101 protein-coding genes and 2 tRNA genes (1 of these 103 running past the window's edge) are annotated in these 115,343 nt (G+C 62.2%); 39 read left to right on the top strand and 64 right to left on the bottom strand.

Annotation, left to right across the window (positions count from 1 at the left end; translation table 11 throughout):
• A protein-coding gene (locus tag B0E50_RS12125; RefSeq protein WP_077441469.1) for an Rne/Rng family ribonuclease crosses the window boundary here: on the top strand, positions 1–1,560 show its 3' portion. 1,485 nt of this gene lie to the left of the window's left edge; only the last 1,560 of its 3,045 coding nucleotides appear in the window; its start codon lies off the left edge, out of view; its stop codon occupies positions 1,558–1,560.
• 554 nt (positions 1,561–2,114) lie between these two features.
• Here B0E50_RS12125 and B0E50_RS12120 read toward each other — a convergent pair.
• On the bottom strand, positions 2,115–3,296 hold the full coding sequence (locus B0E50_RS12120) for an IS1595 family transposase (RefSeq protein WP_077441468.1): 1,182 nt from the start codon (positions 3,294–3,296) through the stop codon (positions 2,115–2,117).
• 898 nt (positions 3,297–4,194) lie between these two features.
• Here B0E50_RS12120 and B0E50_RS12110 point away from each other — a divergent pair.
• Together B0E50_RS12110 and B0E50_RS12105 are read left to right on the top strand one after the other, a co-directional pair.
• The gene (locus tag B0E50_RS12110; RefSeq protein ID WP_139350859.1) at positions 4,195–4,980 is read left to right on the top strand and encodes a hypothetical protein; all 786 of its coding nucleotides are present in this window, start codon (positions 4,195–4,197) and stop codon (positions 4,978–4,980) included.
• Positions 4,981–5,137: 157 nt separating this feature from the next.
• Entirely contained in the window at positions 5,138–6,715 is a 1,578-nt protein-coding gene (locus B0E50_RS12105; protein ID WP_077441466.1) for a hypothetical protein, read from the top strand.
• A 157-nt stretch (positions 6,716–6,872) separates the two neighbouring features.
• On the opposite strand, the gene B0E50_RS12100 is transcribed toward B0E50_RS12105, so the two are convergent.
• Together B0E50_RS12100 and B0E50_RS12095 are read right to left on the bottom strand one after the other, a co-directional pair.
• The gene (locus tag B0E50_RS12100) at positions 6,873–7,424 is read right to left on the bottom strand and encodes an NYN domain-containing protein (RefSeq protein WP_077441465.1); all 552 of its coding nucleotides are present in this window, start codon (positions 7,422–7,424) and stop codon (positions 6,873–6,875) included.
• A gap of 93 nt (positions 7,425–7,517) precedes the next feature.
• Positions 7,518–7,877 (bottom strand): hypothetical protein, encoded by a 360-nt coding sequence (locus B0E50_RS12095; protein ID WP_139350858.1) that lies wholly within the window; start codon positions 7,875–7,877, stop codon positions 7,518–7,520.
• A 136-nt stretch (positions 7,878–8,013) separates the two neighbouring features.
• Here B0E50_RS12095 and B0E50_RS12090 point away from each other — a divergent pair, with 136 nt between their 5' ends.
• Complete coding sequence (locus tag B0E50_RS12090) at positions 8,014–9,063, top strand: P63C domain-containing protein (protein WP_077441463.1); 1,050 nt, start codon at positions 8,014–8,016, stop codon at positions 9,061–9,063.
• Positions 9,064–9,170: 107 nt separating this feature from the next.
• Here the strand turns inward: B0E50_RS12090 and B0E50_RS12085 are convergent, their stop codons facing one another.
• The 10 genes from B0E50_RS12085 to tpiA form a co-directional block, all read right to left on the bottom strand.
• Positions 9,171–10,091 carry a restriction endonuclease gene (locus B0E50_RS12085; RefSeq protein WP_077441462.1) on the bottom strand — a complete coding sequence of 307 codons (921 nt, stop codon included), beginning with the start codon at positions 10,089–10,091 and terminating at the stop codon, positions 9,171–9,173.
• A gap of 8 nt (positions 10,092–10,099) precedes the next feature.
• Complete coding sequence (locus tag B0E50_RS12080) at positions 10,100–11,077, bottom strand: ParB/RepB/Spo0J family partition protein (RefSeq protein ID WP_077441461.1); 978 nt, start codon at positions 11,075–11,077, stop codon at positions 10,100–10,102.
• Complete coding sequence (locus B0E50_RS12075; protein ID WP_168170870.1) at positions 11,058–12,260, bottom strand: DNA adenine methylase; 1,203 nt, start codon at positions 12,258–12,260, stop codon at positions 11,058–11,060. The genes B0E50_RS12080 and B0E50_RS12075 overlap by 20 nt, the downstream gene beginning before the upstream one ends.
• Positions 12,261–12,546: 286 nt before the next feature.
• Positions 12,547–13,200 (bottom strand): response regulator, encoded by a 654-nt coding sequence (locus B0E50_RS12070; protein ID WP_077441974.1) that lies wholly within the window; start codon positions 13,198–13,200, stop codon positions 12,547–12,549.
• An 811-nt stretch (positions 13,201–14,011) separates the two neighbouring features.
• Positions 14,012–15,355: a type II toxin-antitoxin system HipA family toxin gene (locus B0E50_RS12060; protein WP_077441459.1), complete on the bottom strand. Its 1,344-nt coding sequence runs from the start codon at positions 15,353–15,355 to the stop codon at positions 14,012–14,014.
• On the bottom strand, positions 15,352–15,615 hold the full coding sequence (locus B0E50_RS12055) for a helix-turn-helix transcriptional regulator (protein ID WP_077441458.1): 264 nt from the start codon (positions 15,613–15,615) through the stop codon (positions 15,352–15,354). Before B0E50_RS12055 ends, B0E50_RS12060 begins: the two co-directional genes overlap by 4 nt.
• A gap of 281 nt (positions 15,616–15,896) precedes the next feature.
• Positions 15,897–17,051: an Arm DNA-binding domain-containing protein gene (locus tag B0E50_RS12050; RefSeq protein WP_077441457.1), complete on the bottom strand. Its 1,155-nt coding sequence runs from the start codon at positions 17,049–17,051 to the stop codon at positions 15,897–15,899.
• A gap of 185 nt (positions 17,052–17,236) precedes the next feature.
• Positions 17,237–17,321: transfer RNA gene (locus tag B0E50_RS12045), tRNA-Leu, on the bottom strand.
• Positions 17,322–17,333: 12 nt separating this feature from the next.
• Positions 17,334–17,792: a preprotein translocase subunit SecG gene (gene secG / locus B0E50_RS12040; RefSeq protein WP_254427292.1), complete on the bottom strand. Its 459-nt coding sequence runs from the start codon at positions 17,790–17,792 to the stop codon at positions 17,334–17,336.
• A 3-nt stretch (positions 17,793–17,795) separates the two neighbouring features.
• A complete protein-coding gene (gene tpiA, locus B0E50_RS12035; RefSeq protein ID WP_077441455.1) occupies positions 17,796–18,560 on the bottom strand; it encodes a triose-phosphate isomerase in 765 nt (254 codons plus the stop codon).
• Positions 18,561–18,695: 135 nt separating this feature from the next.
• On the opposite strand from tpiA, the gene B0E50_RS12030 reads away from it, so the two are divergent.
• On the top strand, positions 18,696–19,508 hold the full coding sequence (locus tag B0E50_RS12030; RefSeq protein WP_077441972.1) for an SDR family oxidoreductase: 813 nt from the start codon (positions 18,696–18,698) through the stop codon (positions 19,506–19,508).
• Positions 19,509–19,756: 248 nt separating this feature from the next.
• Here B0E50_RS12030 and B0E50_RS12025 read toward each other — a convergent pair whose 3' ends face one another.
• The 4 genes from B0E50_RS12025 to orn form a co-directional block, all read right to left on the bottom strand.
• Positions 19,757–20,689 (bottom strand): 2-oxoglutarate and iron-dependent oxygenase domain-containing protein, encoded by a 933-nt coding sequence (locus B0E50_RS12025; RefSeq protein ID WP_077441454.1) that lies wholly within the window; start codon positions 20,687–20,689, stop codon positions 19,757–19,759.
• 99 nt (positions 20,690–20,788) lie between these two features.
• Positions 20,789–22,141: a phosphoglucosamine mutase gene (gene glmM / locus B0E50_RS12020; RefSeq protein WP_077441453.1), complete on the bottom strand. Its 1,353-nt coding sequence runs from the start codon at positions 22,139–22,141 to the stop codon at positions 20,789–20,791.
• An 88-nt stretch (positions 22,142–22,229) separates the two neighbouring features.
• On the bottom strand, positions 22,230–23,126 hold the full coding sequence (gene folP / locus B0E50_RS12015; RefSeq protein WP_174575048.1) for a dihydropteroate synthase: 897 nt from the start codon (positions 23,124–23,126) through the stop codon (positions 22,230–22,232).
• A gap of 60 nt (positions 23,127–23,186) precedes the next feature.
• Entirely contained in the window at positions 23,187–23,753 is a 567-nt protein-coding gene (gene orn / locus B0E50_RS12010) for an oligoribonuclease (protein WP_077441451.1), read from the bottom strand.
• A 70-nt stretch (positions 23,754–23,823) separates the two neighbouring features.
• Here orn and sbcB point away from each other — a divergent pair, with 70 nt between their 5' ends.
• Both sbcB and B0E50_RS12000 read left to right on the top strand, forming a co-directional pair.
• A complete protein-coding gene (gene sbcB, locus B0E50_RS12005; protein WP_077441450.1) occupies positions 23,824–25,269 on the top strand; it encodes an exodeoxyribonuclease I in 1,446 nt (481 codons plus the stop codon).
• Between the two features lie 27 nt (positions 25,270–25,296).
• On the top strand, positions 25,297–25,983 hold the full coding sequence (locus tag B0E50_RS12000) for a DUF2461 domain-containing protein (RefSeq protein ID WP_077441449.1): 687 nt from the start codon (positions 25,297–25,299) through the stop codon (positions 25,981–25,983).
• On the opposite strand, the gene B0E50_RS11995 is transcribed toward B0E50_RS12000, so the two are convergent.
• Positions 25,980–27,308 (bottom strand): MFS transporter, encoded by a 1,329-nt coding sequence (locus tag B0E50_RS11995; protein WP_077441971.1) that lies wholly within the window; start codon positions 27,306–27,308, stop codon positions 25,980–25,982. The genes B0E50_RS12000 and B0E50_RS11995 overlap by 4 nt on opposite strands.
• A 280-nt stretch (positions 27,309–27,588) precedes the next feature.
• Between B0E50_RS11995 and aqpZ the strand changes: the two genes are divergently transcribed.
• Positions 27,589–28,293, top strand: a complete 705-nt coding sequence (gene aqpZ / locus B0E50_RS11990; protein WP_217343286.1) for an aquaporin Z — start codon at positions 27,589–27,591, stop codon at positions 28,291–28,293.
• A 42-nt stretch (positions 28,294–28,335) separates the two neighbouring features.
• Here the strand turns inward: aqpZ and B0E50_RS11985 are convergent, their stop codons facing one another.
• The 4 genes from B0E50_RS11985 to rnk all read right to left on the bottom strand — a co-directional run bounded on the left by B0E50_RS11985 (position 28,336) and on the right by rnk (position 32,744).
• Positions 28,336–28,734: a VOC family protein gene (locus B0E50_RS11985; protein ID WP_077441448.1), complete on the bottom strand. Its 399-nt coding sequence runs from the start codon at positions 28,732–28,734 to the stop codon at positions 28,336–28,338.
• A gap of 7 nt (positions 28,735–28,741) precedes the next feature.
• Positions 28,742–29,704 carry an EF-P lysine aminoacylase EpmA gene (gene epmA / locus B0E50_RS11980; RefSeq protein ID WP_077441447.1) on the bottom strand — a complete coding sequence of 321 codons (963 nt, stop codon included), beginning with the start codon at positions 29,702–29,704 and terminating at the stop codon, positions 28,742–28,744.
• Positions 29,701–32,094: an NAD-dependent DNA ligase LigA gene (gene ligA, locus B0E50_RS11975; RefSeq protein WP_077441446.1), complete on the bottom strand. Its 2,394-nt coding sequence runs from the start codon at positions 32,092–32,094 to the stop codon at positions 29,701–29,703. The genes epmA and ligA overlap by 4 nt, the downstream gene beginning before the upstream one ends.
• 239 nt (positions 32,095–32,333) lie before the next feature.
• Positions 32,334–32,744: a nucleoside diphosphate kinase regulator gene (gene rnk / locus B0E50_RS11970; RefSeq protein WP_077441445.1), complete on the bottom strand. Its 411-nt coding sequence runs from the start codon at positions 32,742–32,744 to the stop codon at positions 32,334–32,336.
• 235 nt (positions 32,745–32,979) lie between these two features.
• On the opposite strand from rnk, the gene B0E50_RS11965 reads away from it, so the two are divergent.
• From B0E50_RS11965 to B0E50_RS11950, 4 genes are all read left to right on the top strand, one after another.
• Positions 32,980–34,404 (top strand): MFS transporter, encoded by a 1,425-nt coding sequence (locus B0E50_RS11965; protein WP_254427269.1) that lies wholly within the window; start codon positions 32,980–32,982, stop codon positions 34,402–34,404.
• Positions 34,405–34,486: 82 nt separating this feature from the next.
• Positions 34,487–35,689 carry a cation:proton antiporter gene (locus B0E50_RS11960; protein WP_077441443.1) on the top strand — a complete coding sequence of 401 codons (1,203 nt, stop codon included), beginning with the start codon at positions 34,487–34,489 and terminating at the stop codon, positions 35,687–35,689.
• Between the two features lie 147 nt (positions 35,690–35,836).
• Entirely contained in the window at positions 35,837–37,123 is a 1,287-nt protein-coding gene (locus B0E50_RS11955) for a divalent metal cation transporter (RefSeq protein WP_077441442.1), read from the top strand.
• A 100-nt stretch (positions 37,124–37,223) separates the two neighbouring features.
• Positions 37,224–37,601 (top strand): response regulator, encoded by a 378-nt coding sequence (locus B0E50_RS11950; protein WP_256364089.1) that lies wholly within the window; start codon positions 37,224–37,226, stop codon positions 37,599–37,601.
• Positions 37,602–37,687: 86 nt separating this feature from the next.
• Here B0E50_RS11950 and B0E50_RS11945 read toward each other — a convergent pair whose 3' ends face one another.
• The 5 genes from B0E50_RS11945 to B0E50_RS11925 all read right to left on the bottom strand — a co-directional run bounded on the left by B0E50_RS11945 (position 37,688) and on the right by B0E50_RS11925 (position 42,306).
• Entirely contained in the window at positions 37,688–39,445 is a 1,758-nt protein-coding gene (locus tag B0E50_RS11945; protein ID WP_077441440.1) for an aspartyl protease family protein, read from the bottom strand.
• Between the two features lie 320 nt (positions 39,446–39,765).
• Entirely contained in the window at positions 39,766–40,089 is a 324-nt protein-coding gene (locus tag B0E50_RS11940) for a DHCW motif cupin fold protein (RefSeq protein ID WP_254427291.1), read from the bottom strand.
• Between the two features lie 56 nt (positions 40,090–40,145).
• Positions 40,146–40,556, bottom strand: a complete 411-nt coding sequence (locus B0E50_RS11935) for a nuclear transport factor 2 family protein (RefSeq protein WP_077441438.1) — start codon at positions 40,554–40,556, stop codon at positions 40,146–40,148.
• A 112-nt stretch (positions 40,557–40,668) separates the two neighbouring features.
• Positions 40,669–41,442, bottom strand: coding sequence for an alpha/beta hydrolase (locus tag B0E50_RS11930; RefSeq protein WP_254427268.1), 774 nt, complete (start codon positions 41,440–41,442; stop codon positions 40,669–40,671).
• 456 nt (positions 41,443–41,898) lie between these two features.
• Positions 41,899–42,306 (bottom strand): winged helix-turn-helix domain-containing protein, encoded by a 408-nt coding sequence (locus tag B0E50_RS11925; protein WP_217343283.1) that lies wholly within the window; start codon positions 42,304–42,306, stop codon positions 41,899–41,901.
• Between the two features lie 458 nt (positions 42,307–42,764).
• On the opposite strand from B0E50_RS11925, the gene B0E50_RS11920 reads away from it, so the two are divergent.
• Positions 42,765–43,592 (top strand): hypothetical protein, encoded by an 828-nt coding sequence (locus tag B0E50_RS11920; protein ID WP_077441436.1) that lies wholly within the window; start codon positions 42,765–42,767, stop codon positions 43,590–43,592.
• A 444-nt stretch (positions 43,593–44,036) separates the two neighbouring features.
• Positions 44,037–44,816 (top strand): DUF72 domain-containing protein, encoded by a 780-nt coding sequence (locus tag B0E50_RS11915; protein ID WP_077441968.1) that lies wholly within the window; start codon positions 44,037–44,039, stop codon positions 44,814–44,816.
• Between the two features lie 163 nt (positions 44,817–44,979).
• On the opposite strand, the gene B0E50_RS11910 is transcribed toward B0E50_RS11915, so the two are convergent.
• The 3 genes from B0E50_RS11910 to B0E50_RS11900 form a co-directional block, all read right to left on the bottom strand.
• Positions 44,980–45,387, bottom strand: a complete 408-nt coding sequence (locus tag B0E50_RS11910; protein ID WP_077441435.1) for an SRPBCC family protein — start codon at positions 45,385–45,387, stop codon at positions 44,980–44,982.
• Positions 45,388–45,426: 39 nt separating this feature from the next.
• On the bottom strand, positions 45,427–46,470 hold the full coding sequence (locus B0E50_RS11905; RefSeq protein ID WP_077441434.1) for a hypothetical protein: 1,044 nt from the start codon (positions 46,468–46,470) through the stop codon (positions 45,427–45,429).
• A gap of 147 nt (positions 46,471–46,617) precedes the next feature.
• Complete coding sequence (locus B0E50_RS11900) at positions 46,618–47,598, bottom strand: transporter (RefSeq protein ID WP_254427267.1); 981 nt, start codon at positions 47,596–47,598, stop codon at positions 46,618–46,620.
• Between the two features lie 108 nt (positions 47,599–47,706).
• Between B0E50_RS11900 and B0E50_RS11895 the strand changes: the two genes are divergently transcribed.
• Entirely contained in the window at positions 47,707–49,179 is a 1,473-nt protein-coding gene (locus B0E50_RS11895) for a PLP-dependent aminotransferase family protein (protein WP_077441433.1), read from the top strand.
• A gap of 157 nt (positions 49,180–49,336) precedes the next feature.
• On the opposite strand, the gene B0E50_RS11890 is transcribed toward B0E50_RS11895, so the two are convergent.
• Complete coding sequence (locus B0E50_RS11890; RefSeq protein ID WP_077441432.1) at positions 49,337–49,552, bottom strand: hypothetical protein; 216 nt, start codon at positions 49,550–49,552, stop codon at positions 49,337–49,339.
• Positions 49,553–49,806: 254 nt separating this feature from the next.
• On the opposite strand from B0E50_RS11890, the gene B0E50_RS11885 reads away from it, so the two are divergent.
• Positions 49,807–50,085 carry a helix-turn-helix transcriptional regulator gene (locus B0E50_RS11885; protein ID WP_077441431.1) on the top strand — a complete coding sequence of 93 codons (279 nt, stop codon included), beginning with the start codon at positions 49,807–49,809 and terminating at the stop codon, positions 50,083–50,085.
• A gap of 111 nt (positions 50,086–50,196) precedes the next feature.
• On the opposite strand, the gene B0E50_RS11880 is transcribed toward B0E50_RS11885, so the two are convergent.
• The gene (locus tag B0E50_RS11880; RefSeq protein WP_139350857.1) at positions 50,197–50,835 is read right to left on the bottom strand and encodes a hypothetical protein; all 639 of its coding nucleotides are present in this window, start codon (positions 50,833–50,835) and stop codon (positions 50,197–50,199) included.
• A gap of 541 nt (positions 50,836–51,376) precedes the next feature.
• Here B0E50_RS11880 and B0E50_RS11875 point away from each other — a divergent pair.
• Entirely contained in the window at positions 51,377–52,423 is a 1,047-nt protein-coding gene (locus tag B0E50_RS11875; protein WP_139350856.1) for a hypothetical protein, read from the top strand.
• Positions 52,424–52,679: 256 nt separating this feature from the next.
• Here B0E50_RS11875 and B0E50_RS11870 read toward each other — a convergent pair.
• The 5 genes from B0E50_RS11870 to B0E50_RS11850 all read right to left on the bottom strand — a co-directional run bounded on the left by B0E50_RS11870 (position 52,680) and on the right by B0E50_RS11850 (position 56,644).
• Positions 52,680–52,769: transfer RNA gene (locus B0E50_RS11870), tRNA-Ser, on the bottom strand.
• Between the two features lie 47 nt (positions 52,770–52,816).
• Positions 52,817–53,200 (bottom strand): LrgA, encoded by a 384-nt coding sequence (locus tag B0E50_RS11865; RefSeq protein ID WP_077441428.1) that lies wholly within the window; start codon positions 53,198–53,200, stop codon positions 52,817–52,819.
• On the bottom strand, positions 53,197–54,477 hold the full coding sequence (gene serS / locus B0E50_RS11860) for a serine--tRNA ligase (protein WP_077441427.1): 1,281 nt from the start codon (positions 54,475–54,477) through the stop codon (positions 53,197–53,199). The genes B0E50_RS11865 and serS overlap by 4 nt, the downstream gene beginning before the upstream one ends.
• Before the next feature lie 164 nt (positions 54,478–54,641).
• A complete protein-coding gene (locus B0E50_RS11855) occupies positions 54,642–55,220 on the bottom strand; it encodes a hypothetical protein (RefSeq protein ID WP_077441426.1) in 579 nt (192 codons plus the stop codon).
• An 86-nt stretch (positions 55,221–55,306) separates the two neighbouring features.
• Positions 55,307–56,644, bottom strand: a complete 1,338-nt coding sequence (locus B0E50_RS11850; RefSeq protein WP_077441966.1) for a replication-associated recombination protein A — start codon at positions 56,642–56,644, stop codon at positions 55,307–55,309.
• A gap of 325 nt (positions 56,645–56,969) precedes the next feature.
• Here B0E50_RS11850 and B0E50_RS11845 point away from each other — a divergent pair, with 325 nt between their 5' ends.
• The 3 genes from B0E50_RS11845 to B0E50_RS11835 all read left to right on the top strand — a co-directional run bounded on the left by B0E50_RS11845 (position 56,970) and on the right by B0E50_RS11835 (position 63,240).
• Positions 56,970–59,234, top strand: a complete 2,265-nt coding sequence (locus tag B0E50_RS11845) for a TonB-dependent receptor (protein ID WP_077441425.1) — start codon at positions 56,970–56,972, stop codon at positions 59,232–59,234.
• Positions 59,234–59,938 carry a phosphatase PAP2 family protein gene (locus tag B0E50_RS11840; RefSeq protein WP_077441424.1) on the top strand — a complete coding sequence of 235 codons (705 nt, stop codon included), beginning with the start codon at positions 59,234–59,236 and terminating at the stop codon, positions 59,936–59,938. The genes B0E50_RS11845 and B0E50_RS11840 overlap by 1 nt, the downstream gene beginning before the upstream one ends.
• Before the next feature lie 239 nt (positions 59,939–60,177).
• Positions 60,178–63,240 carry a ligand-binding sensor domain-containing diguanylate cyclase gene (locus B0E50_RS11835; RefSeq protein ID WP_077441965.1) on the top strand — a complete coding sequence of 1,021 codons (3,063 nt, stop codon included), beginning with the start codon at positions 60,178–60,180 and terminating at the stop codon, positions 63,238–63,240.
• A gap of 8 nt (positions 63,241–63,248) precedes the next feature.
• On the opposite strand, the gene B0E50_RS11830 is transcribed toward B0E50_RS11835, so the two are convergent.
• The 5 genes from B0E50_RS11830 to ald all read right to left on the bottom strand — a co-directional run bounded on the left by B0E50_RS11830 (position 63,249) and on the right by ald (position 69,741).
• Entirely contained in the window at positions 63,249–63,941 is a 693-nt protein-coding gene (locus tag B0E50_RS11830) for a YoaK family protein (RefSeq protein ID WP_077441423.1), read from the bottom strand.
• A 7-nt stretch (positions 63,942–63,948) separates the two neighbouring features.
• Positions 63,949–64,617, bottom strand: coding sequence for an outer membrane lipoprotein chaperone LolA (lolA, locus tag B0E50_RS11825; protein WP_077441422.1), 669 nt, complete (start codon positions 64,615–64,617; stop codon positions 63,949–63,951).
• Positions 64,618–64,694: 77 nt separating this feature from the next.
• Positions 64,695–66,248, bottom strand: a complete 1,554-nt coding sequence (locus B0E50_RS11820) for a putative 2OG-Fe(II) oxygenase (RefSeq protein ID WP_077441421.1) — start codon at positions 66,246–66,248, stop codon at positions 64,695–64,697.
• A gap of 62 nt (positions 66,249–66,310) precedes the next feature.
• The gene (locus B0E50_RS11815; protein WP_077441420.1) at positions 66,311–68,632 is read right to left on the bottom strand and encodes a DNA translocase FtsK; all 2,322 of its coding nucleotides are present in this window, start codon (positions 68,630–68,632) and stop codon (positions 66,311–66,313) included.
• 44 nt (positions 68,633–68,676) lie between these two features.
• Positions 68,677–69,741, bottom strand: a complete 1,065-nt coding sequence (gene ald / locus B0E50_RS11810) for an alanine dehydrogenase (protein ID WP_077441419.1) — start codon at positions 69,739–69,741, stop codon at positions 68,677–68,679.
• Between the two features lie 217 nt (positions 69,742–69,958).
• Between ald and trxB the strand changes: the two genes are divergently transcribed.
• The 3 genes from trxB to aat all read left to right on the top strand — a co-directional run bounded on the left by trxB (position 69,959) and on the right by aat (position 72,891).
• Positions 69,959–70,924: a thioredoxin-disulfide reductase gene (trxB, locus tag B0E50_RS11805; protein WP_077441418.1), complete on the top strand. Its 966-nt coding sequence runs from the start codon at positions 69,959–69,961 to the stop codon at positions 70,922–70,924.
• 93 nt (positions 70,925–71,017) lie between these two features.
• Positions 71,018–72,157 (top strand): GNAT family N-acetyltransferase, encoded by a 1,140-nt coding sequence (locus tag B0E50_RS11800; protein ID WP_077441964.1) that lies wholly within the window; start codon positions 71,018–71,020, stop codon positions 72,155–72,157.
• A complete protein-coding gene (gene aat, locus B0E50_RS11795) occupies positions 72,154–72,891 on the top strand; it encodes a leucyl/phenylalanyl-tRNA--protein transferase (RefSeq protein ID WP_077441417.1) in 738 nt (245 codons plus the stop codon). Before B0E50_RS11800 ends, aat begins: the two co-directional genes overlap by 4 nt.
• Positions 72,892–72,906: 15 nt before the next feature.
• Here the strand turns inward: aat and B0E50_RS11790 are convergent, their stop codons facing one another.
• The 5 genes from B0E50_RS11790 to B0E50_RS11770 form a co-directional block, all read right to left on the bottom strand.
• Positions 72,907–73,719 carry an HD domain-containing phosphohydrolase gene (locus B0E50_RS11790; RefSeq protein WP_168170867.1) on the bottom strand — a complete coding sequence of 271 codons (813 nt, stop codon included), beginning with the start codon at positions 73,717–73,719 and terminating at the stop codon, positions 72,907–72,909.
• A 208-nt stretch (positions 73,720–73,927) separates the two neighbouring features.
• Positions 73,928–75,244 carry a GNAT family N-acetyltransferase gene (locus tag B0E50_RS11785; RefSeq protein WP_077441416.1) on the bottom strand — a complete coding sequence of 439 codons (1,317 nt, stop codon included), beginning with the start codon at positions 75,242–75,244 and terminating at the stop codon, positions 73,928–73,930.
• Positions 75,241–76,305, bottom strand: coding sequence for a glycosyltransferase (locus tag B0E50_RS11780; RefSeq protein ID WP_168170866.1), 1,065 nt, complete (start codon positions 76,303–76,305; stop codon positions 75,241–75,243). Before B0E50_RS11780 ends, B0E50_RS11785 begins: the two co-directional genes overlap by 4 nt.
• Before the next feature lie 393 nt (positions 76,306–76,698).
• Positions 76,699–77,958: a flavodoxin-dependent (E)-4-hydroxy-3-methylbut-2-enyl-diphosphate synthase gene (gene ispG, locus B0E50_RS11775; protein WP_077441414.1), complete on the bottom strand. Its 1,260-nt coding sequence runs from the start codon at positions 77,956–77,958 to the stop codon at positions 76,699–76,701.
• Positions 77,959–78,035: 77 nt separating this feature from the next.
• Positions 78,036–79,973: an acetyl-CoA hydrolase/transferase C-terminal domain-containing protein gene (locus B0E50_RS11770; RefSeq protein ID WP_254427266.1), complete on the bottom strand. Its 1,938-nt coding sequence runs from the start codon at positions 79,971–79,973 to the stop codon at positions 78,036–78,038.
• A gap of 65 nt (positions 79,974–80,038) precedes the next feature.
• On the opposite strand from B0E50_RS11770, the gene B0E50_RS11765 reads away from it, so the two are divergent.
• On the top strand, positions 80,039–81,496 hold the full coding sequence (locus tag B0E50_RS11765; RefSeq protein WP_168170888.1) for a phospholipase D-like domain-containing protein: 1,458 nt from the start codon (positions 80,039–80,041) through the stop codon (positions 81,494–81,496).
• A 101-nt stretch (positions 81,497–81,597) separates the two neighbouring features.
• Positions 81,598–82,947: an exodeoxyribonuclease VII large subunit gene (gene xseA, locus B0E50_RS11760; protein ID WP_077441411.1), complete on the top strand. Its 1,350-nt coding sequence runs from the start codon at positions 81,598–81,600 to the stop codon at positions 82,945–82,947.
• Between the two features lie 46 nt (positions 82,948–82,993).
• Here the strand turns inward: xseA and B0E50_RS11755 are convergent, their stop codons facing one another.
• Positions 82,994–83,764: a slipin family protein gene (locus B0E50_RS11755; protein ID WP_077441410.1), complete on the bottom strand. Its 771-nt coding sequence runs from the start codon at positions 83,762–83,764 to the stop codon at positions 82,994–82,996.
• A gap of 165 nt (positions 83,765–83,929) precedes the next feature.
• Between B0E50_RS11755 and B0E50_RS11750 the strand changes: the two genes are divergently transcribed.
• Positions 83,930–85,360, top strand: a complete 1,431-nt coding sequence (locus tag B0E50_RS11750) for an aldehyde dehydrogenase family protein (RefSeq protein WP_077441409.1) — start codon at positions 83,930–83,932, stop codon at positions 85,358–85,360.
• A 45-nt stretch (positions 85,361–85,405) separates the two neighbouring features.
• On the opposite strand, the gene B0E50_RS11745 is transcribed toward B0E50_RS11750, so the two are convergent.
• Entirely contained in the window at positions 85,406–86,176 is a 771-nt protein-coding gene (locus B0E50_RS11745; protein ID WP_077441408.1) for a YdcF family protein, read from the bottom strand.
• 145 nt (positions 86,177–86,321) lie between these two features.
• Positions 86,322–87,206 (bottom strand): EamA family transporter, encoded by an 885-nt coding sequence (locus tag B0E50_RS11740; protein WP_077441407.1) that lies wholly within the window; start codon positions 87,204–87,206, stop codon positions 86,322–86,324.
• A 137-nt stretch (positions 87,207–87,343) separates the two neighbouring features.
• Here B0E50_RS11740 and B0E50_RS11735 point away from each other — a divergent pair, with 137 nt between their 5' ends.
• Positions 87,344–88,249, top strand: coding sequence for a DoxX family membrane protein (locus tag B0E50_RS11735; protein WP_139350855.1), 906 nt, complete (start codon positions 87,344–87,346; stop codon positions 88,247–88,249).
• Positions 88,250–88,282: 33 nt separating this feature from the next.
• Here the strand turns inward: B0E50_RS11735 and B0E50_RS11730 are convergent, their stop codons facing one another.
• A complete protein-coding gene (locus B0E50_RS11730; protein WP_077441405.1) occupies positions 88,283–88,756 on the bottom strand; it encodes a DUF1456 family protein in 474 nt (157 codons plus the stop codon).
• A 96-nt stretch (positions 88,757–88,852) separates the two neighbouring features.
• Here B0E50_RS11730 and B0E50_RS11725 point away from each other — a divergent pair, with 96 nt between their 5' ends.
• Positions 88,853–89,449: a YigZ family protein gene (locus tag B0E50_RS11725; RefSeq protein WP_077441404.1), complete on the top strand. Its 597-nt coding sequence runs from the start codon at positions 88,853–88,855 to the stop codon at positions 89,447–89,449.
• Between the two features lie 138 nt (positions 89,450–89,587).
• Positions 89,588–91,360, top strand: coding sequence for an ABC transporter transmembrane domain-containing protein (locus B0E50_RS11720; protein WP_077441403.1), 1,773 nt, complete (start codon positions 89,588–89,590; stop codon positions 91,358–91,360).
• Between the two features lie 29 nt (positions 91,361–91,389).
• Here the strand turns inward: B0E50_RS11720 and B0E50_RS11715 are convergent, their stop codons facing one another.
• Complete coding sequence (locus B0E50_RS11715) at positions 91,390–92,787, bottom strand: serine hydrolase (protein WP_077441402.1); 1,398 nt, start codon at positions 92,785–92,787, stop codon at positions 91,390–91,392.
• 294 nt (positions 92,788–93,081) lie between these two features.
• Between B0E50_RS11715 and B0E50_RS11710 the strand changes: the two genes are divergently transcribed.
• Positions 93,082–93,582 (top strand): PepSY domain-containing protein, encoded by a 501-nt coding sequence (locus B0E50_RS11710; protein ID WP_077441962.1) that lies wholly within the window; start codon positions 93,082–93,084, stop codon positions 93,580–93,582.
• A 143-nt stretch (positions 93,583–93,725) separates the two neighbouring features.
• A complete protein-coding gene (locus B0E50_RS11705; protein WP_254427265.1) occupies positions 93,726–94,811 on the top strand; it encodes an alpha/beta hydrolase in 1,086 nt (361 codons plus the stop codon).
• Positions 94,812–94,834: 23 nt separating this feature from the next.
• Here the strand turns inward: B0E50_RS11705 and B0E50_RS11700 are convergent, their stop codons facing one another.
• Positions 94,835–96,040 (bottom strand): serine hydrolase domain-containing protein, encoded by a 1,206-nt coding sequence (locus tag B0E50_RS11700; protein ID WP_077441400.1) that lies wholly within the window; start codon positions 96,038–96,040, stop codon positions 94,835–94,837.
• 284 nt (positions 96,041–96,324) lie between these two features.
• Complete coding sequence (locus B0E50_RS11695; RefSeq protein ID WP_077441399.1) at positions 96,325–97,131, bottom strand: hypothetical protein; 807 nt, start codon at positions 97,129–97,131, stop codon at positions 96,325–96,327.
• A gap of 758 nt (positions 97,132–97,889) precedes the next feature.
• On the opposite strand from B0E50_RS11695, the gene B0E50_RS11690 reads away from it, so the two are divergent.
• The 6 genes from B0E50_RS11690 to B0E50_RS11665 all read left to right on the top strand — a co-directional run bounded on the left by B0E50_RS11690 (position 97,890) and on the right by B0E50_RS11665 (position 102,666).
• The gene (locus B0E50_RS11690; protein ID WP_139350854.1) at positions 97,890–98,351 is read left to right on the top strand and encodes a YfiR family protein; all 462 of its coding nucleotides are present in this window, start codon (positions 97,890–97,892) and stop codon (positions 98,349–98,351) included.
• Complete coding sequence (locus tag B0E50_RS11685) at positions 98,348–99,631, top strand: diguanylate cyclase (RefSeq protein ID WP_077441397.1); 1,284 nt, start codon at positions 98,348–98,350, stop codon at positions 99,629–99,631. Before B0E50_RS11690 ends, B0E50_RS11685 begins: the two co-directional genes overlap by 4 nt.
• A 29-nt stretch (positions 99,632–99,660) precedes the next feature.
• Positions 99,661–100,158 carry an OmpA family protein gene (locus tag B0E50_RS11680; protein WP_077441396.1) on the top strand — a complete coding sequence of 166 codons (498 nt, stop codon included), beginning with the start codon at positions 99,661–99,663 and terminating at the stop codon, positions 100,156–100,158.
• Between the two features lie 162 nt (positions 100,159–100,320).
• Positions 100,321–101,373 carry an aldehyde reductase gene (locus tag B0E50_RS11675; RefSeq protein WP_077441961.1) on the top strand — a complete coding sequence of 351 codons (1,053 nt, stop codon included), beginning with the start codon at positions 100,321–100,323 and terminating at the stop codon, positions 101,371–101,373.
• A 111-nt stretch (positions 101,374–101,484) separates the two neighbouring features.
• On the top strand, positions 101,485–102,105 hold the full coding sequence (locus tag B0E50_RS11670) for a TetR/AcrR family transcriptional regulator (protein ID WP_077441395.1): 621 nt from the start codon (positions 101,485–101,487) through the stop codon (positions 102,103–102,105).
• Positions 102,106–102,264: 159 nt separating this feature from the next.
• On the top strand, positions 102,265–102,666 hold the full coding sequence (locus B0E50_RS11665; RefSeq protein WP_217343281.1) for a VOC family protein: 402 nt from the start codon (positions 102,265–102,267) through the stop codon (positions 102,664–102,666).
• Between the two features lie 158 nt (positions 102,667–102,824).
• Here the strand turns inward: B0E50_RS11665 and B0E50_RS11660 are convergent, their stop codons facing one another.
• From B0E50_RS11660 to B0E50_RS11630, 8 genes are all read right to left on the bottom strand, one after another.
• A complete protein-coding gene (locus tag B0E50_RS11660; protein WP_077441394.1) occupies positions 102,825–103,826 on the bottom strand; it encodes an NADP-dependent oxidoreductase in 1,002 nt (333 codons plus the stop codon).
• The gene (locus tag B0E50_RS11655; RefSeq protein ID WP_254427264.1) at positions 103,823–104,497 is read right to left on the bottom strand and encodes an oxidoreductase; all 675 of its coding nucleotides are present in this window, start codon (positions 104,495–104,497) and stop codon (positions 103,823–103,825) included. The genes B0E50_RS11660 and B0E50_RS11655 overlap by 4 nt, the downstream gene beginning before the upstream one ends.
• A complete protein-coding gene (locus tag B0E50_RS18420; protein WP_254427263.1) occupies positions 104,494–104,655 on the bottom strand; it encodes an SDR family NAD(P)-dependent oxidoreductase in 162 nt (53 codons plus the stop codon). The genes B0E50_RS11655 and B0E50_RS18420 overlap by 4 nt, the downstream gene beginning before the upstream one ends.
• A gap of 151 nt (positions 104,656–104,806) precedes the next feature.
• A complete protein-coding gene (locus B0E50_RS11650) occupies positions 104,807–105,439 on the bottom strand; it encodes a TetR/AcrR family transcriptional regulator (RefSeq protein WP_254427262.1) in 633 nt (210 codons plus the stop codon).
• Between the two features lie 169 nt (positions 105,440–105,608).
• A complete protein-coding gene (locus tag B0E50_RS11645) occupies positions 105,609–108,722 on the bottom strand; it encodes an efflux RND transporter permease subunit (protein ID WP_077441392.1) in 3,114 nt (1,037 codons plus the stop codon).
• A gap of 10 nt (positions 108,723–108,732) precedes the next feature.
• On the bottom strand, positions 108,733–109,860 hold the full coding sequence (locus B0E50_RS11640; protein ID WP_139350853.1) for an efflux RND transporter periplasmic adaptor subunit: 1,128 nt from the start codon (positions 109,858–109,860) through the stop codon (positions 108,733–108,735).
• A gap of 249 nt (positions 109,861–110,109) precedes the next feature.
• Positions 110,110–110,886, bottom strand: a complete 777-nt coding sequence (locus B0E50_RS11635; protein ID WP_077441391.1) for a class I SAM-dependent methyltransferase — start codon at positions 110,884–110,886, stop codon at positions 110,110–110,112.
• Between the two features lie 47 nt (positions 110,887–110,933).
• Positions 110,934–111,500, bottom strand: coding sequence for a lipocalin-like domain-containing protein (locus tag B0E50_RS11630; protein ID WP_168170864.1), 567 nt, complete (start codon positions 111,498–111,500; stop codon positions 110,934–110,936).
• Between the two features lie 108 nt (positions 111,501–111,608).
• Between B0E50_RS11630 and B0E50_RS11625 the strand changes: the two genes are divergently transcribed.
• Complete coding sequence (locus B0E50_RS11625; protein WP_077441389.1) at positions 111,609–112,463, top strand: LysR substrate-binding domain-containing protein; 855 nt, start codon at positions 111,609–111,611, stop codon at positions 112,461–112,463.
• Between the two features lie 114 nt (positions 112,464–112,577).
• Here the strand turns inward: B0E50_RS11625 and B0E50_RS11620 are convergent, their stop codons facing one another.
• Entirely contained in the window at positions 112,578–113,543 is a 966-nt protein-coding gene (locus B0E50_RS11620) for an alpha/beta hydrolase (protein WP_077441388.1), read from the bottom strand.
• A gap of 234 nt (positions 113,544–113,777) precedes the next feature.
• Between B0E50_RS11620 and bhcC the strand changes: the two genes are divergently transcribed.
• Entirely contained in the window at positions 113,778–114,941 is a 1,164-nt protein-coding gene (gene bhcC, locus B0E50_RS11615) for a 3-hydroxy-D-aspartate aldolase BhcC (protein ID WP_077441958.1), read from the top strand.
• Positions 114,942–115,004: 63 nt separating this feature from the next.
• On the opposite strand, the gene B0E50_RS11610 is transcribed toward bhcC, so the two are convergent.
• Positions 115,005–115,343 (bottom strand): DUF4199 domain-containing protein (locus tag B0E50_RS11610; protein ID WP_139350852.1); only part of this gene is annotated, 339 nt, incomplete at its 5' end.

The raw sequence follows: 115,343 nt of genomic DNA, 5'->3' as shown, positions 1-115,343 counted from the left end.
AAGCCCAGTTACGAGCGATTGACCACGGTGGAAACAGCCGAGTTGCCGAAGATGGGCCAGGCCCTGGGCAGCAGCGAGCAGCCGGCCGTCAGCGGTATCGTGCCATCCAGTCCGGCCCCCCTGCGCGAAGAAATCCCCGCTCCGGCTGCTGCCGCACAGCCGACTGCGCGTCGGCAGCCCGCCACCCAGGCTCCGTCACGTCCAGCCCCTTCCGGCGGCGTCATTTCCCGTCTGCTTGGCTGGTTCCGCAGCACCGAGGCCGTGGCGCCCCCCTCGACCGACAAGCGACCCGCTGGCAATGACAACGCGCGCGATCGCCGCGACGAGCGCACGGGCCGCAACAATGAGCAGAACGCATCGTCGCAACGGCCGCCACGACGCGAACCCTCGGCACAGAGTGCGCCAAAAACCGGTGCCACGCAGCAACCCAGAAACGCACGCCAACGCAATAACGAACAGCCGCAGCGTCAACCGCAGCAACAGGCACAGACTGCCAAGGCCGAACGCCAGCCTCGCCCAGCCGTGAACGGAAACAACCCGGCCCGGCCAGAGCGCAAGCCAAACCCGCAGCAGCCAGTGAAGGCTGAACGCACGCCGCGTCCCGCCACCAGCGAGCGCCCCGTCGCAGCATCGACAAACGAAGCAGCAAAGGAAGCCGAACTGCTGATCGCTCCACTGGCGGACTCGACTGCGCCAGCTCCTGCCGGCAACGACCTCGACACCGATGGCGGTCAGTCGCGTCGCCGCCGTGGCCGCCGTGGCGGCCGTCGACGGAAGCGCCACGACGACGCAGCGCCGAACAGCGCGAATCTGGATGCCGTGCAGGCACTCGACGACGAGGATCGTGACGAGGTTGCCGGCATTCCCGCGGCCAGCAGCAGTGTACAGCCGTCTGCCGTAGTCGCAGGTTCCAGTCCGGAGCACACCGCTGCCACGGCCCAGACGCCAGCGGCCGTTGCACCTGCCGAAGCACACAAACCGGCCACTCCAGCACCAACCGCCGCAGAAAATACGACGCAGGCGGAAAAAGTGGCTGTCGTCAGCCATACCTCGACAGACAGCCAGTCGGAAAAACCGGCCATCGCGCCGGTTGTCACAAGCGTGGCGTCTACCGTGTCGGCTCCAGCAGCATTCAACCTGCCCACCCTGCCACCGATTCCCGAACAGGCAAAACCGGAAGCCGAAGCCGTTCAAACAAGTGACGCTGCCAAGGTTGCGGAACAGACGCCAGCACCAATTCAACAGTCTCTCAGTCGGCCACCGCAGCCAACCACGTCAGCGCCTTCCTCGGTCGGCGATGCCTTGCCTGCAACAGCAGTCATCACGCCGGCAGCCCAGGTGGTTCAGCCGGTGGTTACGGCAACTCCATCCACCTCGGCCAGTCAGCCGGGCAGCACGCCCACATCACCGGTTGTATCCGAGCCTGCCACTGCCATCCCGTTGCCCAAGCAGGGTGACCTGCTGGCTCAGCCCGTCCATCCGATTGCGTCACACGATGAAGTGCTCAAGCCCTCGAATATCGTGACGAGTGAGGAACACGAGGGAGACTCGCACGGCTGAACAGCTGGCGTAGAACTCCAATGACAAAAAAACCGGACTGCGTGTCCGGTTTTTTTTGTCGCTGCAACGGTAAGCGGTAGCTGATGCACAAGACCAGATATCAAGCTGGCCTTATTCTTTCGGCATGCCTGGAACACCTTCCTCACTTAAGTGGTTGATCAATAAGCAGACGCGATTTGCTGGCCAGATACTCCAGAAACAGGATCAGTTGGTCCAGCTGCGTGAACAGATGGCCGTCTGCAAGAAGGAGATTGCTGTGCTACAGGCCAAGCAGCTGCAAATTGAGGCTGTCATGCGGATGCATGAGATCAAGCTCAATGCGCAGGAGCTGCGGCCGATCCGTCCTCATTCCCACCTATCTCTGCTTGGTCATGGCGGGCTTACTCGCCTGATCTATGCGACATTGCGAGGATCTGAAAGCGGTACGGCCACCACGAGGGACTTCGTGGCGGCCGTATTCGATGCATTACCTGTCTGTTTAGACCCGGATGAAATGGAACGGGTGAAAGTGCGTGTCCGAGTGAGGCTCTGCATCATGGCCCAACGCGGAATGCTTACGAGGTCTCCTGACCGGGGGCCTTGCGAGCCGTGCTCCTGGCATCTTGCCACGGGGCGTCCACGGAACCCATGACGATCTCTGGACGCGGCTGCCGCAAGTGACGACGGCGATTCCCGCCGTGATAGCCGCGCCAATAATGAGAGTAGCCAGGGGCCAACAACCATGAGGCGAGTTGTTTGACCTTCTCGCGCTGAGTTCTCCTGCGATGCGTCTCGCGCCAAGCATATTCATGTACATAGAAGGCCATGTACATGGGGCGAAAGCCGTGATGCACGCCGTACTCGCCCCTTCGAACCCGAGAAAAGAAACTCTCTGCGAGGTTTTCGTTGACACCCTCGGGTGTTGAGTACTCCACGCTGTGATTGACAACAAAGTGTTCGAAGCAGCTACCCAGCCCGTTGTAGGCTGGATTTTCGTCGGTGAAGACCCTTGAACCCGGCTCGATGTACTGCTGCGCCAGTGTCATCACATCGCTTGCGTTTTCCGAGCGGCACATGGCGACAACGACGCGTCTGGCTCCTCCCTGCTGAGAGTCGACCTCGACCATCGCGATCGCGACACGCTTGTTCTTTGCGCGCCGTTGATTACCCTTCGATTGAGGGTTGATCGAGCGGATACGGCGCTTGACCTCGGTGGTTCCATGTACTGCAAGGACTGAACCAGAAGTCGCCTTCATGCGCCGATTCGAGCGCCGGAACTTGCCGCACACATGAATGCCGTCTACATGGATAGTGCCCGAAAGCTTCAACTGACCTGGGCTGTCGGCGTTGTCCATGATGGCCTCGCGGATCTTCATGAGGTTTTGCTGGGAGCACTTTTCGACCATGCAGACCGCGTTGGACGTCGCGACCAACGTGCTGCCTTTGGGTGATGCCTCGGCGTGTATGAGGAGACGAATGATCTTCCGGAAGGAGATCTTGTGGCTGTCGAACCGCGTTCCGCTGGTCACACTAAATGTATGACCGCAGCCAACGTGCCGGCACCGCCACTGCCGACGTGAAGCAATGCGATAGTGATGATCCAGAACGCCGCAGCTGGGACAGATTTGCTGATCTGGCGATAGCCACCGAAATTCAGCGAGCATCTGCTCGGCCTCATCCTCGGTGAAATACTGCACTTGACGCGCGAAATCGCGGCGCGCAGCGCCGCGCATAGAATTACAACTCTTCTTAGCCATAGTGGGTTGCCTCTGGGCCACCTGGCTTCGAAGAGGCAAGACCTCTCCTTCCAGCCAGGCAGCTGGTTCAGGTTTCCGGGCAAGGCCTTCCTAACACGCCGCTGGCGTATTGACATTGGATCATGGGAAGGTCACGATGGCGCTGCAGTCCATGAACAGCTGCGCTTTTTCGAAGCCCGTAACCTTGCCAGAGGTGCGGGCTTCGTCGTTTTTGGCCGGGATGGTTTTGTTGCGTTGTTTTGACTCACTGGGTCGTGTAGCACCTCTTCGATGGAACGCTGCGGCATCAGCCGGATACCGCGGGAGCAAATAGATTCAAGGCACTATGGCCTTCGCGTCTGAACTATCAGTTGAGCAGCGACCAGCGCTTAAGATCGTCTCGCGGAACTTAGCGGAACTCGTCTGTAGCCATTGCGCGATTGCTCTTGGTGTCCAAATCCTCTAGGTAGGTGGCGACTGCGCGCGCAGTAGCGAGCCACCCTCGTCTTCCTGGGATCTGGAACATGGGTAGCCCGAGCGCACCACGCAAACGCGCTTTCTGTATCGCCTGGACACTCGGGTACCGCAGCACGCCGGCAAGGTCGGCCAAACTCAATAGTTCGCCATATCGAGCCTTCAGGGCAGATTCCCGCGTTTGGTCCATACCGAAGTGCTGATGAGCTTCGTGCTTCATAGCCTTGATACCGCTCGATTCTGTTCAGTCCTTTGCAGTATCGTTCAGCCTGACGCCTCCGTGGGCTGTCAAGTTCTGGCCGGCATTCGACCTCAAAGTTGACCGATGCAGGAAATCCTTCTTGAGCTGCTTAGCAAACCTTCGGGCAAGCCCTCATCGAGGCAATCGGCCTGGCGGCGACTTCGTGGAGCGGTATGGCTAGACCACGCACACTGGATTAGTGGCGTGGAACTCAAAGCCTTCGCCGAGCGCTTTGTCCATCGCGGCCGAACGGAATCCAATTTGGTGACCAAGTGGAAGGCGGGGAGCACGCTTCCATCACGCTCCTCGGCAGTCATGCTCGAAAAGCATCTGCCCAATACGCTGCATATGTTTGATCTCCCCCTATACGAACTTCTTGGCGATCGGCCGCTGCCTGCGCACCAAGTCGAAGACGTGATCACATCGCTTCGACAGAAGGTCAAAATGGGTTGGGAATGGCGCTTCCCTGGCTCCCCGAACGGCTACTACAACGCTCTTCCAAATGATTCATCGGCGCTTGCTTCGCGCGGCGACCTATGGGGATTTATCGCCATCGTCGCTCTGGTTCGGCAAGCGGAAATCCAGAGCGACGAGCTATCGCATCTGCTGCTCAGCATGGACATGTACCGCGCGCTTCCCGCAGTTCTAAAGCTCTCATGGATCGCACCATCGACCGAGCTCCTACAGAACTGTGTGAACAGCATACGTCGGCGAATGCCAATATCTGCGGTTATGTATGACGTGGACTGGTCAGTGATTGCCCGCCATACAGCAGACCCAGATTACGAGCCGGGCTATGAGCGTCGGATCGATCCCGCCACAGGCAAGACAATCGAGTTCGAAGACCCGATCTTAGAAGCAAGGCTCATGCGAGGATTTCAGGTGCGCGCACAACGACGCTCGAGGGAACGACAAAAAAATCGCGGGCATGTGCGCACTGACGAAGTGCGCGTGCAGGATCACCATGATCGGAGTTCCGGCCGAAAGTGATCACTCCGCTGGTGCTGATCAGTCGTAAAAGGACTCCGCTGAGAGGTGGGTGCCGACCCGAAGCGTATATCTGCATAAGTTCTTAAGCCGCTTCCATAGATCTGAACCTTCCTCGATATCGCGCACATGCCAAAATCCCCAAAACCTAGGGGGCTCCATGGACGAACGCATCACGCGGCTTAAGACATCGAAGGACGCTCGCACGTTTGCGAAAAACGCGCGGGAACGGGGGCATCTGGACTTGGAGACTCAGGCCCTGCAGCGTGCCCGCGAGCTCCAGGCCATCGAGGCCGGCTACACCAGCTCGGCACAGCAGGCCATCGCCGCTGCCCTCTATGCTTATGAAGAACACCAAAGCCGGCTCAAGGGGCGCACCTTCCGCGCCACCCGCACGCGTCAGATGCTAGCCAATCGTGGCGCCTTAGACGCGGCTGAGCGCATGGTGTTGAATCGGCAACCCTCTAAAGGTTACGAAGTACTCGAAGAGGCCGGACTGCAGGAGCTGAGCTTCGAAGCCATCATCGTCCGTTTCCCTGATGAGTTCTCCGAGCGCGCCGTGGAAGCCGCACGTGCGCGACTGGAGGGCAGGCCGCTGCCGTTTCTCGCCGTAGAGGTTGCCTCATCGTCTGATTCATCGACAGATCATGAGGGTATTGATATCTCATCGTCCATCAAGCTGGACGCCGAAGCGCTGGACTTCTTGGAAGGCTTCAAAGACCCCGGCATTTGGCACCGGGCGAGTTGGCTACCGCGCTACCGTAGAACTACTCAGGACATCGCGCAGGCACTCGTCGACGATCAACTGGAAAACCCCTTCGACATACTCTGGAAGCGCGCCCATAACGACATCAGCAATGCAGGGCAAGGCGTGCTTAAGTACGATACCGTAGATGAGATGCGCGATGAATTCGTCCAGGTCATCCGCGACATCTATCAAGATGATAGCCCTGCGAACTTCGAACGCATGGTTGAGCGTTTTGAAGGTTGGAAGGTCGAAGGTCGCATTGGCATGGTGCCACGCCTATTGATCGCACGGGCTTTTGCGGGTGTACATCCGCACCGTTACCACACGACCGTCGATGCGAGCACCCAGAATGAGATGCTGGGTTGGTTCGTCGAACATACTGGCTTTGTCATACCGCGCTCGACCGGTTGGGCGGCGCGTGCGCAGGCGCTGGTGAAGCACCTGGATCGCGCCAACTTGTTTGGCGAGGATTTTCACGCCCGAAACATATTCCCTTGGTTCGTCGTGGACCAACTGCGTGGCCGCAGCATGTCCACCGACATTCCACCCGGGCACGCGCCCCGCCCCGCCTCCGCCTTTGCCGATCTTCCACCGGCCCAGCGATTTATCGAACTCCGACACAACGTCGTGCAGGACGCCTTGTTCGCTCAGCTGAAGGCGGAATTCGGCAAAGACAGGGTATGGACGGAATATCCAACCGGGACTGGCGGCTTTGCCGACGCCCTCGTCCGGCACTCAAATGCATGCTGCCATTTATACGAAATCAAGATCGCCGCCACTGCTACCCAAGTGGTGCGGCAGGCCATGGGGCAGTTGTTGGAGTACAGCTTCCGCGTTGGCGGACTTGAGCCTGTGAAGCTGTTCGCGGTTGGCGAACCCGTCTTGGACGATGTCACCCGACGTTTCCTCGCGCGCTTGCGCGACGACTTCAATCTGGAAATCGACTACTTGCAGATCAAACTGCCGGATGGCCTCGCCTTATCTCCATAGAAGAGTGCACGAAAGTTCGATTCTGGCCGGATCCGGTCCTTCGCTAATGGCAAGCCGCCGGTATTAATCATGAGCAGCACGCTGATCGCGGCCTACCGGAACTGGTGATCAACTTCACCGGAATACGCACTCTCAAACAGCCAGCTGGAGCGTTTGGCTACGCACCCGCTTTTCCGACGTAGCTCAGAAATGGATTAAGGCTTGTGAATTTGCTACAGGCGGCTTTCAGCTCCGGCGCCACGTTGTCCCAAAAAACGACATGTACTATGAAGCCGTTTTCAACCAAATCGTCGACGACGGGGCAAAAGTCCTTATCGCCTGCGACTAATGTAATTTCGTCTGTGCCTTTGTTGATTTTTCCAGTATATGCGTCCTTTGTAATCTGGTGCGCAATAGCAACGTCAACCTTTTTCTCTTTTCCCGCAAAATTTTTCTCGTAGGTCTTTACTTCGAAGCCCTTTCTCCCAACCATCTTCCAGAAAGAATCGCTTGGTGGGGGCGAGCCCCATAACTTGGCGCAGCCGATTTCCGCCTTTTCGCCACAGGCGAATTCATGCAAATGGCCATAGTCAATTTGCCATGTGCGATCAACGACCTTGTTGTTCATGGCGTCGATGTAGGTTTCAGCACCCTGCATCTTCTTAGCGATCGCCGACGCACGGCAGCCTTCGGCGTAGACGTTTGAGTTATCAACGTACGTGAAATTCAATTGAAAAACCTCCCTCTATTGGGTGCATAGCACTGGAGTTAAGTGGCTGCGCCGCCGTCCGCCTTGAGCGAGTAAAAAGAAACTTCCTCTCTCTTACGCCCTCGAAGGCCATGATGGTGTTGCGACACAACCGTCAGCAGACTCGGCATTTCCACCATCGACCACCTCCACCCCACCGCCGGGCAAAGTGCGCACCAACTGCCCCTGTTCGTCTTCGCCCACATAGCCGCCTTCCGCGAACATCTTGGCCACGAACGCCCCGTTCACGTAAGGCTCCAAGAAGTCGCACATACCTGCGCGAGCTTCGCCCTGGTCATCATAATCGTCGGCACGCAGGACGAATTCACCATCAGCTTTGATCACAAATCCCCATCGCCCGTTGGATGCTTGATACAACCTACCGTCATATTCACGCGGCGGGATGAGAGCTTCGTCGGATTCGCTGACGTTCATAACATTCTCCTGCAGGGTCGGCTCATAGTCATTGCGCCGAAAGTTCTCATATTGCAAGCATAAATACATACACATTGCTTGCAAAATTGTTGCTTACGACTTAGAATGCAAGCACAAACTGCGAAAGGTGCTTGCAATGAAAGACGAAAATGATGACCGCAACGAGGTAACAGGCCGCGCCAAAGGCGGTGTGGCAAGATCCGAAAGCCTTTCCCCGACGCGTCGTAGTGATATCGCTCGACAGGCCGCTTTGGCTCGTCATCATCCCGCAGATCCTAAGCCGCCTTTTGATGGGGAGGTTCAGCTTCCCAAAGCGACTCACCAAGGACAAATGGCAATTGGTGAATTGTTGCTCGATTGCTACGTCCTAGAAGATGGGCGCCGAGTATTTCACAAGCGCGGCATGGCGCGAGCGCTGGGGCTGAAATCTGAGGGCGGAAACGCTTTTATGAAAACAATGCAGGGAAAAGGGCTTGGATCCGGCCTGCCTGCGAAACTCCGCGATCAGATTAATAACCCCCTAAATTTCAAGCCTTTAACCGCGGATCTAGCGCACGGCTACGAGGCTGATGTCCTTGCCGACGTGGCCAAAGCAATAGTTGCAGCGGATAGGGATGGCGCTCTAACTAAAGCCCAACACGCCATTGCGGTACGGGCGCAGATGTTACTAAACGCCTTCGCGAAAGTTGGCGTCGTAGCATTGATAGACGAGGCCACTGGCTATCAGCAAATCCGTGACCCCAAGGCGCTGCGACTTTTAGTACAGCAGTACATCGAAGATGAAAAGCGTGAATGGGAAAAGCAATTCCCCGACTCGTACTATGACGAACTCAACCGTATATATGGCAGCAAGAAGTTAACCAAAACGAGTACGGGCGCGGTCATACAAAACAGACCTCAGCACTTCGCCAAATTCACTCGCAGTTATGTCTATCACCCTCTAGAAAACGGTGCCGTTCTCGAAGAACTTGACCGCATCAATCCAAAGATAAATACCAAGGGCACCCGCAGAGCGCGATTCCATCAGCATTTAACGCAGGGATATGGGATTGAAAAACTAAAGCGTCAAGTGCAAGAAGTGCTGACCCTCATCGCGGTATCTGACACCGTTGGACAGTTCAAAAAACTGTTCTCAAAACGCTTTCCGGCAGAAGAAGGAAGTCAAATGGATCTTCTCGACGACTGATGCTTTGCGGCGCTTTTGTGCGCCTTTCGTGCAATCACTGACCTCAATTTTTAGCGCCACGGGGTTAACGCAATTCCATCTAGTGACCTGAACCAGGAAGAGCAGATTTATCGCAACATGGCTCCCCGCACCAAGCTCTCAAGATATTCATGGGGATCATTCGAAGCGACCCACCTCTCGATTTCCTTTGGTCCGATTAGAGCAACGACAATTTGTCCTTGAGCAAGCTTGATCACCTCTAGTTCGGCGTCTTGGGTAAATTTTGACGTCGTGAATAAGAGACCGATTCGCGCAGTGCCCCGTTTAGTTTGTAGTCGTCGAATCAATTGGGAGACCATGGCTTGGCTCGTAGGCTCGACTCTGTTCTTAGCTTCTACCAACAGAAACGGTACGCCTTCCTGAAACCAACACCTATTGTCGACGAACCTCACGACCTGCAGGACCAAGTCGATCTCATCCGTGTCACCCCGATAGTTTCGTTCCACAACTGCTAAGTCGGGCGTTTGGTCAAGAAGAAGGGCGAGAAAAGACTCGAAACGCTTCCCCTTCTCGTGATTGGTTCCGTCGCGCATACGGCCCCAGTTGGCATTAGCAATTGCGCGACGTGCGGCCGGAGTAAGTGCAACACGAGCGGCTGAAATGGCATCCATGTGGTGCTGAGCTACGAAGCCCCTTTCCATGATATGTACGGTGGCATCCGCCTTAGCTAGAACCTCGAGGACTTCGGTGTCGTGTAATGCCGCAGCCGGCAGGACGACGTGGACTGAAATACCGGTGAGTATGCAAGCCGTAATTCGATCAACCACGTAAGAACGGAGCTCTGAAGCAAAGTGCAGATGAGCAATCGCCTTGCCATTGGCACTGACAAGTGCTGGACGCCAGCGTATTCCACCCCTGAGCTCGATTACCTCGCCTTGAAGCCATTCACCATTGGCAATTAGATCCGAGGCTATCTGTTCGATAGCATGCGCTTCATAAACAATCAGGCTTTCGTCGTTGTCGCTTCCGAAATCAGCAGGCTCGCTCATGGGGATGATCAGGCTGCGTCAAGAATCGCTGTCAGACCTCGGACGAAATCTTGGCCTACCTGTTTAATGTAGGCTTTCTCCTCTGAGGTACTCGCTTTCCCAAGCAGTCGATTAAAATTGGCGAGCATCGTTTCCGTCCGGCGGTGAAGCTTGTCGGTTTCAACAGTGATCTGAACGGTGTCTTCGTACGCCTCTTCGATCGTGAATTCGGGATTGGTTACGAGCGATCGCAGAATATTGTCGAGGTTGCTCGTTCCATTGAGGTCAGAAGCTGCATCGGCGGCAGCGAATCCTATGATCGGCCGGACCTTGCGAAGCGAGACGGTATCCGTCCCTGTTACCCCATCGAGTCGCTTGCGAACGAAAGCATTCTGGATTGCTCTCTTTCCGAGCTCATTCGCCAGATCGGGCCGCTCCGTGACCAATGGGCGGATCACATTCTTGTCGAGTTCCCAGAACCAGTTGAGCGGAATTTGACCTTGCGCGATGTACTCCTGCCACTCCGTAGGCAAATCTAAAGCAAATCGTAGCTGCTTTATTCGCTCGATCGACAATCCCGTGAGTTCCCTTAACTCTCGATCCGACGCGTCGCCGCCGGTACCTTTCTTGATTTCGTCAAGTAGTCGGCCGAGAGCTCGAGCTGTGGGAAGATCCCGCCACGGCTCTCGAATTAGATGGATGTTGAACATCTGGACCAGCAGTTCCTGCTCGGTCCGTTCGCCGGTGACTAGAGCTGGAATCTTGTCGAGTCCAAGATCCCTAGCTGATCGGAATCGCCGCTCGCCATCGACGAGAACGTATCGGCCATCTTTAGGAAAAACCACAATCGGAACGAGAACCCCCTCGTGCGAGATCGACTCCATCAACTTGTCGAGTTCCTCTTGGGGGAACACAAGGCGTGGGTTGCCAGGGTTCGGTTCGATTTCATCGATCCGAAGCTCACGCAGTTCACCTGGAGCTCGGGTGTTAGATGGGTTCGCAGACATAAATGTTTTCCGTAGCAAGTTTGGTCTTCTTGCCCTTCGATCCGCCCATAGTCGAATGATCAAACGCGAAACTTTCGTGCTTAACGATCTTCATTCGACCCGCTGCCAATGTCTCAACGCTGGTTCCAGCATCACTCAGCAGACCTGCGGTGGGATAGCTGAGTACGAGCGGAGCACCTAGGGCCGCGACACGCTCGAACATCTGGATAAATGACTCCTCGACTTGAGAAATCAAACAAAATCCCGTGGAAAAACGAGCTTCTGGCGCGACCGAGCGACCCTTCCCAAACACCGTGGGGTAAGAGTATTCGTACAGCGCCTCATAGACGTGGTAGAACCGCGAATATTGGTCCTTGGTGTAAGGCGGGTCGGCATAGATCACCCCGGCTTGAGCCAGTCGCTTGCCTCGCAACAACGTCAGAGCATCCGAAACGAGGACAAGGTTTTCATGGCGCCAAGCGGGCTTCCCAACCTGCTCGATATCGACAAGGCAGAGTTTGAACTCTTCCCAGACCGAGCGGCGCCAGAAGGACTTGATCCTGGACGCGATCGCCAAGGAGTTTGGCTTGAGAAACTGCGCAGTGTGTCCTGGCGAGTTGATCACCTTGGAGCAGGCGGACAGCCAAGCCGCGAGAAGCCAGTCAGAGTACTTCTTGAGGCCTCTCGTGTGTGCAATGGAATAGCGGATCGCATCGATCTCTATTGCTTGGCGTTGGCTGTAGTAACCACCCGCGTAGTACAGACAAGCCATTTGATACCCGCCGGCATCATCTATTTTGCCGCGCGCGATCGCAGCTCGCCGTGCAAAAGACGAATCGTTGGCAGCGTGACGCACCTCACCCATGTGCTGTAGTAAGGCAGCCGAGGTTCCATCGATGACCTTGGCTTCCGTGGCAAGTTCGGCGCGATAGGCTGCAGTCAAGTATCTGGCCTGCGCCCGAAATGCGGGCTTGAGCTTTTCGATCACCTCACTCGGCGCCAAACCGCGCAAAACGCCAGTAAAACGCGCTCTCGCCAATACCGCCGTGAATGCCAGGGCATCATTGGTGATCACGTGCCTGCCATCCGCGTGCTCGGCGGCCACCGAGCCCATCCCACAGAACAAATCGGCCAATGGCCCCTTTCTGGCCGCGGACGCAGCTAGGCGTTTCACATGCTGGGCCAGTTGGCGCTTGGTTCCCATGTATCGGATTGGCACTGGCGTTGTCATGTGCCCTGTCTCAGCGGGGAATAGAGCCATCATGCCCGGCGCGATCTCTCATGGCTAGTCCCCGCGAGAGTGTGGCTAGAGGATCAAGCTTCGGAGCAATGCGAGCCTGACTATTGGCTAGGCAAGTTGGTCGCCGGTTAGCATCAGCGTGTTCAGCGTCGTTGTGCGGAGCGCCTGTCCAAGTTGGTTTGTGCAACAGCTACCGTTTAGCGCGCTGCAAACCCGTCTTTCAGATGATCACTCCCAAGAGTTCCCGGGATCAGTTACCGACTTGATGATTGGGTACATCGATCAGGCCATGCACCGTCATAAGGTGCGCCAGACTGAGTACGTGATCCACATGCAGTTTTTCCATCAAGCGCTGCTTGTAGGTGGATACAGTCTTCGGACTCAGGTTGAGCTGTTCGCCAATGATGGTCAGCGGCTTGCCGCGCACCAGCATCATCGCCACCTCCAGCTCGCGGCTGGACAACACATCGAATGGCGAAGTGCTGCCATCCAGGGTAGCCAGCGCCAACTGCTGCGCAACCGCAGGTGCAAGGTAACGTCGGCCGCCAGCCACCTGCCGCACCGCCGACACCAGCTCCTCCGCACTGCAACCCTTGGTCAGGTAACCAAGCGCGCCGGCATCAAGCAGTCGCTTCGGGAAGCGTGCATCGTCGACCACGGTCACGATCACGATATGGGTAGACATCTTCGAGCGACACACGCGCTCGGTGAGCTCGATACCACTCATTCCGGGCATGTGCACATCGACCAAAGCAATGTCCGGTGACAGCGTACGAATCAACCGGATGCCTTCCTCGGCACTGCTCGCCTCGCCACTGACACAAATGTCCGCCTGCTGCTGCAGGATCATCCGGAAACCTGTACGTACCAACTCGTGATCATCCACCAAGACAACATTGATCACATCACACCCTCCTTGATTGAGCCGCATGAAATCAGTCCGCACCACGGCAAACTGACCGGCACGCAGCAATTCCGCCGTCAGGCGATTTTTCCATCATGGTACTGCGATGCCTGGAGCTTTTCTGTGTCGCGCCGGGCCTTGGCCTAGGCCGCAAGTATGTCTTCGACGCCCGCATAACGGGCCAGCACAATCGCCGAGGTCGGGCCAGGCATTTCCACACTGACCGGTCGGTTCGAGCGTTGATGTTCGTCACGTGCCAGTTCTCTGGCCAGTTTGATGGCAGCCCCTAGCTGCAGATCACCGAAAAGGGCGATATGGGAACGACAGACACTCCAGCCACCGGCAACAGAGGGTTTGAGTGAAATGATTACCAAGTCGTCCACCCCATGCGATGAGGAAATCAACCGTGATACGTCAGGCAAGTGCCCACCGGTATCGTCACCATAGGGTCGCAATGTGCCATGGTGAATACAGTCGATATGTCAGCCGGCGCCTACAAGGCGTGTGCGGGAATCACGGCGCGCCATTCCTATAAGCCACCCTGCGCCGTATTCGTTCGAGTCCCCTCCTGGGCACCGACCATTGGAACCTGCAAGCAGCAAAACCGCTGCTTTATCCAGAAACAAAAAAACCGCCAGTTGGCGGTTTTTTTTGTTTCTTCATGATTCCAGTGAAATTCGCTGAAACCCTTATTGGTGCCAAGGGGGCACCGAATTTCGCATAGGATCGGCATCGCGGAAGCCATTCAAAAAAATATGCCCCCATAAGTGCCCCCAGCTCGAAGCCGTTACGCGCCTCCACCTCAGCGGAATCAACGCTTGCGCCGCGGCGCGAGCAGTTCCGACCGTCCCACGGGCACACGGGAAGGTTCCGCCGGTTCCGGATCCGAGAACCCCGCGGCCTTGATCGCCGCGTCCAGCCCGCGAGACCAGGCATCACGCTTCGGACTGTGCAGTGCGTTCATCCCTTCGTTCCAGGCGTGCACCATCTGCTTGGCGATGCCTCGCCAGTGCGGCTCATTCTTCGCGGCTTCGATGACCTCGCGGCCCACCTCCACCGCCGACTCGCACAGCTGCTCCACCATCTGCGCGTATTCACGCGGCGCGATGCCTAGGCGCGTGTTGAAGAAACGCTCCAGCGACTTGCCCGGCGCCCAAGTCTGACGCCCTTCAATGGACAGGCCCGGCGGGTTGGCGGCATAGCGCGGATAGGCTTGTGTGGTCACCACGTCATAGACCGGCGTATAGGCCACATCGGCCAAGGCGGTGTAGTACAGGGCCACGTTCTTGGCATGGCAGTCCGCATTGCGCACGACATAGTTGACCAGCAGATGCCATCCCAACCGCAGCAGCTGCGCCCGCGCCGTACCCGCGGGCAGATAGGCCCGGGTTGCATTGAGTACTCTTTCCGTCGTAGTGGCGTACTTCTCGTGCGGTGGCAGGCCCAGCAACCCGCACGCATCTTCCAGCCCGTAGAGCGGCAGTCCGTGCGCGTCGACATCGAAACGATCCACGACCAGCACCCGGCCGTCCTGGGACATCTGCGCCTTGACGACCGGCACGACACCCAGGCGCTCCAACACCCGCAGACTGTAGAACTCGTTGAAGCCCAGATACGGGGTGCTGTCGTCCGAGCCCTTGATGATGTGACGGCTGGTCCGCAACGTCCGCTTCCCCAGCGGCATGGCCTCGCCACCGTCCGACTCCGGTGCGATGAACTTGGGCACGGCACCGGAGATGGCTGCCCGCGCATACCGGCGCACGAGCTCGGCAAAGTGCCCGGCCGTGTTGTCCCCCGCCAGCAGTTCCTCGACGTGCAAGGGTTCCAAGTCCGTGCCGGGTGGCACGCCTTCCGGCGTCACCGTCACGCGCCCGATGCCCATGCCACCCACCACGGCCAGCAAGGACAAATCGGTGCCATCAAGCAAGGGACCAAAGGCCTCGCGGATGACCCCGAGCAGGTACCCTTCGGGCAGGTTCTGGCGAAAGAACGGATGCAGGTCGCGCGGCCAGCGCCAGGCCTGTTCGCGCACCGGCATGGTCAGGCTGACGAAATCCGTCGACGCCACACCCGGGTCGTACTGCAAGACGTACTCGTCGCGCTCGCGATAGAGCTGCGCCACCTTGCGCCCCAGCACTTGGACGTCGAGCCTCATGCACCGTCTCCCCGGCGCTGCTCAGCCAGGATGTCTTCGAGCGTTCTGGCATGCCCATGCTTGACCGCCTTCAGGTCGTAGCCGGCCGCGTCCAGCAGCCGCACCAGGGCGGACACACTCATGTCCCCCTTGGCCAGGGTTTCCATGCGCGCCACGGTGGTGCGCGCCACGCCGGCCCGGCTCGCCAGTTCTTCCTGGGAGAGCCCGGCTTCCCGGCGCGCCTGCTTCAGCAATTCAGCCACGTTCGCGAGCATCGTCATTTGTAGCCTCGAGGCATCATGGACGAGAGAACATGGATAAAATGTAGCCTGGGGGACACATAGTGTCAAGCCAGTTTGTAGCCTAGAAGCTACAGAAATCGCGTCAAGCAGCCATTATGTAGCCCATGGGATACAGAATACAGCAATCAGACGGAACCGAAAACCGAGGGAGGAATCAGTTCGATGAAATCCAGTTCATCGAACTCCTGCCCATCGGTGCCCCTGGCATCGGCTCCTCCCGCCCGTACGGCTGAAACCATGGCAGATGCCCGATGTCTCGATCACCACCACAGAGCCGGCTTCTCCGGCTCCGGGGCATCCAAAATGAGATCGGAGACGCGAATCATCGGATCCAGCCAGTCCGCCTTGGTCCTGGCCCAGTCGATCCAGTCCACCAGCTCATCGGTAAGCTCGTCTTCCAATGTCGCCGCGTGTTCGACGGCGTCCACGTAGGCACGAAGGCGCGCTGCCCGCTCCCACTTCGTCGCCTCGGTTTCCAAAGCTTCAAACAGCCCGCGCTCCCGTTTGCGCTGTTCCATGATCCGAGCGTAGTGCTCCTTCGCCAGACGCCGTTGCTCCGCCTCCCTCGCCTGCTTCTCCTCCCGCGCGTGGATTTCCGCGGCAAGAAGAATGAGGCCGGAAACCACCTCAGGGAATCGTCGTTCGAGCGGCGTACGTTCCGTATCGTTCCAGCTCCGGGACGGCCATCGCCCTGCCGTTATGGTGAGGATGCCGGTCGCGAGATAGTCGTGTCTCGGCGTCCCCGGATACTCGCGCCCGGGATAACGAGGCAGCTTCCAATAGCGCTCCTTCGCCTTCGTTTCCTCCGGGGTATCCACATGCTCCTTGCGCCTGACACGCTCAGTGACGCTCAGCTCCACCCGAGTGCCCTCGATGATCAGCACGGTCCACTTCTTCTCCGCGTCCACCTCCACCGTGGATCCGCGCTTGGCGAACTCGAAGATCAACGCATTGAACAAATCGAGCGCACGCTCCAGTGAACCGCGTGTCACCTCGACATGCAGGACTTCGGCCGGTGCGGAGATCAACCCCTTTTCAGACTTGATGTCACCCGTTGCCAGCCGCTTGCAAGCCGCCACCACCAGCGGGTGCCGGTCGGTGGGGCCAACGGAAACCTCAGTCACCTGCCGGATTTCCCGCACGCGACGTTTGGCTTCCTGACGTGCTGAACTGGGATCGACGCCTTGCACTAGCAGCTTGCGAGCTTCCTCACGTCCCTGCCTGGCGCTGGCCAGGGACACCACCGGGTACACGCCCAATGCAAATCGCTTCTCTTTGCCGGTCATCCGATACTTGAGCCGCCAGTATTTCGCACCGGTCGGCATCACTTCCAGGTACATGCCACCCCCGTCCGACAACTTGTATGGCTTGTCGCGCGGGGCAGCCTTGCGAATGGCGGTATCGGTCAGGGCCATGGGGGCATCTCCAAAGTAGAGGTTCAGGCCTTTGGTTCATGTGTCCCCAAATATGCCCCCCAATTTACGTTGGATTCAATCGGACCGCCTCGAATGAAACGGGACGATCGGGCATAAAAAAACCCGCTATATCGCGGGTTTTCCTATGTTCTTTGGACTGTATTGGACGTCCTAGAACAGTGTAATGGTGCCCAAGAGGGGACTCGAACCCCTACGACTTGCGTCGCTACCACCTCAAGGTAGTGCGTCTACCAGTTCCGCCACCTGGGCAGGTGTATTTGCTTAGTGCTTCTTGGCCGGCTCAGTCGCTGCCGGCACCTCGCCCTTGGCTGGGGCGGGGGTTGTTGCAGGTTGTGCAGCTGGTACGGCATTGCCGGTGGCGGCAGGAACAGCCGTTGGCACTTCCGAACCCGCCGGTGCAGCTGGCGCTGCCTGTGTCGTTGCCGGCTTGCTGGTCATCCCTGCCATTACGCCAAGGTCATCGGCCTTGCTGCTGTGCGGCGCACCGTTCACATGCAGGTAGATCCCCATGCCGAGGCTGAGCAGGAAGAACAGCGAAGCCAGCACGCTGGTGGCACGAGTCAGGAACGTGGCCGAGCCACGTGCACCGAATACCGTGGCCGACGCACCGCTGCCGAAACCGGAGCCCGCGTCGGCGCCCGCGCCGTTCTGCAGCAGAATCAGCACGATCATCGCCGCAGCGATCAGGATGTAAAACACGCTGAAAATGACGAACATGATTATTTATTGAGCCTGTAGCGCCTGATGCGCCGCGGCGCAGATTCCAAGGAAGTCGGATGCGACCAGAGAGGCCCCGCCGATCAATCCTCCGTCCACGTCCGCCTGCGCGAACAATTCCGCGGCATTGGCCGCTTTGACGCTACCGCCGTAAAGCAGTCGGGTCAGACGGGAAATTGTAACATCTTCTTTTTCCAGTTGGCTACGAATGAAGGCATGGACCTGCTGCGCCATCTCCGGCGTGGCGGTACGGCCGGTGCCGATGGCCCAGACCGGCTCATAGGCGATCACCGCCGTGTCGAAACCGGCAATGCCATTGAGAGCCAGCACGGCCTGCAGCTGGCGTGCGATGACTGCCTCGGTCTGACCGGCCTCGCGCTGGTCCAGCGTTTCGCCGACGCACAGGATAGGGGTGAGGCCGGCAGCACCGGCCGCAGCGAACTTGCGTGCCACCAGTTCGTCGCTTTCGGCGTGGTACTGACGCCGCTCGGAATGACCGACCAGCACCCATTGCGCCCCGACATCAGCCAGCATCGCCGCGGAAACCTCGCCGGTGTAGGCACCCTGGCCCGCATGTTCGCTGACGTCCTGCGCACCGATGCCCACGGAACCGGCATGTTCAGCAGCAATGGCACCGATATACGGGAACGGCGGAAACACCACCACATCGACACCGGCTGGCTTGCCCCCGGCGATGCCGCCAACCAGTGCCGTAGCCATCGAACGGCTGCCATGCATCTTCCAGTTACCCGCGACGAGTTTCTTGCGCATGCCCTGCTTCCGATGCAAACAATCCGCTAGCTTAGCGAGCGCCTCCGGACTCGGCAACGCGAGCCCCGCTGGCATGCCGCGCGGCGGCCCTGCATGATGGCGCAGGATGCCACCTCGCGAACTGGAACCCGCTCGATGTCGCAAGCTCACCCGTTCACCCTGATCACCGGCGCCTCGGCCGGCATCGGTGCCGCCTTTGCACGTGATCTGGCGGCACGCGGACACGATCTCGTGCTCACCGCACGACGCGTCGAGCGACTCGACGCCATCGCCAACGAAATCCGCCGTCAGCATGGGCGACAGGTGACCGTCATGCCGGCTGATCTGGCCGATCCGGCAGCGCCGCGTGCGCTTTGCGAAGCGCTTGCAAGCCAGGGACTCGCTGTCGACTGGCTGATCAACAATGCCGGTTACGGCGTACCCGGTACCTTCGTGGCGAACGATTGGCCAATCCATGCCGAGTTCCTGCAGGTGCTGCTGACCGCCCCCACCGAACTGGTCTGGCACCTGCTGCCCGGCATGCGCGAGCGCGGCTATGGCCGCATCATCAACGTGGCCTCGCTGGCCGGCCACGTGCCGGGTACCGCCGCACATACGCTGTACGCGGCAAGCAAGGCCTACCTGATCAAGTTTTCGCAATCGCTGGCGCTGGAAAACCAGGCGCAAGGCGTGCATGTTTGTGCGCTGTGTCCGGGCTTCACCCGTTCCGAGTTCCACGACGTCACCGGCACCCGCGCCATGATGAACAAGCTGCCCGACTTCATGTGGCAGCGCGCGGAAGAAGTGGTGCGGCAAGGCATCGACGCCATCGAGCGCGGCGAAGCGGTCCACGTCACGGGTCGCGTCAATCGTGCGATCAAGACGATGTTCAAGCTGATGCCGGATCGCCTGGCCATGAAAATGTCGGCCAGGCAATCCAGGCGATACCGGGCACAGGATCCGGTCTGAACGCAAGTATCCGATCGCAGGCAAGAGCAACCGCTGACATCTCGGTACGGCTGACTCGTTCCACCTCTGCCGACTCTACAGGGCAGCCAGGGGCTGCTTGCAATAGTCCAATAGTCGGGAATCTTCAGGACCGCGCAGGTCGAAGGGATTGGTGCGCCACATGCCAGAGACACTCCTCCATCGAGGTCTCCGATGACCTTGGGCATGCGCCGGCGGTGCGTGATTGCCGCGCCCGCCGGCATCACCCATCAGATCAACTTGATCTCGCGCAACCGCTGCATCAAATACTCATGCGAGTTGATCGACGTGTCGTAGCGACGCGGGTTGTCCGGCGTGATGCAGGAATCAAGCGGATCCAGCACCACGTCGGGATTCGGATGCAGGAAGAACGGCACCGAATAGCGCGGCTTGCGAGCATTCTCGTTCAGCGGATTGACCACCCGGTGCGAGGTAGACGGATACACGTGGTTGCTCAGCCGCTGCAGCATGTCGCCGATGTTCACCACGATCGCATCGCCCTCGGTGGTGATCGGCAGCCATTCGCCGTCGCTCAGCACCTCCAGCCCCTCGGCGCTGGCGCCAACCAGCAAGGTGATGAAGTTGATGTCCTCGTGCGCGCCGGCACGCACGTTGGGAATGTTGTCCTGGGTGATCGGTGGATAGTGGATCGGACGCAGGATCGAATTGCCGACGTCGGTCTTGTCCTCGAAGAAGTTTTCCGGCTGGTCGATATGCAGCGCCAGCGCACGCAATACACGGGTGCCGAGCTGATCCAGCGCCTCGAACAGGCCGTAGCCGTACTGCTTGAAATCCGGCACTTCGACAGGCCAGAGGTTCGGCGGCATTACGTCGGCGAACTTCGAGTCACGAGGGATCTCGCGACCGATGTGCCAGAACTCCTTCAGATCCGCGTACTGGCTGTCCTTGGCGGTTTCCACCTTGAACGGCGTGTAGCCACGCGCACCGCCAGTACCGGCGACGTGATACTTCATCTTCGTTTCGGTCGGCAGCGCGAAGAAGCGCTGGAAGACATCGTAGGACCCGTCGATCAGCTCACGCGGAATGCCGTGACCGCTGATGCAGCAGAAGCCGAATTCACGGTAGGCCGCGCCCAGCTCGGCGACAAAAGCGTCGCGATCGTTGTCGTAACGGCGAATATCGAGGGTAGGAACATTCTTCATGGCTGTAGTCCACTAGGTTGGGCGTGCGGTCGATTCATCCGCCACCGCAGGGGCGGTGCACGTCGGGCCTATCCATGGCGACCCAGTACAACTACAGGTTCACGAGCGTTCGGCTACGGATTTTACAATCCCCGCCAGCTTTTCTGCCAACTGCCGTACTTCCGCAGCATCGGCAGCCTCGATGGTGACTCGCACCAATGGTTCGGTGCCGGAGGCACGCAGTACCACCCGGCCTCGGCCATGCAGGGTCCGCTCAACCTCGGTTAGCGCCTGCTGCACTTCGTCGCTGGCCAGCGCCTCGCGTGCGCCTGCCGCACGCACATTGAGCATCACTTGCGGCAATTTCTTGAGACCCTGACGAGCAGCGGCCAGGTCCTGGCCGGACAGCCCCAACGCCTCCAGCACAGCCAGCGCAGCGACGATGCCGTCGCCGGTGGTGGCACGATCCAGGCACAGGATGTGGCCGGACGTCTCGCCGCCAAGCACGCCGTCGTGGTCCTTCAGTTGCTGCAATACGTAACGGTCACCCACGTTGGCACGGATCAACGGCACATCGAATTCCGCCAGCGCCAGCTGCAGGCCGTAATTGCTCATCAAGGTACCGACGACGGGCCCCTTGAGCAGACCACGTGAGTGCCAGCTACGTGCCAGCACGTAGAGCATGTCGTCACCATCAGCCAGGACGCCATGTCGATCGACCAGCGCCAGCCGATCGCCATCTCCGTCGAACGCCATGCCCAGATCGGCGCCATGTGCCAGCACCGCCTGCTGCAATGCCTGCGGATGGGTGGACCCGACTCCGTGATTGATGTTGAAACCGTCCGGCTTGTCGCCGATAGCGATGACCTCGGCGCCGAGTTCGGCAAATACCTTCGGCGCCACCTGATAGGTGGCGCCATGGGCACAGTCCAGCACCAGCTTCAACCCGCGCAGGCTGAAATCCTCTGCCACGGTTGCCTTGCAGTACTCGGCATAACGCGCCACGGCATCATCAATGCGGGCAGCCTTGCCAAGCCGTTCGGACGGCACCGTGACAAAGTCGGCATCCACTTCCTGCTCGATCGCCAGTTCCACTGCGTCGGACAGCTTCTCGCCATTGGCGGAGAAGAACTTGATGCCGTTGTCGTGATGCGGATTGTGCGAGGCGCTGATGACGATGCCTGCGCTGGCCCGTAGCGAACGGGTCAGGAAGGCGACGGCTGGCGTCGGCATCGGGCCGAGCAGCCTCACATCGGCACCGGCGGCGACCAGGCCCGCTTCGAGTGCCGCTTCGAACATGTAGCCGGAGACGCGGGTGTCCTTGCCGATCAGTACCTTCGGCCTATCCTTGCTGTCACGCGCCAGCACGCTGCCCACGGCGCGGCCCAGACGCAGCATGAAATCCGCACTGATCGGCCATTGCCCGACCATGCCGCGGATACCGTCCGTGCCGAAATACTTGCGCTGATTCATCGTGTGCTGCCTTCGCTGAGGGTTTCCCTGTCCCGGCTGCGAAGCATAATGCTGCATTGCCGTCCCCGGTAAATCGCTCCGCAAGTATTCAGTCGTCGTCCGGCCAGCGCGGTGCAGCGGTTTTTTCATCGCGGCGCGGCACCCTATCGACGGCATGGACAGCGTTCCACACAGCCAGTGCGTCCACCGTGGCCGCCACGTCGTGCACACGCACCATGCGTGCGCCGCGCTGAACGGCAATCAGCGCCGCCGCCGCCGAACCGGCTGCACGCGCGGCCGGTTCGGTGCGGCCGGTCAGTGCACCAATCATCGACTTGCGCGACAGCCCTGCGTACACGCCACTGCCCAGGTTGCTGAATCGCTCCAGCGCAGACAACAACGTCAGATTGTGTTCCAGCGTCTTGCCGAAGCCAAAGCCGACGTCGACCATCACCTTGCGGCGGTCGATTCCGGCCAGCTCACACGCGAACAGCCGGTCGGTCAGGAAGCGGTGTACCTCGCCCACCACGTCGTCGTAATGCGGATCCACCTGCATGCTGCGTGGCTCGCCCTGCATGTGCATCAGGCATACCGGCACGCCCAGTTCGGCGGCGGTGTCCATCGCTCCTTCGCGGCGCAAGGCTTGCACGTCGTTGATCATGCCGGCACCGGCCGCCACCGCGGCCCGCATCACCTCGGGCTTGGAGGTATCGATCGCGATCGGCAGCGTGGTGCGCGCGATCAACTGCTCGATCACCGGCAATACGCGCCGCAGCTCTTCCTCGACCGATACATCGGCCGCGCCCGGACGGGTCGACTCGCCACCGACATCCAGCATGTCGGCGCCCTCTTCCGCCATGCGAAGACCATGCGTCACGGCGGCTTCCACGCTGTCGTGTGCACCACCGTCGGAAAACGAGTCCGGGGTGAGATTGAGGATGCCGACCACCCGCGGGCGATCAAGCCGCAATGGACGCCCGGCACAGTCCAGCACCGGCGCAAACAGATCAATCGACATGTTCAACTCCTCATTGACCCGGCATCACGCAGCGACACCACGGCAGCCTCAGACCTCGGCCGAACCACCCAGTTCGCCCATGTAACCGCGGTAATGACGCAGCTCGGCAATCGAATCGCGGATATCCGACAGGGCCGTGTGCGCCGACTCCTTGCCGAAACTCTTGGCGATGTTCGGCGCCCAGCGCCGGGCCAGTTCCTTGATCGTGGAGACATCCAGGTTGCGGTAGTGGAAGTAGCGCTCCAGCCGCGGCATCTGCCGATGCATGAAGCGCCGGTCCTGACAGATCGAATTGCCGCACATCGGCGACTTGCCTGGCGGCACCCACGCACGCAGAAAATCGACCGTGGCCTGTTCGGCCATCGCGTGATCGGTTTCAGAAATCAGCACCTGTCGCCACAAACCCGACTTGTGGTGCTGGTTGCTGTTCCAGCTGTCCATCGATTCCAGCCTGTCGATCTCGTGGCGGATCGCGAATACCGGACCCTCGGCCAGCACGTTCAGATGCTTGTCGGTGACCACCGTGGCGATCTCAAGGATCGAGTCGTTGTCGGTGTCGAGGCCTGTCATCTCCAGATCGATCCAGATCAGGTTCTCTTCGTTGGCTTGGCTCATGAGCTCTCCTTGTGGACGCGAGTTTATCAGCGTTGCCCCCTGCACTTTTGCGCATGCGATGATTCGACCCATGCAGACCTTCTTCTGGCACGACTACGAGACCTCCGGCGCCGACCCGCGCCGTGACCGGCCGCTGCAGTTCGCCGGCATCCGCACCACGACGGAGCTGGAAATCATCGGCGAGCCGGTGATGTTCTACGGCAAACCGCCGCGCGAGATGCCGCCACATCCCGATGCCTGCATGATCACCGGCATCACTCCGCAGCTGGCCGAGCGCGAAGGCGTCATCGAGGCCGAATTCGCCGCCCGCGTGCACGAACAACTGGCCCAGCCCGGCACCTGCGGCGTCGGTTACAACTCGTTGCGCTTCGACGACGAGTTCACCCGGCAGATGCTGTACCGCAACTTCCATGAGCCCTATGGCCGCGAATGGGAGAACGGCAATTCGCGCTGGGACCTGATCGACCTGGTGCGCATGTGCCAGGCCCTGCGGCCGGAAGGCATCGCCTGGCCGATGCGCGAGGACGGTACACCAAGCTTCAAACTGGAGCAGCTGGCCAGCGCCAACCAGCTCCGGCAGGAACGCGCGCATGACGCCCTGTCCGATGTGTACGCATTGATCGACCTGGCACGGCTGCTGCGGGTGCGCCAGCCGCGGCTGTGGGACTGGTATTACGGCCTGCGCCGCAAGCAGAAGGTATTCGAGCTGCTCGACGTGGTGAACATGACGCCGGTGGTGCATGTATCGTCACGTTATCCAGCCAGCAGGCAGTGCCTGGCGGTGATCGCACCGCTGGCACCCCACCCCAGCCGTGCCGGCGAGGTCATCGTGTACGACCTGGCCATCGACCCGGCTGCATGGCTGGCGCTGGACGAGGACGAGATCGCCGATCGCATCTTCACCGCACGTGCCGATCTGCCCGAAGGCGTCGAACGCATCCCGCTGCGTACGGTGCGTGCGAATCACGCGCCGGCGCTGGCACCGTTGTCGGTACTGCAAGGTGTCGACTTGAGCCGCCTGCAAGTCGATCTGGAACGCTGTGTGGCCCATCGCGACACCCTGCGCGCAGTGGAAGGGCTCGCGGAAAAGCTGCGCCGTGTGTTCCAGCATGCGGCTGAACTACCGCCGCCGGAGGATCCCGAGCTGGCGCTGTACGGCGGCGGCTTCCTGCCGGATGCCGACAAGAAGCTGTTGGCCCAGGTGCGCGCTACCCCGCCAGCGGAACTGGGTCGGCGCGCCTTCCCCTTTCGCGATCCGCGTTACCCGGAATTGCTGTTCCGCTACCGTGCGCGCAATTGGCCGCAGACGCTGGACAGCAACGAGAGTGCGCGTTGGGAAGGTTTTCGCCAGACCCGGCTGAGCCGGCACACGGCGCTGACCGGCCTCACCCTCGATGACTATTTCGCGCGCCTCACTGAATTGCGCAACGACCCGCAGGCACAGGGCAAACTGGCCCTGCTCGATCAGCTGCAGGCCTGGGGCGAACAACTCGCTGCCAGCATCGACACCGTTTGATCCAACCCACCAGACCAGCGACCCGCCATGCCACAAACCTACTTCACTCCCGCGACCTTCCGCTTCCTGCGCGCCCTCGACAAGAACAACAGTCGCGAATGGTTTACCGAACACAAGGACGACTACGAGCGTCACGTGCGTGAACCGTTCCTGCAGTTGATCACCGACCTGCAGGTGCCACTGGCGAAGATCAGTCCGCATTACCGCGCCGACCCGCGCAAGAACGGCGGCTCGCTGTTCCGCATCTATCGCGACACGCGGTTCTCCAACAACAAGCTGCCGTACAAGCCGTGGCAGGGCTCGCGTTTCTTCCATGAGCGTCGGCACGAAATCCCTGCACCGTCGTTCTATGTGCACATCCAGCCGGGCGACTGCTTTGCCGGCGGCGGCATGTGGCATCCGGAACCCGATGCGTTGAAGCACATCCGCGACTTCATCGTCGACAATCCGGCTGCCTGGAAACGTGCCACGCAGGGCAAGCCATTCCGCGAACACCTCACGTTCTGGGGCGAATCGCTGAGTCGGCCGCCGCGTGGCTACGATGCCGCGCACGAACTGATCGAGGATCTGAAACGCAAGGACTTCGCAGTCGGGGAAGGTTTCGACGAGGCGCTTGCCTGCTCCACCGAGTTGCTGCCGTGGCTCGTGACGACATTCAAGCGCGTCGCACCGATGATCGACTACCTGTGTGCAGCCCAGGAACTGGAGTTCTAGTCCACGACATGCGCCGTGTCATGGCCGGCGCGCCGCATCGTCATCGACCAGACTGCCACGGCGCCCCCGACCAGTGCCGTAAACGCCACGTAATGCGCCGGCGCCAGCACGCCAAAGTGCGTCACCAGCAAACCGATCAGTGGCGGCGTGAGTCCGCCGAACAACGCATAGGCCGTGTTGTACGAGAACGACAACCCGGAGAAGCGCACCGCCGGCGGAAACGCCACCACCATCAGCGCCGGTACCACGCCGACCACGCCAACGCTGAAACCGGCCAGTGCGTACAGCGCGATGAAGTGCGCACCGCCAGCTTGCAGGTCGAGATACAACGCATAGCTGCAGACCAGCAGGCCGACCGCCCCGAGCAGCAGCGCACGCGAATAACCGATGCGATCGGCCAGCCAGCCGTAGCACAGGCAGCCCAGCGCCAGCGCGAACGACGCAACGTTGTTGCCAAGGAACGCGCGCGCCGGTTCGATGTGGAACACCGACTGCACCAGCGACGGCGTCATCAGGATCATCACCACGATCGCCGCGGTGAGCATCCAGGTCACCAGCATCGACAGCAACACGCTCGGCAGATGGTGCTCGAACACCTGCCGCAACGGCAACCCGCTGGCCAGTTCCTTGCGTGCGTGCATCGCCTCGAACACCGGTGTCTCGCTGAGCCATTGCCGCAGCCACACCGCGAAGAAGCCGAATACACCGCCAACCAGGAACGGCAAACGCCAGCCCCAGTCGAGCACTTCGGCCGGTGTCATCCGATGGTTGATCGCCGCTGCCACCAGCGAACCGATCAGGATGCCGACGGTAAGTCCCGAGGTAAGACTGGCACAGGCAAAACCGATCCGTTGCACGGGCACGTGCTCGGCCACGAACACCCACGCGCCCGGCACCTCGCCGCCCACCGCGATGCCCTGCACCACCCGCAACAGCAAGAGCAGCAACGGTGCCAGCATGCCGATCTGCGCATACACCGGCAGCAGGCCGATGCCCAGCGTGGGCACCGCCATCAGGAACACGCTGAGCGTGAACATCCGCTTGCGACCCAGCTTGTCGCCGTAATGCGCCATCACGATGCCGCCGAGCGGCCGCGCCAGATAGCCCGAAGCAAAGATGCCATACACCTGCAACTGGCCCAGCCATGCCGGGGTGTCCTTGGGGAAGAACAGATGGCCCAGCGGGATCGCAAAGAACACGAACACCACGAAATCGTAGAACTCCAGTGCGCCGCCCAGGGCGGAAAGGGCCAGCGTGCGCAGATCACGACGGTCGAGCGCACGCGCAGGCGCGTTCGCCAGGGGCAAAATGGCAGCATCGGTCATCAGCGGCTCCATCAGGCGTCGGGGCATGGGTCCGCGCAACATAACGCATCGCCAGCCGACATGGGGGCATCGATACGAGGCTCGTACTGGGCAAAGCCATCGCTTATGCTGCGCCCGTCCGGCAGGGATTCCGGGTGAAGTCGGGATGCGGTAACGCATGTCCAACCGCATGCGCTGCCGCGACCTGTAGCAGTTCCGGGGAAAACGTCTTCGCATGTTGTGACGAGTAGCGCTCGTGGCGTGCACGCGCGCCTGCATTCAACCGACAAGGAGTTTCCTGATGAGCATGAGCAAACGTTTGGCTGCCGAATTCTTCGGCACGTTCTGGCTGGTGATCGGCGGCTGTGGCAGTGCGGTACTGGCGGCAGGCTTTCCCGAACTGGGCATCGGTTTCGCGGGCGTCGCGCTCGCCTTCGGCCTCACCGTGCTGACCATGGTGTACGCGGTAGGGCATATCTCCGGCGGCCATTTCAATCCTGCAGTCACGGTGGGGCTCTGTGCCGGTGGCCGTTTTCCGGCGAAGGACGTGATTCCGTACATCGTGGCGCAGGTGATCGCCGCGATTGCGGCAGCGGCGGTGCTGTATGTGATCGCCAGCGGCAAGACCGGTTTCGACGCCAGCGCCAGCGGCTTCGCCTCGAATGGCTACGGTGCACATTCGCCGGGTGGCTATTCGATGTGCGCGGCATTGGTCTGCGAACTGGTGATGACCGCGTTCTTCCTGATCGTGATTCATGGCGCCACCGACAAGCGTGCGCCTGCCGGCTTCGCTGGTATCGCGATCGGCCTCACCCTGACCCTGATTCACCTGATCAGCATCCCGGTCACCAATACCTCGGTGAACCCGGCACGCTCGACCGGTGTGGCGCTGTTCCAAGGCGGTTGGGCGGTCGAACAGCTGTGGTTCTTCTGGCTGGTACCGCTGATCGGCGGCATCGTCGGTGGTTTGATCTACCGCTTCTTGCTGGAAAGCCGTGACGCCTGATGTCACCCACCCCGCCCGGCAACGGGCGGGGCTCCGGGCCGATCAACCTGCCTCGTAAAGCTCAATCGGCAAACCATCGGGATCGGCGAAAAAGGTGAAGCGTTTGCCGGTAAATTCATCGACCCTTACCGGCTCGCAATTCACTCCGCGCTCGCCCAGCACGCTGACCACCACATCCACATCCAGCACCGAAAAAGCCAGGTGGCGCAGACCCTGCGCCTCCGGTCGTGACGGCCGCGGGGGCGGATCGGGAAAAGAGAACAGCTCCAGCTGCACACCAGGACTGATCAGCAGATCGCATTTCCAGGAATCGCGGGCCTCGCGGTAGACCTCATGCACGATCGGCAATCCCAGCGTCTCGCTATAGAACGCGCGCGAACGCGGATAGTCCGAACAGATCAATGCGACATGGTGGATGGCACCCAGCAGCGGCTTGCTCATGCCCGACTCACGCCTGGTCGAAGGGAAACGTCAGCACGCCGGCGATCGCGTCGGTGCCGGCCAGGCACATCAGCAGGCGTTCCACGCCAAGCGCCACGCCGGCGCAATCGGGCATCGCATCGAGTACGCCGAGCAGACGCTCGTCGATCGGAGTCTCACGCAGGCCACGGCTGCGGCGTACCGCATTGTCGCGCTCGAAACGTGCGCGCTGCTCCGCTGCGTCATTCAATTCGTGGTAGCCGTTGGCCAGTTCGTAGGGTCCCAGATACAGCTCGAAGCGCTCGGCCAGTGGCGGTTCGCCGTGGCGGATCCTGGCCAGTGCGCACTGCGTGGCCGGGTAATCGTGGATCAGCGTGATACGGTCACGCGGGAATGACGGCTGCAGCTTGTGGGTGATCAGCAAGTCGAGCCAGTCATCTCGTCCCAGGCCATCCGGGTTGATGCTGTACTCGTCCAGCGCCGCGCGCAGCTCGTCAATCGGCGCATGCAGCGGGTCGATGCCAAGCTCATCCAGGAACAGTTGCCGGTAACTCTCGATCAGCACTTCGGCGCGCCGCCCGACCATCGCCAGCGCGGCCTCGACCAGCTCGATGGCCTCACCCATCAGGCGGCGGTGATCCCAGCCGACCCGATACCACTCCAGCATGCTGAACTCGGGATTGTGCCGACCACCCGCCTCGCCATTGCGAAACACGCGGCCGAGCTCGTAGCAGTCGCCGACCCCTGCCGCGAGCAGACGCTTCAACGGAAACTCCGGCGACGTGCGCAGCCAGCGTTCGCGTACGCCGGCATCGACATGCCCGCTGAAGTGCGTATGGAAACTCTCGATGTTCGGATCGGTATTGCCGGCCGCGGAGAGGATCGGGGTTTCGACTTCCAGCACATGACGATCGGTGAAGAACGCGCGGATCAACGCATAGAGCCTTGCGCGCAGTTGCAACGAAGCGATCGATGGCGTCTCCCGTCTCATGTCGTGCTCTCGTGCATGGCCAGCAGGGCCAGCAGCTGCGCCTCGTCCCATACCGCCACGCCCAGCTCCTGTGCCTTGTCGAGCTTGGAACCGGCCGCTTCGCCCGCGATCACGAAACTGGTCTTCTTCGAGACCGAGCCGGATACTTTCGCCCCCAGCGCTTCAAGCCGCTGCTTCGCCTCGTCGCGGTTGAGCGTGGGCAGCGTGCCGGTGAGCACGAAAGTCTGCCCCTCGAGTGGAGCCCGCTCCACCGTCACCGTGGCCGGAATGGCCGCAAGCAGGTGCTGGATCGCGGCCTCGCTTTCGCGCAACGCAGCAAGCGCAGCCGGATCGGCCAGGAACCCTTGCAGGCTTGCCGCGGCTGCCTGCGGCAGGCCCGCGGTAATCCAGTGGGCAGTACCGCCACCCAGTAACCGGTCGAGTGTCGGGAAATGCTCGACAAGCAACCGGGTACTCTTCGGACCGAGCTTGCTGATTCGTGCCTGATCCAGCAACACACCCAGATTCAGCCGTTCGCGCAGCTGCGGCGATGGCGCAGCTTCATCGCTGAACACGATGCCGGCGGCGAGCAGCGCATCGACCACCTGCTGGTTGCCCTCCTGTGCGAAGAAACCGGCGATCGAGGATGCCACTTCGTCACCGACGTCCGGCAATACGCGCAGTACCGCTGCCGGCATGCTGCGCACGAATTCCAGCCGGCCCAGCCACAGCGCCAGCGTTTTCGCCGTGCTTTCGCCGATGTGCATGATGCCCAGCCCGAACAGGAAACGCGCCAGCGTCGTGTGTCGGCTGGCATCGATGCCAGCAACCAGGTTCTCGGCCCACTTGGTCGCGACCTTGCCAGCCTTGACGGTTTCCGGCGTGGTGCCATCGCGTTCGTCGATGCGCCGTTTCATGTCGACGAAATCGTCCACACTTAGTCTGTACAGGTCCGCCGGTGTATGCACGATATCGAGTTCCACCAGCGCTTCGGCGAAGCGTTCGCCCAGGCCTTCGATATCCATCGCGCGACGCGACGCGAAATGGATCAGCGCCTCCTTGCGCTGTGCGGCGCAGATCAGTCCGCCGGAACAGCGCCAAGCGGCTGCGCCCTCTTCGCGAATCAGCGCGGAGTTGCACACAGGGCAGTGCGTCGGCATCGTCCACGGCACCGTGCCGGCCGGCCGTTGATCCTCGATCACGCGCACCACTTCCGGAATCACGTCGCCGGCGCGACGCACGATCACCGTGTCACCTACCCGCACGTCCAGCCGCGCAATCTGATCGGCGTTGTGCAGGGTGGCATAGGTCACCGTCACGCCGGCCACCTGCACCGGCTCCATCCGCGCACGCGGCGTGGCGGCACCAGTGCGGCCGATCTGTACTTCGATATCCAGCAGACGCGTGGCCTGTTCCTGCGCCGGAAACTTGTGCGCGATGGCCCAGCGCGGCGCGCGCGAGACGAAGCCCATTTCGCGCTGTCCGGCATAGTCGTCCAGCTTGTAGACCACGCCATCGATGTCGTACGGCAGGCTGTCACGCTTCGCGCCGATGCGCCGGAAATATGCGATCAGCCCATCGAAGCCGCGCGCCGTGTCCACTTCCGGCGATACCGGAAAACCCCACTCGCGTAGTTGCTGCAACGTGGCGGAATGCGTCGATGGCAGCGTGCCATCCTCGACCGCGCCGATCGCGTAGGCGAAGAAACTCAATCGGCGTTTCGCAGTGATCGCCGGATCGAGCTGACGCAGCGAACCCGCCGCACCGTTGCGTGGATTCGCCAGGGGTTTTTCATCGTGCGCACGCGCGTAGGCATTGAACGTCTCGAAATCCCTGCGCAGCATGATCACCTCACCACGCACTTCCAGCACCGCCGGCCAGCCTTCGCCACGCAGCTTCAACGGAATCGCCCGCACCGTGCGCAGGTTCGCCGTGACATCCTCGCCGGTTTCGCCGTCGCCGCGGGTGGCACCCTGCACGAATACACCCTGCTCATAACGCAGGCTGATCGCCAGGCCATCCAGCTTCGGCTCCACCGAAAAAACCGGTTCGCGCCGATCCAGCGTCTGCTCGATGCGCCGCTCGAACTCGACCACTTCGCGGAAGCGTTCGCGCTCCGTCTCACCGTCCTGCTCGAACGCATTGCCCAGCGACAGCATCGGCAACTGATGGCGCACCTCGGCAAAGCCACCATGCGCCCGCGCACCGACCTTGCGCGTCGGTGAATCGTCCGAGGCGAGCGTCGGGTATTCGGCTTCCAGCGCTTCCAGCTCACGCATTCGGCGATCGTAGTCGGCGTCAGTGATCTGCGGCTCGTCGAGCACGTGGTAGCAGTAGTTGGCCTGCTCGATCTGCGCCCGCAGCGCGGCGGCGCGGTCGACGATCTCGACAGGAGCTGGGCGTTCGGTCATGCAGGTCTCCTTGCTACCGCGCAGTTTAGCGACAACCCCGATTTCCAGTCGCCGGAACAAGCAAAATCAAAGATTTCGAGGTCAACCCCTGCAATACCATGTACACAGTGTTCAAACGCATCGGAGGACGACATGATCATGCGTACTCCGCAATATCTGGCTGCTGTCCTCGCCGCCGGCACTGTCCTGGCTGGCTTCATGCATCACCATCAAGTCCTGAGTCCCGGCAATAGCATGGTTCAACGGTGGTAATGTCCCGCCGCTTCCGGCTGATAGCTGATCTCCAGCACGCGCAGGCGCCGCTGACGGCCATCGGGGGTCGGCCAGTCGATCTGCTGATCGCGCGACAACCCGAGCAAGGCGCTGCCTACCGGCGCCAGGATTGATACGGTGCCAGGCGCTCCGGCGGCGGCTGGATAAACCAGGGTCAGGGTGAGTTTCTCGCCATTGCCTTCGTCCTCGAAGCTGACCGTGGAGTTCATCGTCACGATGTCCTTCGGCATCGCAGTGGGCTCGACCACCTCGGCACGATCAAGCTCCGCGCGCAGCGCATCGAAATGCGTGGCCTCGGCAGCTGGCAGGCGCTCCAGCAACGCCTCGATGCGTTCGAGATCGATGCGGGACACGGTGATCGGTGGCTTGGTGCTCATGATGATTCCTCCTGCGCACGGCTCCTGCCGCACAAAAACACGCGCCGAGACGAAACCGCCTCGGCGCGCATGGTCGTTATAGCGCCGTCATGGCCCATTGGGCGTGACGACAGATGAAACAGGACTAACTCTGCAGACGCCACTCACGAAAAGCAAGCTGTCATAACAAGTATCATCTGCGGCAATGTCTCTCCAGACCGCCGCAGATCCCCACGCTGCCGCCTCCGCTGCCTCCTTGCCAGCGACGGTTCCAGCAGCACTGTCCGAGGTTTCCACCCGCGAACGCTTCCGCGGCCTGCTGTGGCTGGTTGCCGCCGCGTTCTTCATGCAATCGCTGGATTCCACCGTGGTCAACACCGCGGTACCGGCAATGGCCGAGGCACTGCACGTCACGCCACTGGGCATGCGCACCGCGCTGACCAGTTACGTGCTGACGCTGGCGATCCTGATTCCCGCAAGTCCGTGGCTGTGCGACCGCTTCGGCACGCGTCGCGTATTCGGTGCCGCGATCATGGTGTTCGGTGCAGGCTCGCTGCTGTGTGGCCTTGCGCAAACCTTGCCGCAACTGGTTGCGGCGCGCGTGCTGCAGGGCGTCGGTGGCGCCTCGCTGATGCCGGTGGGTCGCTACGTACTGGTGCGCAGCATCGCCAAACGCGAGTTCGTCCGCGCGATGAGCACGGTGGCCACCTTCGGACTGCTCGGCTCGGTGCTGGGTCCCCTGCTTGGCGGCGCGCTGGTCGAGTTCACCTCGTGGCGACTGATCTTCCTGATCAATGTACCGGTGGCGATCGCCGGCGTGTGGATGAACCGGCGCGACATGCCCGATTACCGTCTGGAACATGCAAACCGCTTCGACCTGTTCGGCTTCCTGCTGTTTGCCGCGGCCTCGGCATTGCTGCTCACCGCATCGGAACTGGCCGGCAGCAAGCCCGTACCGTGGGAGCACATCGGGCTGTGCAGTGCGATCGCGCTGCTGCTCGGCACAGTGTATGTGTGGCACAGCCGGCGTACGGCGCATCCCGTGGCGGACCTCACCTTGCTGCGTGTACGCAGTGTATGGGTGGCGCTGGCCGGAGGGCTGTTCACGCGTCTCGGCATCTCCGGCATGTTCCTGCTGCTGGTGCTGTTCCTGCAGGTGGGCTGCGGCTGGTCGCCGCTGATGGCCGGCCTGATGATGGTGCCGCAGGCGATGGGTTCAATCGCCGCCAAGTGGGCGGTCAACCGCGCCCTGGTCCACTTCGGCTATCGCCGGCTGCTGCTCGGCAACACACTGATCGTGGCCGTCCTGCTGGCCAGCTTTGCCCTGCTCGGCCCGACCTCACCAGTCTGGGTGATTGCCGCGCTGACCTTCTGCTATGGCAGCTTCACCGGCCTGCAGTACACCACGATGAATACGCTCATCTACAACGACCTGGACATCAAGCACGCCTCGATGGCCTCGTCGATGGCCTCGACCGCGCAGTACCTGGCGATGAGTTTCGGCATTGCGTTGTCCACCCTGCTGATGGAAGGGATGCTGCAGGGTCACGCCCATGAAGACTACGTGGTCGCCTTCCGCTGGACGGTGGTCCTGCTCGGCGTGATCACAGCCGTCGCCAGCCGGGTGTTCGGGCGTTTGCGTCGAGACCGTCCGCTGGCTTCGGTTGCCGCGGCCAAATAAGGCTTTGCTGCACAGCTATCAGTAACATGCCACTGTGGACTGCATGTAGCATGAGTCCTTGCCGACAGCCTGAGTGCGCCGCATGCATCACGCCAGCGACATCCTGTTCACCCTGTTCATCGTGTTCGTCGCCGCACAGATCGGCGGCGAGATCGCGCAACGACTGAAGCTGCCTGGTGTGGTCGGCGAGATCGCCGCCGGTTGCGTGATCGGCCCGTCCTTGCTCGACTGGATCACCCCCGAGCAGACTGCCACCGGGACGCCGCTGGATGTGCTGGCCGAGATCGGCGTGGTACTGCTGCTGTTCTCGGTAGGTCTGGAAACCCGGCTGGAAGACCTGAAAAAAGTCGGCAAAGTAGCGTTCCTGGTCGGCGTGCTCGGTGTGCTGGTGCCGTTCGGCATGGGTAGTGTGTGGGCGCATGGCAGCGGCTTCAGCTGGGACAAGTCGCTGTTCGTGGCAGCAGCCTTCGTGGCCACCTCGGCCGGCATCACCGCACGCGTGCTGCAGGAACTGAATGCACTGCAGCGCACCGAGAGCAAGGTGATCCTCGGCGCCGCGGTGATCGACGACATCCTCGCCATGCTGCTGCTCGGCGTGGTGGTGTCGATGCAGGGTGGTGGTGGCTTCAATCTCTCGCACCTGCTACTGGTGCTGGTCGGCGCGATCGGATTCATCGCCGTGGTCGGCCTGGGCGGTGCGCGGGTGATGCGCTGGAACTCCAGCTGGCTGGAAAAACCGCTGGCGCCACACTCGCCACTGATGATCGTGCTGGCGCTATGCCTAGGGCTGGCTTATCTATCCACCCAGTTCGGGCTGGCCGCGATCATCGGCGCCTTCCTGGCTGGCATGATCGCCTCGGAAACCCGCCAGCAACACACGCTGGAACAGCAGACCATGCCGCTGCTGGCACTGCTCACGCCGTTCTTTTTCGTGATCACCGGCAGCAAGATCGATCTGCACGAACTGGCCAATGCCGACGCCCTGCTGATGCTCGCCGTGGTCACCGTCATCGCCATCATTTCCAAACTCGCCGGTGGTTGGCTCGGCGCGCTGTCGCTGGGCAAACGCAGCGCCACCATCATCGGTTTCGGCATGGTGCCGCGCGGTGAGGTCGGCGTGGTGATCGCCAGCCTGGGCCTCGCTGCCGGCGTATTCAACAACCGCATCTACGCGATCATCGTGGCGATGTCGCTACTCACCGCGATGGTGACGCCGCCGGTGCTGGCGTGGCTGCTGAAACGTAGCGGCAGTGACGAAACCATCGATCGACCACGCGCGACCTGACCGGTTGCACCAGTACGTCCGCGGTTCGCGTGGCACTCCGATATTCACGTCTTCACCGCATCGATGCGCCGATGCTGCAACCTTGGAGAAGTTAATCGTCCCGTGCGCCAACTTCGGCTCGGCACCTTGCGCATAGGGGAAACCGCCATGGTTAGTCGCAGAAACACCGAAGATGGCGGTCTGGAAACACCGCCATGGGCGAACCTGGGTGCAGGCCTGATCACCGGGGCGGCTGACGACGACCCCAGCGGCATCGCCACCTACTCGCAGGTGGGTGCAGCGTTCGGCTATGGCATGTTGTGGTGCATCCTGCTGACCATGCCGCTGATGATCGCGATCCAGGCGATCAGTGCCGGCATCGGGCGGGTCACCGGCCGTGGCCTGATGGAAGGTATCCGCACGCATTACCCCAGGACGCTGGTGTACGGGCTGGTCGCCTCCATCATCGTGGCGAACGTGATCAATCTGGCGGCGGACATCGGCGCCATGGGCGCCGCGCTGAAACTGCTGATCGGTGGGCCGGCGCTGGTCTACGCGGCGGTCTTTGCCTTGCTGTCGCTGGTGCTGCAGATCTTCATCCCGTTCACGCGGTATTCGCCGATCCTCAAGCTGCTCACGCTGAGTCTGTTCGCCTACGTGGCGACCGTGCTGGTGATCCATGTGCCATGGCCGGCAGTACTCAAGAGCATCGTGGTGCCGCCGATCACCTGGAATGCCAAATACGCCGTCGGCCTGGTCGCCCTGCTCGGTACTACCATCAGCCCCTACCTGTTCTGCTGGCAGGCGTCGCAGGAAGTGGAAGAGATCGGTTCGAACAAGCGGCGAAGGTCGCTGCGCAAGGCACCCAGGCAGGCGCCGAGTGCCCTGCGCCGCATCGGCATCGACACCACGATCGGCATGATCTTCTCCAACCTGATCGCCTTCTTCATCATCCTCACCGCTGCTGTGGTGCTGCATGCCCACGGCAAGACCGACATCCAATCCTCGTCCGAGGCCGCCGAAGCGCTGCGGCCGCTGGCCGGCAAGCTGGCCTTTGCCCTCTTCGCCGCCGGCATCATCGGCACCGGCCTGCTGGCCGTGCCGGTACTGGCCGGCGCCACCGCCTATGCCGCATCCGGCGCATTCGGCCAGCGCAGCGGGCTGGAGAACAAGCCGCACGAGGCCAAGTTCTTCTATGGCGTGCTGATCGTTGCCAGCCTCGCCGGCATCGTGCTGAACCTGACCCCGCTCGACCCGATCAAGGCCTTGTACTGGAGCGCGGTGATCAACGGCGTGGCCGCAGTACCGCTGATGATCGTGATGATGCTGATGGGCTCCAGCCGCAAAGTCATGGGCAAGTTCACCATGCCATGGCCGATGAAACTGTTCGGCTGGCTCGCCACCGCGGCGATGGCGGCAGCGGCAGTGGTGATGTTCGTTACCTGGGGGAAATGAGCGGCCGCCCTATCGCCGGCGATGAAGTGAGAGCCCGACTGTCGCTGACTGGGCATATGCTGTGCCATGCTGGGTCGGATGACGACTTAGGGGGTTGGCTGTGGATGCGAATAAAACGGTACTCATCGTCGATGACGATGTGCTGGTGCTGGAATCCATCGACCTGCATCTGTCCGCAGCCGATGGATTTCAGACCATCTGCGCCCAGGGATCAGCCGGCGCCACGAGCCACATGCTGAATGCGCAGGGCATCGATGTCATCGTCGCCGATGTCGTGCTGGCCGGCAGCATGAGCGGCATCGACATCTGCCAGAAGGCCATCGTGCAATATCCCAAAATCGCCGTAGTCGTGATTACCGCCGACCCGGAAGTTCATTGCGCCGAGATTCCCGAGAGGGGCGTCTTTCTGCGCAAACCGTTCGGTGGGGAGCAGCTGCTGGACGCGATCGAGGAAGCCTTGAAGAAGGTAGTGAGGTGATTGCCTATACCAAGTACAGGGACGACGTTTGACCCTGCTGGACTGCTGTTGGCAAATATCTGGCAAGAGCCTCTGAGCCGCGAATGCTATGGCACCGCCGTGGTCAAGCCATACTTGGTGGCATGTGCCTCGATTTCCGGATCAAGTGCTCGCGCAACGACCAGGTCGGCCTTGCCTGCATCCGTCTGACCACTGCGGATTTTGGCCACGCCAAGACCATAGTGTGACCAAGCGTAATGCGGATTTTTCGCAAGCGCCTGATCGTAGGCCTTGATCGATTCGGGATAATGTCCCAACCGCAACTGCACCAGGCCGAGACTGTCGAGATACTCGGACTGTTCGCCATCGCGCTTGATCGCCTTGCGGCAATCCTTCAAGGCATCGTCGAGCATCTGATTGCTCAAGCCACGCGCCCAGCAGCGCTCGTTGAGCTCCAATCCAAGCATCGCGTCGTCGGGATGCAGGCGAATCCAGTCGTCGAGGATGGGCAGTGCCGCAACGGGTTGATCGAGCCGGACAAACAGGTTGGCAATCGTGCTTGCCTGCGTCGATCCGGCAGGCGCCAAGGCGCCTGCCGCCGTCACGTCGGTCGTCGCGCCCGCGCGGTCCTTGTGCGCCAAGCGAAGTTCGGCACGCAGCAGCAACGCGTCGAGATTCTTCGGATCCAGAGCCACCGATTTGTCCAGATCGGCCAGCGCTGCATCGGGTTGTTTGTCTGCCAGGCGAGCCCGCGCACGGGCGGCATAGTAAGCCGTCTTATCGGGCGCCATGCGGATCGCTTCGTCCAGATCGGCCACGGCCGCCTTCAGTTCGCCGCGGGACAGGTGCGCTTCGCCACGCAGGGCGTAATCGGCCGCGGTCTTGGGCGCCTCGTCGTTGCCGTCTGCAGCAGTACCGGCATCCGGTTTGTCGCTGCCGCTCGGCGCCTGGGCCAGGGAAAACACGCGTCCGCCGTTGTAGGTGAAATAGACCTTCTTCTGGCTGTTGGCGATGAACATGTGATGGGCGAGGAGAAAATCCACGCCGAGCAGCATATCGGTTTCGCCGCCACCAATATCTCCGTCGATGACCTGCATCTGGCTGTGCTGGATGGTTTCCGTTCCGACCGAGAACGAATCAATGGATACGGTCCATGACCTGACCGTCCTGGCGCCAATACCGAAGCTGTTGATAGCCCCGGTCTCTGGGACATTCAGGTCGATGCCCACCCGCTCGGCGGCGCGACGGGTGAGCAAGGTGGCCTCCGCGCCCGAATCGAGCACTGCCCGCACCTTCTTGCCATTTATCATCACGTCGAGAAAAGTGCTCCGATCGCTCGCATTCACCGCCGGCACGATATCGGCGACGTTGTAACCGTCCTTGGACCAATACGCCAGCGCCGCCTTGCCACAATGTTCCTCACTGAACAGAGTCAACTTGCCATGGGCCAGATCGATTTCCAGATCGGCCAGATCGAGCAGGTCGGCGCCGAGCAGTCCGTGGCCTGTATCCGTACCACCGACGATGAAGCCGATATGTTTGAGCGTCGCTCCCAGAATGCCGAATTCCTCGACCTGGGCGAACTCGACAGCCGCCGTGCCTCCAATACCGCTGATGCGATAACCAAACGGCGCCGGTCTCAGCTTGAGCCCCAGCGACAATGCGTTGGCACGCGACATGGTGTTGTAGAAGGCCCCGGTATCGATGATGAAGCGCGTGTCGTTCCCGTTGATCTTCACCATGGTCGTGGCCTGGCCGCTGACCATTTCCACCGGCAACGTGCCGTAATCCTTCAACTTGCAGCCCGCAGCCCACGCGTGGCTTGTGAGCAAGGCGCTGATGGCCACGCAGCCCAAACGCAACATCCTTATCATCATCGCCCCCTTGCATGCCAAGGCCGCACAATGCAGGCCCAGTCGTCGAGCGCCGGTTTGTGTGGGCGCTTGAAGCATCATGACGAAAACTCCAAAGCCGCTCAAGGAGTAGCTTGGTAGTAAAGGATGGATAGGCAAAGAATGGCGTCAGGTAAGTGGTTCTGACCCGGACATTCCGCAAGAAGCCGACTTCGCAGCTACCGGCGCGATCACCCGAGTGAAGTCAACGGATTGAGGAATGGTGCCAAGGCACAATCCCTGCGAAATAATCAGGAACTTTCCTCTGACACTTTTCGTCACGGACACGCCTCTCAATCAACAACGAACAGCTTTGCGCCAAGCTCGGTGCACGAGCGGTGGGGTTCGGCGTTATCCGCAACTTGATAGCTCATGCCTGGTCCGAGAACGAATTTTCGACCGTCCTCGAGCTCGGTATGAAGTTCGCCTTGAATGCAAAAAAGGATGTGGCCTTTGATGCACCAATGGTCCGCGACATAGCCCGGCGTGTATTCGATCATGCGCACGCGGATGGCTCCGAAGTCTTGCGTGCGCCAATAGGCCGACCCGCGCTCTCCTTTGTGCTCCGTTCGCTCGATCTTCGACCAGTCGGTGGTACCGAATGGAATGCCTGACATTTTCACCGGTCGCTCCTCTTTAAAGTTGTTCGTGGCCCGTTTTCTGGAGCACCGGGTCAGGCAGCGCGGTAATGCGCGTGCACCTGCACGCCTTTGCCCAAAGCATCGACAACTACCGTGTCCACGACGGCAGCGCCGTTCTCGCGCGAGTAGTAGACGGTATATCCGTTGACGCCTGAGAGAACATCCAGAATCGTGAATCGCACGTTGGCTCCGAACGTTTCAAGCCCCTGGCGGAAATGCTCCCGCAAGGCATGCTTGCCACGGAGCACTCCCGTCGGCTCTCCGTAGCGCGTGACGACACTGGGCGAGAAGAACACCACATCCTCCGCATAGTGGGAGAGGATGCGTTCAAGATCGCGGGTATTCCAGGCTGCAACCCAGTCTTCGGCAATCCGGCGGGCATCGGGAATGCTCAAGATCACGTCGGCCATCATGTACTCCTTCCTGTCGACCAACACTTTCACGAAACCAGCCTGCGCAGTGGATTCGATCTGTCAACCGCCATGGCCGCATGAAGGATATGTCGCTCGTTGCTCGGCCGGCGACGAATCGGCGCACTCCAACCGCGGGCGTGCCCTACACGCCCCAGAGCCTGCGCGCTTCCTCAGCGACAACATCAGGGAACTCTTCCGGGAAGAAAAGTTTTGCCCCGTCGATTCGGCGCACGCCACGGGAATGCGGCAGCGTCTTGTCGAGGTATGCCGCATCGGCCTGCGAAAAAATGGTGTCGCCGGTGCCCCAGATGATGCGGGCAGGCACTTGGCTCTGCCTGAGCAATGGTTCCGTGCCGGCCAGTGGATTCGGTGCGAGGCCGACAGCATAGGCGTTGGTCAATGCCTTGCGTTGCGGCGACTCCACCAGCGGAGTGAGATACATGTCGATGGTTTCATCGGCAAGCCGGTCTGGATAGGTGAATGTCATCCCGCCGAGGCCCTTGTCCGAACGCGCAAGATTCTTGTCGGCTACCCATGGGGCAAGCCATTCGTCAGCAAATCGGCCTTGCTTCGCCAATCCGATGACGGGAATCACGGCTGGCGGCGGGCAGTTGTTCTCCACATCGCAGTTGGTGAGGAGCACGCTGCGCACGCGATCGGGATGCCGCGTAAGGAAGAGCTGCGCGACGGCGCCGCCGCTATCGTTGGCGACGAGGTCCACGTCGCGGATGGCGAGCTGGTCCAACAAGGCCGCAAGCATCTGAACCTGCGTGGCGGGCGTCACGCTCACCCCATCGGCGACCTGGGTGTAACCGAGACCGAGTGAATCGGGTGCGATACAGCGACGATAGGGCGACAGGCGATCGAAAGCACCACGCCACTGGAAGCTGTTGAGCGGAAAGCCGTGCAGAAACAACGCTGCCGGACCGGTCCCGCGATCCGCATAGGCGATGCGGCCGAAACGTGTGCTGATAAACCGCCGCGAAGCATTCCACGCTGCGGCATCCGTGCGCGTGCCGTTCGATCCGGAAGCAAGCATGCGATCGGCGCCGACACGCGATGCGCAGCCGGCAGCCACGCCAGCGGCCAGGGTACCCATGGTAAAACCGAGGAACTGTCTGCGGTGCATCTCGATATCCTTGCGATGTGGTGTTCGATGAACTGCCCGGACCTACCTGAAAGAGGGATGGCAACAGGTGCTTCGTTACTGAATTGACCGAGCATGCTCAGGCTTGTTTCGGCTGCAGCCAAATCCTGCGCCCCAAGGTGGATGAACTTCGCGATCGCGATCTCGTGGACATCGATGCGGCCTTTCAGGCGCGCCGCCAGTACGTCGCCGATCTCGTCGGTGAAAGTGCATGTCGCCCATGCGCTACAGACCTTCCGAAAGCTCATTCCGTACGACGTCGATGATGTCTTCGCAGCGCTTGTAGAACACCCATTGCTTGACCCGCTTGCCGCGTATCAAACCGGCATGGCTGAGGACCTTGAGATGCTGCGTCGCGGTCGCAGCGCTTATGCCCAGCTTGTCGCGAATGAAATCGGCGCATACGCCGTCCTCGACCAGGTCGCCGTCGACCTGCGATGGGAAGTGCGCTACCGGATCTTTCAGGTAGTGCAGGATCAACAGGCGCTTGTCGTTGGCAATGGCCTTGACGGCCTCAAGTTGTCCCACGAGCGATGCCGGCTTTTTCCTTTTCATTTCGTAATTATACGAAATTACAAATTTTGCACAACTTCTTCCCAACGACCGGCCGCGCTGGTCAGCCGGCTTGCTCACGGCTGGGTGCGCGGCGGGCCCTTGAGCAGTTTGCCTGGTCGACGTGAATCCAATGGATGTTCTCCTGGAGCCAAATCGCACCGCGCGCGTCTGCGTGACAATCGGTCAGTCCAACAAAGGGTCATGAGAAGACCCCTCGCGGGCTCGCATCGATTGCGCAGCACAATGACTTCGTCAATCGCATTCAAACTTCGCGCGTCACGGCGCTTCGACACATGCGGGTGCACTTTCGGGTGAACGCAAAATAGATTCGGCGCGCTCACCCCGGAGGAATGACATGCGTATTGATCAAGAAAGCAAGAGTATGGGCAACCAAAAAGGTGGCATTGGGTATGTGCTTCTGTGGCTACTGGGCGTGCCGATCCCCCTTTTGGTCATCATTGCGCTCCTGCGTGGATGTGCTTAGACGTCGGCTGGATACGAAGCGTCCGTATCTTCCACTTTGAAGGAGAAAAACCATGTCCATTCAAGGCCATGTCGTGGCCACTGGCGATGCTGCCGCGATACAACCATTGAGCTTACGCGCCATTTTCGCCGGTTGGCTCATCGCCACCGGAATCGCTGCCCTTCTCTACCTTGGAGGCCTTGCCCTCGGCTTTTCCAGCTTTGACAGCTGGAACGCTGCTAGCAGCGCGAAGGGAATCGGAATCGGCACTGCCATTTGGATGATCATCACGTGGGTTGCATCGCTTTTTCTGGGCGGCATGTTTGCCAGCTGGTTTGATGGCCGTAATGACGACACTTCCGGTGCCGTGTACGGCGTAAGCGTGTGGGGCGTCTCGATGGTCGTTACCAGCATTTGGATTGCATGCGGCTTATCGCATGCGATATCGGGACATGGAATGGTTGCGACGCAACATCCGGGGGCCGCACCGCAGACGCAAGGGCCGGCAATGATGGCTCCGGCTGCAGTCACGGTTCTCGACGCCAACATCGCTCATTTGATCTCACAAGCCGGGGATCATGATCGCGACGCCTCCAGGCCAATCACTGCCGCGCTCATCGCAGATGAAAACGAGACGGCGAGCGCGCTGTTCGCGGCCGACACCGGCGTATCGCAAGCTGATGCCGCTGGTTCACTGGCACGCCTCGCTCCGGAGGTCCAATCCGCACAACGTGAGGCAAAAGCCGCAGCCGACAGGGGGGCGCACTATCTCGCCATGACCCTATGGATCGCGTTTATCAGCGCGTTGCTGGCCTTGCTGGCTTCGGCCATCGGAGGCTGGATGGGTGCCGCACACGTGCACCGTGTCTATCATCTTCGCAACTATCCTGGCCGACTGTAACGCCGGACGAATCCAACGAGGCCTCGTCATTAACCGGTCCATAGCTGTAGAGCATTCCAGGATGCCAGCCGGACAAGGATGTCCCTGGCCAGGGAAGCTTGCCGCAACCGTGTGCAAACTCTCATCGTTCCCGGGTCAGCGGCATCCATGTAGCCATGAAGGGTATGAATACCCACGCCATTGTTTTCTCCCCTACGCTCGGACACGCTTTAGTTTTTCGCCCTTCCATCGCCTGCGACATGGGCTTCCGAAGGGCGAAACGAGACCCAAGTCGACAACCCTCCTCTCGATGGATCGGCTTGGTGTTTTCTCGGCTCCCTCATACGAAAACCCTGAAGCGACCAGCGCGGGGTGCATAACGACCTCGCAGCAGCTCTGGCTCGCAAACCGGAAAGCGGGTTCGCCAAAACCATCGAAATCGATCGACCACCTGGCAGCGGTGATGTGACAACGGCAAAAGGCAGCGCGCGCCCCCTATGCCAGCCGAAGCTGTACGTCGGCTGTGCGGGGTGGGTCATTCCCAAAGTCTTCGCAGGGCAATTTCCGGAGAGCGGCAGCCACCTGCAACGCTATGCCCGGGTGTTCAACGCGGTGGAAATCAACTCATCGTTCTATCGCTCGCATCGGCCCCTCACCTATGCCCGCTGGGCGGCGTCGGTATCGGGCGACTTCCGCTTTGCGGTGAAGATGCCGCGTTCCATCAGCCACCATGCACGGTTGTCCGACTGCATCACGCCGCTGCAGGCCTTCCTGGGCGAGGTTCACCAGCTTGGTTCGAAGCTCGGTTGCCTGCTGCTGCAACTGCCACCCAGTCTCGCCTACACAGCGTCAGTGGCGGTGCCGTTTTTCGGGATGCTGCGTCGCCTGCATCAGGGCCCGGTCGCCTGTGAACCGCGTCATGCCTCGTGGTTTGTACCTGCGGTAGACCGCCAGCTGAAAGACCACGGCATCAGCCGAGTCGCCGCCGATCCCGCATGCCTGCCGAAGGCAGCGGTGCCGGCGGGCGATTCGATCACGCAATACCTCCGCCTGCACGGTTCGCCGCAGATCTACTACGACAGCTATCCCGAAGCGACTCTGCGCCGGATCGCCCTCAAACTGCGCCGACCTGCATCGGACACGACTCAGCGCTGGTGCGTTTTCGACAACACCGCGCTGGGTCATGCCACAGCCAATGCCCTGGACATGCTCGATGACCTGAGGGATGACGAGCCGTCGACCTGACGTTCACTTCCTTCGCCTTCGCACCGCAGGTTGCGCATTGCCGACGACAACGTCGGAGAACACGGTGCCGGAAGGCCTTTCGATTTGGATCCTGCGTGAAGAAGCGGCCGCGTTCGCTGGCCGGACCATGCGCAGCGCCGCCCCGGCACAAACCAAGGCGAAGTCACCTGGCGCCTGCCTCCCGTTCCAGTGTCCGCTTCATGGCCGCAGCGCCCAGATCCATGTTCTGGCCGATGGGTTCGACCAAGGCATCAGGCAGAACGTCGGTGATCCAGACCAGACGTGTGCCGTGCTCGCCATCGGGAAAGACCTGGAAGGACGCGTCGTGATGCACGGCTCGGCCACCGACGGATGCGTAGACGAACCGGCGGGCATCGTGATCGAGCGTGACGATCAGCTCGCGCGCCACCATGCCGTTGGCGAACGTGACGATCCTGGCGTCGCCATCGAGCCTTGCATCCACCAGCACGCCCGGCACGAGGCGTATGTGGGCGGCGCCGACGTCGCTGATGGCCGCCCAGACGTCCGCGGGGTCGGCATCAAGCAGAATTTCCTTGTAGATCGAAGCCATGGCACCTCCTCGTCAAATGGTTGCGTTTGCTCATTGCGATCAGCCACCGAGCGTGTCGGTGGACGTCCAGGTAGGTACCCAGCTCTTGCCTGCGTCCGCGGAAATGGCCCAGTCCTGTTGGCAGGATGTCGCGGTAATGTGCGACCAGACGTTCCGGGTCAACACGGTCTTGCCGTCGATCTCGTCCATGCCGATGAAGCTGCCCACGCCATCTTTGAATTCGCCCACCATCGGCTTTTCCAGCGTGCCGGACTTGCTGTCCGCGAAATAGACGCGCCACTGCTGCGTCTTGCGGTCGTACAGGCGAAGCGCCAGATCCTCGATGTGACCCTTCGGCCCATCGACTTCGAGTTGGCCTACATTGGCCCAGTCGTCCCAGACGCGATACACCTGATGCGTGCCGCTCAAATCGCTCCACGCATTAGGTGAGGACAGCGGATCCAACACGGCCCGTATCCGCGTCGCCCAGTGCCCCAGGTTGAAATCGAAGTCATGTTCCGCTCCCGTGCCCGGCGTGTAGCGTGCAGGGTCATCGGAGCTCTTCTTCAGCCGGGTGAGCTGCGCAACGAAGTGGGTGACCCAGGTCTTGCCGCCATCGGGCGAAGACGCAATCTCGTAATGGTAGGAATCCGGCGTGATGTTCGACCACACGTCGCGCTCGAAAACCCGCTTGCCCGCAGACTCGGTCCAGCCATAAAACACACCGCGTCCATCCTTGAACGAGCCATACGAAGCTTCCTGCATGATGCCATCGCTGCTGCCGGCGAACTGCTCGCTCCATTGCCCGGACTTCGGGTTGTACAGAAACAGCGTCAGGCCCTGGAAGTGACTGCCCGATCCGGAGGCTTCGATCTTTTCCAGATTGGCCCGCCCCTGCCACAAGGGCTGGTCGATCACCGTCCCGCTGAACTTGACCCACTTGTCGACACCCGACGCCGTCACGTCCCGGCTCATGATCTGCGTCGCCCAGGTGCCGAAATGAAAATCGAAGGCATGCTGCTGATCGTCACCCTGGGTGCCCGCGGCCGACGACGACTGCCATCCGGTCGCCAGCAGCACAAGCAGGCCTGCCCGCAAGATCATCTTTGTATGCATCACGATTACCCTCTGGGTTGGAATACGTCACGGAGCAAGGCTCGTTGCCCACGCCGCCACCGAAACACCGACTCGCCGCCTTGCCTGCCCGCCCAAGCCCGAGCGGGCGCGATGTTCTGGCCGGTTTGACGCCCATCAGTGGACATAGTTGATCGCAATGGCCGGCGTCAGCGAACGCGGGGTGTTGTGGCCGCCCGCGATCACGCGCGCGCCCAGCAGCACGCCGAGATTCGGCGTCCAGCTGTATTCGACCGCGGGTGCGTAACCGTAGGCGTCGCTGGCGCCGGTGCGCAGGTTTACCGGCGCAGGCAAGGCATCGAGCGGATCGGTATAGCCGTTCACCCGGCTGGCGCCGTCATGGCTGCGGAACAGATCCAGTGCCAGCACCCAGCGACGAGTGAGGCTGTATTCGAACGAGCTGCCGATGTAGAACGCGTCGCCCGGCCGGGCCGTGCCGCGGAAGCCGGGCGCCGTGCCGTAGACGCTGGCCCCGGTCACCTCGGCATCGCCGGAGAAGGTGCGGGTCAGGTTGAGCCGCATGCGCAGCAGGCGGCCGTTCGGCATCCAGAAATAGCTCTGCGCATTGAGGCCCAGCGCGGTGGCCCAGGCGCCGCCGCCCATGCCGTCGCTGGCGCGCGCCAGTTGGTCGTAGCGACCGGTGGGTACGGTTTCCTGCAATTGCACGGCGAGCGTCGGCAGCCAGCTGCCCTCGTGGAAGTGCGTCAGCCGGTACTGCGCCTGCACGATCTGGTCGCCGGCGCCGATGCCCGAGCTGCTCGGTCCCTGGCTGACCCGGTTGTAGCCGATGATCGGAATCAGGCCCACGGTCAGCCGCTCGGTGAGCCCGTACAGCACGTAGGCGCGCGAGCCGAACGCATCGGCGCCTTTCGAGCTGACGTCGTAGACATAGGGCTCGATCAGCAGGTGTCCGGGCGGCAGCGTCTCGGCGGAATTGGCCAGCATCGGGCCGGTCCACCAGGCGTCGTCCAGCGACTGGCGCGGCGCGGCGGCGTCCTGGGCCGAGGCCGTGCCCATGCCCAGCAGCAGGACCAGCCATGCCGCGAAACGACATGCCGTCCGTTGCGCCTGCCGTGGCTTGCCTGACCGCCATCGCATGACCACCGACACCTCCACCGTTCGCCCGTTGCGAGCAGACTAGGCAGCAAAGTGGCTCGAACGAATAGCCACTTGCTGAGAAAATGAAATGGCCACTTGGAGACCGCCATGAAGCGCCTGCCTACCGGTCTGCTGCCATCGATCGCCCTTGAGGACAGCGGCCCGATCTACCAGCAACTGGCCGACTGGTTTCGCCGCGCCATCGCCGAGGGCCGGCTGCGGCCGGGCCAGCGCGTGCCCTCCACCCGCGCGCTGGCCAGCGAACTGGGCGTGTCGCGCTTGCCGGTGCTGAGCGCCTACGAACTGCTGCATGCCGAGGGTTATCTGGAGAGCTTCAGCGGCGCCGGCACCTGCGTGGCCGCGGCGATTCCGCACGAAGCGCCGCCCGCGCCGACCCGCCGCCTGCCGCGCGCCGTGGCTGCATCCGCGGCGCCGGCGCCGCGCCCGGTCGCTGCGCGCGTGGCAGCCATGGCCTCGCCACCGCAGACCTGGCTGAAAAGCCAGGGCGCGTTTCGCGTGGGCGTGCCCGCGCTTGACTACTTCCCGCACGCCGTGTGGTCGCGCCTGCTGAGCCGGCATGCACGCCATGTCGGCAGCGACGCGCTGATCTACGGCGACACCTCGGGCCATGCACCGCTGCGCGAAGCGATCGTCGAATACCTGGCGACGGTGCGCGCCGTGCATGCCGATACCGATCAGCTCATGATCACCAGCGGCGCGCAGCATGGCTTGCAGATCTGCGCGCACGCCCTGCTCGATCCTGGCGACCACGCCTGGGTGGAAGAACCCGGCTATCCCGGTGTGCACCAGGCGCTGGCGGCGGTCGGCGCCGTCCCCGTGCTGGTGCCGGTGGACGCGGACGGGATGGATGTCGCCACCGGCGTTCGCCGCGCGCCGATGGCGCGGCTGGCCTACGTCACGCCCTCGCACCAGTTTCCGCTGGGCGCCACGATGAGTGCGGCGCGGCGCATCGAGCTGCTGCAGTGGGCCGCACGCGCGGGCAGCTGGATCGTCGAGGACGACTACGACAGCGAATACCGCTACGGCGGCCGACCGATCACCGCGCTGCAAGGCCTGGATACGGACGCGCGGGTGATCTATGTCGGCACCTTCAGCAAGGTACTTTTCCCCGCGCTGCGGCTGGGCTACCTGGTGGTGCCGAAAGACCTGCTGCCGGCCTTCCGCGCCGCCCGCGACGCGCTGGACACCTGCTCGCCGATGCTGCCGCAGCGCGCGCTGCACGACTTCATCCGCGAGGGCCACTTCGCACGACATATCCGCCGCATGCGCATGCTGTACGCAGCGCGACGCGCGGCCCTGCAAACAGCAATCCGCCAGCACCTGCCCGATGCGCTGCACGTGGTGGGCGCCGACGCAGGCATGCAGCTGACCGCCCTGCTGGCGCCGGACGTGGACGACATCGCACTGTCACGGCGGGCGATACAGGCTGGCGTGTCGATACGACCGCTGTCGCCTTGCTATCGCGGCGAAACGCGATGCAGTGGCGTCATTCTGGGGTATGGCAATGTGGATGAGCACGCCATTGACGAGGGTGTGCGGCGGCTTAGGGAGTGCTTGTGAGCCGTCGAATCGGGGCTCGGCTGGCAACGGCTCGGGTGGTTTGTCACCATCGGGCAGAGTGCGCGCGGCCAGGTCGTCGACACCAGCGGCTTCAACGAGCATGGGTTCGCTCTGAGCACGGTCGAAATCTGACCCGACTAGTTTTTCTCGATTTTGTTCAGAGCCTCTGTTCTTGAACCTGATCGAGGACTTCCCGCACGGCGAGGGCCGCGTTGAAGATACCCTCCCCCAGCGACGACACGGTCTGCGGATGCAAGGGCTCGCCACACCCCACCGTGACCATGTCTCCATTGGCAGTGATCGTCCGAAGCAGACCGTCGAGCTGGTCGATCTGGTCGATGGTGACTCCAAAAACTAGGTGCTCGTGCGTCATGGCATCCCTCCTCCGGCGATATCGCGAACACGGCCGTCCGCTCGATAAATTGATCCGTCCACCACAGGGAACGGAGATAACAATCCAAATCCAGTCACCTCAGTCCCTGAGGCTTTCCCACTTGTGCAATGGTCCACATCGGGCCATTCGCCGGTTGATCGTGCCCAAGCGCCCACCTGCGAGCTTGCACGGATTTAGTATAACGTGACTTATAGTCCGTAGATCAATAGTCCACCAAAAGCGATTGTTCACAGGTGGACATCACCCCTTACGTTGGCCCTGCCTTCCGATTGCTGCGCGAGCGTTGCGAGCTCAGCCAAGAAGAACTCGCGTTACGCGCGGGGCTCGACCGCACCTATGTCAGCGGCATCGAACGTGGCCGCCGCAATCCTTCGCTGAAATCCATGCAACGAATCGCTGCGGAGCTCGATGCGGCGCTGGACGAAGTATTCGCACTCGCCCGCGAACTGGCAGAAGGAAACGAGGCCGCATCCAAGCCAAAGCGAGTTCGCCGCAGCAATCGAAGTCTTTAGACGCTGAAATTTCGCGGTAAGGTCTGCACGGCGCACATGGCTTGGAAACAAAGAAGTCAGAGACATTTTTCATAGTCCAAAATGTCTCTGACCCCTTTCCTGCTCCTCACCTTAGTGAAGAGCGGCGTCCAACACATGCTCCTTGAAGAGCCGGTAGACCGGTGTCGGAACAAGTCCGCCCCCGCCATAACCCTGGGTGATGGTGGCCAGTCCCGCAACCAAAGCACTTTGGGCACAATCAGTGTCACTGTGTTTGGTCATGTCACGTTTTTCCAACATTGCCAAGATCTCGTCCACATCACAGACCAGCACCCGTTCAATGACCGCATTCACCCGCATCATTTCCCGCGCAGTGATACGTTCGACGGCATAAGCGCGGAGCGCTTTGGCAACCCAAACGGCTTTCAAGTTGCTGTCCACACGATCAAGCACCGTGATCAAGGCTTCTGCGGCACGCTTCGAATAGGCCGGCTCATTGTCGAGCCGTTGAATGAGAGAAGTGCGCCCCTCCGCTGGCAACGATTTCAAATCAGCCAGAAAGGCGGCCAGCTTCCGCACAAACAAATAATCCCGAATGGTCAGGTAGGACTTGCCAGCAGCCGTCATCCACTTCAACACAGGGATGCCGCTCGCCACATCGGTGATGTTCTCCAACGACATATCACCAGCATCAATTAGCGCATCCGTAAGGTCGGAGCGCTCAATGGTCAGTCGCAAGCTATCCCCCAATCCTTCCTGCTTTTCAGTCATAACCATGCCTAATGTAATGAACAAAACTAAAAAATGGTGTCAGGGACAATTTGAGGAACGTGGTGCTTGTCCGATCTGTCGCACCACGCCGAAACGGCCGGCTTCGGTTTCGACCCATGAGCGGAACCGATCCGTCCGCAGCACCTTTCAGAAATTGTCCCTGACACCTTTTCGTTTTGTTACGTCACAACCAGGCTGAATTGCAACGTCTAGTGGCCACTGTTAAACCTTTTCTATTTCAGTGACTTTTCACCGGTAACGAACACATTTCTTTAGCCCTCCAGACCGGAAAAGGCCAGCAGCACCCAGAGACGGTCGCTGTGCGACCGATGGCCGCCGGGAACAACGTGGACCAGGGTGAAACCTTAGCGCGGGCTGACTGTGAAGCAAACCTAGCCCTTGAAGGCGTATGCCGAGCCGAGGGATACACCATCTGGGCTAAACGCAGAGCATAACTAGGCCGGCTTCAGCATGATGATCAGCTGTAAAGCCATGCTCATGGCATGCTTGACTCGTGGCGCACATTTCAGGGTTCCATTGAATGACTGATCACCCGCTCTCTCCGATGCTGGTCCAGTATCTGGTCGCCCTCTGCTGTCTTAAATGGGATCCGAACGCGGTTGATGTCACCGTGGGCGACATGGTTACCGACATCGCCGCTCAAAAAGCGCGCGACGTGGATGTCACAGTCACAGTCACCGTCACGGAAAACGGCTCGGTTACGCACGCGTTCAAAGCCTACGAGGTCAAACGCGAGAACCAGCCGCTTGATGTGGTGACGGTAGAGCAGCTCTGCTTAAAGCTGCTGGATATGCCCCAAGTGACACACCGAGCCATCGTGTCAGCCTCCGGGTTCACGGATGGGGCCAAATCAAAAGCCGCACGTCACGGCGTTGAACTCTACGTGCTTCAACCTTGGACCCGGCCTCTGAAGGATCAGTTTCCGCTCTTCACCATGGAGGGAACCGTCCAAGAATGCTTCCATGGAAACAAATCGTTGTTGTGCTGGGCAGACGCACAGCTCTCGATCGCTGCGCCAACTGCCACGCAACCATTCCAAGTTCAACCGGAGGATGCGCTCTTTACCGCAAAGGGCAAACCGCATTCCCGCTACAAGAATTTTGAAGATTACAGGCTTGCGATACTTCTCCGATCCACGGGCGTTTTGTTCACCTTGGAACCGGCGCAAACCATTTGGCGAACATTCCCCATCCCCTTCGTCGGTCCCGAGGATCAAATTCCATGCGGTCCTGCTTGGCCACATACGCACACGGTGGACGTGGTAGCAGATGGTGTCTTTGTCGAAACAGGTAGCAGCAAGTGTCGCATCGATACGATCACCATTTCTGGGCATCTTCAGTGGCAACGAGAAAAGAATGCGTTTCACTATTACGTCATCGAACGGGTTCCTGATGGGGAAGTGTTTGCGGGTGCGCTGGTGTCGCCCGACCATCAACCTGGGCATATGACGAGCATGATCTTCTCGCCCAAAACACGAGAAATCCGGATTGAATTTGTTCGCCTTAGCGAGAAGCATCTACGCGCTATCAGAGATTTGAAGCTGCGCACTCAAGATGACCAATCGTGATACGACCTTCCACCCTGGCTTGGCGGTGGCGAGCCGATCAGAATGAAAAATGACCGTCTCAAAGTTCAGCGAATGGCGACGAAAACTCGTCTGCTTATCCAGGAGCTAGGCCTGTTCGTCAGTAGCATGAGATTTTCCGAACCGACGCCGCGCCGACGTCTTTTGTTCCAGACAAATTTGTCGAACCGGTGGGTTCTCATCCCCGTAGTCACCATCAGAAACGCAAAACGCCCCACTCGAGGGCGTTTTGCGTTTCTGGCGGAGAGAGTGGGATTCGAACCCACGGTAGGCTCACACCTACGGCAGTTTTCAAGACTGCTGCCTTAAACCACTCGGCCATCTCTCCAAACTTGTCGCTGATCGGCTTGCGTTGCCAGCGGGCGTCGCAGTTTATCAGGAACCTGTCGGCGGGCTAGCGTTTGCGTCTTTCTTCGACAGCGCCATCAGGCACCCCACCAGGATCGCGATCGGGATCAGTGCGCCGATCAGCGGGAACAGCAGCACCGGTTCGCGGATCACCATCGGCACGATCTGGGTGGCCGTGGCGAAGGCGATGGTCCACAGGCGCCAGCGGCGGCTGTGGCGGCCGAACCAGAAGCTAGCGAGGACCAGCAGCATGGCGATGACCGAGAGGGCGAAGTCGATGGTCGGCAGTTGCCACACGGTGGCGAAGGCCAGTCGGGTGCCGATGAAGGAGATCAGCACCAGCAGCAGGAAGTAGCTGGTGTAGAACTCGACCTTGTCCCACTTCCCGCGGACGGGTGTCGGTGAATTCATGCGATACGGTCCAGCCCAGCCATGTACGGGCGCAGGGCTTCGGGCACGGTGATCGAGCCGTCGGCGTTCTGGTAGTTCTCCATCACCGCGATCAGGGTGCGGCCGATGGCGAGGCCGGAGCCGTTCAAGGTGTGCACGAGTTCGGGCTTGCCGGTGTCGGCGTTGCGCACGCGGGCCTGCAGGCGGCGGGCCTGGAAGTCCTCGCAGTTGGAGCAGCTGGAGATTTCGCGGTAGGTCTGCTGGCTGGGCAGCCACACTTCGAGGTCGTAGGTCTTGGTCGACTGGAAGCCCATGTCGCCGGTGCACAGCAGCAGCTTGCGATACGGCAGGTTGAGTTTCTGCAGCACCTTCTCGGCGTGGCCGACCATTTCCTCGAGTTGCGCGTAGGAGTCGCTGGCGCGGGCGACCTGCACCATCTCGACTTTCTCGAACTGGTGCTGGCGGATCATGCCGCGGGTATCGCGGCCGTAGCTGCCGGCCTCGGCGCGGAAGCACAGCGAGTGCGCGGTGAAGCGCAGCGGCAGTGCGTCGGCGTCCTGGATGGTGTCGCGCACCAGGTTGGTCAGCGAGACTTCGGCGGTGGGAATCAGGTAGCGCTTCGAATCGCCGACCTGGGTGGAGAACAGGTCCTCCTCGAACTTCGGAAGCTGGGTGGTGCCGAGCATGCTGTCGGCGTTGACCAGCACCGGCACATTGCATTCGAGGTAGCCGTGCTCAGCGGTGTGCAGGTCGAGCATGAACTGGCCGATCGCGCGATGCAGGTGCGCGATCTGGCCGCGCAGCACGGTGAAGCGCGCGCCGGAGAGCTTGGCGCCGGCATCGCCGTCGAGCCAGCCGTGACGCTCGCCCAGCACGACGTGGTCCTTCGCCTCGAACTCGAACGTGTTCGGCGTGCCCCAGCGGCTGACTTCGAGGTTGTCGCTCTCGTCCTTGCCGATCGGCACCGACTCGTGCGGGATGTTCGGGATCAGCAGCGCGATGTCGGAAAGCTTCGCCTGCGCCTCGGCCAGTGCCTGCTCGTTGGCCTTGAGCTTGTCGCCGATGCCGGCGACTTCGGCCATCAGCGCGGCGACGTCCTCGCCTTTCGCCTTGGCCTGCCCGATCGCCTTGGAACGCGTGTTGCGCAGGTTCTGCAACTCCTGCGTCTCCATCGCCAGCTGCTTGCGCGTGCTTTCCAGCGCCTCCATCGCAGAGACGTCGAGCGTGAAGCCGCGGGTTTCCTTGAGGCGTGCGGCGGTTTCGGCGAGGCGCGAACGCAGCAGTGCGGGATCCAGCATGATCGGGTCCAGATGAAGGCTTGAACCATGAATTATCGCTGGCCGGTGGCAAACACCGCAATTAGGAGCGCACCCTGTGCGCGAATGGTCTCGCGGGATACAGCAAGAGCCATTCGCGCACAGGGTGCGCTCCTGCACAAAACGGGGACTGTTCGAGGTGCCTGCTAGCTCGCCAGCTTGCGCTCGCCGCGGCCAAGCCACCAGGCCATGGCGGCGCCGGCGATCAGCCAGCCGATGAGTTGCTCGACAAGCGCAGCCAGGGTGAAGTCGAGCGGGAAGCGGTACCAGTTCCAGTACGGCACCATCGTGCTCAGCCAGGCGAATACGGCAGCCGCGGCGGCGATCGCCAGCCGGCGCCGGAAACCCAAGCCAGCCCAACCCATGACGAAGGCAAGTGCCAGCGCGCCCAGCGTATCGGATGCCCACTGGCGCGGAATCTGTTGCTGCATCTGCATCATGTCATCGCCCTGCGGCAGGTAGACCACCCAGGCGTACGGTGCGCGGTCCGCTTTCAGCGAATACGCGCGGACCTTGTAGGGATCGTTCATGTTCTTCGGGTCGAACGACGGCAGCATGTAGACGCCTGCCTGCTCGCCCAGGCCCTCGTGCAAGGTGGCCAGCACGGCATTTTCGTCGGCAGGCTGATGGATGCCCACATTGCCGAGCCCCAGCGCCATGTGCGCCACCACGCCCCACAGAAACATCAGGATGCCGCCGATCAGACCTGCCACGAGTACGCGCATGACTTACCCTCCCCGGTTGATGGCACGAATCTAAGTCGGACGTCGAAAGCCGTGCAAGGGCGCTCGCAGCAGCCGTGCCGGCTGGCCTACTTGCCGCGAGCCTTCTCGCGGGCCGTGCGCAGGGCCAGCAGCTTCTCGCGCAGCTGCAGCTCCAGCCCGCGTTCGACCGGTTCGTAGAACACGCTGCCGACGAGTTCGTCGGGCAGGCATTGCTGGTCGAGCGCGATGCCGCCTTCGGCGGCGTGGTCGTACTGGTAGCCCTTGCCGTAGCCGAGGCCCTTCATCAACTTGGTCGGCGCGTTGCGCAGGTGCATCGGCACCTCCAGCGTGCCGCCCTCGCGGATCGCGGCGCGGGCCTTGTTGTAGGCCGTGTAGGCGGCGTTGCTCTTGGGCGAGATCGCCAGCCAGATCGCCAGCTGGGCCAGGCCAAGCTCGCCTTCGGGACTGCCGAGGCGTTCGTAGGTATCCCATGCGTCCAGCGCCATGCGCCAGGCGCGCGGCTCGGCCAAGCCGACGTCTTCCACCGCCATGCGCGTCATCCGGCGCGCCAGGTACAACGGATCGACGCCGCCATCGAGCATGCGGCACAGCCAGTACACCGCGGCATCGGGATCGGACGAACGCACGGATTTGTGCAGCGCCGAGATCTGGTCGTAGAACTGCTCGCCCTGCTTGTCGAAACGGCGGGTGCGGTCGGCCAATACCTGCGCCAGGGTGACCTCGTCGATCTTCTTGTTTTCGGCGAGCTCGGCGGCGATTTCCAGCAGGGTCAGTGCGCGGCGCACGTCGCCGTCGGCGGCCTGGGCGATCGATTCGAGCGATTCGTCGCTTACCTGCAACTGCAATTCGCCGAGACCGCGTTCGCTGTCGCCCAGTGCACGCTTGAGCGCGGCCACGATGTCGTCGGTGGAGATCGGCTCCAGCACATGCACGCGGCAGCGCGACAGCAGCGCGGAGTTCAGCTCGAACGACGGGTTCTCGGTGGTGGCGCCGATGAAGATGATCACGCCTTTTTCGATATGCGGCAGGAACGCGTCCTGTTGGGTCTTGTTGAAGCGATGCACCTCGTCGACGAACAACACGGTGCGCCGCCCCTGCGCGAAATTCACTTCGGCCTCGGCCAGCGCCTTGCGCACATCCGGCAGGCCGGACAACACGGCGGAGATCGCGCGGAAATCCGCATCGGCATAACGCGCCACCAGCAGCGCCAGCGTGGTCTTGCCGCAACCGGGCGGCCCCCACAGCACCATCGAATGGATCTTGCCGGCCTCCAGCGCGCGGCGCAGCGCCTTGTCGGTGCCGACCAGCCGCTGCTGGCCGACGATCTCGTCGAGGCTGCGCGGACGCATGCGCTCGGCCAGCGGCTTGAGTGCATCGGGCTCGGCGAACAGGCCGGGGGCGCTGGGTGAAACACGGGATGACATGTCCGGATGATAAAACATCCGACCCGCTGCCCGCTGGAACGATCAGCCTGCACGCAGGTCCCAGCATGCGCTGCTTGACCGAGAAGGACGTATCCGAATTGTCTTCGAACCGCATATTCGGCGGCACAAATCAATAATATAAATGGGCCGCAGTAAATATTTTTATTCGAATTGAATTACCAAGCTTAGATTCAGCTTAGCGCATTAACTTTCGATTATGTCGAAAGATTTTCAAATAATATGTTTGTTACCAAATTGTCATGTTGGATAACTAGCTTGGCGCCCCGCACAGCGCCCCTATCCAACAACAACTTTGGGACAACCCATGACGCGGCTGACCTCGACCACCCTGCTCCGCAAACCCGCCCTGCTCGCTTTCTGCATTGCTGCGGCATTATCCACCTCGGCCTTTGCCACCGATTCCACGGTGGCTGGCACCGCGGTCACTTCGAACAATGCCACCTCGAACGATTCGGCCGCGAATAATCCCTCTGCAAACAGCGATGCGGCCACGGGTAACTCAGTACAGAATCCGCAGAACCTCAGCGCTGTCCAGGTCACCGGGAATGCCCTCACGGTAAGCAATATCGCGCCCATGCAGGGCTCGATGGTGGCGATACAGCCGCAGTCGATCATCGGCGAGCTGTATCTGCGCGAAAACATGTCGCCGACCGCCGACTACACCGACGCCATCTCGATCTCGCCCAGCGTATCCACGGTCGCGCCGAACGGCCCCGGCCTGATGGAAGCGGCGAGCGTCACCATGCGCGGCTTCCAGGACGGCCAGTACAACGTCACGTTCGATGGCATCCCCTGGGGCGACTCGAACGACTTCACCCATCACTCGACCTCGTATTACACCAACCAGGATACCGGCAGCATCGTCGTCGATCGCGGTCCCGGCACCGCCAGCACGCTGGGCAATGCCACCTTCGGCGGCACCATTGCGGTGGATTCACGCACGCCTTCCAACACGTTCAGCCTCGAGCCTTCCCTGAGCTTCGGCAGCTGGGATACCCAGGTGCAGGGCCTGCAGTTGAACACCGGCGCGATCGCCCGGACCGGCGGCACCACCGCCTTCATCAACGTGCAGAACTCGACCTCGGATGGTTATCTGACCGACGCCGGACAGCGCCGGCAGAACGTCTTCGCGAAAGTGGTGCAGCCGATCGGCGACAACACCACGCTCACCTTCGTCGGCATGTACAACCAGATCCACCAGTACGTGTCGCTCGGCGAGACGCGTGCGCAGATCGCGCAATATGGCCCGAACTACGGCCTGAGCAGCAACCCGACCCAGCAGAACTATTACGGCTACAACTTCGACCAGATCAGCACCTACATGGGCTATGTCGGGCTGCATTCGGCCTTCGACGGCTGGACCATCGACAACAAGCTGTACACGCTGGCCTACAACCACTTCGGCTACAACGGCGAGGACCCGAACGGCGAAACGCCGAACGGTACGGTCTACGGCCCCGACAACGTGCCCGGCCAGACCATGCGCAACTGGTACCGCTCCTGGGGCGACATCTTCCGCATCAGCAAGGAGCTCGGACCGGGCGAGTTGCGTGCCGGCTTCTGGTACGACGATCAGGACAACCTGCGCTGGCAGAACGAAGTGGATGACACCCTGAATTTCGCGCCGAACGCGATACCTGCATCGGCAGCCGTCGATCGCAACATGACCGACTCGCTGAAGACCTTCCAGCCGTTTGCCGAATACAACTGGAACATCACCGACGCAGTATCGCTGACCGGTGGCGTGAAATACGCCGACTTCCAGCGCGACATCGATGCCATCGTGAACCAGAAAACCGGCAAGCCGTTGAACTACAGCAAGGACTGGAGCAAGCCGCTGCCGTCGCTCGCCCTGCACTGGCAGTTCAGCCCGAACTGGACGGCGTACGCGCAGTGGGCAAAAGGCTTCCTGGCGCCCAACCTCAACACCTTCTACACCACCAATCCGTCGGCCAGCGGCGACCTCAAGCCGGAACAGACGGTCAACCGCCAGATCGGCACGACCTGGAGCGACGACCGCCTGACGCTTTCGGCCGACGTCTACAGCATCGACTTCAACAACCTGATCAACAGCCGCAAGCTCGGTGGGGTCACGTATTTCTACAATGAGGGCGGCGCCACCTATAAAGGCTTCGAGACCGAAGGCACCTATGTCCTCGGCGCAGGCTTCAGCATCTACGCCAATGGCTCGCTCAATCGCGCCAACGACAAGGCGACCGGCGACTGGGTACCCGGCGCACCGCACAAGACTGCCGCGCTGGGCCTGATCTACCACGATGGTCCGTTCCATGCCTCGCTGATCGACAAGTTCGTCGGCCACAGCTATGGCGATACCGGCAACTCCCAGCCGATCGGCGGCTATGCCATCACCAATTTCGCCGCCAGCTACACGTTTGCGCAGGACATGGGTGACCTGAAGGACATCAAGCTCGGCCTGCAGGTGAACAACATCTTCGACAACAAGAGCATCTACGACCTGGCCGGTTACACGGCGCAGGACAACACGCCGCTGTACTACACGATCCCCGAGCGCAACTATTTCGTCACCCTGTCGGCCAAGTTCCAGTGATGCCTCGCGGTTTCCTTTTGCTTGCCGCGCTGCTGCTGCCCGTCGCTCCGGCACTTGCCGGCGACGGCAGCACGACGACGGATAGCGTCGACCTGACCCGGCTGCTGGCGCCGCCGCCGGCAGCCGGGTCGCCGGCCGCGCTTGCCGATCTCCAGGCTGTCCTCGCTGCGCAGGCAGCGCGGACAGCCGCCGGGGACGAGGCCGCCAAGGCCGATTCGGACCGCTCGGTGTTTCGTTTTGCCGATGTGCTCGGCCCCGATCTGACAGCGGCGACGCTGCCGCGCACGGCGGCGTTTTTCAAACGCGTCGAGCAACTCGACAAGGCCAGCGTCAAGCTGGCCAAGTCCGACTGGAAACATCCGCGTCCGAGTGAGGTTTCGGATCAGGTGCATCCGCTGAGCGTGGAAAAGCCCGGCGACTGGAGCTATCCGAGCGGACATGCCACGTTCGGCTACACCACCGCCGTCCTGCTGGCGAACATGCTGCCGGAGAAACGTGCCGCGATCTTCGACCGCGCTGCGCTCTACGCTCATCATCGCGTGGTGATGGGCGTGCACTTCCCGAGCGATGTGGAAGCGGGCCGGATTGCCGGTACCGTCATCGCCGCGCAACTGCTGCAGGATCCTCTCTGGCATGCCGATTTTGTCGCCGCACGGGATGAACTGAGAAAGTCGCTGGCATTGCAGCCGGCCAACGACCGATAAAGTAAGTACGGTCTGACGGGACGCGGCGGCGCTGCCATGCCGATGCGGTTTCGTGGCTGGGTCCAGGCCGGGGTCGTTACTGAACTGCTGGCTAAAAAATAAGCAGCAATACCGGTATCATGTGCCCGATTGCCGGGGGCTGGACGCAGGTGAAGGTGGGGGACGCATATATCGTTTGCATGGGCGACCATGGCGAGAGGATCCGCCAGCGCACGCGTGCGCCGCAGCCGGCAAGCGGCATGAATCACTCGCGCTGCCGTCGCCTTCACCATCGCTGCCTGGGCCTGCTTGCACTCGTTCTGCTGGTGTTCGGCCTGCCGGTATTCGGCGCTGGTATCGCGCATGCGTCGAGCAGTGACCCGTGGGCACCTTTCGACACACCCTGGTTCGACCGGGTGAGCAGCAACGAGGGCGTGCCGCAGTCGATCATCACCTCGCTGGCGCAGGATCAGCGCGGCTTGGTCTGGGTAGGCACCATGGTCGGCCTGGCACGCTATGACGGCTATCGCGCGCAGGTGTTCGACACGCGTGGCAGTGGTGGCCGCCAGGGATTGCCCGACACCTACGTACGCACCCTGTTTGCGCTGCCCGACGGCGGCTTGCTGATCGGCACCAATGCCGGCGGCCTGGTCCGCTTCGATCCCGCGACCAACCATTTTCGAACCTATTCGATCGGCACGAACGGCACCTCGGACCGCAAGATCTACGAGCTCGCCGACGATCATGCCGGCGGCGTCTGGATCGCCACCGATTCGGGGCTGGACCACCTCGATCCGCGCACGGACACGATCACCCGGCTGAAGACCGGCGACGGCACGGCGCCACGCAATTTCAGCGTCTTGCAGGATCGCGGCGGCAACCTGTGGCTGGGCAACAACAACGGGCTGTTCGTCCGTCGCCCGGGTTCGACGACGTTCGTGCGCCCCGATCATCCCGAAGGCACGATCGCCAGCGTACTCGCCAACCAGATCTGGTCCATCCGCGAAGATAGTGCCGGCCGCTTGTGGGTGGGCAGCGGACAGGCCGGCGCCGTCTATCGGGATGCCCATGGCCAATGGCACCCGGTGCCGGGCTTCAGCGGCTACCAGAACGGCAGCCAGCAATCCACGGTGCGCGACTTGCTCGAGGTCGCCGCGAACACGATGTGGATCGCCACCGACGGCAGCGGCATCCTGGCGTATACCGTGGGCGATGCCGGCGTGACCCGGATCGATCACGATGCCGCGGTGGCTTCCTCGTTGCCGGGCGATTCCGTGCGAGGGCTGCTGCAGGACCGCTCGGGCAACATCTGGGCAGCCACCGATCTCGGTCTGGCGCATACCGACCCCAATGCCCGCACAGCCTTCTCGCTGCTGCCTTCGTCGCTGAAACAGAACGCGCTCAGCGACACCAGCGTTCGCGGCATCTATGTCGATACACGCAGCCGCATCTGGCTGGGACTGGGCTCGGGCCGGATCGACATGATCGACCTCGCCGGCGCTCAGATGAAGCATCTGCACCTGGGCGGCGACCAGATCCACCGCGATGTACAGGCCTTCGTCGAGACGTCGGACGGTTCGATCCTGGTCGGCACGCAGGGCCTGGCACGGATCAATCCTGACACGCTCGCGATCCAGCCCTCGATACTGCCGGCCCTGGAAGGCAAGCCGGTGCTGAGCCTGCAACGGGATGGCCCGCGTGTCCTCATCGGCACCTATGACGGCCTGTATCGCTACGACACCCGCACCGGCGGACTCGATCATGTCGAACACGATCCGAAGGATCCGGGCAGCCTCGCCAGCAACACGGTGCGACAGATCGCCCACATCGGTGACAGTTGGTGGTACGGCACCACCAACGGCATCAGCATCGCCAGCAGCACGCTGGCCAATCGCGGCTTCGACACCCTGCGGCACCGGCAAGAGGACCCTGCCAGCCTGCCGCAGAACTACATCAGCTCGACCACGCTGGACCCGCAGGGACGGCTATGGGTCAGCACGTCCGGCGGACTCGGGCTGATCGATCACTATTCAGCCGGGGGCCCGTACCGCTTCCACAGCATAGGCGTCGAGCAAGGTCTGGCAAGCGACAAGGTCAGTGGTGTGCTGGATGACGATCAGGGCAATCTGTGGGTCAGCACATCGAATGGCATATCCAGGATCGATGACGGGACGCATGCCGTGCACAACCTCGGTCCGCGCGACGGGCTGCACATCGCCAGTTACGTCTACGTGGGCGCAGCGCACGCGCCTGGGGGTGAACTGCTGTTTGGCGGCCTCGGCGGCCTCACCGTGATCCGGCCGCACTGGCAACCTCCGGCAACGACCACTGCAGCACTGGCGATTACCGATGCGGTCGCCAACAGCGACGAGATTCCGTTCGGCAAGCTTCCCGTCGACGGCCAGAGCCTCACGCTGGAATCGCACAGTCGCAACCTGCGCGTGGACTTTGCCCTGCTCGACTACCAGGCATCGGTGGAAACCTCCTACAGCTATCGCTGGGAAGGCATCGACGATGGCTGGACCCGGATTCCCAGGGGGAGCGCGCCCAGTGCCGCCTACACCAACCTTCCCCAAGGCAAATACCACCTGCAGCTGCGGGCGGAAACCCATGGCTTGTATCCGCACACGGTCGAGACCCGTATCGGCGTGGTGGTCAAGCCGCGCTGGTACGAGACCCTGCTCAGCCGGTTGCTGGCCGTCCTGTTGCTGGTCGGGCTGGTGGCCCTGCTGGTCCATCTGCGCACGCTCTATCTCAAGCGGCAGGCCGTGCAGTTGCAGCGGCAGATCGACGAGCGCACACGCGACCTGCTGGCGGCCAATCAGCGGCTCGACGAACTCGCCGGCACCGACGGACTGACCGGCGTCTACAACCGCCGCCGCTTCCTCGAGCTGGTCGGCGGCGAGCACGAACTGGCCAGCAACCGCTCCATCTGCATCGCACTGTTCGACCTGGACCACTTCAAGCGGATCAACGACACGCATGGGCATTTGGCCGGCGACGCGGTGATCCGCTGTGCGATCGAGGTGATCCGGCAGCATTGCCGGCAGGCCGATTTCGTCGGCCGCTACGGCGGCGAGGAATTCATCCTGTGTCTCCCCGACACCACCTTGCCGCAGGCACTGGACATCGCCGAGCGCATCCGCGGTGAGCTGGCCACGGCCGTGGTGACCCACGAGGGCCGATCGATCGGGGTGACCGTCAGCATCGGCGTTGCCGCGCTGCGGCCCGGCGAATCCATCGAGCAATGGTTGTCACGCGCCGACAAGGCCCTGTACGAGGCCAAACACGAAGGCCGCAATCGCAGCGTCATGGCAACCTGAGAGTCTGTTCAATTCGCAGCGGCATTCGCCTTGCTGTTGATCATGTACTGGCTGTAGATGCCATAGGCGACGCCGCACAGGCCGGTCAGCGCGGCGGGAATCAGCAGGGTGCGTTCCTGCAGCAGGCGAAACAGCAACGCACCGGCGACGCTGCCGAGCAGAAAGGTGCCGATCACCAGCACGCAGACACGGACACGCAGCGTATCGACCTCCAAGCCGCGCAGGCGCTGGCCGATGTAGATGCCGAGATCGGTGAACATGCCCGAGACGTGGGTGGTGCGGAACACCATGCCGCTGTAGGTACTGACCATGCCGTTCTGCAGACCGGCCCCCATCGAGGCCAGGTACAGACCGATCGCATTGCCGTCATCGAGCAGCGGCACCGCGGCAAACAGCAGCAGCGATTCCAGCACGAGTGCCGCGCCATAACGGCGCCCGAGCTTCAACGCGCTTTGCTGCACGATCAGCCCGCTGAGGATGGCGCCGATCAGAAACGCACCGATCGACAGCGCCCAGTGGATCGCCTCGCCACCGTCGGCCACGCCCAGCGAGACGCCGAGCAGGCTGGTGGAACCGGTGAGGTTGGTGATCGACTGATGGCGAAAACCCATGTAGCCGGCGGCATTGATGATGCCGGCAATGAAGGCGAGCACGCCGCCACCGATCCATGCCCAGCGCGGCAACTGGCGCAGCACGGGCATCGTCGTGTCAGTCTTTCAGCGGCTGGGTGCTGATCACCGGTGCGTCGCCGATCACGTCGGTGCCCTTCGGCGGCACGAAATTGAAGTCGGACGCCGGAATCGGCGCATTGCGCTGCCAGCCGGAGAAACGGATGTCGGTGGTGGAACCGAGCTGGTCGCGGAATACCATGCGCGCCAGGCCGTTCGCGTCGAAGCCGAGGTCGGCATAGTCGAACTGCGGGTCCTTCGCGGTGGAGCTCAGCCGCAGCCAGAGCAGGCCGTCATGCTCGCCCTGCTCGGCGACCTTGAAGTCCTTGTCCATCTGCTTCAGATCGGTCAGCACGGTGAGCGGGCTGTGCGACTCCTCCGTGCTCTGCACGCGCACGGTGACCTGCTCCAGGTCCGGGTCGTACAGCCACACCCGGCTGCCGTCGGCGACGATGGTCTGCTTTTGCGGCTCCAGGGTATCCCAGCGGAACTGCCGCGGTGCCTCCAGTGCCAGCGTGCCGGAACTGGTCTTGCCGACCTTGCCGTTGATGTCGGTCAGCGACTGGGTGAAATGCCCGGTGAGCGAATGCAGGCCGGTGGCGAAGGCATCCAGCCGGGCACGCGCCGGACCGGTGGCTGCCTGTGCAATATCGACCAGGGACAGGGCAAGCAGCGCAGCGGCACAGAGCAAGATACGTGTACGAGTCATGGGATATTCCAGCAAATGGACTGCGAGTTTGAATGCATCTGGCTTAATCGAAGTCGTCTTGACCTTGCAAACGCTCCTCAAGCGGGAACAACGTCGAAGGCAATGGACAGCCGATGCTCACCGGCCTTCCCTTGGAACGGTACGGTGCCATGCCACATCCATGAAGGGAACAGGGTGAGCAGGCCCGGTTCGGGTTTCACATGATGTTCGGCCGAAAATACGGGTTGGATCGGCAAGCTTGGTTCACCGAACTTCAACCAGCCACTGCGGTCGCCATCCGATGCCGATGCAGGCACGACGATGTGGAAAGCTGAGGAAATCCAGCCCTTGCCGTGAAAATGATTGGCGTGGTGCCCCTGTGCTTGCAGCCGTACCGACCAGATGCCGTTGAAACGATAGCGTCCGGTGTGTCGGCGGGAGAAAGCATCAACGCCCGTCGCCATCACCTCCTTCATGTAGCGACGAATCGGGCCATCTGCCGCCATGCGGAACGCCCGAAACGGATGGTCCGAAGCCACAGCATCGGGGCGCAATTGAACCTGCGTTCCACCACGAGCCGACTGTGCCGGTGGATGTGCCCGCAACTGGTTGTGCCGGGCATGCAAACTGATGGAAAGATCATGAAGATAATCATCCAGATTACCCCATCCAGACGGAACATCGATGCGGTATGAACGCACCAGATGCGGATAGTCGCATAGTGTCGTAAAGCGTTTGTCGCCCAATACGCGCCATGCAGCCGCCCGCAATGCCAGGGCGTGTACATCGCAGGCATCGTAGTCAAGCAGACGGGACGCCAGGTCAGCCGCTTCATCGGCGCGCCCGACAGCGAGCAAGGCGACCCCGCGTAGTCCATGAGCGGGCCGATTGCGAGGATTCAACTGCAAGGCGCGCTCGATGAACCACAATGCACGTACTGGTTCAAGGGCAAGCGCGCATTGCGCCGCCAGCATGTGCAATTCGACATGCTGCACATGCGTTTCAAGAGAGGAAGCCAGCTCGGCGCAGGCCCGTTCGGATGCGCCTGCCTCATGCAGCAGGCGCGCCTTGATCATGCGCAACTCGACATTCGCATCGCCGCCACCCGTCGAATTGATCATGGCAACTGCGGCGTCAAGGTCTCCCGTGCGCATCCAGACCAGCTCGGCGAGGCTGCCGTGTGCGGCAGAATGTCTCGGATCAAGGGCCAATACCTGCCGGAACTGCGCTTCGGCTTCCTCGAACTTGTCCTGATCAAACAAGGCGCGTCCAAGCACATAGCGCGTGCCGGGGCGGTCGAACGATTTGGATATGGCGGTGCGCGCTGCCGCTTCTGCTGCTTCGGGTTGACCGTTTTCGCCGTATGCGATGGCAATGCCCAAGTCGATGCTGCCATCGTGAGGAGCAGATGCCATCACTGACCGATACGCGGATATCGCCTGTTCCGGACGCCCCAAAGACATCAACAGTTTTGCTTGCAACCGTTGGGGTTCTGCGGATTTAAAACGTCTATGAGCAGCGAGAAAGGATTCAAGCAGCACCAATCCCGCTGTGACATGACCGGCATTGACCAGACTCAGAACCTTCGCCTGAGTCACCAACCACTCATGACGGGCGGTATCCTGCTCTTTCGATTGACTATCCATAGCCATTGGGTATTTGTGAATGGGGATTGGGGTGGAGCCGACATGCCGTATACGGTGCAAATTCCTCGTCAGTTCCGCGGCGGTGGCGGCGCCAGCACTTCGCGGTTGCCGTTGTGCTGCGGTGCGCTGACTACGCCGTCCTGCTCCATCTGCTCGACCAGCCGGGCGGCGCGGTTGTAGCCGATGCGCAGGTGTCGCTGGACACCGGAGATCGAGGCGCGCCGGGTCTGGGTGACGATCGCCACGGCCTTGTCGTAAAGCTGGGTGTCGGCGTCACCGCCTTCCTCGCCCTCCTGCGGCAGGCCGGCGTCGTTGATGAACTTGCCGTCGCTGGTGGACTGTACTTCTTCCAGCACACCCTCGATGTACTGCGGCGCACCCTGCGATTTCAGCCAGGCAACCACGTGATGCACCTCGTGATCGTCGACGAAGGCGCCGTGTACGCGTTCGGGCGTGGCGGTACCAGGTGGTAGGTAAAGCATGTCGCCGTGACCAAGCAGTGCCTCGGCACCACTCTGATCGAGGATAGTGCGCGAGTCGATCTTGCTGGAGACCTGGAATGCGATGCGGGTCGGGATGTTGGCCTTGATCAGGCCGGTGATCACGTCCACCGACGGACGCTGCGTTGCGAGAACCAAGTGTACGCCGGCGGCACGCGCCTTCTGCGCGAGACGGGCAATCAGCTCCTCGACCTTCTTGCCGACGATCATCATCATGTCGGCGAACTCGTCGATGATGATCACGATGTACGGCAGCGGTTCCAGCGGTTCGGCGGCGAGATTCGGCATGTCGGGGTTCGGCCGGAACAGCGGATCCAGCAGCGGCTGGCCGGCGTTCTCGGCGTCCTTCACCTTCTTGTTGAAGCCGCCGAGGTTGCGCACGCCGACCGCGGCCATCAGCTTGTAGCGGCGCTCCATCTCGGCGACGCACCAGCGCAAGGCGTTGGCCGCCTCCTTCATGTCGGTGACCACCGGCGCCAGCAGGTGCGGGATGCCCTCGTACACCGAGAGCTCCAGCATCTTCGGGTCGATCATGATCATCCGCACGTCTTTCGCGCTGGCCTTGTACAGCAGCGAAAGTACCATCGCGTTGACCGCCACCGATTTGCCGGAGCCCGTCGTGCCGGCGACCAGCAGATGCGGCATCTTGGCCAGGTCGACCACGACGGGTTTCCCGCCGATGTCCTTGCCCAACGCCAGCGCCAGTGGCGACTTCAGCTGGTCGTACTTGTCCGAACGCAGGATCTCGGAGAGATAGACGATCTGCTTCTTGGTATTCGGTATTTCCAGGCCGATCACGTTCTTGCCGGGGATCACGTCGACCACGCGCACGCTGACCACAGACAAGCCGCGCGCGATGTCCTTGTCCAGGCTCGACACCTGCGAACCGCGCACACCGGCCGCCGGCTCCATCTCGAAGCGGGTGATCACCGGGCCCGGATAGGCGCCGACCACCTTGGCGTCGATCTTGAAGTCCTTCAGCTTGAACTCGACCTGGCGCGAGAGCACTTCGAGGGTTTCCTCGGAATAGCCCGGCCCCTGCTCCGGTGCTTCGTCCAGCAGCGACAGCGGCGGCAGCTCACCCGGCGTGGCGGCGCCGACGAACAGCGGAATCTGGGTTTCGAGCTTGGCTCGCTCGCTTTTAGTCACCGGCGCCGGTGGCGCCTCGATACGTACTGGCTCGCGCTTGGCCTGCTTGACGGCATCGGCCTTCTTGACCACCTCGCGTTCCGTACGCGCCTGCCGTGCAGCCAGCGCCTGCGGTGCCTCGCGCAACTTGCCCCTGAGCCAGTCGACCAGTTTCAGTACGCCCTGCCCGGTCCAGTCCGCCACCTTCAGCCACGACAAGCCTGTCGCCAGCGTCACCGCTGCAAGAAACAGCGCCAGCACCAGCAGCGGTGCGCCCTTGTCGAGGGCCTGCGAAAGCGGGCGTCCGACCCACAGGCCGATGATGCCGCCGGCACCCTGCGGGGGTACCAGGTCATCGCCGAATTCGAGATACAGCAGCGCGGGTCCGGTGACAAAGAAAAACACCGAGCCGATCAGCCGCAACGAGGGTTCCCATGCATGCGCGGTCCGCTCGCCATGCTGACGCAACACCTGCACGCCCAGCAGCATGAGCAGCAGCGGGAAGCAGTACGCCACATAGCCGAAGATCCAGCGCAGCAGATCGGCGATATGAGCACCGAAGCTGCCGCCGAAATTCTGCACCAGGTTGATCTGGTTGGCGTTGGTCCAGCTGGGATCGCGCGCGTCGTAGGTGAGCAGGCAGATCAGCAGGTACAGCGCCAGCGGCAGCAGCAGCAGGGCGCCGGCTTCACGCAGCCGGCGCTTCAGCTCCTCGCTGAGGCCTTCCTTCGGTTGTTGCTTGACGTTCGCGCTTCGCGCCACCTTGGAGGGCTTCCCGTTTTTGGACCGGTTCGTTCCGGACAGGATCAGAGCATACCTTGCAATGCCGGATGTACCAGCTTGCCGCCGTCGACATTGATGCCGCCGGCCAGCGGAGCGAACTCGCGCCATTCGTTGCCTGCAGCCAGACGCTGCACATACGGCAGGATCGCAGCGGAGATCGCAACCGACGAAGTCTGTGGCACCGCGCCTGGCATGTTGGTTACGCAGAAGTGCGTCACGCCGTGCACGTCGTAGGTCGGCTCCTTCCAGGTGGTCGGCTTCGAGGTCTCGAAGCAGCCACCCTGGTCGATCGAGATGTCGACCAGTACCGAACCCGGCTCCATCGTCTTGACCATCGCTTCGGTGACCACACGCGGTGCCTTGGCGCTGGGGATCAGCACGGCACCGACCACGATGTCGGCATCGCGCACTTCCTCGGCGACCGAGGATTCATAGGCATACAGCGCAGTGACGTTCGGGCCCATCGCCATCATCTCGGCGAGGCGGTCCTGACGCTTGTCGAACACCACCACATTGGCACCAGCCGCAGCGGCCAGCGCAGCGGCGTTGCCACCGGCGGCGCCGGCGCCCAGCACCACCACCTTGCCACGCGGGGTCGAGGCCATGCCGCCCAGCAGCTTGCCCTTGCCGCCCTGCGGACGATGCAGCAGGGTCGTGCCTATCTGGGTGGCGATGCGGCCGGCAATCACCGACATCGGCAACAGCAGCGGCAACACGCCGTCTTCCTCGACCGACTCGAACGCGATACCGGTCAGGCCGATGTCGAGCAGGCTCTTGGTCAGCGCCGGCTCGGCGGCCAGGTGCAGGTAGCAGAACAGCAGGTGGTGCTTCTTCAGCAGCGCCAGATCACCGGCAACCGGTTCCTTCACCTTGACGATCAGCTCGCCCGCCTCGTACAGCGCCGCAGCATCCGGCACGATCTTGATACCCTGCTTGACGTAGACCTCGTCGGTGAAGCCGCTCTTCAGGCCGGCACCGGCCTGCAGGAACACCTCGTGGCCACGGCGCACCAGGTCGGCGGCGGCGGCGGGAACGAGGGCAACGCGACCTTCAAGGGTCTTGGTTTCGGAGGGGATACCGATACGCATGGGGGCAGTCCTGTGGGTTCTTGGCAGGGGCGACTTTCGTGCACCGAGCATGGTTAATAAAGCATCAAAGGGCTGGAAAGCTTGAATCGGGGTGCTCCCTTCCCCATCCTTGCGGATTCAAAGCCCCGCCTCGTCTCGCGAAACGGCCACATGAAACCGCGGCAGGGGTTGAAGCGAACAACGATCAAAGCCGCCAGCAAACCCAAGGATTATACCCATGAGCGTCACCCCCAAACACTCTCGCCTGCTGATCCTCGGCTCCGGCCCGGCCGGCTACACCGCCGCGGTGTACGCCGCGCGCGCCAACCTGAAGCCGACCATGATCACCGGCCTGCAGCAGGGCGGCCAGCTGATGACCACCACCGACGTGGACAACTGGCCGGGCGACGTCGAGGGGCTGCAGGGACCGGCGTTGATGCAGCGCATGGCCGAACATGCCGAACGCTTCCATACCGAGATGATCTTCGACCACATCCATACGGCGGATCTGAAGCAGCGCCCGTTCCGGCTCAAGGGCGATTCCGGCGAATACACCTGCGATGCGCTGATCATCACCACCGGCGCCACCGCCAAGTACCTCGGCATCGCCAGCGAGGAGAAGTACAAGGGCAAGGGCGTCTCTGCCTGCGCCACCTGCGACGGCTTCTTTTTCCGCGACCAGGACGTGGTGGTGATCGGCGGCGGCAACACCGCGGTCGAGGAAGCGCTGTACCTGGCCAATATCGGCCGCAAGGTCTACCTGGTGCATCGCCGCGACAAGCTGCGCGCCGAGAAGATCATGCAGGACAAACTGTTCGAGAAGGCCGCCGCCGGCAAGATCGAGCTGGTCTGGAACCACAGCATCGACGAGGTGCTCGGCGACGACACCGGCGTCACCGGCGTGCGCGTGAAGGACGTCAACTCCGGCGTCACCCGCGACATCGCCGCGACCGGCTTCTTCGTGGCGATCGGCCACACGCCGAACACCGGCATCTTCGAAAGCCAGCTCGACATGCACGACGGTTACATCAAGATCCACAGCGGCCAGCACGGCATGGCCACGATGACGTCGATCCCGGGCGTGTTCGCCGCCGGCGATGTGGCCGACCATGTGTATCGCCAGGCCGTGACGTCGGCCGGCTTCGGCTGCATGGCTGCACTGGATGCCGAGCGCTGGCTGGATCAGCAGACACCGGCCGGCTGATTGTAGGAGCGCACCCTGTGCGCGATCGCTCTTCGTTACATGACGGAAAGCATCGCGCACAGGGTGCGCTCCTACGCCCAGGGCGCCCCCATCATGCATGACATCCGCTTCCATGCCGCGATCGCCGAACTGCCTGCCGCGGAGTGGGACGCACTGCGCGCCGACCCGAACCCGTTCGTGTCACACGCGTTCCTCGCTGCGCTGGAACAAGGCGGCTGCATTCTTCCCGACTGGGGCTGGCAGGCCCATCACCTGGGCCTGTATGAAGATGGCCGACTGCTCGCTGCCGCGCCGCTCTACCTGAAAGGCAACTCGCACGGCGAATTCGTGTTCGATTTCGGCTGGGCCAGCGCCTGGGAACGCGCCGGCGGCGAGTACTACCCGAAGCTGCTCAACGCCGTGCCCTACTCGCCGGTGCCCGGCCCGCGCCTGCTTGCCGGCAGAGATGCACGGACACCCTTCCTGCAACACACGCTGGTCGAGGCGATGCGCGCTGAAGCCGAGCGGCTGGGACTGTCCTCGGTCCATGCCAACTTCCTGCAGGAAACCGAGCTGACGGCATTCGGCAACGATTGGCTGTGCCGCTCGGACGTGCAGTTCCACTGGCACAACCGCGGCTACCGGCACTTTCCCGACTTCCTTGCCGCGCTCAACCACAAGAAGCGCAAGAACATCCTGCGCGAGCGCAGCCAGGTCGAGGCCAGCGGCGTGGCGATCGAATGGCGCAGTGGCGAGACGCTGAGTCGTGACGAATGGCGCCAGGTGCATGCGCTGTACGAAGCCACGTTCGACATGAAGGGGAACCATGCCGCGCTGACCGCAGCGTTCTTCCAGCGGCTCGGCGAGCTGGGCCCGATCGCGCAGCTGGCATTGGCCCGGCACGGGGAACACATCATCGCGATGGCGCTGTTCGTGCAGAGCGACAGCGCGCTGTATGGCCGCTACTGGGGTGCTTCGATAGACGTGCCGGGACTGCATTTCGAGCTGTGTTATTACCAGGGCATCGAGTACGCCATTGCGCACGGGTTGACCCGCTTCGAGCCCGGTGCACAGGGCGAACACAAGCTGGCGCGCGGCTTTGTGCCGGTACGCACGCATTCGCGGCACTATCTGGTCAACAAGGATTTTCGCGCTGTCGTGGCGATGGCGCTTGCACGCGAAGCACCCGCGGTCGACGCTTATGCCGCCGAGCTGCAGCACCATAACCCGTACGCCAACCGCCCAGAACGATGATCCATCTGCCGTTACTCGATGCCGATGCGCCGGATCGCTTTCCCGATCCGTGCGATGCGTTGACCGAGCCCAACGGATTGCTGGCGTTTGGCGGTGCCCTGTCCGTGGAATGTCTGCTGGCGGCCTACTCGCGCGGCATCTTCCCCTGGTTCGGCGAAGGCGAGCCGATCCTGTGGTGGTCGCCGGATCCGCGTTGTGTGTTTCATACCGATGCGTTGAAGGTCAACCGCAGTCTGCGACGGCAACTTGTCGGCAAGCACTGGCGACTTACCATCGACCACGCCTTCGACCAGGTGATTCGCGCCTGTGCCGCACCACGCACCAGCGAGTCAGGCACGTGGCTGGTGCCAGCGATGATCGACGCCTATGTGCAACTGCACCGGCAGGGACATGCGCACAGCGTCGAAGCATGGGACGGCTCGCGACTGATCGGCGGCATCTATGGCCTCGCGATCGGCCGGTTGTTCTGCGGCGAATCGATGTTCAGTGCCGAAAGCGGTGGCTCGAAGACCGCCCTGGTTGCGCTGGCCCGGCTGCTGCACGAACTGGAATTCCCGTTGATCGATGCCCAGGTGAGCAATCCGCATACGCGATCGCTAGGTGCGATCGAGGTACAGCGCGCGTGGTACCTGCGGGAAGTCGATCGCCTCGTGCGACTACCGGGAGTCGTTGGCAGCTGGGCCGATCTGACCACACAGCTATGGCAGCCGTGTGCGGACCATCGAACCGACTGATCTGCCGCCGCGGGTTCAGCCGCTGGTCGCGTCGCCAAGCCTCGTGATTTCCGCGCGATGCTCAAGAAACAATGCCACCAGGTTCGGATCAAGCTGGCTGCCGGCCGCGTGGCGCAGATAGTCCAGCACCTCGGCCTCCGGCCACGCCGGCTTGTAGACGCGCGCCGTGATCAGCGCATCCCACACATCGACCACGCTGAATATCCGCGCCGCCAGCGGAATCGCCTCGCCGTGCAAACCTTGTGGATAACCGCTGCCGTCCCAGCGCTCGTGATGACTGTATGGAATGTCGGCGGCCCCATGCAGGAAATCCACCCGCTGCAGCAAGTCGTGGCCGATCTGCGGATGCTGGCGCATCAGTGCCATCTCATCCTCATTCAGCCTGCCCGGCTTGACCAGTACCGCGTCCGGCAGCGCCAGTTTGCCGATGTCGTGCAGCAGCGCGCCAAACTCGAGATTGCGCAGTGCATCGCCATGCACACCCGCAAGTCGGGCCAGGCCAGCGGCCATGCGCATCACCCGATCAGAGTGGTCGCCGGTTTCCTTGTGGCGGATGTCCATCGCCGACACCAGCACACGTAGCGACTGCTGATGGCCATCCCGCAAGGTCTGGTTGACGGCTTTCAACCGGCCCAGGTCACGCCCGATCATCCAGTACAGCACGATCCCGGTGAGCAGCACGAACAGGCCACCCTTGATGCTTTGCAGGAAGGTGAGTTCGGCCTGTCCATGCACCATGGCATTCAGTGCGCGATCCGAAAACCAGATCCACAGCACCGAAAGCAGCACATAGAAAAAGGCAATGCGAAATTGGGGACTGATCTTCACGGCAAGGCTCCGGCGAGGGGTCTCGCACGCGGCATTCACGCCACGCTTCGTCGTGGACAGGCGAAAGTGTGAAGCACCGACCACCGATACAGTGTGACAGAAGCCTCAGCCAGCCTGCACCGTGTACTTGCGCGCGACGTAATCGTCGAGGATGCCGACGAATCCGCTGGCGATGTTGTAGCCGCGCAAGATCATCGCCTTCTCGCCGTCAATCAACACCAGCACGACCGGCGCCTCTTGAGCTTGTCCAGCCCTGGCGAACCATCCGGCTCATCTTCCGAAACACTCGTGTCAGCAGCCGCATGACTTGATCGAGCAGCGCACGTGAAGTAAGGCGGCGGCATTGAAGGCAGACGAGGTCACGATGTTCCGTAGTGAGCGACTTCTTGAACTCGCTGTTTCCGCGCAAAAAATCGTAGCGATTCACGCCACGACCAGCCAGCTGCTCCATCAGAAGAAGGTTGGCCAGCGTGCCCGGACTGCGTATGTTGGTTCCCTCAATCGACCCAACACCCAACTGGTATAGATCAAATTTGGCGCACGTCACAAAGCCATACAGCACGACGCAAGCTTTCCCTTGATGAGACAGCCGCGCCAGAATCAGGCGCCCGCCCTTCGTCCACGCCTGCAGCAAGCCTCGATGGAACTGGGTGAACCTTGGGGCGGAAAAGCATCCCGGCTTGCCCTCTGCCGTCCAGCGCGCCTGATGCAACCGGATCAAGTCGTCGAAATACGCTTCACTGTCCGCCTCGGTGGCCAGTTCAAACAGCACCCCGGATTTTTCGGCCTTGCGAATTTCCTGGCGCGCTCGCATGCGCGTCTTGGAAGACAATTGCGTCAGATATCTGTCGAAGCCGCCATCGAGGTTCGCGATAGGGCAACCACCACGCGTGGCAACTCGTGCGCGCCTATGGCGAGGAAAGAATTCCAGCCTGCGCAGCAAGGGCGAACTCTGTGGCAGGTCGAGAAATTCCAGCGTATCCCACTCGATGGCATCAATCGCAAGCCATGTTGCTTCTGCACAAGCCGTGTCTTCCCCCGGCAGATGCAGCAGGTCGAGGTAGTCCGGGCAGATTTCCTCAAATTCTTCTTCACCTGTCGACACGAATCGCAGACAGCGGGCAGCCACCCTGCCCGCGTCGGCGCCAGCGATATAAAGCGGCAGTGCACCGGACAATACGGAGCCACGCCAGAGCGTGATGATGCGCAGGCCACCGGCACCATAGACGGACGCATACACCTGCCACCAGCGCCGCAACCAGACAAAGTCCAACGGTGTCGAAGCCGTGGGACTGGCAGCATAGAGCCGATCCCACTCTTCACGAATAGCATCCCAGGCAGCCACGTCCTGAATGACACGCACGACCAATGGCTCAACCAACGGCGCGTTATCGATGGCGCACTCGCAGTCCAGCGTATCGTGCACTTCGCAAACCGATCGCCGGCAAACGAATGCCGGGTTGCCCTCTACCGTTTGATTTTCCACATCAATGACACCGGACATCCGCTGGTAGCCGCCGGTCATGAGTGAGAGATCCCAGGATGGATTTGCGCTTTTATCATCCGGTATTGCCCCCTGAGCCAGGCGCGAACCTTGTGCGGTAGAAAGCAGGCAAGATAGAACAGCCACGCACGTGGCTGAAAAAATCGGTGCCGCATGCTGAAAATCAGATTCTTTCGCGCATTCGCGTCGTCGTCCATGTCGACCTGCAGCTCGCCGATCCAGAGATAGGCGTCGGCCAACATCACATCGATCATGCTTTGCGGCAAGTTGATTTCTGCACGCGCATTGTCGATAAACGGCTTGACCGTGTTGAGGAAATTGGTCGCCGTGTGGATGTGGTACTCAGCGCGCGTAAGCCGGTCCGGCATGCCCCGCTGATACTGGATTGCCGCCAGGTCGATGAAGCCGACCGGGCCTGCCCGGCAAGTCCTCAGGTGAAAATCGTAATCCTCGCCCGAATAACGCAACGCTTCGTTGAAACCCTTGACCTGATCCAGGCATTCCCGGCGAAGCAGCACGGTCGATGTGTGCACCAGATTGCCCATGATCATCTGGGAAAAGATATAACCCTTATGGAGCTTGGCGCCTTGTACAACCGCCTGCAACGACGGGGCTATCCCTTCAAGCGGGTACGCCTCCGGGAACAAAGTGCCTTCGGGGAAAAACTGGTAGGCGCTGTACATGGTGCGGATATATGCCTTGTCGAATATCCGGCCCGAAGGATCCATGCCCTCCATGTCCGTCCATACCATCACGATCTCGGGAAATGCCTGCATGCACAAAACCTGCAGTTCGATTTTCCACGGCCGCCAAACATCGTCGGAATCCAGCAGTGCAACGAAGGCACCGGTCGCCGCAGCGATTCCCGTATTTCGAGCCTTGGCAACCCCGCCGTTGACTTGGTGGATATATCTGATGCGACTGTCGTTGCGATAGCGAGATTCGATCATCGCCCTCGTGTCGTCCGTGGAGCCATCATCGACAACCAGCACTTCAATCTCGGCGTAAGTCTGTGCCAGCGCGCTATCCAGCGTCCGTGCGAGACAATAGGCCCGATTAAAGGTGGGTACGATAACGCTCACGAGCGGCATAAAGCCTGGCCTTGCAAAGGTTTACCCATACAGACAGGTACGGCGCTCCAAGCCAAGATGATGGCCGAAGCGGCCACCGTAGCCCGGAAAACCAGCACCAGACGCAAACACCCCCAAGCAAGAACAAGGCAGCACGAAATTCATCCAGCCGCACTATTCGTCTTTGCAGCAGGGCGAATTGTCCCCCTCAGCCGATTGCCCCCAACGGTCGGACTCTAGCGCGGTTCAATGCCAGCTTCCAGCAACAGACGACGTAGACCGTTCCGACACTGGCGTGCAACAAGCCGGGCGTACCGCACTTCCTGCCACCGGTCACCCTCGCCGGACTGTCAACCGCGCGGGTCGACGCGTCCGGGTGGAGGGCGCGAAGTGGGATGACGCCGTTCAGTCGGTGCGCGAGGCGTAATGGCTGGCCACGTAGCCATCCAGAATGCCGACAAATTCGCTGGCGATGTTGTCGCCGCGCAAGGTCATCGCCTTCTCGCCATCGATGAAAACCGGCGCTGCTGGCGCCTCGCCGTTGCCGGGCAGCGAGATGCCGATGTTGGCGTGCTTGGATTCGCCCGGTCCGTTGACGATGCAGCCCATCACCGCCAGCGTCAGGTTCTCCACGCCGTCGTACTTGATGCGCCACAGCGGCATCTGTTCGCGCACGTGTTCCTGCACGGTCTTCGCCAGTTCCTGGAAGAACTCGCTGGTGGTGCGCCCGCAACCCGGGCAGGCGGTGACCAGCGGCGTGAACGAGCGCAAGCCCATGGTCTGTAGCAGCTCCTGCGCCACGATCACCTCGCCGGTGCGCGAGGCACCCGGTTCGGGCGTCAACGAGATGCGGATGGTGTCGCCGATGCCTTCCTGCAGAAGCACGGCCAGCGCCGCGCTCGACGCGGTGATGCCCTTGGACCCCATGCCGGCCTCAGTCAGGCCCAGATGCAGCGCGTAGTCGCAGCGTGCGGCGAGGTCGCGATACACCGCGATCAGCTCCTGCACCCCGGACACCTTGCACGACAGGATGATGCGGTCGCGCGCCAGACCGATTTCCTCGGCACGCGCAGCGGAATCCAGCGCCGAGCGGATCAGTGCCTCGCGTGCCACGTGCGAGGCATCCCACGGCTCCGCCCGCTTGTGGTTCTCGTCCATCAGCGTGGTGACCATGCTCTGGTCGAGCGAACCCCAGTTCGCGCCGATGCGCACCGGCTTGTTGTAGCGCAGCGCCATCTCGATGATCGCGCCGAACTGGCTGTCCTTCTTCTTGCCGAAACCGACGTTGCCGGGATTGATGCGGTACTTCGCCAGTGCCTCGGCGCAGGCCGGCTCATGTTCCAGCAGCTGATGCCCGTTGTAGTGGAAGTCGCCGATGATCGGCACGTCCACACCCATCATCGCCAGGCGCTCGGCAATGCGCGGCACCGCTGCAGCAGCAGCCGGCGTGTTCACCGTGATGCGCACCAGTTCGGAACCGGCGCGCGCCAGCTCGGCAATCTGTTTCGCGGTGCTGGCCGGATCCTCGGTGTCGGTGTTGGTCATCGACTGCACCACGATCGGTGCGCCGCCGCCGACCATGACCTTGCCGATCTGCACGGCCACGCTGGGGCGGCGCAGCGCAGGCTCAGCCAGACGCGGGGACGGGGAAGTTTTTTCGTTCATGACAGGCGGGACCGGATCGTACGGCCGCAGCTAAAGGGCGGCGAAGCTGCAAGGATAACCGAACCGATGTGACCGATTCAGCGTCGCAGGGCCGCCTGCAGCAGGCGAAGCTGCAGCCGGTCGGCAAGCGTGCGCGGCGTTGTCAGTCCCATCCGCGCCACTGCTTCGGCCTCCCCTGCAGCCACCGAACCCGGACGACAAACGGCACGCAGCAGGCGAAACCTGCCAAGCCACGTGCTGCTGACGGACTTCAGCCAGTTCAGTGCCGGCAGCAAACGCTGCTCGACTTCGGTGAAATCGCTGCCGAACGGAAAAGTCGGAAACAGGCCTTTCTGCTGCAGCGGCGCCAGCGCTTCATGCAGATGGCGTGGATGATGCCGGCGCCAAGCTTCCGGTATCGCGAAATCGGCCGCCAGCTTGCCGTGTGCCTTCGCCTCGGCGCACAACGCATCGAGAAAACGGGCGTCGCTGATCGACAGCATCGCCTCGACGCACTCGCTGTCGCTCTTGCCGCGCAGGTCGGCGATGCCGTACTCGGTGATGATCAAGTCACGCAGATGGCGCGGAATCGTGGTCTGGCCGTAGTTCCAGCGGATATTGCTCTCGATGCCGCCCCGGCTGCTGCGGGTCGAACGCAGCAACAAGGCCGAGCGGCCATCGGGCAGCTCATGCGCCATCGCCACGAAGTTGTACTGGCCACCGACACCACTGACCACGGCGCCGTCATCCAGCGTGTCGGAAACCGCTGCACCGAGCACGGTCGCCATCATGCAGGTGTTGAAGAAACGCGCACCGCGTCGCTGCAGCATCGCCAATGCCTGATGGTCGCCATACAGCTGGTTGACGTTGGAGACCGGGCACATCGTGATCGCATCCGGATCGGCCGCCTCGGTGGCAGCCAGCCAGCCGTAGAGCTCCTGCGAACCAAGGAAGAACGCGCCACGCAGATAGTGGCCGCCCGGGGTAGCCTGGTTCAGCCGGCCCTCGGCGGAGGCGCGTTCCAGCGCAAGGTTGTCCCAGCTTCGCCGCTTGAGAATGCCGCCACGCTGCAGGTGCATGAAACCATCCATCACCATCTCGCTGGCGCCATAGAGCCCGCCCTGGAATGGCGCCAGGCCACCGATGCGCCCGGCCAGCGCATGGGTGGCTCCACGCGGGTCCAGCGCCACCAATGCACGCCGCCAGTGCACATTGTCCTGGTGGCGCAGCAGCAAGGCCTTGACCAGTGCATCGGACAACGCGCCGATGCCGATCTGCAGGCAGCCGCCGTCCCTGACCAGTGCGCTGGCGTGCATGCCCAACGCATATTCGGCCAGGTCGACCGGCAGCCGCGGCAGCGCGAACAGCCGTGGCGAAGCTTGCGGACGCAGCTCCACGTCGAAGAACGCTTCCGCCACTTCGGCGTCGCCCCCCATATACGGAAGGTCCGGATGCACCACCGCCACGCACAATGGCCGCTGCCGTCCGGCAGCCAGCACCTGCCTGAGGAAATCCAGCGTGAGATCCGGATTGCACGACAAGCTGTAATGCACGCCATCCGGTCCTTCGCGACGGGCCACCAGTTGCACCAGCATGTTGATGTCCTGCACCGCCAGGTCGCGCGCGACGTGGGTGTAGTTCTGGCTGATGTAGCTGCGCTGGGCACTGCCCGAATGCAGCATTGCACCGGACTGCATGTAGAACTCGTGTATCTCGACGTTCGGCGGCAATGCATCGCGTGCCTGATCGAGTGCGTATTGCGGGTCGACCTGGTCGGCCCCGAAATGCCGCTCCAGGAAAGGTCCGAGAAAACGCTTCTCCAGCCCCGGCGCCGGTTGTGGCTGGGTCAGCGACAACGCCGTGTACAGCCGCAACGAACGCGCCGGGTCGGTGCCGGTCAGTCGGTACAACGCATTGAGCAATCCGTGCGGCTTGCCCAGACCCAGTGGCGCAGCGATACGCAGGTCCGGACCCAGCTCGTCGGCGAGGTAGTGCGCACAGGCCTCGGTGTCGCTGTAGCAGTGCTCGATCGGCATGTATGAGATCATGCCAGAAGCCCGCGATGACAGGACGTGGACTGGCCATGGCCTACACTCGGCGCATGCCACTCATGACCGACACGCCCGGCCGCCTGCTGGCGCAGCAGGCGCTCAGCCGAACCGCCGGTGCCCCGCTGCTCGGAGGCAACTCAGCCGAGCTGCTGATCGACGCCGCCGCGCACTACGACGCATGGCTGGCGGCGATTCGTGGCGCGCGACAGCGCGTGCTGCTGGAGAACTACATCATCCGCAACGACGAGGTCGGCCTGGCGTTCCGTGATGCGCTGGTCGAACGGGCGCAGGCCGGCGTCTTCGTCGCGGTGGTGGTCGACTGGGTCGGCTGCCTCGGCCAGTCGCGCAGCGTGTTCTGGGCACCGCTGCGGGCAGCCGGTGGCCACGTGCGCATCTTCAATCCGCCGCAGCTGGGCCAGCCATTCGGCTGGATCAGCCGCGACCACCGCAAGCTGCTGGTGGTCGATGGCACGCTGGGTTTCCTTTCCGGCGTCTGCATCAGCGCGAAATGGCTGGGTGACCCGGCGCGCGGAGTACCGCCGTGGCGCGATACCGGCGTGGCGCTGCGTGGGCCGGTGGTGGCAGAACTGGAAGCCGCGTTCGCGCAAAGCTGGGGCGAGACCGGTACGCCGCTACCGCCATTGGCCTCCGCAACGGCACAGGCCGCAGCAGGGCCGGCCGGCGACGTGTCGCTGCGGTTGATCGCCACCCAGCCAGCCACCGCCGGCATGTACCGGCTCGATCAACTGGTTGCCTCGCTGGCACGCAAGACGCTGTGGCTGACCGATGCCTATTTCGTCGGCCTCGCGCCGTACGTGCAGGCGCTGGTCGCCGCCGCGCGCGACGGCGTCGACGTGCGCCTGCTGGTCCCCGGCAGCAGCGACATTCCGATGGTGGCCGCCATGTCGCGCTCCGGCTACCGGCCATTGCTGAAAGCCGGCATTCGCGTATTCGAGTGGAACGGCTCGATGCTGCATGCCAAGACCGCGGTCGCCGACGGGCAATGGGCACGGGTCGGCTCATCCAATCTCAATATCGCCAGTTGGCTCGGCAATCACGAGCTCGACGTGGCGGTCGAGGATGCCGGTTTTGCCGACAAGCTCGCGGCGCAATACGAACGGGACCTCGGCAACGCCACCGAGATCGTGCTCGCCGCGCCCCGCCGTCGTGGTCGAAGTGAACGGGTACGCAGCAGCCAGGCTCGGCCGCCAAGGGTACGGCGTGGCGGCGGCAGTTCCGGCCGCGCCGCTGCCGGCGCCCTGCGCATCGCCAACAGCGTCGGCGCCGCACTGACCAATCGTCGCGTGCTCGGCAGTACCTCCAGCGGCCCGCTGTTTGTCGGCGCCCTGGCACTGGCCCTGTTGTCCGTCATCACGATCCTGTGGCCGGCATGGATCGGCTGGCCACTCGGCGTACTGGCCGCATGGTTCGCCTTCAACCTGGGCATCCGCAGCTGGCGCGTGCGCAAACGCCGCGGACAGGCGCCGCGCGAAGCAGACGATGACTGAAATGCCCGTGCCCGACGCTTGATGCAATCCCTGCACTTTCTTCCCCAAGCAGATGTTTTCTCACAATTTGATATCACCAGCATGCTAGGCTCGTGCCCCTTATGCACACGCCGTTCGACGACACCACGCCACGCCACGTCCTGACCCCCAGCTCGCTCAACCGGCTGGTGCGCGACCTGCTGGGCGACGTGTTTCCGCTGGTGTGGATCGAGGGTGAACTTTCGAATGTGGCGAAGCCGGCCTCCGGCCATCTGTACTTCACCCTGAAAGACAGCGGCGCCCAGGTGCGTTGCGCGATGTTCAAACCGAAGGCGGCCGCGCTGCGGTTTCGCCCTGTCGATGGCATGCAGGTCATGCTGCGGGCCAAGGTTGGCCTGTACGAGCCGCGGGGTGAATTCCAGCTGGTTGCCGAGAGCATGGAGCCGGCCGGCGAAGGCGCGCTGCAACGCGAGTTCGAGCAGCTCAAGGCACGACTCGACGCCGAGGGCCTGTTCGCGCAGGAACGCAAGCGTCCCCTGCCCCGTTACGCGCGGCGCATCGGCGTGATCACTTCAGCCACCGGTGCGGCGGTGCGCGACGTGTTGAGCGTGCTGGCACGCCGCTGGCCACTGGCCGACGTCGAGGTGCTGCCGGTGCCGGTGCAGGGACGCGAAGCGCCGCCGGCGATCGTTTCCATGCTGCGCAAGGCTTCGGCCAGCAAACGCTACGACGTACTGTTGCTGACCCGCGGCGGCGGCTCGCTGGAAGACCTGTGGGCTTTCAACGACGAGGCGGTGGCAAGGGCGATTCATGCCATTACCGTGCCGGTGGTCTCGGCCATCGGCCACGAGATCGACTTCAGCATCGCCGATTTCGTCGCCGACCTGCGCGCGCCCACACCCTCGGCTGCCGCCGAATTGCTGGTGCCCGATGCAGTGGCAGTCACGCGCCATCTGCAGCAGCTGCAGCAACGCCTGCTCACCTTGCAGCAACGCCAGTTGCAGTCGCACTCGCAACGCGTCGATCACCTGCTGGCGCGCCTGCAGACGCAGCGACCGCAGGCGCGGCTGGCGCGCGACCGTGAGCGGCTGCTGCATCTGCAACACCGCCTGGGTGCCGTGCTGCGCGAACAGAGCCAGCTGCGACAGAGCCGGCTGGAACGGCTGCATGCGCGCCTGCTGGCACAGCATCCTCGCACGCAACTGTCGCTGCTGGCACATCGGCTGGCCGAACAGGATCAGCGCCTGCGCCGCGCGATTACCTACACGCTGGAACGCCGGCAGACCGCACTACGTCATGCCGGCCATGCGCTGCATGCGATCAGCCCGCTGGCCACACTGGAACGCGGCTACGCGATCCTGTTCGACGAGGCAGGCCAGGTCGTGCGCTCTGTCGCCGCGGTCAGCGAGGGCGATAAATTGAGCGCCCGCGTGAGCGATGGCGAACTCAGCCTGCAAGTGCTTGGCAAGTAACCCGGCAATACCTGCCGGTTGTCGCCGGCCACTGACTCACACCCGCTCAATCGTTGCCTCCCGCTGCCTTGTCAGCCAGGCGCACCATCGCGCTGGCCGCGCTGACGAATTCCGACGGCATCATCACGATGGTCATCGTGTTCTGCTCCGCACCGACCTCGGTCAGCATCTGCATGCGGCGCAGCTCCATCGCCATCGGCATATGCGCCATCTTGGCAGCCGCCTCGGTAAGCTTCAGCGCCGCATCGTGCTCGGCTTCGGCCTTGATGATGCGGGCGCGCTTCTCGCGATGCGCCTCGGCTTCCTGCGCCATCGCGCGCTGCATGGACTGCGGAATCTCCACGTCCTTGATCTGCACGCGGTCGACTTCGACGCCCCATGGCTCGGTGACCTTGTCGATGATCTCGCCGAGCATGCTGGAAAGCTTCTCCTGTTCCTTCAGCAACTCGTCCAGCGAATGCTGGCCCATCACGCTGCGCAGGCTGGTCAGCGCGGTCTGGCGCACTGCATCCTCGAAGTTCGCCACCTGCACGATCGCCCGCTCCGGGTTGATCACCTTGTACCACACCACCGCGCGCACCTTCACCGGCACGTTGTCGTTGGTCATGGTTTCCTGCGGCTCGATGTCCTGGGTCATCACGCGCACGTCGACGACCTGCATGCGTTCGATGACGGGAATGATCCAAGTCAGGCCCGGCCCGCGGGTAGCGCTGTAGCGACCCAACCGGAACACCAGACCACGCTGATACTGCTGCAGTACTCGCAGGCCGCTGAGGCCGAGAAAAATCAGTATCACGATGAACGCGAATAAAGGCATGGAAGTCACCTGAAGTGGATCGGGCCGGATCACCAGTGTACGCGGGTGCCTGCGTCACGTTGCATCCCGACTTTCCGCAAAACTCATGGGTGGCCATTTGTCACAAATGCTGAACATGCCGTCCATCTATGCTGTACGGCAACGTGCTCTTTACCGGTCGCCACGATGCTCAAGAAAACCTACCCCTACTACCTCGCCAACCAGCCACAGACGTCCAAAGTCATGCTGGACGTACTGGACAAGTACAGCGGCAAGCTCGCCACACGGGTGGCGCTACCCGACACGAAGACCACCGAAAAGGCGATCGCCGCCGCGGTGAAAGCCGCCGCCCCGATGCGGGACTTCAAGCCGTGGGCACGCCAGGCGGTGCTGCAGCATTGCGCACAACGCTTTGCCGAACGCCGCGACGAACTGGCCGAGGCGCTCTGCATCGAAGCCGGCAAGCCGATCAAGGATGCTGCCGGCGAAGTGACCCGGCTGATCGAAACGTTCCGGATCGCCGCCGAGGAAGCCGTGCGCATCAACGGCGAGACACTGAACCTGGAACTGGCCTCACGCCTGGACGGTTACCACGGCTATACCAGGCGCGTGCCGCTGGGGCCGGTATCGTTCATCACCCCGTTCAACTTCCCGCTGAACCTGGTCGCGCACAAGGTCGCACCCGCGATCGCTGCCGGCTGCCCGTTCGTGCTGAAGCCGTCGGAGAAGACACCGATCGGTGCGCTGATCATCGGCGAGGTGCTGGCCGAGACCGATCTGCCGAAAGGCGCGTTCTCGATCCTCACCCTGGACGGCAAGCATGCCAACCCGCTGGTCGAGGACGAGCGCTTCAGGCTGCTTTCGTTCACCGGCGGCCAGATCGGCTGGGAGCTGAAAGCCCGCGCCGGCCGCAAGAAGGTGGTGCTGGAACTGGGTGGCAACGCCGCCTGCATCGTCGACGCGGACCAGGGTGCGCATCTCGATCGCGTGGTCGAACGGCTGATCTTCGGTGCGTTCTACCAGTCCGGCCAGAGCTGCATCGGCGTGCAGCGCATCTACGCGCATGCCGATGTCTACGATGCACTGAAGAAGAAACTGGTCGCGGCCACGAAGAAACTCAAGGCCGGCGATCCGAGAAAGAAGGACGTGTTTCTCGGCCCGATGATCGACGAGGCCGCCGCCGAACGCCTGCATGGCTGGATCACGGAAGCGAAGCGGGCCGGCGGAAAGGTCCTGTGTGGCGGCAAGCGCCACGGCAACATGCTTGAAGCGACCCTGATGGAAAACGTGCCACACGCTGCCAAGGCCAACCGGATGGAAGCGTTCGGGCCGTTCGCCCTGCTTGCCCCGTTCAAGAAGTTCAGCGAGGCAATCGCACTGGTCAACGATTCCGATTACGGCCTGCAGGCCGGCATTTTCACCGACAGCCTCGACCATGCCATGCGCGCCTGGAACGAACTCGAACAGGGCGGCGTGATCGTCAACGACATTCCCAGCTTCCGCGTGGACAACATGCCTTATGGCGGCGTCAAACTTTCCGGGCTCGGCCGCGAAGGCGTGCGCTACGCGATCGAGGACATGACCGAGATCCGCCTAATGGTGATGCGCGAGCGCTGAGCCGGTATGGCTTGCACTCCAGTCACCGATGCGATGCCGCCATGCTCATCGTACCGCCGGGATGAGTGGTGCAAGCACCGGTGGCGCGTTCCAACCCAGCGCGTTGTACACGTGATACTGGGCAACCCCGAGGTACTCGTGCAGCGCGTCATCGCACAGCGCCAGATTCGACGACTGCGGCCATGCCGTGATCATGGCTGCGATCGTATCACCGTGCGCCGGCACAGGCCTCAGGCCGAAGTGGGTGAAATACAGCATGCTGCGTCGCAGGTGGATGGCAGAGCTCACCAGCACCAGCTTCTGCGGGTCGTAAGCCTGCAGCAATGGGCGGCTGAACTGGGCGTTCTGCCAGGTATTCATGCTGCGCGACTCCAGTTGCAGATCCTGCGCCGACACACCCAATCCGAGCAGCACGGGAGCGTAGACAGCCGCCTCTGCCATGCCGTGATGCTGTGAATCGCCGCCGCTCACCAGCAGCATGCATTGCTGCCCTGATGCCTTGCAGTCGCGATACAGCCTGGCTGCCTGCACGATGCGTCCATAGGCAAACAATGACGGTTCCAGCGTTGCACCTGGCGCGACGCGGGTGGTTCCGGCACCCAGCAGCACGATCGCGTTGCGCGGTGCCCAGCCACCGACTGTGCCCATATACGGAGCCTGCAGGCTGTGCAACAGCCAGCGCGGCAGCGGCCCGCAGCCGACCGCCAGAAACAGCAGCAAGGCCAGCCCTGCCAAACCAGACGCCAACCGGCGCCGACCGGTCCATGCCGCCACCGCGGTCACCAGCAGCAACAGCACAAGCGCGTCTGACGTCATGACAAGGAGATCCGCTTGAAGGAGCCTCCAGCGTAACCCAGCTCATGCCCGTCATTCCTGGGGTGGCGAATTTCGGCAAGCCGCGGCAGGCAGGGTGATCTGGATCGCGGCGGAATGGCGCCCGATCCGCGACGGTGCGCGGCGTTCAATTAGCCAACGGCTCGGTCAACGTGGGCCGTTGCACACTCATGGCTGTGCCGGCCGCCGCAACGATGATCGCCACGATGGCCAGCCACTGCAGCAGGCTGAGCCGTTCGTCCAGCAACGCCACGCCAGCCACCGCCGCGATGGCTGGCTCCAGGCTCAGCAAGGTGCTGAACGTGCGCGCCGGCAGACGGGTCAACACAACCATCTCCAGCGAGTACGGCAACGCCGAACTGAGTACCGCCACGCCCAGCGCGTACGGCAACAGCGTCGGCGACAGCAGTGCGCTGCCGGCATGCGCGACACCGAACGGAATCGCCAGCAATGCACCGATCGAGGTGCCCAGCGTTACCGCGTCCGCACCGTGGGTTGCCCCGGCCTTCTTCCCCAGCACGATATACAGCGCCCAGCCCACACCGGCAGCCAGCGCGTACATCACACCCACCGGATCGAGCGTCTGCACCTGCCGGCGCAGCGGCAGCAGCAGGGCCAGCCCGGCCACCACCAGCGCGATCCAGATGAAGTCGATCAGCCGGCGTGAACCGAACAGCGCCAGTGCCAGCGGCCCGGTGAATTCCAGCGCCACCGCAATGCCCAGCGGGATCGTGCGCAGCGACATGTAGAACACCAGGTTCATCGCTCCCATCGAAAGGCCATAACCCCATAGCGCACGCCAGTCGCGCCCGCTGCCCGATCGACGCCACGGTCGCCGCCACAGCAGCAGGAGCAGCGCGCTCAGTCCCAGCCGATAAGCAGTGGCACCCTGTGCGCCGACCAGCGGGAACAGGTGCTTGGCCAGCGACGCACCACACTGGTACGAGACCATGCTTATCATCAGCATGCCGACCGCGAACGCGACCGGAGCAACGGTGGAACGTGACGACATGGGCGCAGCCGCGGCGAAAGAACAGTCCGCTCATGATGCCTGCAGACATGCGCGAAGCCCACCATGCAGGCTGTCTCGCCTGCCGTCATTGCTGACAGCGTCTGACAGCAATGACGGCACGATTCGCTGGTTGATGCATGGATGCCCAGACGCCATCCCGCGACACTTGCGATCTCGTCCATCGCTCAGCAAGCTCATCGTGTGCGCTCTTCATGCGGATTCAACCGATCGATGCAGCACACGTGTCCACGCGTTCGCCATTGAAGGGGAAAGCCATGACTGCTGGTAAAACGACCATGATCTTCGGATGGCGCGTTTACGGCCTGGGTGTGATGGCGTTGGGCATGCTCTGCCTGGCGTGGGGAACCTTCGACACGGGGCAACCCGTGCCCAGTGACTTTCCCGGGCGCAACGCCCTGGCCCATGCCGTCGCGGCGTTCATGCTCGTCGCAGGCGCGGCCGTCGAGTGGCGTCGAACCGTAGCCTGGGGCGCCGCAGCGCTCACCGCCTACTACACGCTCATCGTCATCGTCCTGATGAATGGTCGCGTGGTGCTTGCCCACTACGCCGAATACGGCACATACGAAGGCATTGCCGAACAGCTCGCAATCGCTGCAGGAGGCCTGATCATCTACGCCGCCAACGCCAGGATCGATGCGACCCTGGCCGCACGCCTCACGCGCCTGGGCCAGCTGGCGTTCGGAATTTGCGCGCTGATATTCGGCGGAGCGCATTTCGTCTACATGAACCTGACCGCCCCGCTGGTTCCCAAATGGCTGCCGCCTTCGCAGGAGTTCTGGGGCTATGCGACCGGGCTGGGGCATATTGCAGCAGGTCTTGCGCTCCTGACGAGCGTACGGGCCCGCCTGGCTGCGATCCTGCTGACCGCCATGTATGCGTCCTTCACTCTGCTGGTGCACGGGCCGATGCTGGTGGCCAATCCCTCAAGCCACTGGATCATGAGCGAGAACGCCCTGAATATTGCCCTGACCGGTGCCGCCTGGGTCGTTGCAGACTCGCTGCGCCCGCGGACGGCGACTTGAATTCGACGTTGGATCCGGCACCGCAAGCCGGCATCAGCCGTTGCCACGCACCCGCATCGTCAGACCCTTCAGGAAATTCCGCAGCAGCTGGTCGCCGCACAACTTGAAATTCTTGTGATCGGCCTGGCGGAAAAGTGCGCTGAGTTCCGGCTTGGAGACCGGGAAACCGGCACTTTCGAGGATCTCGTGCATGTCGACGTCTTTCAGCTCGAACGCCACGCGCAGCTTCTTCAGCACCACGTTGTTGGTGACGCGCTTCTCCACCGGACGTGGCGGCATGCTTTCGTCGCGGCCGCGGCGGTAGAACACCAGGCCGTCGAGAAAGTGCGCCAGCACCTTGTTGCTGCATTCGACGTAACCCGGATCCTCGTCCTTCTTCAGGAACGCCTGCACATCCTCCTTCGCGATCGGGAAGTTCACGTCCGCCAGATGGGTGATCTCCACCACCTTGCCGTCGCTGAGGTCGAGCATGTAGCGGATGGCGCGCAGTACGTCATTGTTGATCATGGCAAGTCCGGCAGGTCCCCTGGAAAGGCGCCATGCTACCGCGTCAGTCAAGCAGGCAACGACAACAAGGCGTTGCGGCATGGGAAACTGAGCAGCATGAGTGAATCGCTGCACACGCTGGCCGGGCCATGCCGGCATCAGGAAGAGATCCGCAAGAGCCGCTTCCTCGCGCTGGCCGCACCGGTCGAATCGAGCGCGCAGGCACTGGCCTTCCTGCGCGAAGTGGGCGACCCCACGGCCACGCACAACTGCTGGGCCTACCGCATCGGCCGAGACTACCGCTTCAACGACGACGGCGAACCCGGCGGCACCGCGGGGCGACCGATCCTGCAGGCGGTCGAAGGCCAAGCGATGGATCGGGTGATGGTGGTGGTGACACGCTGGTACGGCGGGATCAAGCTCGGCGCCGGCGGCCTGGTGCGCGCCTATGGCGGCACCGCGGCGGAATGTCTGCGCCGCGCCGAACGCGTACCGATCGTGGCGATGGCACGACTGGGCCTGCGCTGCGAGTTCGCCGGACTGGCCCTGCTCAAGGCGCGCCTGAAGGATTGGCAGGCCGAGGTGGAAAGCGAAACCTTCGTCGCGGACGGCGTGGAACTTGAACTGCGCCTGCCGGAAAACCGGGTGGCCGAGGCGCAGGCACGCATCGTCGACCTCAGCCGCGGGCGCAGCGAGGCAAGGCGCCTGGATTGACGAACCCGGAGGCTGCCACGTCACATGACGATTCGACGGCATCGCACGGATTGAATCGGCGACCATGTGCCCCACGTTAGATGGCATTGCCTGCGCCTGGTGCGTGGACAGCACCCGCGATCCACCTTGCGAGAACCCATGAGCAACGCCACCAGCAACACCGCCCGCCCTACCCGTCGCATCGGCGCCCTGCGTGGACTGTGGCCGTTCCTGAAACCGCATCGCGCGCTGGCCATCGGCTGGCTGGTCTTCCTGGGCCTGTCGTCGGGCGCCTCGCTGGTGCTGCCGCTGGCATTCCGCCACATCATCGACAAGGGTTTCGGGCATTCAAGCCAGGCGGTGATCAACGAGACCTTCATCGCGTTGTTCGGCGTGGCGCTGGTGCTCGCCGTCGCCACCGCGGCACGCTACTTCTGCATCACCCTGCTCAGCGAACGGGCGCTCGCCTCCCTGCGCAAGACGCTGTACGCGCAGGTGATCCGGCTGGACGTGAGTTTCTTCGAGCGCAGCCGCGTCGGCGAGCTGCTGTCGCGCCTGAGTGCAGACACCGAAGTGGTGCAGGCGCTGATCGGCTCGGGCGTATCGGTGGCGCTGCGCAGTGCAGTGATGCTGATCGGCGCGGCGGTGGCGATGGTGTGGACGGCACCGTCGCTGGCCGGTCTCACTGCCCTGGTGATCCCCGCCGTGATGCTGCCGATCCTGGTGTTCGGCCGGCGGGTGCAGAAGCTCTCGCGCGCCAGCCAGGATCGCCTCGCCGACGCGGCGGCGATCGCCAACGAAACCCTCAACGCTTCCACCGCGGTGAAGGCGTATGCGCGCGAGAACATCGAGAGCGCCCGCTACAGCAACGCGATAATGCGTGCGCTGGCCACCGCGCGGCGACGCATCGGCATGCGCGCGCTGCTGACGATGGCGGTGATCGTGCTGGTGTTCGGCGCGATCACCCTGGTGCTGTGGGCCGGTGCCCGTCATGTGCTGGCCGGTACGCTGGACCCCGGCGTGCTTGGCCAGTTCGTGCTTTATGCGGTGTTCGCGGCCGGCTCGGTTGCCGGCCTGTCCGAAGTGTGGGGCGACGTGCTGCGTGCGGCCGGCGCGATGGAACGCCTGGGCGAACTGCTCGACGAACGTGCCGAGATCGTCGACCCGGCGCAGCCGATGGCGCTGCCGCGGCCGGTCAGTGGCGCGCTGCGCTTCGACGGCGTGAGCTTCCACTATCCCACGCGCCCCGACACCGCCGCGCTGCACGATTTCACGCTCGAGGTGCGCCCCGGTGAAACCGTCGCCCTAGTCGGCCCGTCCGGTGCCGGCAAGAGTACGGTGTTCGCACTGCTGCTGCGCTTCTACGATCCGCAGTCGGGCCGCATCAGCATCGACGGCATCGACCTGCGCGCGGTGAAGCTCGACGACCTGCGCGGCGCGATCGCGCTGGTGCCGCAGGAAACGGTGATCTTCAGCGGCAGCGCCGCCGACAACATCCGCTTCGGCCGCGAAGGCGCCAGCGACGAGGAAGTGCGCGTGGCCGCACGCGCTGCCGAGGCGAACGACTTCATCAGCGCACTCAGCGACGGCTATGAGGCCGAGATGGGCGAACGCGGCGTGCGCCTGTCCGGCGGCCAGCGCCAGCGCATTGCGATCGCCCGCGCGATCCTGCGCGATGCGCCGCTGCTGCTGCTCGACGAAGCCACCTCCGCACTGGATGCGCAATCCGAAGCGGCGATCCAGCAGGCCCTCGAACGCCTCGAAAAAGGCCGTACCACCCTGGTCATCGCCCACCGCCTCGCCACCGTGCAACGCGCCGACCGCATCGTCGTGCTCGACGGTGGTCGCATCGTGGCGCAGGGCACGCACGAAAGCCTGCTGGCCGAAGGTGGCTTGTACGCGGAGCTGGCGCGGCTGCAGTTTGTGGCCTGAACGATCGGCGACACAGCCGCGCGGCATGGCTACGGCTGTACCGCCTGCTGATGCAACGCCGCAATGATTTTCGCAACAACGTCGCCGATGCCGGTGCTGCCATGGACGGTGATGCCGAGGCGCGCGACCACCAGCCGCTCGGACGGCACGATGATGATGTATTGCCCGAATGCGCCACGCGCATAGAACATGTCTTTCGGCAATTGGGGGATGCCCCAGGGAGCATCCCAGACCGGCACGCTGCCTTCGTTCACCAGGTTGGTCCAGAAGCCCGCGCCGTAACCGGTCTTGAGCGTCTGGGAATGGCTGTAGGAGACCCATCCTTCAGGGAGGATGCGCTTTCCGTCGACTACACCGTCATCCAGATAGAGCTGACCGAACCGTGCGAAATCCCGCGCTGATGCATAGACGTGGCTTGAACCGACCGGCGTGCCGGCGAGATCGGTTTCGATGACAGCGTTGCGCATGCCCAGCGGCGCGAACAATGCGTTGCGCACGAAACGCTCGGCGGCTACCGCGTCACCTGCCCCGGCCGCATCCATGGCTATGCGCGAAAGCAACACATAGCCCAGGTTGCTGTACGCCCATGCGGTGCCTGGCGGATGAACCAGCGGTACCGTCGCCGCATAGCCGGCCATGTCGTTCTCCAGGAAAAACATGCGCGACATGGGATTGACCGGATTGTCGGTTTCATCGAAAGGCAGGCCACTCTCCATGCGCAACAACTGATCGATCGTGATCGCATGACGCGGATCATCCGGTGCGCTCCACGCCGCGATCGGTGCTGCCTGATCGATCCGCAATTTGCCTTGACGCACGTTGATGCCGATCAGTGCATTGGTGATCGACTTCGTCAGCGAATGCCCCCAGATCGGCGTCTCCGGCCCGTAACCCGGAGCGTAACGCTCGGCGATAAGCTTGCCGTCGTGCAAAACGACGATGGCCTTGGTCAGTCGGGGTGAGGCCGGGTCAGGCTCCGCAAAGGCAAGATCGAGGGCACGGCGCAAGGCCGGATCGCCGGGTTCCACGACACCCGGCTCGGGGAATGCGCTGGCGATGGGAGCGCCCTTGAAGCCGGCTGCGTCGGGCACGCTGTCGTCGCCATGCACAAGCACGCATCCCAGCCCATCCCTGTATACGGCGCGCGCACCAAAAGCGCCCAGTACCGTGGTACGTACTTCGTGCCTGTCGGGATCGACATGAAAGCGCATGGCCCATCCCACGCTGCGCATGTTGGGCAGTTGTTCTTCCTTGAACATCCGGTCCGGGTCAACGTGCGACACGAATGCTGCCGTGCATAACGAACGGCTGATCGAATTGGTGGCGACATGGAAAAGATCCCTGCCGGACACCACCATGAAAACCGCGAAAACAGCCGACACCGCTGCCAGCGTGCCGATGACGATCTTGATCGTGCGAGAAACCATGCCGACTCCCGTGCGAGTTCGTTGCGCTTAATTTCAGCAGGCGATGCTCACCTTCTCCCTGAAGGGGCCAGCACTGTGGGACACATCTCCGTCCAGCATATCAATGTCGGCATACATGAACCCACCCTTTCCTTCACCTGAAAGTCACGCGTACTTTCACGCCATCGTCCTGAACACGGTGGTCCCATGCTGACTGCGCAAGTCGGCGATGAGTGTCATCCGCAGACCCGTGCATCGGAACGACGCCTGCACAAGCAGGCGACACCGATCCGTTTCAACACTCAAGGAGTCCCCATGATCAAGCGCATGCTTCCCCTGTTGATTGGACTGTCGGTTTGCGGCGCTGCCCTCGCGCAGAACATGCCTGCCACCGCCCGGTCTACCACCAGTACCACGACCACGACGGTGACCATGTTGTGGCCGGCCCAGCCGCCCACCGGCGGGTCGACCGAGGATGCCGTCAAGACATCGATCGCCAACGCCGGCTACAAGGAAGTGAAGGGCCTGAAATTCAAGGACGGTGTATGGCGCAGCGAGGCCCGCGGCGGCAACAAGAAATGGGTCAAGCTTGCGGTTGGGCCGGTCAACGGCAAAGTGTATGCGGCCGATGCACCGTCCAAGCTCAACAAGGACGAGATCAGCGCCAAGCTGGCCACCGCCGGCTACCAGAACATCAAGGATGTGAAGTTCGACGAAGGCTTGTGGGCTGCCGAAGCCAAGACACCGCATGGTGATGATGTCGACCTGCTGGTCGATCCGGACGATGGCAGTGTGGTGGCCAAGTCGCGCGACTGATTTTTGCGTCCTGTCGATCACGGAAGCCCGGCGCGTTGATGCGTCGGGCTTCTTACTTTACTGACAACGGCTCCTTTTGATTGACGGCGTTCCGTATGATGCGAAGGCGGCGGTTTGTCGCCTCATTCATTGGAAGACCGACCGTGTTCAAGTTATCCCGTGTTTGTCTGGCCATGCTGCTGTATGCATTTGCGCAGGCCACGCTCGCCGCGCCGCCTTCCGCCAAGGCAGCGAACGATGCCGGTATCTCACCCGCCTGCGCTTCCGCGAAAGAGGGAAAGCTTGACGAGAAGGGCTTCGTTCAGATCGGTGGCATCGAGCAGTGGATCACGGTCAAGGGCGACAGTTGCGCCAACCCGATCATCCTGTTCATCAGCGGCGGCCCGGGCAATCCGCTCAGTCCCTACTCGGATGCAGTCTATGGCGCCTGGAGCAAGGACTTCACCCTCGTGCAATGGGACCAGCGCGGTGCCGGCATGACCTACGGCCGCAGTCCACCGGCACCCGGCGTGATGCTCACGCTCAAGCAGATGAGCGATGACGGCAACGAGCTAGCAGCCTACCTCACCCACCGCTACGGCAAGAAGAAAGTGATCTTGTGGGGCAGTTCGTGGGGTTCGATCCTCGGCGTGTACATGGCCAAGGCCCATCCCGAACTGTTCTACGCCTACCTCGGCACGTCGCAGGTGGTCAGCTATCGCGAAAACCAGGCAATCAGTTATGCCGGCCTGCTCGCTCTGGCGCATACCACCAACGACAAAACCGCGCTCGCGGTACTGGAAGATGTGGGCACGCCGCCGTGGACCGACCCGCGAAGCTTTGGCAAGGTACGCCGCGTGATGCGCAAGTTCGAGGCCCACCTAACCACACCAGCACCGGCGACATGGTGGAAGCCGGCTGCTGAATATGCGACGCCCAAGGCGCTGGCCGACTACGAGGCTGGGGAGGATTATTCCTTCCTGAGTTTCGTCGGCATGCACGGCGACGGCATGTTCTCGCAGGTCGACCTGCCCAAGCTGGGCACCAACTTCGCGATCCCGATGTTCTTCGTCGAGGGCGCACACGACTTGCTGGCCACGCTCGACGTAGCCCAACGCTACTACGACAGCCTGAAGGCACCGCAGAAGTACATGGTGGTACTCGAACATGCCGGCCACGATCCCAACCAGGATGTCGTGGAGGCCGAATACAAGATGCTCAAGGAGCGCATCCTTCCGTTGACGAAATAGACGTCTGTACGGATGTCGTCTGGTCAGTGTGTCGACTTCTTCGACTCCGCGTCCACCGCACGCTTGACTGCGGCCACGAACTCGCGCCGCGCGGCAACCAGTTCGTCGGAAGTTGCATGCGGCCACGCGCCCACCTGGGCGATCACCAGCTGGCGCGTGGGATCGACGTAGACCATCTGGCCGAAGATGCCGATTGCGGCATAACTGCCGTCGCTCTCGGTCCACCACAGATAGCCGTAGCCGCGATCCGGCTCGTCGACGTTTTCCTGGCGACGCAGCGCCCCCTCAAGCCACGCCTTGGCGACCACCGGCTTGCCGGCGATGCGGCCACCGCCGAGCATGAACTGGCCCAGCCGCGCGTAATCGCCCAGCGTGGCCGACAGCCCGCTGCCGCCGGTGTCGCTGCCATCGCATTCGTCCTTGATCCAGTACGCATCGGCGGCCATGCCGTACGGCTGCCAGATCGTCTGCGAGAGATATGCGGCCAGTGAGCGGTGCGTGGCCCGCTGTACCAGGATGCCGAGCAGGTCGGTTTCCGCGGTGTTGTAGTTCCAGTGCGTGCCGGCCGGCCATTGCCGCGGCTGTTTGCGCAGGAACGTCACGATATGCGCCTGCCTGTCGGCGCAGGCGCCCAGATACATCTGTGCCACGTCCGATTTGGCATCGGCGTAATCCTCGTTCCAGTGCACGCCGGAGGTCATCGTCAGCAGTTGCTGCACGGTGACCTTGTTGTAGGCGCTGTCGCGTAGTTCCGGAATGTACGTGCCCAGCGTGTCGTCCATGCTGTGGATGTCGCCACGCTGCAGTGCAATCCCGAGGAGGGTGGAGGTGACCGACTTGGCCACCGAGAACGACTCCCAGCGCTGCTGGGGCGTGAAACCCAATGCATAGCGCTGCAGGCGGACGCGCCCGTGCTGCAGCACCATCACACCGGCAAGATGGTGTTCGTCCATGTAACTGGCCAACAACCCCGACGTCCCCTGCCCGCCCAGCGCCAGCGGCTTGCCCTGCGGTAGCGCATGCACAGGTGTACCGTGTGCGGCCCGATCACTGGGAAACAGCTCGTACATCCGCCGGAACTGCGCCTCGCGTTGCGCCTGGGGCCAGAACAGTACCGCCTCGCGTTGCCGGCCGATGGATGGTGCAGCCTGTTCGCCGGCGGCCGATGGCGGGGGGAAGACCAGGCCGAATGCAGTCGCAAGCAGGCCGACGCAGATTCTGGAATACATGGCTGATGAGTGCCGGAGCGGTGACGGAACCATCATCTTACCCACCGAACTGAGCCGGGACGCATCGGTTATCGGAAAGCCGCAATTCGTACTCGATCAGGACCTGGTTCGCTGCCTTGCACTCTGACCTGAGTCTCCACGATCAGTACAGGCCATATCGGCCTTACTCCAAGAGCCGGCATGGTCGCGAATGAAATATCCCCTGATACCTTTTCAACGAAAAACCCCGCGCGAGGCGGGGTTTCTCGTTCAATCCGATCCGGCTGTTTATGCAGCCGATGGCATCACGGATCGACGCCGAAGTCGTACAACGAGCCGTGGAGCACACCATACTCACCGGGCTTCAGATCCTTGGTCGGCGTCAGTCGCCACTGGTTGCCATTGTCGATCTGGACCGCGTCATAAGGGATCTGGTTGTCCTTGTCCGGGGCGCCTGCGTTCTTGATGCTGCCGAACCCGCTGTTACCCATCTTCAGCGAACGGTTCTGATCGCCGCTGTTTACATCGAGCGAAGCAATATAGATCGAGCCACGCGGGTTGTTCATCGAGTACACGGTGAACGACGGCCGTCTGTCGTGCGTGCGCACCGTAGCTGCAGTGCCCGGATAGTCCTGAAACTCCAGAACGGTGACGAAGGCATTCCTTGTGCTGATGGTGCCGTTGATGCCGAGCAGGCGCACATTGCCGTCCTTCGTGGCCATCGTGACATCGCCCATTTTCATCGCCGCCATGCCCTCGGCGCCCATCGAACCACTTCTCCCCGGGCCGGCGGCAGAAGCACCGCCACCGCTGGCGCGCTTGAGCATGTCGGAAATCACATCCTGCGGCACCCCAGCGTGCTTCAGGTTCCCGAGGTCATTGATCCCAAGCTTGAAATCGACGGCGGGTGCCTGGTCGATTTTCGACTTGATCACGTCGCTGTCGAAACCCAGCTTGGCCAGCTTGACGACATCCGCATTGGTCATCGGCGCGGCCGAGGCAGCATCCGAGGCCTGTGCAAAAGCATTGGAAACACTGAGCAACGGGAGCGATACGGCGCCCAGCATGACCAGCGATACGGTGACAACGAACCTGATGGAACGAGACTTCATCTGTATATCTCCCTGTTATAGCGGCATAGGTGAATCAACCGCTTTCGATGATGTCCGGAATTATGGCCAACCATGGCGGAGAGCGACCAGATCCCAGAGCCGGCCGATTCACACTTTGCCATCGCAGCCAGCTGCTGATGTCGGTCAGCGACGACCATCAGCACGCGGATCAGCCGGTGAACGTGTGGATCGGCCAGTCCATTACACCATGTCCAGAATCTGGAGGCACTGATTTTGCGGGACGCGCACTGAAGCTGGAGCGCCGCTTTGCACGCAACGCGGGAATGTCAGGCAACGAAAGGCACGCATGCGTGAGAGCCTGTTCAATATCTCCGGGCAGCTGCGCCTCACGCACCGGCTTCCGATCGCTTTTCGCATCGTTCGTACCTGCCCACTCCGGGTTCCTGCCGGTGTCGAACCACCCGGCTGATCATCCCTGGGAATGCTTCGTCATCGTGGATGAAACCCGGGGACCTGGTGACGTGCATCGCGGTCGATCCAAGCTGTCGAACGCTTCGACCCGTCCTCGCGCTCCCGTTCCTGCGACCTGTAAAGCCCGACAAGACCGAATATTTTGCTAAAATGAGGTGTGGATCACACTTTAATGGGCTTTCATGAGGATGCCATCGCACATTGCGACTGCCCGATACTTCGGTAGATGGCATCACTGGGAGGTCAGCCTGCTCGGCATGCTCCTGCTCTGGCTGAGCTGCACTGGCGCTGCATTTGCGCAGGCCGTAGCGACTCCTCCCCCGCTCATGGCCCGTCGAGCCCACGCCGTTACCGAAGTTGTGCTCGGGATCATCAGCTATACGCAATGGCCGATCAGCCTTCAGCAGCTGCAGCTGTGCGTGTTGGCCAAGCCGTTGTATGCCGGTGATCTCTTGAATGGAGCACTGGCGTCCGAGGGATTGAAGATCATCGCGCGACAGATGGATATCGATGATCCCCGCCTCGGCCGCGATTGCAACGTGGTCTATCTCGGTGCAGTCACGGACGCGCAGCGCCTGAAGATATTCGAGCAACTGTCCGGGCACCCCGTGCTCAGCATCAGCGATGCGGATGCTGTCTGCGCGGCGGGTAGCATGTTCTGCCTGTATGTGGAGGATGCGGACACCGTTCGCTTCAAGACCAATCTGGATTCTGTCGCACGCAGCGGCGTGCGGGTGGACCCTCACGTACTCCTGCTGTCCCATCCCGGAACGGGACCAAAGCCATGATGCAGCGACGCGAAACCGGCACAGCGCGACGCAATCTGCGCACCGTCCTGAGACGCACGTATCTGGGCGTGTCGCTGTTCTCGGTGAGCGTTGTCGGCATCTCGCTGACCGTGCTTGCCATGCTGGCGTTGCGCAGCTCAGCCGACTACAGCCTGCACATGATCGCTCGTTCGATGGGCTATACCGTCGAAGCCGCCGTGGTTTTCCACGACCCTGTCGCTGCCTCACAGGCTGTGGCGCGGCAGGCTGGCGACGAACAAAACGAGATCGCCGAAGTTGTCGTCAGCGACAGCCGGGGCGAACCCATGACCGTCTGGCACCGTGACCGGCAGGAAACACCACTGCAATCGCTCGCCGTGCGGAGCACCCGCTGGCTGCTGCCGGCGCCGATCGTCCTGCCGATCATGCACGACCACGTTCGCGTCGGCGAACTGCGCGTGGTCGGCTACGGCGGGCGCCTGAGCGAATTCCTGTTGAACGGGCTGTTCTGGATACTGCTCTGTCTCCTGGTCAGTGCACTTGGTGCCCTCTACCTTTCGCGCAAAATGCTGCGCGAAATCATCCATCCGTTGCGTGGGCTGGCCCAGGTGACGCACGCGATACGCCGGGAACGAGCTTTCGAGCGACGCGTGCCGCACACGCGGATCATCGAACTGAACGAACTGGGCAACGATTTCAACGGGCTGTTGGACGAACTGGAGGCGTGGGAGCGCGGCATGCAACGCGAAAACGCGGAGCTGACCCATCAGGCGACACGCGACGACCTGACCACCTTGCCCAAGCGCACCTTGTTCGACACTTACCTGCGCCAGGTGACCGAAAATGCCGCCCCCAGCGAGCATGTCGCCTTGCTGTTCATCGATCTGGACAGGTTCAAGGTGATCAACGACAGTTTCGGACACGCCGCAGGCGATGCCGCACTGGTCGGCGTGGCATCGCGCATCCGCGCGCAACTGCGCGAAGGCGACATGGCCGCCCGCCTCGGTGGCGACGAATTCGCCGTGCTGCTGGTATCGCTGCGCAGCGTCGACGATGCCGTCGATATAGCCCGGCGCATGCTCGTCGGCATGCAGGCTCCTTTTACGCTGGCCGACGGCCAGCAGATCCCGGTGTCCATAAGCATCGGCATAGCCGTACTGCCCGACCATGCCGACGATGCCGAAACGCTGATGCAGGCCGCCGACGCAGCGATGTACCACGCCAAGCACCAGCTTGGCGGCGATTGGCAGATGGCCCTTGCTGTCCGCACCCCGGCTCTCGACGAGACAACCCACTCTTGAACATTCCGCCATACAAGACAGTGCACCTGATGAAATTATTTCGCGCTTCCATTCTGCTGGCCCTGTTGTACTTCCTGGCAGCTTGCCAGAACGCCCCGACGCGACCACCGGCAAGCGGCCGCTTCACAGCGGCTCAGATTGCCGAGCTGCGACACCAGGGGTTTTACGAAACGCCGGCGGGATGGGAGTTCGACGGGAGCGAAAAGGTACTGTTCGGCATCAATGCGGCCGAACTGAGCCCGGACGGACGGAAAATCATCGAGCGCATCGGTCACGGCTTGCTTGGTGTAGGTATCAAGCATGCGCAGCTCGACGGCTTTACCGACAACACCGGTCAACCCGACTACAACCTCAAGCTTTCACGCCAGCGCGCCCAGGCGGTGGCGGACGGCCTGGTAGCCACCGGCATGCGACTGCAGGACCTGGACATCCAGGGCTTTGGAGAAAACAACCCGGTGACAAGCAACCGCACGTCCGAGGGGCGCGCGCAGAATCGTCGCGTGGCGATCATCATCAGCAGCCCGTGACGGCATGCTGGAATCAGCCATGACTCGTCATCGGCGACCGCCGCCTCTGCAGAATGCCTGCTGGGCCTGGGCTTTTTGAAGATGGATGAAAAGCCAACAGCGAAGGAATACAGGTAATTGAGGTAGCTTAATGGCCTCTCTTCCTTTCGAGCGGGAATGACCATGAGCACCGTTCTGGTAACTGGCGGATCCGGCTTCATCGGCAGCCACGCGATCCTGCAACTGCTAACTGCGGGCCACCAGGTTCGCACCACAGTGCGCAGCTTGAAGCGCGAAGGCGACGTGCGCGCGATGCTGAAGGCAGGTAGCACCGATCCGGGCGACCGCCTGTCATTTGTGGTTGCCGATCTGGAGAGCGACGCCGGCTGGCCGCAAGCCGTCGCCGGCTGCGATTACGTGCTGCACATCGCGTCGCCGTTTCCTGCCACGCTTCCCAAACACGAGGACGAGTTGATCGTGCCGGCGCGCGAAGGCGCGCTGAGGGTCTTGCGTGCCGCACGCGATGCCGGGGTCAAGCGCGTGGTGCTGACTTCCTCGTTCGCTGCGATCGGCTATGGGCAGAAAGCACAGCAGGCACCGTTCAACGAAAGCAACTGGACGGATCCTGCCGGCAACGACGTGCAGCCCTACGCGAAATCGAAAACCCTGGCCGAGCGCGCGGCCTGGGATTTCATCGCCCGCGAAGGTGGCGCCCTCGAACTTTCCGTGGTCAATCCGGTAGGCGTGTTCGGCCCGGTGCTGGGACCGGACTACTCGACCTCGATCCTGCTGGTGCAGCGGCTGATGGACGGCGCCATGCCCGGCTGCCCGCAGCTCAACTTCGGTGCCGTCGACGTGCGCGACGTCGCCGATCTGCACATCCGCGCCATGACCGATCCCGCCGCCAAGGGCGAGCGATTCCTCGCCGTCGCTGGGGATTTCCTCTCGATCCGCGACATCGCCATGATCTTGAAGAACCGCATGGGCGCATCGGCCAAACGGGTACCGACCCGGCAATTGCCAAACTGGCTGGTGCGCCTCGCGGCACTGCGCGACCCGGCGGTCAAACAGATTCTCCCCGAACTCGGCAAGCCGAAGAACGCCACCAGCGAAAAAGCCCAGCGCGTGCTCGGCTGGACACCGCGTTCGAGCGAGGAAGCCATCGTCGCCACCGCCGAAAGCCTGTTGCGGCTCGGGCTCTTGAAGGGAGGTTTGGCTGGTTCGAAGGGCAACTGACGGAGCTGGCAACGGGTATGAACGTATCCGCACTTGACTGCGTGTCGCAGTGGACAACGGAATCTGCCCAGGAGTGAACCCGATGCTGTTTTTCCCTAGAATCCGGCAGGCATGAGCCGCTCACCGTCATCGCTGCGCCCGCGCAAGAAACCCGTGCAACCGCGCGCGGTCGAGACTTACGCATGGATACTGGAGGCGGCGGCACAGATCCTCGAAGCTCAGGGCATCGGCGCCTTCAACACCAACCTTGTCGCCGAACGGGCGGGCGTGAGCATCGGTTCGCTATACCAGTATTTTCCCGGCAAGGATGCGTTGCTGGTCGCGTTGATGCGCCGCGAGAAGGCCCGCTTCGGCGAAGACGCCGCGGCAGCGAGGGACGCGCCCGACGGTCACGCTGCGCTGGCGCACCTGGTCAGCGCAGCCGTCCGTCATCAGTTCGAGCGACCGGAGCTGGCACGACTGATCGATATCGAGGAAGCGCGACCTGAAGTGCAGCAGGAAGTGGAAAGCGCCAGCGACTTCCGCGGACTGCTGCGCGCTGCACTCGACCATGCCGACCTTCCTCCGCAACCGGAACGCGAAATTGCCATCGACGACGTTGCCGCGCTGGTGCGCCTGCTGGTGGATTCCGCCGGCGCGCGCGGCGAATCCGACGCGCAGCGACTGGAACGACGCGTATTGGGCGCGATCCTTGGCTATCTCGGCGCGTTGCCCGGTGCCGACGGGCGTTGAAATGTGAGCAACGGAACAGCGAACTGAAAGGCCGCGGGCCCGAAGGGCTGGCAACGACGCCGGCAAGCGCGAAGCAGCGCATGCGAGTAGGCGGCCACTGGAACGGGAGGGATCATGACGTCTCCCGGATCGCCCGATCCACCTACTCCCGGAGTCCCCATGTCGAACGCGATTTTCCCCATGAAACTCAACCATCTCAGCTTCCCTTCGCACGAGCCGGCGCGCACGGCGGCATTCTTCGAAACCTACCTCGGCTTCACCATCGCGCCAGCCCAGGGACACTGGATACTGAAACGCCCCGGTTTCGACGTGGTCATCGAGGACGTCGAAGCGCAGGCGCCGCATTGGCCGAGTACCTTCCATGTCGGCTTCGAACTGCCGTCACGTGCCGAGGTTGAATCACTCCACGCACGGATGGTGGCGGATGGCGTGCCGATGGAAACGGACGTCATCGACCACGAACGCGGCTCGCGCTTCTTCTGCCACGCGCCCGGCGGAGTGATGTTCGAGCTGAACACCCGCGCCGACGCAGCACCGGAATATCGCGACACGTTCAACTGAGACGTGGCACGCAAGACGCTCTCGTTACTGGCTTCCCGCAGCTCGGCATCAATGCTGTCGATGTACATGACGCCGCCGATCTGCACTTCCAGAAAGCAGCAAAAAAAGGGGCAGGTTCTGAGGTCTCGTACCACCTCGGCCTGACCCTGTTTTGAGGCTCACTTGATCTTGACGACGACCTTGCCCTTCGCGCGGCCTGTTTCGACGTAAGCCAAGGCCTCGTTGGTCGACTCGAATGGAAAGACCCGATCGATCACTGGGCGGATGGCCCCTGCTTCGATCAGTTGGGTGATCTCGCGTAACTGGTATCCGTTGGCCTGCATGAAGAGAAACAAATATTTCAAATCACGACGGCTCGCCTTTTTCCTGACGCCGGAACTCAGCAGGCGGACGATGAGGCGTACAAACCACGGCGCTTTGATTTCCTTTGCGAATGCGGGATCAGGAGGGCCGGAAATCGAGATGAGGGTTCCGCCAGGTTTCAGCACGCGCAAGGATTTCTCAAGCGCTGCCGCATCCTGGCTATGCAGGACCACATCGTGGCTCTGCAGCACTCTCTCGACATCGTCTTTCCTGTAGTCGATGACGAAGTCCGCGCCGAGGCTCTTCACCAGGTCGGTATTCGCGCTGCTCGTGGTGGTGGCTACCGTGGCCCCGAGATACTTGGCCAATTGAATGGCGAAGGTGCCGACGCCACCGGACCCCGCCTGGATGAATATCTTCTGCCCCTTCTTCAGGTGCGCTCGTTCAACCAGAGCCTGCCAGGCCGTCAAGCCGACCAGCGGGATCGATGCCGCTTCTTCCATGGTGAGGTTCCTGGGCTTGGGCGCGACATCGTTTTCATTCACGGCAATGAACTGCGCAAATGTACCGATGCGGTGATCAGGCACTCGCGAATAGACTTCGTCGCCCACTTTGAATTGCCGAACCCGCGGTCCCACTTTAATCACGACGCCGGCCACGTCATGGCCCAGCACAAGCGGCATGCGGTAAGGCAGGATCAGCTTGAACTCGCCGCTTTTGATCTTGGAGTCCAGCAGGTTCAAACCTGCGGCGTGAACCTCGATCAACACATCGTCGTCGCGAAGCTCGGGCTTCGGCATGTCGCCAAGCCGCATCGGATCCTTCTTGCCGTATCGATCAATGATGAAGGCCTTCATGACGTTTTCTCTCTTGCAAATGTATCGAGACGAAGGTCTTTTCTAACCCCCGCATCCAGCACGCAGACAGGTGCAAATCTGCGCAGCCACCGCATGCGGCTCGCCAGCCCCGGGGCATAGCGCAGCTTCGGACGGTCAGCCATGGCCGCCTTCAGCACCATCTCGGCGACGACTTCAGGTCCGTCTGCGCCGACGAGCACTTCTTTCACCCGTTTCTCCACACCCGCGCGAATCTCGCGGTACACGTCGAGGGGAGCGTCGGGTTTCATCAGGTTCGCATCGAACGGTGTATTGATGTACGCAGGCTCGACGACAGAGACGCGGATGCCCAGCGTGCGCAGCTCATGGTCGAGCGCTTCCGAATAGCCCGCGACCGCATGTTTGGTGGCGGAATAGAGCGCCATGTACGGCATCGGCAGGAAACCAAGCACGGAGCCGATGTTGATGATGCGACCGCTACCCTGCTGTCGCATATGCGGGACGACGGCGCGCGTCATCCGGACGATGCCCATGAAGTTGGTATCGAAGATCGCCTGCGCCTGCCCGATCGAGCTTTCTTCCGCACCGGCCGGAGCCACGCCGAAACCGGCGTTGTTCACCAGCAGGTCGATGCGGCCTTCCCGTCGAATCACTTCCCTGACTGCAGCTTCGACCGAATCGTCACAGATCACGTCAGGGACAACATCGCAAAGCGTTGCTGGCTCGCCTGTGCTCCGCGTCTGCTGGTGCCATACACCGTGTAGCCCGCGGTAGTGAGTCGCTCAGCCGTAGCCTTTCCGATGCCTGAGGGCGCTCCCGTGACGAGCGCGACGGATTTTCTGGGTTTCATGGGAATGCCTTTCAGTGAGTGATCGCGGAGTCAGTTGCGGTGATGGCGATACCGATGCTGCTGGATCTGGGCGGCGGTGTCGTTCGTTTTGCGAACTTTATATGATGATCATCATATTCAATTTCAAGTGAAAGCGCCGACACCGACGCGCTCAGGCACTGGCAGGGACGAGGTGTTTCAAGGCTGCCTTCAGCAGCGCATCGGAAAGCTTGGGGTCGTCGACAGCACGTGCCATGACCAAGGCGCCAACCATCGTGGCTGCAGTGACCAACGCGTGCTCATGCGCGCCGGGCTGTCCCCAGTCGGGCGACTGACGGGCCACGACATCGATCATTTCCTTTATGCGGCGCGTGGCGGCTCGCCGCACCTCGGGCGCCTGACGTGGCATCTCCGAACCCAGGGCAGCCACTGGGCAGCCCATTTCCGGGCTTTTGACGTGTTCCTTCGACAAATAAGCGCGCAACAACGACTGTAGCGCTCGCTCCGGCAGCGCGGAAGCGGCTATGCGCGCCGATGTCGCGACTGCCTCCGCGCCGGCACGATCCGCTGCCTCGGCAAGCATCGCCTCGCGCGAAGCGAAGTGAGCATAGAACCCGCCATGCGTCAGGCCGGCCTCCTTCATGAGGTCGGCGACGCTGGTGCCGTCATAACCACTGCGACGAATGGCACGAGCGGCGGCATCGACGATGCGTTCGTGCGTGGCTTCCCTGGATCGGGCGGCAGCTTTTTTCATATGATGCTTATCATATTTTAGTTTTGCGGGAAAAGCAAAACGGCAACCCATGGCCGGGCAACTCTTCGCCTTGACTGTCTCGACACCGCTTCCGATCGGTCCGAGCTTTCGACACGCCGGTTTGGGCAACCGCCAAACTGGCTGGCGCGCCTCGCCGCGCTACGTGACCCGTCAGACGGGATTCGACGTCAGCTTCAGCCCAAAGGCATGGCGCCGTTCCTCATTCCTGATTTTGAACAGCGTGGCCCCGGTAGCCAGTTGTGGCGCCCGCACCGTTGAAGAAACGCGACTGCAGGCGATCGAGCTGCAGGTAGATCACCGGCGTGAGATACAAGGTGAGCAGCTGTGAGACGAGCAATCCTCCGACCACAGCCACGCCAAGCGGACGACGCACCTCCGAGCCGGCACCCACACCCAGGGCGATTGGAAGCGCACCAGCCAGCGCGGCCATGGTAGTCATCATGATCGGCCGGAACCGCACGCCACAGGCCTCGAAAATCGCCGCGGTCGGCGGCATGCCATCATCGCGCTGCCTTGAGAGGGCGAAGTCGATCATCATGATTGCGTTCTTTTTCACGATGCCGATCAACATCACGATGCCGACGAAGCCGAACAGATCCAGCGGGTAATGGCATATCTGCAGGGTGAGCAAAGCCCCGACCGCCGCCGCAGGAAGTCCGGAGAGGATGGTCAGTGGATGGATGAAACTTTCGTACAAGATGCCCAGAACCAGATAGATCGCGAAAACGGCCAGCAACAGCAACATGCCGATCCCTTGCATCGAGGTTTGAAAGGCTTGCGCGGTACCCTGAAGATTGGCGCTGATGCTTGCCGGCATGTTGATTCGTGCCAGCGCGTCGTGAATGCTCGCCAGTGCCTCACCCAGGCTGACGCCGGGCGCGAGCCCGAATGAAACAGTCACCGCAGGCAATTGACCTCGGTGATTCACGGTCATCACCTGCGGCTTGCGCACGAAGCTGGCCACGGTATCCAGCGGGATCAACTTGCCGGTGCTGGAGGTGACGTAGAGCTTCGATAGCACCGTCGGATCGGTTTGCAGGTTGCGCTGGACTTCCATCACCACCCAGTACTGGGTTGCCGTGCCATAGATGGTGGAAAGCTGGTTCTGGCTGAACGATGCGCCCAGCGCCGTTTGCACCTGGGCCATGCTCAGGCCCAGCGGGCCCAGTTTGCTGCGATCCACCTCGACGATAATGGACGGGCTGTTGAGGCTGAGGTCATTGGTCACATCCTGGAAGCCTGGCAGCGCCGCAAAAGCTTGAGTTACCTTGCCGGACCAGTCGTATAGCGCATTCGGATCCACCGACTGCAAGGTGAACTGGTACTGGGCCTTGGAGCGGAGGCCACCGATCTGGATCAGCGGCGGATTCTGCACGTAGGCGCGCATGCCGATCACGTTGGCAAACTTCTTTCGCAGCTCCTGCGCGATCTGGTCTACACGCAAGCTGCGCTGATTCTCGGGTTTCAGTTTAAGCAGCATCTCGCCGTCGTTGATGGTCGATCCTCCTGCTTCGATGGAAGACATCCACGCCTCGATATTGGGATCCTGCGCGACGATCTCCGCCAGCTGTTGCTGCCGCGCCACCATGCCACCGTAGGAAACGTCTTGCGGACCTTCGGTAATGACTTGCAAGCGGCCGCTGTCGCCCGCGGGAATGAAGTCCCTGGGCACGGTGGAAAACAGGAAGGCCGTCGCGAGCAGACTGAGCGCGAACACGCCCAGCACTACCCTTGAATGAGCCATGCACCAGCGCAGGCTGCGCTTATAGCCGCGCTGGGTGGCCTCGAAACCGCGGTTGAAGGCGGCAATCAGCCAACTCTTTCGGTCGTGCCCGGGCCGCTTGACGAAACGGCTGCACAGCATCGGGGTCAGCGTGATCGAGACAAATCCGGAGATAAGAATCGCCACACTGAGAGTCACCACGAATTCGTGGAACAGACGCCCGACGATGCCGCCCATGAAGATCACCGGGATAAACACCGCGATCAGCGACAGCGTCATGGAGAGAATAGTGAAGCCGATTTCGCCTGCGCCCTTGAGCGAGGCCTCGAGGGGATCGAGTCCGGCTTCCACGTGACGCATGATGTTTTCCAGCATCACGATCGCATCATCCACCACGAAGCCAACCGCCAGCGTGAGCGCCAGCAACGACAGGTTGTCCAGACTGTAGTCCAGCAGATACATCGCACCGAATGTGCCCACCACCGAAAGCGGCAGTGCCACTGCCGGAATCAGCGTGGCGGAAAGATTGCCAAGGAACAGATACACCACCAGCACCACCAGCACGCCGGCCGTCAGCAGGGTGAACTGCACGTCCGCGACCGAGGCACGGATCGACTGCGAGCGGTCGTACAGCACGTTGAGCTTCACCGAGGGCGGCAGGCCCGCGATGAAGCCGGGAAGAACCGCCTTGATGCGCTCGATCAGTGCCACCGTGTTTGCACCAGGCTGACGCTGGATCGCCAGCAATACCGAGCGGTCGTGTTTGTACCAGCTGGCGAGCTGGTCGTTCTGCACGCTGTCATAGGCCGACCCGACATCGCCAAGCCGCACGGGCGCACCATTGCGCCATGCCAGAACGATGTCGTTGTAGGGAGCCGCGCGCAGCAGTTGGCCCTGGTTGCGCACCTGGAATTGCTGACTGGGGCCGTACAGCGTGCCGGTCGCCTGATTGACGTTGGCATCTGCGACCGCCTTCTGCACCTGATCGATGCCGATGCCGGCAACCGCCAACCGGTCCGGGTCGATGCTGATTCGCACGGCATATTTGGCCGCGCCATAGGCATACACCTGAGCCACACCGTCGATCGTGGACAGGCGCTGGGCGAGTTGCGTTTCCGCGTACTCGTCCAACTGCGATACCGGCAACGTGGGTGCCGTCATCGCCAGCAGCAGCACCGGTGCGTCTGCCGGGTTGACCTTGCGCAGGATCGGCGGCGTGGGCATGTCAGGGGGCAACTGGCGTTGCGCGGCGGTAATGGCCGATTGCACGTCCTGCGCCGCCGCGTCGATATTGCGGCCCAGCGCAAAACTCAAAACGATGCTGGTCCCACCCGGCGAGCTCGACGAATTCATCGCATCGACGCCGGGGATGGTGGACAGCTGCGCCTCCAGTGGCGCCGCCACCGCCGAGGCCATCACTTCCGGTGAGGCGCCTGGCAGACTGGCGAAGACGCGAATGGTGGGATAGTCGACATTCGGCAGCTCGTTCACCGCCAGCTTCGGATACGCCGAGATACCGAATACCAGCAACGCCAGCATCAACAGCGTCGTCATGACCGGCCGGCGAATGCACAGCGCGGGCAGATTCATCGCTGCGGGCTCATGTGCTGGCAGCCATGCGCACCGCACTGCCGTCACTCAGCAACAGCTGGCCGTCCGTCACCACCCGCTCGCCAGCCTCCAGCCCGTGCTCGATCACGATCCGGCCGGAAGTCGTCGGTCCGATGCCGACGAAACGCTGATGCGCCTTGCCGTCGGCACCAATCACGAATACGAAGTTGCCCTTGTCCGAACTTTGCAGCGCCTGGGCCGGCATGCTCACGACACTCAGCAGATGCACAGTCGGCAGGCTCACCTGCATGAATTGGCCCGGTGTAAGCCTGCCGTCGGTGTTCTCGAAGCGGCCCTTGAGCACGATCGTGCTGGTGTTGACGTCGACCGTGTTGTCGACGAATTCCAGCGTGCCGTGCAACAGCGCGCGGTTATCACCGGGCAGTCTGGCCTGCACGGCCACCGGGCCGCGCGACTGCGCGTCGCGCACGGCGGCCAAACTGGCCTCGGGGATGCTGAAACTGATGCGGATCGGTTCGATCTGGTTGAGCACCACGATGTCGGTGCTGTTGGCCGTCACCTGCGCACCGGGCCAGACGAGAGGCAATCCGGTGACGCCATCGAAGGGGGCGGTGATGCGCGTATAGCCCAGCTGGAGTTGTGCAATCTCCTGCGCGGCCTCGCTGGTCTGCAGGTTGGCGCGTGCCACTTCCACGTTGGTCTGGTACGTGTCGAAACTGGCGCGCGATATGTAGCCCTTGGCCAGCACCTGGCTATAACGCTTCAGGTCAGCCTGCGCCTTGTCCCATTGCGCGCGGGCACTGTCGGCATTGCCACGCGCCTGATCGAGTTGCGCCTTGAACGGCAGCGGATCGAGCTGCGCCAGCAGCCCGCCCTTCTTCACCTTGGTGCCAGGCGCGAAACCCAGCGATTCGAGCTGTCCCGAGCTGCGTGCCTGCATGGTCACGGTCGACCACGCTTCCGTACGGGCCACCACGTTCAGCGACAGGTCGATATCACCGCGCGTCGCCAATGCGCTCGTCACCGGAACAGCAGTCTCTACCGCCGTGTGGCCGGCCTCATCTGGCGCTTGATGTTCACGCGTGAAGTACATCGCTGCGGCGAACACGCCCAGAACCAGGGCAAGGATCCATAGCTTCTTCCACGGCACAATCATGTCGACACTCTTTCGAACTTGTGGATCGCTATCGGGATGAGCGGTCGGCCTGTATCCGGATCAGGCGATGGCCAGGAGTCGCAGATCATCGGCTGCCAGAAATGCCGGAGTGATCGGGATCGCCAGTGCACGACTCGTGCTGACTACCGACGCCGATCAGTCCCCGCCGCTCGGGAAAGATCTTTCCAGCGGCGCATCCGCATGCTCCGAGTCCGTAGGCATGTGCTGCCTTCGAACGACCGATGCGAATCAGCCAGGCTTGCGGAATTTGAGGACAAACTTGTCCGTGCGCCCCTTGATCTCCGGCGCGAAGATGACTTTGTCATGGGCATCCTGCGGATTGCTCAGCAGATCGCTGCGCGCCTCCAGCACAAAGCCAGCCGCCTGTACCTGCGCGATGACCGTGGCGGGATCGATCCGGTGCAGCGTATGGGCGTCCTGTCCGCCCGAACCCGGTTTGGCCGCATGATCCACGACCATGTAAACGCCGCCGGGCTTCAAGGCCTCGAAGGCCGCGGCGTCGAGCTTGGCCGCTTCGTCAGGCCCGCTGATGCCGCTGACGGCGAACACGCTGACCGCTCCGTAGACATCGTGGTAGTTCTGCGACGTCCATACCACGTCGAGCGACGAAGGCGCGCCGAGACGGTCATACGGTTGCACCTCCAGAGTCGTATTGCGATACGCCGCATCGGCAGCTATCGCCTTGATGGGATCCAGTGCCTGGGGTCTGGCTTTCGCGATGCTCTCCGGCACGATGGCGTAGACATGACCTTGCGCCCCGACCACCTTGCTGAAGATGCGCGTGAAATAGCCGCTGCCCGGCATGACATCGGCCACCCTGTCGCCAGGCTTGATGCCGGCAAAGGCAACCAACTCGGCGGGTTTGCGCGTGGCATCGCGCTGCGTATCCGCGGCCGGCCGGGCGCTGTCTGCCACGGCGGTGGACACATAGACTGGAGGCATGGTGCCCGCATGCGCCAGGGCCATCGCGCCGAACAGGACAAAACCGAGCAGGTGTTTTTTCATGATGTCGGGCACTCCGAAAGTTGATGGGTGAGAATTGCCTTGCGGCTTCATGGCAGGCGGCGCCATTCCACTTCGCCGTGAGCGCCCTCAGCCGCGCCGCTGGATGGCTTGGCCACCGTGTATGTCAGCTCGTCATCTTTTAGCGTGTAAGCGGACCCGCCGCTTTTGCCATCCCAGTTGGGAAACGAGGCGTGCTCGATATGTGTATGCAGGGTGGTGTCGTCCGCCCGTATCTGGCCATAGTGCGCATTGCTGTCCAGCGCCGCGGCTCGATACTCCTCGGCCGTGCCCTTGGATTTGTCGTTGGCGGCAAAGCCCGTGCGCGTCGCACGGACCATCTGCATCATGTAGCGCCCATGGGCATCGATAATCCATAGGCCCTCCGGATGCGGGCCATACAGCGCCACGCGATGGCCGTCCGGATAGACGTTGTCGACCCGCACCAGCGTCCAGGCGCCGACCAGCGATGCGGGAACCTCGCTCGAGGTGGCATCCGCCGCCGCGTCGGCACGCCGAACGGCCAGCTCGTATGCCGAGCTGGTCGCCAGTGCACAAGGCGAACCGTGCAACAAGGTCAGTACGCTGAGTAAAAAAACATACGGAAAACGGCCCATGAAAATTGCCCTGCACTCTTGTGATGGGCGCAGCATAGTTCGCTATCATCTATTGATACATCGTATCTTAAGATATTTCAGTCATTGCAAATTGACATGGCTAATTCAATGAAAGCACTCGATCTCGATGCCGTGAAAGCGTTTGTGTTGACCGCCGATCTGCAAAGCTTCACCCGTGCCGCGGAAGCACTGGACAGCACCCAATCAGCGATCAGCCTGAAACTGCGTCGGCTGGAGACCCAACTCGGCCGACGCCTGCTGGAGCGCACGCCACGACAGGTGCGCCTATCCGCCGAGGGCGCCGCTTTTCTCGCTTCGGCACGCGAGCTGATGGGAGCCCATGACCGCGCCGTTGCCTCGTTCAGCATGGAGCAGCGTCGGCTGGTGATCGGCATTAGCCACCAGATCGTCGGCAGTGAGCTGCCTGCCCTGCTGCGCCACATGAACGAACATGATCCGCACTTGCTGATCGAACTGCGTGTGGCCGGCTCGCGCGACGTGGTACAGGCCTATGAGGAAGGCAAACTGGATGCAGCCCTGGTGCTGCAGCCGGTAAGCCGGCAACGAAACGGCGAGAAGTTGTTCAGCGAGAGGTTCGCCTGGATCGCCGCCGCGGACTGGCAGCCGCGCACGGGCCAGCCTCTACCGTTATCCACCCAGGGCGAGACCTGCAGCATACGATCGGACGCCGTACACGCACTCAACCAGGCCGGCATCGCCTGGACCGAAGTATTCGTCGGCAAGGGTGCGGCCGTCGTGGGTGCCGCCGCGGCAGCCGGTATTGCCATCGCCGTCATGGCTCGCCGCAGCGCGCCACCCGGGACCGTCGACATAGGCAAGGCGTTGGCGCTGCCCGTTCTGCCGACCCAGGAAGTCGTGCTGTATTCCGTACTGAACGATGCTCGCTCGCGCAACGCGTTGCGCGCCTTGGGTGCCGCATTCAAGGGGTTCGCCAAAGCCTAGACAATTTTGATCGGGTATCACCACCGTCGAGAGCCCATGGCAGCCATGGGCTCTGAAGAAGAAACCGGCCGGGTGAAGGCAGCGGCCAAGCGGAACCGAGGCAAGCCAGGGCATTCAATTGCCTCCGCCCCTTGGATTCGCAGCGGGAATCATCCCAATCGTACTCATCCATGTCTCGGCCAGGGCTGGCCAGTGCGTGATCGGATTCGACGTTGGTCTCAGCCCGAACGCATGGCCGCCGTGTGCATACAGGTGCATTTCCGTCGGCACGCCGGCCTTCTTCAGCGCTGCGAAATAAACCAGGGATTGCTGGACGCCGTCCACGTTGTCGTCTTCTGCCTGCACCAGAAACGTAGGTGGCGTGTCGCGAGAGACCGGGACATTGGGATTCAACTTGCCATCATCCATCGCAAGATGCCCTGGATAGATGGGCATCGCGAAATCCGGGCGGGCACTTTCCTTGTCAGCGGCGTCAATGGGTGCATAGAGGCGCCGCTTGAAGTTCGTGCTGATCTCCGCCACCAGATAACCACCCGCTGAAAACCCGAGCACGCCAACCTTGTGCGGATCGATCTGCCATTCTGCCGCGTGATGTCGCACCAGCCTCATCGCTCTCTCGGCGTCCTGCAACGAAGGTACCGATATCTGGTAATTGTGCGGACGGCAATCGCACTGCCAGACATAAGGCACACTCGGGACGCGATACTTCAACAACACACAGGTGATGCCCTTCGACGTAAGCCAGTCGCAGACGTCAGTACCCTCAAGATCCATTGCCAAAAAATGGAAGCCGCCGCCCGGAAACACAACGACCGCAGCCCCGGTGTTCTTCCCCGTCGGGGCATAGATCGTCATCGTTGGCTGCGACACATTGTCCACCGTCACCACGGGCTTGCCACCGATCAGCGATTTCGGATTGCTCAAGGCGTACTCCGCCCCCGGCATAGACGTGGCATCCGGTGGCGTGTGTGGCCATAAAGGTATTTGCTTATGCCCGGCCGAGGGCTGCCAAACCGCCGTCGTAGCATGCGTGCTTCCGCATGCAGCCAGCAGGCATAGTGCAATGGTCCAGAACTTCATGACGCTCCTCCGTTTTGGCGCTCGTCAAAGTTGTGCGGTCAAGGCAGGGAATCAGGTCCGCCCATCTTCCCGATGCTGCACGTCCCGTCGGGCCCGTCGCAGCCGCTTCCATGGATTTCTTCGGGCAAGCCTGCTGCACGGGACGACGACAGCCCCCCCGGCAAGCGGGTCAATGTCATCATCGCCGAAGCCATGACGATTCCGACAAGCCACTTGAGAACTGCGGAGATTCCTGTGAACGCAACGAAGGATTTCGCCGACTGCGAAATCGGCTATGACATCCCCGCCCTGCCGGGCATGGACGAGGCGGATATCCAGACGCCCTGCCTGATCCTCGACCTCGATGCGCTGGAGCGCAACATCATCAAGATGGGCAACTACGCGAAAGCGCACGGCATGCGCCTTCGCAGCCACGGCAAGATGCACAAGTCGGTCGATGTGCAGAAGCTGCAGGAACGCCTCGGCGCTGCGGTCGGTGTCTGCTGCCAGAAGGTTTCCGAAGCCGAGGCCTTTGCGCGTGGCGGCATCAGCGACATCCTCGTGTCGAACCAGGTGCGCGACCCAGGCAAGATCGACCGACTCGCCCGCCTGCCGCGCTACGGCTCGCGGATCACCGTCTGCGTCGATGACATGGCGAACGTGGCCGAGCTTTCGGCCACCGCACAAAAACATGGCACAACCATCGAGTGCCTCGTCGAGATCGACTGCGGCGCGGGCCGCTGCGGCGTGGCCACGACCGGCGAAGCGGTGGCGATTGCCAAGGCCATCGACGACGCACCGGCCCTGAAATTCGCCGGCATCCAGGCCTATCAGGGCGCCATGCAACATCTGGAAAACTACGCGGACCGCAAGGCCAAGCTCGACACCGCCATCGCCCTGGTGAAGCCCATCGTCGAAGGTCTGCAAGCAGCTGGGCTTCCACCCGAACTCGTCTCGGGTGGTGGCACCGGCTCCTATTACTTCGAGTCGAACTCGGGCATCTACAACGAATTGCAATGCGGAAGCTACGCCTTCATGGATGCCGACTACGGGCGCATCCGGGACAAGGACGGCCAGCGCATCGACCATGGCGAATGGGAGAATGCGCTGTTCATCCTTACTTCGGTGATGAGCCGCGCGATACCCGGCCAGGCGGTCTGCGACGCGGGCCTAAAGGTGCAGTCGCTCGACAGCGGCCTGCCCGTCATCCACGGTCGCGACGATGTGGCATACATCAACGCCTCGGACGAACACGGCGTGATCGAGGACAAGCACGGCGTGCTGCGCATCAACGAAAAGCTGAAGCTCGTTCCCGGACATTGCGACCCGACCTGCAACCTGCACGACTGGTACGTCGGCGTGCGCAACGGCAAGGTCGAGGTGGTCTGGCCGGTGTCGGCACGTGGCAAGAGCTATTGACGCGCGTCGCGGCAGGGAAGGCAGCGTCGGGCCGGTAGAGCCCCGGTGCAGCCTTCGAAACCTTCAGCCCCGCCGCGCGGGCAAAAACCGGCTGTTACGCAGCAGTCCCGCCGAGACCAGCGACACCAGCACGCCGACCGGGAAGATTTCCGCGAAGGTCATCGGCAGGCGGTACATCGGGTTCGCGTACTGGACCTTGAAGGCCTCCATGTCGGCGGTCAGCTTCGCCAGCGCCTCGGCGCTCGCGCCCTTCGCCTTCTCGCTGGCGATGATCGCGTTCGCATAGGAGGTGGCGAAATCCATGTGCGTCATCGCCTGCACTGCTTCCCACGCGACCACGTAGAAGATCCCGGCGATGAAGCTGACCCCCAGCCCGACCCCGAGCGCCGGCCAGAACCCGAT

It is taken from the genome of Rhodanobacter sp. C01 (genome assembly GCF_002001045.1).
Classification (GTDB): domain Bacteria; phylum Pseudomonadota; class Gammaproteobacteria; order Xanthomonadales; family Rhodanobacteraceae; genus Rhodanobacter.
The sequence above is the reverse complement of the archived record's forward strand: the minus strand, read 5'-3'. Positions and strand labels throughout refer to the sequence as shown.

What these genes read in the sequence shown, in the direction of transcription:
- epmA (WP_077441447.1), bottom strand. Translation starts at nt 29,704, where the DNA reads ATGAGACGGGAGACGCCATCGATCGCTTCGTTGCAACTGCGCGCAAGG.
- B0E50_RS11875 (WP_139350856.1), top strand. Translation starts at nt 51,377, where the DNA reads ATGACTGATCACCCGCTCTCTCCGATGCTGGTCCAGTATCTGGTCGCC.
- B0E50_RS12105 (WP_077441466.1), top strand. Translation starts at nt 5,138, where the DNA reads ATGGACGAACGCATCACGCGGCTTAAGACATCGAAGGACGCTCGCACG.
- B0E50_RS12060 (WP_077441459.1), bottom strand. Translation starts at nt 15,355, where the DNA reads ATGAGGCTCGACGTCCAAGTGCTGGGGCGCAAGGTGGCGCAGCTCTAT.
- B0E50_RS11835 (WP_077441965.1), top strand. Translation starts at nt 60,178, where the DNA reads ATGAATCACTCGCGCTGCCGTCGCCTTCACCATCGCTGCCTGGGCCTG.
- aqpZ (WP_217343286.1), top strand. Translation starts at nt 27,589, where the DNA reads ATGAGCATGAGCAAACGTTTGGCTGCCGAATTCTTCGGCACGTTCTGG.
- B0E50_RS11720 (WP_077441403.1), top strand. Translation starts at nt 89,588, where the DNA reads ATGAGCAACGCCACCAGCAACACCGCCCGCCCTACCCGTCGCATCGGC.
- glmM (WP_077441453.1), bottom strand. Translation starts at nt 22,141, where the DNA reads ATGAATCAGCGCAAGTATTTCGGCACGGACGGTATCCGCGGCATGGTC.
- B0E50_RS11770 (WP_254427266.1), bottom strand. Translation starts at nt 79,973, where the DNA reads ATGCCGATCGAGCACTGCTACAGCGACACCGAGGCCTGTGCGCACTAC.
- B0E50_RS11650 (WP_254427262.1), bottom strand. Translation starts at nt 105,439, where the DNA reads ATGGGTTGCCGTTTTGCTTTTCCCGCAAAACTAAAATATGATAAGCAT.
- B0E50_RS11745 (WP_077441408.1), bottom strand. Translation starts at nt 86,176, where the DNA reads ATGACGTCAGACGCGCTTGTGCTGTTGCTGCTGGTGACCGCGGTGGCG.
- B0E50_RS11820 (WP_077441421.1), bottom strand. Translation starts at nt 66,248, where the DNA reads ATGGCTATGGATAGTCAATCGAAAGAGCAGGATACCGCCCGTCATGAG.
- B0E50_RS12120 (WP_077441468.1), bottom strand. Translation starts at nt 3,296, where the DNA reads ATGGCTAAGAAGAGTTGTAATTCTATGCGCGGCGCTGCGCGCCGCGAT.
- B0E50_RS11755 (WP_077441410.1), bottom strand. Translation starts at nt 83,764, where the DNA reads ATGCCTTTATTCGCGTTCATCGTGATACTGATTTTTCTCGGCCTCAGC.
- rnk (WP_077441445.1), bottom strand. Translation starts at nt 32,744, where the DNA reads ATGAGCACCAAGCCACCGATCACCGTGTCCCGCATCGATCTCGAACGC.
- B0E50_RS12085 (WP_077441462.1), bottom strand. Translation starts at nt 10,091, where the DNA reads ATGAGCGAGCCTGCTGATTTCGGAAGCGACAACGACGAAAGCCTGATT.
- B0E50_RS11730 (WP_077441405.1), bottom strand. Translation starts at nt 88,756, where the DNA reads ATGATCAACAATGACGTACTGCGCGCCATCCGCTACATGCTCGACCTC.
- B0E50_RS11940 (WP_254427291.1), bottom strand. Translation starts at nt 40,089, where the DNA reads ATGTCAGGCATTCCATTCGGTACCACCGACTGGTCGAAGATCGAGCGA.
- B0E50_RS11905 (WP_077441434.1), bottom strand. Translation starts at nt 46,470, where the DNA reads ATGATCTTGCGGGCAGGCCTGCTTGTGCTGCTGGCGACCGGATGGCAG.
- B0E50_RS12095 (WP_139350858.1), bottom strand. Translation starts at nt 7,877, where the DNA reads ATGAACGTCAGCGAATCCGACGAAGCTCTCATCCCGCCGCGTGAATAT.
- B0E50_RS11645 (WP_077441392.1), bottom strand. Translation starts at nt 108,722, where the DNA reads ATGAATCTGCCCGCGCTGTGCATTCGCCGGCCGGTCATGACGACGCTG.
- B0E50_RS11700 (WP_077441400.1), bottom strand. Translation starts at nt 96,040, where the DNA reads ATGTATTCCAGAATCTGCGTCGGCCTGCTTGCGACTGCATTCGGCCTG.
- B0E50_RS11945 (WP_077441440.1), bottom strand. Translation starts at nt 39,445, where the DNA reads ATGTTGCGTTTGGGCTGCGTGGCCATCAGCGCCTTGCTCACAAGCCAC.
- B0E50_RS12050 (WP_077441457.1), bottom strand. Translation starts at nt 17,051, where the DNA reads ATGGCCCTGACCGATACCGCCATTCGCAAGGCTGCCCCGCGCGACAAG.
- B0E50_RS11640 (WP_139350853.1), bottom strand. Translation starts at nt 109,860, where the DNA reads ATGATTGTGCCGTGGAAGAAGCTATGGATCCTTGCCCTGGTTCTGGGC.
- B0E50_RS11920 (WP_077441436.1), top strand. Translation starts at nt 42,765, where the DNA reads ATGTCCATTCAAGGCCATGTCGTGGCCACTGGCGATGCTGCCGCGATA.
- B0E50_RS11900 (WP_254427267.1), bottom strand. Translation starts at nt 47,598, where the DNA reads ATGCGATGGCGGTCAGGCAAGCCACGGCAGGCGCAACGGACGGCATGT.
- B0E50_RS11850 (WP_077441966.1), bottom strand. Translation starts at nt 56,644, where the DNA reads ATGTCATCCCGTGTTTCACCCAGCGCCCCCGGCCTGTTCGCCGAGCCC.
- B0E50_RS11855 (WP_077441426.1), bottom strand. Translation starts at nt 55,220, where the DNA reads ATGCGCGTACTCGTGGCAGGTCTGATCGGCGGCATCCTGATGTTTCTG.
- lolA (WP_077441422.1), bottom strand. Translation starts at nt 64,617, where the DNA reads ATGACTCGTACACGTATCTTGCTCTGTGCCGCTGCGCTGCTTGCCCTG.
- B0E50_RS11845 (WP_077441425.1), top strand. Translation starts at nt 56,970, where the DNA reads ATGACGCGGCTGACCTCGACCACCCTGCTCCGCAAACCCGCCCTGCTC.
- B0E50_RS11955 (WP_077441442.1), top strand. Translation starts at nt 35,837, where the DNA reads ATGGTTAGTCGCAGAAACACCGAAGATGGCGGTCTGGAAACACCGCCA.
- serS (WP_077441427.1), bottom strand. Translation starts at nt 54,477, where the DNA reads ATGCTGGATCCCGCACTGCTGCGTTCGCGCCTCGCCGAAACCGCCGCA.
- B0E50_RS11995 (WP_077441971.1), bottom strand. Translation starts at nt 27,308, where the DNA reads ATGACCGATGCTGCCATTTTGCCCCTGGCGAACGCGCCTGCGCGTGCG.
- B0E50_RS11660 (WP_077441394.1), bottom strand. Translation starts at nt 103,826, where the DNA reads ATGAAGGCCTTCATCATTGATCGATACGGCAAGAAGGATCCGATGCGG.
- B0E50_RS11785 (WP_077441416.1), bottom strand. Translation starts at nt 75,244, where the DNA reads ATGACCGGCGGCTACCAGCGGATGTCCGGTGTCATTGATGTGGAAAAT.
- B0E50_RS11670 (WP_077441395.1), top strand. Translation starts at nt 101,485, where the DNA reads ATGAGCCGCTCACCGTCATCGCTGCGCCCGCGCAAGAAACCCGTGCAA.
- B0E50_RS11910 (WP_077441435.1), bottom strand. Translation starts at nt 45,387, where the DNA reads ATGGCTTCGATCTACAAGGAAATTCTGCTTGATGCCGACCCCGCGGAC.
- xseA (WP_077441411.1), top strand. Translation starts at nt 81,598, where the DNA reads ATGCACACGCCGTTCGACGACACCACGCCACGCCACGTCCTGACCCCC.
- B0E50_RS11840 (WP_077441424.1), top strand. Translation starts at nt 59,234, where the DNA reads ATGCCTCGCGGTTTCCTTTTGCTTGCCGCGCTGCTGCTGCCCGTCGCT.
- B0E50_RS11710 (WP_077441962.1), top strand. Translation starts at nt 93,082, where the DNA reads ATGATCAAGCGCATGCTTCCCCTGTTGATTGGACTGTCGGTTTGCGGC.
- B0E50_RS11630 (WP_168170864.1), bottom strand. Translation starts at nt 111,500, where the DNA reads ATGGGCCGTTTTCCGTATGTTTTTTTACTCAGCGTACTGACCTTGTTG.
- B0E50_RS18420 (WP_254427263.1), bottom strand. Translation starts at nt 104,655, where the DNA reads ATGAAACCCAGAAAATCCGTCGCGCTCGTCACGGGAGCGCCCTCAGGC.
- B0E50_RS12055 (WP_077441458.1), bottom strand. Translation starts at nt 15,615, where the DNA reads ATGACGATGCTCGCGAACGTGGCTGAATTGCTGAAGCAGGCGCGCCGG.
- ald (WP_077441419.1), bottom strand. Translation starts at nt 69,741, where the DNA reads ATGCGTATCGGTATCCCCTCCGAAACCAAGACCCTTGAAGGTCGCGTT.
- B0E50_RS11625 (WP_077441389.1), top strand. Translation starts at nt 111,609, where the DNA reads ATGAAAGCACTCGATCTCGATGCCGTGAAAGCGTTTGTGTTGACCGCC.
- B0E50_RS11880 (WP_139350857.1), bottom strand. Translation starts at nt 50,835, where the DNA reads ATGACTGAAAAGCAGGAAGGATTGGGGGATAGCTTGCGACTGACCATT.
- orn (WP_077441451.1), bottom strand. Translation starts at nt 23,753, where the DNA reads ATGAGCCAAGCCAACGAAGAGAACCTGATCTGGATCGATCTGGAGATG.
- B0E50_RS11715 (WP_077441402.1), bottom strand. Translation starts at nt 92,787, where the DNA reads ATGGTTTCTCGCACGATCAAGATCGTCATCGGCACGCTGGCAGCGGTG.
- B0E50_RS11865 (WP_077441428.1), bottom strand. Translation starts at nt 53,200, where the DNA reads ATGAATTCACCGACACCCGTCCGCGGGAAGTGGGACAAGGTCGAGTTC.
- B0E50_RS11690 (WP_139350854.1), top strand. Translation starts at nt 97,890, where the DNA reads ATGGCCCGTCGAGCCCACGCCGTTACCGAAGTTGTGCTCGGGATCATC.
- B0E50_RS11735 (WP_139350855.1), top strand. Translation starts at nt 87,344, where the DNA reads ATGGATGCCCAGACGCCATCCCGCGACACTTGCGATCTCGTCCATCGC.
- B0E50_RS11680 (WP_077441396.1), top strand. Translation starts at nt 99,661, where the DNA reads ATGAAATTATTTCGCGCTTCCATTCTGCTGGCCCTGTTGTACTTCCTG.
- B0E50_RS11740 (WP_077441407.1), bottom strand. Translation starts at nt 87,206, where the DNA reads ATGTCGTCACGTTCCACCGTTGCTCCGGTCGCGTTCGCGGTCGGCATG.
- B0E50_RS11750 (WP_077441409.1), top strand. Translation starts at nt 83,930, where the DNA reads ATGCTCAAGAAAACCTACCCCTACTACCTCGCCAACCAGCCACAGACG.
- B0E50_RS11620 (WP_077441388.1), bottom strand. Translation starts at nt 113,543, where the DNA reads ATGAAGTTCTGGACCATTGCACTATGCCTGCTGGCTGCATGCGGAAGC.
- B0E50_RS11635 (WP_077441391.1), bottom strand. Translation starts at nt 110,886, where the DNA reads ATGAAAAAACACCTGCTCGGTTTTGTCCTGTTCGGCGCGATGGCCCTG.
- B0E50_RS12025 (WP_077441454.1), bottom strand. Translation starts at nt 20,689, where the DNA reads ATGAAGAATGTTCCTACCCTCGATATTCGCCGTTACGACAACGATCGC.
- ispG (WP_077441414.1), bottom strand. Translation starts at nt 77,958, where the DNA reads ATGAACGAAAAAACTTCCCCGTCCCCGCGTCTGGCTGAGCCTGCGCTG.
- tpiA (WP_077441455.1), bottom strand. Translation starts at nt 18,560, where the DNA reads ATGCGCAAGAAACTCGTCGCGGGTAACTGGAAGATGCATGGCAGCCGT.
- B0E50_RS11985 (WP_077441448.1), bottom strand. Translation starts at nt 28,734, where the DNA reads ATGAGCAAGCCGCTGCTGGGTGCCATCCACCATGTCGCATTGATCTGT.
- B0E50_RS11675 (WP_077441961.1), top strand. Translation starts at nt 100,321, where the DNA reads ATGAGCACCGTTCTGGTAACTGGCGGATCCGGCTTCATCGGCAGCCAC.
- B0E50_RS11695 (WP_077441399.1), bottom strand. Translation starts at nt 97,131, where the DNA reads ATGAAGTCTCGTTCCATCAGGTTCGTTGTCACCGTATCGCTGGTCATG.
- B0E50_RS11800 (WP_077441964.1), top strand. Translation starts at nt 71,018, where the DNA reads ATGCATGACATCCGCTTCCATGCCGCGATCGCCGAACTGCCTGCCGCG.
- B0E50_RS12030 (WP_077441972.1), top strand. Translation starts at nt 18,696, where the DNA reads ATGTCGCAAGCTCACCCGTTCACCCTGATCACCGGCGCCTCGGCCGGC.
- B0E50_RS11725 (WP_077441404.1), top strand. Translation starts at nt 88,853, where the DNA reads ATGAGTGAATCGCTGCACACGCTGGCCGGGCCATGCCGGCATCAGGAA.
- trxB (WP_077441418.1), top strand. Translation starts at nt 69,959, where the DNA reads ATGAGCGTCACCCCCAAACACTCTCGCCTGCTGATCCTCGGCTCCGGC.
- aat (WP_077441417.1), top strand. Translation starts at nt 72,154, where the DNA reads ATGATCCATCTGCCGTTACTCGATGCCGATGCGCCGGATCGCTTTCCC.
- ligA (WP_077441446.1), bottom strand. Translation starts at nt 32,094, where the DNA reads ATGACCGAACGCCCAGCTCCTGTCGAGATCGTCGACCGCGCCGCCGCG.
- B0E50_RS12090 (WP_077441463.1), top strand. Translation starts at nt 8,014, where the DNA reads ATGAAAGACGAAAATGATGACCGCAACGAGGTAACAGGCCGCGCCAAA.
- B0E50_RS12000 (WP_077441449.1), top strand. Translation starts at nt 25,297, where the DNA reads ATGCCACAAACCTACTTCACTCCCGCGACCTTCCGCTTCCTGCGCGCC.
- B0E50_RS12080 (WP_077441461.1), bottom strand. Translation starts at nt 11,077, where the DNA reads ATGTCTGCGAACCCATCTAACACCCGAGCTCCAGGTGAACTGCGTGAG.
- B0E50_RS11765 (WP_168170888.1), top strand. Translation starts at nt 80,039, where the DNA reads ATGCCACTCATGACCGACACGCCCGGCCGCCTGCTGGCGCAGCAGGCG.
- sbcB (WP_077441450.1), top strand. Translation starts at nt 23,824, where the DNA reads ATGCAGACCTTCTTCTGGCACGACTACGAGACCTCCGGCGCCGACCCG.
- B0E50_RS11895 (WP_077441433.1), top strand. Translation starts at nt 47,707, where the DNA reads ATGAAGCGCCTGCCTACCGGTCTGCTGCCATCGATCGCCCTTGAGGAC.
- B0E50_RS11665 (WP_217343281.1), top strand. Translation starts at nt 102,265, where the DNA reads ATGTCGAACGCGATTTTCCCCATGAAACTCAACCATCTCAGCTTCCCT.
- B0E50_RS11890 (WP_077441432.1), bottom strand. Translation starts at nt 49,552, where the DNA reads ATGACGCACGAGCACCTAGTTTTTGGAGTCACCATCGACCAGATCGAC.
- B0E50_RS11685 (WP_077441397.1), top strand. Translation starts at nt 98,348, where the DNA reads ATGATGCAGCGACGCGAAACCGGCACAGCGCGACGCAATCTGCGCACC.
- B0E50_RS11960 (WP_077441443.1), top strand. Translation starts at nt 34,487, where the DNA reads ATGCATCACGCCAGCGACATCCTGTTCACCCTGTTCATCGTGTTCGTC.
- B0E50_RS12075 (WP_168170870.1), bottom strand. Translation starts at nt 12,260, where the DNA reads ATGGGAACCAAGCGCCAACTGGCCCAGCATGTGAAACGCCTAGCTGCG.
- B0E50_RS11830 (WP_077441423.1), bottom strand. Translation starts at nt 63,941, where the DNA reads ATGCCCGTGCTGCGCCAGTTGCCGCGCTGGGCATGGATCGGTGGCGGC.